The following is a 97,114-nucleotide window of genomic DNA, read 5'->3' as shown; positions in this document are numbered from 1 at the left end:
GCGGTTAGATTGCTAACTCAGCAGCCTGCTTTGCTTACTGCTTGTTAAGCGAAAAACTCCGAACTGGGGTTTATTAGAGTTTAAATGTTAATTACTATAATACGCATGTTGGCTTAACTTAATATTTCAGAAATTTTATTCAAATTTGAAACAAAAGCAATATATAAGCTTTTTGAGAATTCATACTCTTTTTGGCTAGTTACAATCCAAGCTCTATCTTTACATTGCCGTGCTGGGTGGACATAGTTTCTCATTCGTCTTAAATAATGAGCAATTTCTGTAGAATTAAATTCACAATTTTCAGTCTTTATGTTTTTTATCCAGCCAATTTGATTGCAAACATTAATTAATATTTCGAAGCTCCAAGTGGTTGGGTCTTGGGGTTTGTATTTCTTATTTGATCCTTTGAGTTTAAGGAAAGCATTAGAGGCTTCCTCGATTTTTTGAAGGCAAAGTAACAGTAATACTCCCTCTAAAGCTGCTGCTAATGCGATAATTCCAGCTAAATAGGCTTTTGATTTATACGCTCTAACTGCTTCATGTTCATAATGAATTATGCTTTCTTTAATCGCTTCAGGTAATGAGTTTTCATGAAAAAAAATTCTGCGACCGTGCTCGCGTAATTTATTAAGTTTTTGTGGTTTTTTTTCTTTCAAATCTGCTAAATCATTCAACCCAAACTCTTTTAAAACCTCAACAAAGGTTTGGTCGAATAGCTTATCATATTCTTTTGATAATCTATGGTATTCTCGAGGGCCGTGTCTTGCAGGCCAATCTTCATCATCTTTTAGTCCATGACGTTTTTTAACTTCATCAATTTTCTTTACTATAGGGTCTATTCTTTTTTTATAATATGAATTGCTCCATCTTGATTCATGAAAATGTTCTATTGGGAGAAGAACGAAGAAAATATACTGTTCTTTACAAAATCTATGTGAGTAATACAACGCTTCAGCTTGTATTATTGCTCTCTCCACATTTTGTGTTTTTGAAAAGTCTGATTTACTTTGTTTTTTGCCATTTGGATACAGAAGACCAAGTATTTCTTTTAAAATTTCCTGTGATTTTGCAAAATTATCAAGAACGGTTAACGATAATTCACTAGATTTTGGATCTACAAATTCCTTAGGTCTTTTTGCAATAGTCTTCGAAATGATATCGTTAAGTGTATTAGTCATTTTTTATTCTTTTAGTTTTGCTGTAGAACTATTGTGGAGCATGATGAGTAAATTATAGTGATTAATATAACTGAGTATAGAGCTTAGCCACAATAAATTTTTGTAATACTTAATCTCGAATGACCTAATTCTTGGCTAATCAATTCTCTAGCAATTTTATCCCAGTATTTTTCAATAGAACTAAGGTCTTTAAAATTTCGACCTCCTTGGATTGGGGGTATAAGTCCTGTACCTGATTTGTCATAGAACTTTGTAATTTCAAGATATCTTCTCTGAGCATAAGCATGGCGAAGACCATGACATTTGCTTAATCCCATTCTTTCTATTACTTCATGATAGTGAGATAGATGATTTTTGTAGGTCATTTCTTTAGGAATGAGGGATTGTCCAGTAGGAACTAGATTTATAGCATTGAGTAGCCATTGCCGTTGTTGTTCATTGGTGAGTTTTATATCACGACCGATACCGCCTTTTGTCCAGCTGGGCTTTATAACCAATTTATTTCCTTGCCAGGCATCACTGAGTACAATCTTCATAGATTCTTCACGGCGAAGGCCAAAAAGAGATTGGGCTTCTAGGGATAATCGGATCATAGGATCTGGGCATTTGGAAAAATCGACGTTGCTGATCGCTTTATTATGCTGAGGGAAATAATTACGTTTGTTTATTTGATAGCTGTCGTTTCCTTGTTTAACCAGTTCCGCCTTTTTTAGCACCGAAGCCACTTTCCGTAGTTTTGCTATGTAGTTTTTAATCGTAGCAGGGTTTTTATTCTGGTTTTTCCAATGTTCAACCAGGATGTGTATGTGCTTTGGTTTTAATCCTTTGATGTGTGTGACCATATAACCTAGCTCATGCAAATCCTTGACGCAGCGATTCAACATGTGCTTCATATCTGCTCGACTAGCGTGAGAATAGTTTTGGATTTTCTTAATACATTCATTGATGGAATACTGGGCATTTTTAAGTTTGGATTTACTCATTAAGATATCTCCATAGAGAATCACGGGATTTGATGCCCATTTCACTGCGAATAACCCAATAAGTATCGTACTTTCCTAATATGGGCAAAAGATACTGAGCCATCTGTTTTGCATAGAGATAGCGGTATGCTTTATTAATCGGTAAGGCATGTTTTTTTAAAGTCTTTCGCCAGGTAAGTCTTGTGTCTTCATAATCATTAAATTCAGCAATTGATTTCCCCTCTGTCACCTTTTTGATGTCATCAAGAATGGCTTTTTGTGTCTCAAATCTGATAGGAATTGTCCTGTCTAAGGAGTTAAAGGCGATGTTTCTGGTTATCCAAACACTGTCCGATTGAATGTTAATTTCGGGTTTTATGTAAATGGCTTCTTGATAAGTCAAGCCAAATTCAGTTTGAAGTGCCATGAGGAGACGTGATATTGAATTATCCCACGACTGCCAATGATCATGCTGGATTTTGAGCTTTCTTTTACGTTTCCTTGTTTTGCTAAGTTGCAGGGATTGATTGTCTATATTGGGAATAGTGTAATCTATGCTGGTTAGATAATGCCTAACTATGGTCATGTGATTCATAATCGTGCCAGTTCGCATTTTACTTTTCTTCCAATAAGCAACCAGCTGATGAATATGATGTGATTGGATGCCTTTCCAGGAAGATGGCACATCACCAATGGTATAGAGGTCATCAATCATTTTACGAATGACATAGGCGCGTTGTTTTTTGACTTTGTGGCTACCTTGATTTCCAAGCTTTAAATATTGATTGGCAGTTTGTCTTAAGCTGTATTTTCTCATCATCCCATCCGATAAAAATTTATTTGCCCTGTCTTTGGTTTAGTGTTGAACGAGCGGCTCACTCAAAGATGAAACCTGGCCAAAGCCATAAAGCTCGAAGTAGGGGGCAAATCAATCGTTATAAGGCAAACGATCTCGCCGATTTACAACAGTTTTTGTGTGCTTATTTTCTCCTTGTTTTGATGATTAATAAAACGACAAGACAATGGCTCTTGTCATACAAGTCCATGGTCAAATTGAAATAAATTGACTTAAACTCCCGAGGGAGTTGCCCTGTCGGATGACAGAGATTCCTAGATGGTTTTCCCGACTGAACGTCCAGCCACAAAGCTAGGGAATGAAGTGGTTTAGCATAAGACGTCGATTGACGTTTCGCCGGATTTTCACCAGCTCATCAGTCATGCTTGATTCCAAATTAGCAAAACGGTTCTTGCTTCGCAAGGGATTTTGGAAAGAATTTTGTCCAATCCCGATTGGCGGGATCGGACAAAATGGCAAAATGTGTTGATTTTACTGGGTAAAATCAAGGTGATTTTTCTGCGTCACTGCTGGATTTAGCAGTGACGCAGATAGACACTTAATACAAAAATTTTCAGGGATACTCAATCTATCTTTAATTTTATGAATAATCCTGTAACTAAGAAATAAGTCTATATTAGTCTTATTAGATACCAATTTTCAGGTAGCGGGAGATAATTAATGGAATTTAATAATATCAAAAATGGAACCATTTTTGAGCAATTATGTCGGGAACTATTAATATGTATGGGGTTCGAAGTTCATTGGACAGGAGAAGGGCAAGATTCTGGCAGGGATTTGATTGCGATAGAGAAGGTTGAAGGTATTTTAGCCCCCTTTAAACGAAAGTGGTTAGTAAATTGTAAACATAATACAAAATCAGGGAAAGCAGTTGGAATTAATGATATTTTAAATATAAAGGATGCATGTACTGCAGTTGAAGCTAATGGTTTTTTGTTAATTTGTTCAACTCATCCGACAGCTGCATTAGTTAGGCGTTTAGAAGAGTTGAATAGTAAAGAATTTGTTACACGTTACTGGGATTCAATTGAATTGATAAATAGATTAACAACACCCGAAACTTTGTATTTGGTAAAGTTGTTTTTACCTGAAGATAAGATAAATGTAGAATGGAAGATTTATGGTACATTTAAGCCATCTCTATGGGGTGCTAATTATAAAGGATATTTTTTTTATATTCAGTCGCGTACTAATTATAATTATCCTGATTTGAAAGATATTGAAGAGATTATTAAGAAAATTGAGAAATGGTTAGGAGATGATACTGTAGTTAGAGGAGATCCATTGGATCCCTTTGAATATGAAGAAAAAATTTACCTTAGACCTAGATTAATTAGTTATAACAATAAAGCTGATACTTATAGTGTAGACTTAGATTTAATTTGTCCAAAAACAGGAATATGGATGAGTTCTGAATCAATTGAGAAAGGTCTTGATAGCGGTTCAGGTCTTTACATAGATTCAGGAGGGGAGTCAACCTTCGTATACTTTAATGTAAGAATAAGACATGACAATCAAATAAGTGATCATTTTCACCCAGACCATAAAGAATATTATGATGAAATCTTTAAACAAATAGCTTTTTCATGAAAAAAAGTGAACGTATCTTATTCTTAAATTAGATGGTTTGAGTAGCGTTCTAATAGTTGGTAGAAGTTAACTAATTCAATTTATTGTCTAAACTGAAATTTATAATCTTGAAGAGAGGGGAATACGTATTTTGTAAACATCTCCACCACTCACTAGAATAAAACATTGTCCTTTAGGCAAAGAAACAATATCATCCACTCCAATCATAGGTATAGAAGAAGTCTGAACACGATCTTCATTAGTCGTATTAAAATAGACCCCGTCATCACCATGTGGTGTATCATTAACCATAGAAACTTGGGTATGCCCAACTACTCCTACTTGAGGAAGTACTTTAACCAACAGATTAGCTGTTTCTTCATTTTTAACCCGTAACATAATAAGTGTATTAAAATTGCCTTCAGATACTTCTGCTTTAGCTCTTGATCCAAGAGCCACTTCCATATCCTGAATGGTCTGGGCATAAGCTGTAACTTGAAAACCAGCTCCACCAGCTTTATTGAGAATCTTCACGAAAGAATCTTGGATAATTTCAGAAAGCTCATCGCAATGGAGATTTAAGGTATAATGAGCATTAGGTTCCTTGTAGATTTTACCTGCTGTGGATACAAGATCTGATAAGAAAGCTTTACCTACTGCTTGAGCGATATTTGGATTGGTTAGACTGTCCAGGCCAACATAGAGCACTTTCTTATTTTTAATCACATCCATCAGTTCAATATCACCTGTTTGTGTCTTTGACGACAGAATTTTAGAAGCATTACTTTTGTTAATTTCTGATAATACCGGACCCACGCTAGCAGTGATTTTGTCGTAATAGTGTTTATCCATAATGGCTGCATCGTAGAGATCGATTAGGATTTGGTCGTGTAGTGCTTCCGCATTGTTATTTTTAATGGTTTTGTTGATGTGTTCTTTCACATATTGAGTAACAGCCTGATGGCGTTCCATAGGAGATTTGGTTTTATTGTTCTTACCAATTTTACTGTCGTGTTCCTCGATGATTTCTTCGATGTTTTGATGATAATTGGCATAGTGATTTGGAAGGATGGTATCTGCATAGGTCATAAGTAGCTGATCGAGTCTACTAATATAGAAAGCAATTGATTGGTACGTAATGGGTTGTTTCATTTCTTCCAAACAAATGGCCACAATATTTACGTACTTCCATGCAAAAGCAGCAAATTGTTTGCCTTCACCTTCAGCAGAAATCGCATCAGTGATGCGTGTTGCAACTTCGCTTATTTGATCGTAGTTTTTGAGTGGGTTATATCGTGCTGATTGATTCGGAAATCCTAAATGGACGATTTTGAAATCATTCACTCTTCCTGATACTTCACACGCTGCAAGCATGTCTCGCACTAAGTCTTGGTCACCTTTGGGATCTACAACGATGACCGCATCTCCATTTCTAATATCCTGATTAATGAGAATACTGGCCAATCTTGTTTTGCCTACTCTAGTGGTACCAACAACAAAAGTATGACCGACGCGAATATCTTGAGGAATGTAGATATGTTTATCTTCTTCACCGACACCATGTAAGAATGGACTTCCACCAACTGGTGGATAAGGCCTGAATGGATTGAGCTTTGAACGGCCGTTTAACCATTTAGCTAATTTGATATGCTCATGACTTTGGCAAAAACGTCTTACCGCTTGATAGCAATTACCTCTCTGCATGAACTTTTCATTTTTGACCTGTTTGATTTGATGAAGCTTTTGAGTATGACTTGGTCGCCAACGAAATCCTTTACCAAGGAATAACCAGTTTTTGGATAAAGGAATTTCTGAGGTGGAAAGGGCATAAGTCGGCATTGCCAATAATCGGTGATGGTAGCGTTTTACTCTTATTGCTTGCGATGCCCTATAAAGACCTGGAATGGCTAGAGTAATAAATGCATAGATACTCATGCTTTGAGTAAGTAAGAATAAATGAGGTTGGCTGTAAGCCAGAAATGCCAATGAAAAACAAGTAATCGCAGACCATGCTTCTGTAGGTTCTCGTAGTAAATTATTAATTGGGTAGTCGGTCATAGTGATTTCCATAACATAAGCGCATCAATAAACAGAAAGAGTGTCAATAAATACCATCGTATTTTAAGTGCCATTTTAAATTGTTCAGTATTTATAGGATTTTGTTTATGTATGCGTTGGACTAGATTGGGCCATAGCAGGATGAGACTTAAGTAAAAGAGTGCATGTAAAACAATAAACCATGGGTGAAATACTGGTTGTTGCAAATGGTTGATTACCTTGGTATTGATGAACAATGGTGCCAGGATGAGTAAGGCCGTGATTGGTAAAAGAATTTGAAGTATGACTATAATGGTTGAACGAATGTAGTTTTTTATCATAGGGAAGGCTCCAAATGAGAAAGGTATTTCGATTTTTGGTTGTAGTGCTTGATGCCATTGTTGGTGTTGCGGAAGATAAACCCCATAAACGCTATATGAGTATTTCTGATGCTCAGGAAAAATATGAAGCCGGTTTGATTAGTATGCGTGAATGCAATGAAATCTTTGAACGCAAAGATTTGATTTAAAAGCATTATAATGCTCCTTTTGAGGCGATTTTTAATCCTGTTTTAGCAACGTGCATTCCTGATTGTGTCATGCTGTCACTATGTTGTTCAGAGCTGCGAATTAAATCCATTAATCCTGTTCCTGCCTCTCCACCAAAGTGACTGGAAAGTTTAAGCAACAATACAGGTGCGACAAAATAAAACATCACTGCCATATTTTTCATTGTGGCAACTGCATCATTTTCACCCAATGGATCTAGGACCGAACGCTCAATAAAGCCCACCAGATGCCAGAGGTATTGCAGAAAAATCGCCATCACAAATAAAGCACACAAACTGCCTAATGCTCTTGGACTATAACAACTTAGTGACAGAACTAACGGCGTTAAGATAATTAAAAAGAACATGAAAAATGCCTGCATCACCGGTAAGGTTTGCATGATTGATTCACGTTTGAGTGGTGTTGTGGTCCATGATTTGATCCATTGACCGGAGTTAACCAGTGTATGAGTAATGGCTGATCCAATTTTTCCATTATTGTTGTCCATTAGATTTTTTACTGAGTTCATTTGCATGTCTTTGCTCTCACTGAGCAGCATTTTGGCTATGAACTCTTCAGCAGTGATATCTGCTTTCCATGCTTTTGGATGCTTGGCTTTGTATTGGCGTACTCGTTCAAGCATGGCGTAGTAGTTCAGATGCCGATTATAAAAACTTGCTTTGTTGGATACTTCGACTAGATCAGCCCGTATTTTATTCCACCATTGTTGGCAGGATGGGTAACCTTCTTCTGGTAGTTGTTCTAGAGGTATATCACCACGGTTGGCTGCTTTTTCCAGATTAGGATTAGGTGCTTGATTAAAGGTAAATCCTGGAACTGGTTTACGCGCATGGAGTTTGCTGTAATACATTTTTTGCAGAATCTTTGAACCCATCCAATTCAAATCGTCTTCACCACCATAGCGTTTTAGCATGGGGTCCAGTTCGCTTGCTTCATGTTTCTCACTATTAAATTGGGTCTTGGCCTCAATAAAACATTGCCGGTGAAATTCCAAAGCTTGTTTTCGTATATCTTGAGGCAAATAGGTAGATACCAAATCACCTTGAATGGATTGCAAACTGTCTGTGCAGCCAGTCACTTTCATTAAACTGTAAGTGAAACTGGACATGAAGTTTTGGATGATGGCAAAACCAATAGGAATTTTTACTTGATTAGTTAAAAGATCGGCAAAGGCTTCATCATAGGTAGTACCACTGTCCCCAATCACAGCAGTTGTAGGACTTTTCATGCCACATAGAGGTTTAAATTGAAGTGCTCTGGTTTCCAGGGGTACACAAGGATAGACAAACAGACCGCAAATCAGAAAAGTAATCGTCAATTCATAGAGAAAGTTATTTAAAGCATGCTCTACTGCAAAAAATGCTCCAGCAGGATTGAGTACATTTTTTAAGAAACGATATCCAATCGCTAAAAAACCTAGATACAAAAGCCCTGTTTGCCACAAGGCATTAAAGAGTACTTCATATTGTTGCCAACCAAGATAGGTGGTATAGAGCGATAAAGGATTAAAGACAATCATAATGAGGCTCCTTTATTTTTCTTGAACATAAATGGCACCATTTTTCACTGCCGGTTGTTCATGATCTTTACCAGGGATGTTTTTGTTTTGATCCTGATGACGAATCTCCATAATTGTTCCCAGTGTTTCAGTCATCATTTTTTTACGAACATCATTTTCAAAAGATAGGGAATGAATGTCATCGTCCAGTTTTTTCAAAGCAAACAGCACCATTTTCATAGCAGGTTTTAAGTTTTGGACTTCTTGAACTTGTAATCCAGCTTGTAAAATCCGCCGCATCATCAAAGCATTATCCAGCATATTTTGTACGGCGATTTCTTCGGCTAATTTGGATACAGTCAGTAATTGTTCCTCTCTAGGTAGATGTTGAATAGTGATTATGATTTCATCGGTAATCAGAAGATTGGATGCACTAACCTTACGTAGATTGTCTTCGGTAAGAGTCCAGCTACCATTTACGAGTTTCCATAATGCTTTGGCAATATTCTGACTGCAGGTATTGGCATTGGCACAACTTTGCAACAAGGAAGACAAGCCAATACCCGCTTTAGCATCATGGTTTAGTTTGCTTTCACTGGTACTGACTTGGATATCTCCCAAAACTTTTACAGCCCAATTGGCAGCATCTGTAGGAGTAGGCCAACTTTGGGTCATTGGTGTTCTGATATCCGGTTTATCAAGAGAATCCAGCGGTTTTCTTTCTAGGAGAATGTTATAACCAGCAATCACTACATCATTAATTACTTTAATGGGTCGTTGGTATTTGCCCCCAGCATTTCCTTTTTCATGGCCAATCCAGGGAAGACCATAGTCATCACGCTTTTGGGCAATACTTTTAGCTGTTTCGGTGACATCGACATTTTCTTTCTTTGCGCGTTTGGCAGCTTCTAACCAGCCCTGACTGTCCGATACGGACAAAATACCTTCCATTGGTGATTGATTTTGTTCCAAAGATTGCTTTACTTCCTGACAATCTTTGACTCTGATGTTGAACTCATTTTGGGCACTGGACGCAGCATTTTGTATTACATTATAAAGTGCTGGCATGGACTGTTGCAGTTTGTAAAGCGGATATCCTGCTATTGATCCTTTAAGATTATCAATGACACCTCCAGGAATGTTAATGGCTGATTTTTTCAGATCCTGGAAGGTATTGGTAATAGAAACCACTGGATTAAAACCGCTACAAGAAAATCCCAAGCGACCATCAACATCAGCGCCAATCCGAATGGTTTGATCTTTATTCACTGGAGGTATAAACAAATTGGATGTACCTCCAAGTTCATAGTAATAATCGGATTGGCTGGGCATAAAACCATCAGCACATGCAAAAGAGGGAATAAGGAACGTTAAAATCAAAAATCGTTTCATAAAATAGCCTTATCGTTTTTTAGTTTTTCCCACTTTGGGGAATGTTAATAGATTCACCAGCTTGCCCTTGTTTTGGATGCAGCCTCGATATTTTCGCCACAGGACAAAGACATAATTTCCATTACCTGCTTTTTCATCTTTTGTGCCGAAATCATTGGCATCACCAGGATGGATGGTGCGGTTTAGTGGATATACTTCCTGCCAAATTACTTTAGTGTTTTTAGGGTCATAGATGACATTAGCGACAGCACAGTTCTTGCCACACGAATTGCGAGTTGATTTAGTTACATGTAAAGAATTTTTGTTGGTGACAACATCTGCGGCATGCATGGCTGCAACTACAGAGGCCCTAAAGTTATACGGCTGGGTAACACGCATCAGTCTTGGAATTTCCGAACCCCAATGTTGTGTGGCCGTACCTATATCATGGTTGATGAGTAGATGAGGATGAGTAGCCATATACAAAATTTCTGCTGCTTCTGTCCGGTCCATCACAGCATCCGCTTCTGCAAGATAATAAGGTATGCCAAATCCTGTTTCAGCTTTATGGGAAAGATAAGGTAAGCGGTAAAATCCGGCAGGGCTACCTATGACATCAACAATGCGAGTTCGTTCATCATTGATATGTAGATCTGTAGTTTGGCCAGTGTCATTGCCAAACCCAAGTTCAAATCCAGTTGCGGCTTTATAAGCTTTTTGATACAAGGCTCTGCTGGCTGAATTTTCATAAAGTGCTCTGGCTTCTATCCAGGGATTTTCTTCCGGCTTATTACTGACTGTAATCACCAAATCAGGTAAGAATTGCTCCACAGCAGGTGTAACTACTAATTTGGGTGGTAAATAACCCACTGACCAGGTGCAAGATCCAATAACTTTATAGTGGCTGTTGTGAAAAATCTTTTGCAACACCCGGGCAGCAATGGTGAACGTATTCACTGGACTAGGTGGGCTAGTACTTTCTTTGGCATATAAGATATTAGTCATAAAAATAAGCCCGATTATTAGAAGACACTTTGGGTTGTTCCAGTTTTTTAGCCATGATTTCAGCAGCAGCAAGTACATCATGTTCTTTCTCCAATTCATTGCGCGCAGCTTTTTCATTTTTTTCAGTCATTAATAAAGCCAACAGGTAGCGTGGTGGGATGACGCGAAATAACCCCTGATAACGAGAACCCAGGAGGACTGCTTCTGAATACAACCCTTTTTGTGAGTCAATATCTCGAATAAGAGCTTCTTGTTGTGGAGTAAGCGTTTTGAATTTTTTAATGTTGGTAAGCTCATTTTCATCCAATCCCAATGCAATCCAGGTTTCAATCAGTGATAGAATTTTGGTAGCTTTGGCAGAGCTCATGTCCGCAATATTTTGCGTTAAAGGAATGAGCCAAAGTCCTAATTTACGAGCCACTTTGGCAATCAGCGTGGCATAAGAAACAATGACATCAATTTCAAATTGCAAATGTGCTTCGTCAATGATGAGAAACATAGGGCGACTTTCATTCTGAGTGCGTTCTGCCATTGCCAGGATTCTTGGTAGCAGCGATACCATAACCAAAGCCAATTTACCTCTATCATCCTTAATGGCGGAGATATCAATATGAAAAATATCGAAATCGTCTAATGGTTCAGTAGCAACATTAAAAAAACGTGCTTTGGCAGTATTAATGACATAACTTCTCAATCGATCAGCCATATCATGCAATCGCTCTTTTTTACGGGGGATTGTTTCTGAAGCAATGCGTCGCTCAAAAGCGCTTACTACATGTTCAGTAAGCATTTGCGGAATATTTTTTTGTGCTGATTCATAAATGGCATCACTCAAAATTTCAATGAGCAAGGTTTCATCTGCCAAGGTAAAGTTTTCTTCTTCACGAACGTTGGCTTCAGTAATCATAGTTCGCAAAGCCAGTGCCAGCTCAGCCAAATAAGATCGCGATTCATTTTGACAGTCCAACTCTTCCTCTGATGCGGACAAGCATTGCTCTGCTTTAAGTTTTTGTAGCGCTAAAGCAATGTTTTCGGATTGCTCGCTGATTTCAGGCAAAGCTTTATAAGCATCACAAAATGGATTGAGCGGTATCGTTTTATCTTTCTGGTTCGATAAGAGTAATTGTCTTGCTTGCAAACCATGTTTTTGGCAATGCAATAACATGCGATCAAAGGAGTTCCCCATTTCAAACAGTACTACACGCGCGTTTTTCATAGCTAATAGAGATTGAATCATCCATCCAATGAGTACTGATTTGCCTCCACCAGAGTTGGCAAAAATAGCACAATGGGAATTTTGGCTGATAAAGTCATGATGCAACAAATCAAAGAAAACAGGCTCGCCTAACCGATTGAAAAATGAAAAGCAGGGAAGATGCCTTGCTCCTTGATTGCGGCCATAAACTGGTAGTAAAGCAGCCAATTCAGAGGCATACATTAAGCGGTCAAAACATAAGTATTTGCGTGCATAATTTGGATCAAAATTAAAAGGCAGCATATTGAGATAGGAATTTAGCGGATGAATATCATAATTTGAGTGAATCAGCCGCATTTTTGCTTCGCTAAATATAATGTGTAGCTGCTTTTCTATATTGTGTACTTCCTGTTCATCTTTGGCTTGATAAAACACCGCTTGATTGACCCAATAAAGGCGATTAGCAGTACTTAATTCATTGCGAGCAGTTTTAATATCGTCTCTGACTTCTTGGGGCTTCAAACTAGTACCAACAATCCCTTTTTCCAGTCGGGTTAAGTGTGCATCAAGTGTTGCATCATGGCTAAATACAACTTGAATGGTATAAATGCTTCCTGAAGGCAATGTATCGAGTAAAGCATAGCGGTGCTTGGGATTAGCTTGTCGTCGTTCACGGGATACCAGACCAATGATTGGAGTCTCTTTTAGTCCATCGACATACAAAATTTTTTGTTTTACTCCTTCAAAAATAAATCCTTTGTCGTCGCTTTCAGGTGGGGTAAATAAAACATTTTGTGATAAATTAAATCCTGCAGGAATCGGTTCAGGGTAGGGGTATTGAGTTAATATTTGATCGGCAGATTTAGGATTAAACCATCTGACCCACCATTGATAATAATCCTTACCTGAGAGACGTTTTAACTCAATTCCTGGTGAACGCAATTTGCTTTCAATTTGGCTTATTACTTCTTGATGTTCTTGTAATACCAATTCACGAGATAGATTATATTGAGTGCGTTTGCGATAAAAAAGTACACGAATACGACGTCTACGACCACGATAAGGAGAGCCTGTTTTGGGATCAAGGAATAATCCCTCTGGGCGGGTCATTTTTTTGTATAAATCCCCAAGTCGATTTAAATAGTCTTTGGTCAAAGAGCTGTTGAGGAGATTTTCAGGTACTTGTTTTTTAATGTGGTCAAGGACAAACTCAAGGCAATATTCATCTTGAACAAACATTTGCATAACCCAGGGATCAATGGGATGTAATGGAACTACAGAAGCAAAAGTCTCTCGTATTTTATCAAATACTGCTTGCAGATATTCTGGAGCTGCTGCCTCAGCGGGTATATCGCCCAACTCAAAGCCTGAACCCAAACTTTTACCATCGGCAAATAAAAAAACTTGTTCTTGTTCATGGAAATCAACAACAGCAAGTTTGTCTGCAAAAGAAGGTAAGGGATTTGCATAATTTTTTTTAACTTCTTTTTCCTTGACGGCTTGAGTGTTGGTTTCACCCAATAACCAGTCACTAACAGGTTTTAGTAATGACTTCATGCTTGCTCCCTAATACAGTTCTGATGCCAGGGCATACTGGTTTTGTTTATAAAGAAAAAAGCGCGTCGTGTAGGCGGGTTTAATGATTTGTTCATCTCCGAGTTGTGCTACATGGGCAAATACATGAATCGGCACTTCTGGATTGGGAAGCTGCTTAAATTCTTCGCCTGATGTTTCGAGCTTGACCTGATGTGATACTGGCCTCTGGATAGGTTGTTGCATGCTTTGTTGATAAAGCTGACTAACCGTTAAACCCTGATCAGGAATAGGGCTTTGAGACATTTTTGCGGTCGAACAGGCACTTAAAGCGAGACTAGCGCAAAGCATTATCAAAGTGTTTTTGTTGATGGTAACCATAATCTAATACTCTCCCTTGGTGTTCTTTATCAATAGCAATGGTTTGACTGAAATGAAGACTGAGTTGGTTTGGAATAAATCCTGAATTGGCTTTAATACTGGCAGGAACAAAAACCATATCGAAACTGCCTTGAATTCTTTTCTCAAGCCATTCGGTTACTTTTTGACTGCCCTCACTGATGGCTCCTCCAGCTGCAAAATGAGTGATTTCTCCAGTAGGAGTAGCAATCGCTTCACCACCTTCAGCTTGATAGCTCATTTGCCATTTGGATAATGCGGTCCCTGCTCCTTGGACTCCACCAGCAATCATTAATGAAGTTAGAACTCTTGGAGCATTGGTGATGTATTGGCCTTTAATGCACGGATTGCCGTATTGATTGGTGAGATAGCCTATGCTGTCATTGTTAACGAGTTCAGCTGAACTTTTCATTTGCTCTTGGCCTACGTTGACAAAGTGGCCATCATTAAAGACAAATAATGCTGAGGTAACATAGGCTCGCACACAACTGATGTTATCCAAAAAGGATCCCACACCTATGGCATAACCACTGATTTTCATGCCAGTAATTTCTTCGGGTAGTTGCATTCCATTGGCAGTCATTAAATCACCACGACTGACTATGGCATTGAAAGGAAATAACGGTTGCATCAATTTTCCTTCAACTGGGACTTCACCAATTAGGGCGGATAATAGAGTCACTTTACTAAAATCACTTCCTGCTGGAATGGTATAAAACGGGGTTTTATTTGGTTCTTCCTCTTTTGCAGAAGACTCACTGGTATCTGACAATTTGTTTTCAGTTGGGATTTTATCGAGCAATGCATCCAGATCTTTGATTTGGCCTGATATCTTGGGTGCGTTTTCTTCCATAGGGTAGGCTTGAGATTGATTTTGTGTCAGTGAAGTAATTTGCTCTTTTAGTGCCATTAATTCATCGCGTAATCCATGGTTGGATTCTGTCTTAGGTTGTTTTAATTGTTTTTGTAGTGATTTATTTTCTTGATGCATTTGCTCTAGTTTTTTTTCTGTTTCTATCAAACGAGCAGAAACATCTCTAATGTTATCGTTGAACTGGCTGGCAATGGCTTCACCAAAATTGTTGGGATTAGATGTAGGGTCATTGATAGGAGTAGTTTGGCGGCTGTTAATGAGAATAAGAAGTACCACAACCACTACGGAACCAGCCAAAATTTTAATGCCATTATTTTTATTCATCGATTGAATCTCCCTTGTTGCATTAGAGCTGCTGTAAAAGGTTGATCCGAAACTAAGAAAACCGTGTTACTTTCATGTTGATTGCGTGGAGGCAGTATGCTTCTAGGATAAAAACTAGCAGTTTGCCAATGTCCCATTAGGTTGGAAAATTGCAGATGAAGCGGCTTGTTCAACATATTTTTAAGATCAACTGCAGTGATATAGAGATTGCTTCCACGCCATGAAGCAAGAGGATGGGCTTCAATGCTGGCCCCATAAAACAGCGGAATGGTTTTGTGTGTTTGCATGGGTGTACGATAAATGGCTTCAGGGATTTCACGGACACGTTCTGGAGAGTACAAGGCTTGAATCGCAAATCGAGTCAATTGGATGGCATTGTATTCGTATTGACTTGAGGCAGAGTGATGATTCGTTTTGGGATCATCAATGAGTATTTCTATGGGTGTGGTGTTCGTCATTTGAGAATCTGCTTTGAGATTGAGAATGATGACTTCACCTTCTGGTAAAAGTTGAACAATCAGACGATTGTCTTTAAAGGATTCCTTTGCCTTCAGATAAAGGCTGCCTTTCACTTTTAAAACATCAATATTAGGATTTAATTGCTGATCAATAATCTTGATTGCTTGAGGAAATTGAATCAGTCGCTCTTGATAAATCGGCAATTCAATATTCAAAGGTACTTTTTCCCAAACCAGATGTTCACTCTGCAAGGCATAACTTAAGTGCATAACACCCAGTCCTATAATGAGAAAAATGATTTTAATTCTTTTCATGTTGTTCCTCCGTATCGACCAGTAAATCCTGTAATCGTTCTTCAGGACGGGTGTAGCCATCCAGTGATAATTGGAATGGATTGTGCAATCGAGAAAGATTGAGTTTGACTACGCGAAGACTATAGGCAACTACTTTGTCGGCAATGACCATGGCACTGTTATCTTTCAACCTCTGAGTAATGCGCAGTACCATCTTGACCTCCCAAGTATCAGGACCAATTTTTTGGATGTCTTGGGGCTCCATAAAACGATAAAGACTTGCAATTTGTGTACGATCAAAGAGCTGTGCGTTTTTATATGCGGCCAGGGTGCCACGCATTAATTGTTCATGACGTGGTGTGAAGTAATAATGAAATGCTTTGATGTTTCGATTAAATTCTTCCTTGCCTTGATTTGACCAGCTGTAAAGAGTAGGCATCAGTGAAGTGACAAAACCTTGAACGTATTCATTAGGAATGTCACTGGCTTTCATTAAACCACCATTAGCAGCCATATTGGGACTAAGCCAAAATTCATAACGTTTGGGTATGGTCATCAAGGTGATGACTAAAGCAATGACAATGATCGATAAAACACCGACAAAAGCCAGCAATAAGCGGTTATGGTGATGAAGGCTGTCGATTTTTTTCCAGTATTCAAACATGGGGTGCTCCTACAGACTTATTTTTTTGCCATCGTCCCTGATAATGAATCCAGGGAGATTGTTTCAGCCTTAATCGCACCAACCAACTGATGGTTTTTTTCATCACATAACCATAAGGCTTGCCCTCTTTAATACGGGCAATGCCTTTAGGCCATATGGTTATAGATAGAATGAATCCAACTACAAACCCAATACAGCCAGAAGCCAGTGGAAACCCTGCCATGTATCCCAAAAGGACAAAAAAGACAGTAGTTACTGGTGTTGTGGTGATGACAATCCAAAACAATTCACGCAAACTCAAACCTTTCCAGGCAGGGTAGTCGTGTGATAAATGACGCGAAGAAGGCTGACTCATAAGCTTCACCTCCTATATTTTGAACTTGGTAATCATGGAGTAACCCACATAGCCTGATGCAATGCTAATGGCTAAATAGGTGATCCCCATTACAGCAAAAGTACCAAAGGCCACCATGGAACCTTCGTTCTTTTTTGATTCTTCAATACCGTGTTGTACTGTGGTAATGAATTTAATAAAGGTTACGACTGCAGTGATGAACAGCAATAAGCCCAGACCTTGTTTGACATAGTTACCAGTCACCGACATCATGCTTTTTGAGCCATCGCCGATGTTGTCAGCATCAGAAATTTTAGGGAACCAGGCATCTGCGAGTAATATTGGTGCATAAAATAGACTTACTACGCTAAGATAGATTGAGCGAAGCTTTGTTTTCATATTGTCTCCTTAACAAATAACACTAAAATGAAGAGCATCAAGCCAATTACGAGCCTGACAAGTCGAGAACCGAGGCGCAGCAAGTAACCCTGTTGTTGTTTTTCCTCAGCGCCCATCATGTGGTTGACGGACCACATCACCGCGAGAATCACCAGGGCTATGGCAATAAAGCGGATACAGCTGGAAAAGACATGAGCCGAGATGTTATTGCTTGCTTGTTTAAAGGTGGTGGCAAACATTCTGGCGATTTCGTCTTTACGCATTAGGGTTTCCTCACAAAGTCCATTTCCAAAGGCTTGATTTTGCGAGGGGCAATGGTGGGTTGGTTGATGTAATCAATCAGACCATTGCGAATATTCAGCAAATCTTCTCTAAGACCTGCATGGTGCTGGCCTTGCATATCTTCAAAGCCTTCAATCTGTAATTGAATACGGGCATTGGGTGTTATTTGCGTTTGCGCTTCATCAAGAAGTGGCATGATGGCGTTAATTTGGTTAATGATGCGAACTAGGGTTTCATTCAAATCGGGGTTATTCGCTGAGCATTGCAGACTTATCATTATTAAGGTCAGGTATAATATTCGTTTCATGTTTTCTCCCTATAAGTACTTCTTAAAGCGACTGGCCGTCATGGCTATCATTAAACCCATCAATAAACTGACAGGCACAAAGACATAAGCAGGGGTGATGCTCACAGGTAGGGCAAGCCAGAGCATGAGTAAAATCACAAGCCCTCTTTTTAAATAATGATTAAGCCTGTGGAAGACATAAGAGGATTCACGACCTAAACAAGCGGTGCGTATCGCTCTTTGATTTAGCCCATCAACCAGACCTGCAATCATGGTGAGAGAAAATAATGGTATGGCAGCAAACAAAATAATGAGTTTGATTAATAGACATTGGCTACTTAATAAAATCAGCTGTACGAATTGTTGTGATTTTTCAATTAAGTCTTTGAAAAAATCATTAACGGCCAATTTGTTTAAGTAGGGTATGGTTATTAATGACCACCTTGGTTCAGCATTTAAAGGAAGGGATGCCAGAAGTGAACCTTGATATACAGGGGTAATGGCTTCTCTTTGGGTGTTTACAAGGACATTCACTTTTTCAAAAGCATAGGGGTAGCCATGCAGCAGCCATTGACTTATCGCCCAAATGATTATTGCTAACCAACCTAAAAATAGCACTATGGTCAATTGCATGGTCAGTTTTCTGGAGTATTGCTTTACTGCCATACAGCCCCCTCAGCAATAATTAAGGGGTAATGTTGTTCGTGTATGTAATCAAGCAGCGGATCAACATTGACGGGTAATAATGGTAATTTGAATTTTTCTTGCAGAGCTACAATAGTTTCAAAGTCATTCACATTGGTGATGAGTCCTGTAGCTTGTATGGATTTTAATTGTTCTTGATGTTGTTCTAACCATTGGATGGATGCTTTATCTGCACCTATGACAAAAAGAGTCATATTTAACAGATTGGTATCCAATGTCTTGCGATTAATTTTGCCAATAGTTGCTTTACTCTTGGCAGGTACGCCTATTGGACTGGATAAATTTAATTTTAATGACGCATCGCTTTGTGACAGTGTTAAGGGGATGGCGTTCATACTATGAACATTCAAAGTGACCAACAATAAGAGCAGAATCCTAATCATTAAAATCTCCCTAAATCGACAACTTGCGAGCCTTTTCCATCGGCGACTAACAATAATGGGGTTTGTTTCTGGGGTAGTGGTAAGCCATCAAACTGTTGGTTGCCAGGATTTAGCGTGATTTGCTGGCTCGTCACCATTTGAATAGGGATTTGATGTCTGTTCGCCCACAGTTGAATGGCGTTGGTGTCCATATTTAGAAAAAGCAAGTTGAGCTTTGTGTTTGGTATACGATTAATGGCATCAATCAGTTGCAGTATAATGGTAGTGACGGCATCATCAGGTCTTATAAAGAAATAGAGTGTTTCACCTGCTTTTAATTGAATAGGTTGATGGGCATAGGGTGAATAGGGAGATGGATCGAAATCACCTACTACCGGTACATCTTTAAACAGTTCGTTATAGGCTTTGTAAAAGGCATTGTTCCAAGCGATGTTTTGCGCTACTTTTTGGGCTTCCTGACGTGCTGCAAGTTTTGCTAAATGCTCGCGCTCATTATCATCTCTGGCATTAAGTCCTAGGATATCAACGGGTGTCATATGCAGATCTTTGTAGTACATGCCGCTTCTGCTTTGCATTAATTGCAGATAGCGTTTTTCTTCTGTTTCACTCAAGCCCCAATTTTTGGCTTCTACTCTTTGATCGTCATTCAGTTGAAATTCTTTTTGTTCAATGATTTCATCATGAAATTCTGACAGACCAGCTCTAGCCAATGCATTATCATTCTGTTGCATGGGTGGAGTGACAATGCCAGGAATGTAGAAACCAGCTATGGCCTGCTGCCCTAGAAGAAGTCCTATAGTCAGAGTAGACAGTTTACCCATGGTTCACCTCTTGTGGATTTAAGCGAACCAGTACATGAGCTTTATCGGTATTTTCGAATTCTATAGTTTGCTTGGCATAGTTTATTTCAAAGACCGTCCAGCCAGCTAAAGCATCTCCTTTTTCCATTGCTTGGGTTTTGTAGTGGTAGGCTATAGAAGCAACAGGAACCTCCTGAATACTATCTATGCTCAAAACCTTAAAAGGCAGTTGGCTTGCCGGGAGCATTTTCACAGGTTGTTTTGCCTCATCCAAATGTCGTAATAAATCAGTAATGCCTTCCAGTTTTTTTTTAATTGCAACTTGCTCTGTAGTGAACATCTCCCCTAATTGATGATCGTCCTTATTTTGGAGTTGTTGAATGAACCTGTTTAATTGATTGAGATTTTGGGTAATTGGCGATAAATCTGGTTGTACTACAGGCTGTTTTAATTGGTTTTGAATGGATACTAGTTGTTTGCTAAAGGTGTTTAGTTCATTATGATTTGTAACCGATTGTTTTTTTACGCACACACAAACAATCAATAAAACATTTAAAGCAAGTAGGCTAACCCATTTAAAATCAAGATACTTTCTCATCCTACTCTCCTTGCAATCAGGCTAAAATTGACCTCTCTTAACAAATCGTTTTGTTTAAGATTAAATAGATGTTGCCCGACTAATACAGTGAGGCCTTGCTCGATCGTTAAAGGTCCAAGATTTCTAATGACTTGTGGTAATGATTGTTGAAATACTTGTTGTAGGCTTTCGCTTTGTTTTTCTTTGGTGGCAAGGTGATAACCGGAATAACGTAGCCAGTAATTAACAGCTTCACCTATGGTTTGAATGGAAGTAGGAAAATGAATTTGTTGAACCGTTTTTAATGGATTAATTTGGGCAGCTAATGGTTGATTGTTGACTGTAGCGTAGCGGCTTACTTGTGTGATATCAGCTGCATGAACGTGCAAGACACATAAAACAAGGCTACATAGTATCGTTTTTCTAGTCATGCTCGCCTCTTGATTGTTTTGAGCTGTTATTTCTTTGATCCTGAGCGAGGGCGTGTTGCTCTACAGCTTTGCGAATAAAGACTTCCTTTCTTTCAATATCTACATGCCGCGGGGCTTCTATGCCAAGTTTGATACGTCCTTCGTTCTCAGAGATTACAAGCACTTTAATTCGGCCTTTATCAATGTAAATTTCCTCGCCTATACGACGGATCAACGTCAGCATGATTTTTCCTCCTTAGCCTCTTTAAAGAGGCTTTCTTTCATTTGGTTGATATGGAATTGGACGACTTTGGGATCGGTGCGTATATGTACTTCTGTTTTCTTTTTTAATGCTTCTTGGCGAGCTTGAATGTTTTTTTTGATCGTCAAACAACATTCATAGAAAAGTGGCAGGGAAGGGGGATAGTGCTCTGTTTTCTTAGTTTTTTCCAAAGCAAATTTCAGAACTTGATTATCAAATTCTTTGAGGCTATCTGACCATTCAAGTCTTGCAATTTCCAAGACTTTTGGATTGTTATATGCCGAAAGCCATAGGTAACCGTATATGGCATTAAAGCGCGCAAAAAGAGTATCAATTCGTTTATCACTTATAGGTGGTTGCCCCGAATTGGATGACGTTGTTTGCGACTTCTTGGATTGCATCGTCTTCAAAGTCGAAGTTGAAGCTTGCGTCTTTGCAGGATTCAGCGAGGATATCTGCTGCTGATTTTTTACGAGAACTTGTTTGATTGCTTGCATTTGTTTGCTCCTGAGTACGTAAGGGTAGTAGTGCATCGTTCCAACATTGTTGGGCTAACCAGTTAGCGGGAAATTTCCATTTGGGCACCCATTCACCTGAGAGTTCCATTTCTTGACGGTTTTGAATTTGAGCTTGCAGGGCATCAAGAATTTGAGAAAGTAAATTGTCATCAGGACGTATTTTAAAAAACTCCTGATATGCCCTGGCTTCATCCTGCTTCTGTGGATAAAGAGACCAAAATTTTTGAAATTGTTGGCGCACACACACATACATATCTTCTGAGTTATGAGGTGTGTCGGGTTTTGGGTTTGTCACTGTGTTGGGTTTTCGATAATTTTTATCGTAACCTAATGATTTAACATTATTTTTATCGTTCGGGTTTGTGTTGGATTGATGTGTCGGGTTTGTGTCGGGTTTATTTTGGACAGGCAAATCCGAATTAGCTAACAGGCATTTTAAAATAAGTTGTTTGCCAATAGATTGAATCTCAACAAGACCAGCTCGTTCAAGAGCGTAAATGATACGACGTAATTGTTGACGGCTTGGACTACCAGAATGTTCATAGCCTTGGTGTGGTTCAACATAGAGAGCTTCAGAAAGCTGTTGATAGCTGATTTTACGTTTAACACCTACCAGAAAGGTCTCACGATCCATATACGGGCGAATCCCAAGTAAATAGGCTGATTGCTGAATATAAGGTAATCCCATCAGTGCTGATAATTCATCGGTGTTAACAAACAAAAATCCCATTTTTCTATTTCATCCTTCAAAAGAACCGATAAAAACAGCACTTGCACTATCAAATAATTTCATTTAGTATCAATCAATTACACGAAACGTGTTATTTATAACCCATTGTAAATACAGGCTTTTTAGTGTCAATGGGGTATTTTCGATTGATAGCAAATGAACTTAAATGAACATAAAAAAAATTATTGGTAGTAGGATTACGCAAGCCAGAAAGGCAAATGGATTGACGATTAAAGCTTTGGCTGAGAGGACGGGGTTAGGTGCTGCTAGGATTGGGAATTGGGAGCAGGGAACAAGGAGTCCTGGGGCAAAGGAAGCAATGATTTTATCTAAAGAACTACAGGTTGCTGCTTCTTGGCTATTATGCTTAACAGATGACACAAGAGGAGAAAGAATTATTAATCCTAAGATAATAATGGTTTGTTAAAGAGCCGGATTATTGTCAAAAATGAGATTTAGATTATTTTCTATAAGTGGAGTTTGACTTCTTTAATTTGGAGAACTGTTGCTTTTTCAATACATCTCTTTACCATGGCTCTGCATTTCATGTAAAATTTTAGTTTGGTAGTGGCTATAATAAAAAAACAACACGTTTGTGATGTATGTTTAGGTATTTAGATGATGTTGTTTTTGTGTGTACATATACATTATGTGCTAAATTATCTTTGGTGAAAATATATGGACAGTTTTAGTCAAGAAAAACGAAGCCATATAATGGGATTGATAAAAGCAAAAGATACGAAACCAGAAAAATTAGTAAGATCATTTCTTCATAGGCAGGGATTACGATTTAAATTGCATTGTAAGTTATTGCCAGGAAAGCCCGATTTAGTTTTTACTAAATATAAAACGGTAGTATTCGTTCATGGGTGTTTTTGGCATGGACATGCAGATCCATCATGTAAGCGTTCTAACATCCCAAAATCAAATATTGAATATTGGGTGAATAAAATTGAGAAAAATAAGATAAGAGATAAATGTCATAATGAACAGCTTATTAAACTAGGGTGGAGAGTTCTAATTATTTGGGAATGTCAAATAAAAAAAAATCAATTTTTATTGAACTTATTGAATGAAATAAAAAATATTCAAGGAAATAATTAAAATGAAAGAAAACCTAGATTGTAAAATTCCCAGAATATTGTCTCTTTTTTCTGGTTGCGGAGGGTTAGATTTAGGTTTTCATCAAGAGGGATATAAAACGATTTGGGCTAATGATTTCAATCCTTGGGCAGCTAAGACATTTACTCATAATTTTGGTGATGTTATGCACTGTGGAGATATAGAAGAAATTGACCCATACACCGATAGAACCATCCCTGATTGTGATATAATTTTAGGTGGTTTTCCTTGTCAAGACTTTTCTATGATATGGAAACGTCCAGGTTTGAATGGTGAAAGAGGTAATTTATATAAAAGTTTTCTACGCTTTATTGATGCTAAAAAACCTCAAGCATTTGTGGCTGAAAATGTAAAAGGTCTGTTAAGTGCAAACAAAAACAAAGCAATAGAAACAATCATTAAAGATTTTGAAGATATTTCCCCAGGATACTTAGTAAAAATACAGCTTTATAATTTCGCTGAGTATGGAGTTCCTCAGTTTAGAGAACGAGTGCTGATAGTAGGAATTAGAAAAGATACAGGATTTAACTTTATACATCCAGAGCCGACACATGGTACTGGAAAACGTCCTTATTTTACTGCAGGTGAAGCATTAAAAGGGGCGGAAAAAGCCACTTTCAATAATGAACATATGAATGCTCAGCCAAAAACAATAGAAATGTTAAAATTAATTCCTGAAGGTGGAAATTTTACTGATATTCCCAAAGATCATCCCTTATATGTTAAAGGCATGATTAGCCATGTATATCGCAGAATCCATCGAAACGAACCTGCAAAAACAATTATTGCTGCAGGTGGAGGCGGAACTTGGGGATATCATTTTCCAGAACCGAGGCCACTAACAAATAGAGAGCGGGCACGTCTTCAGTCCTTTCCTGACGATTTTTATTTTGAAGGTAGTATAACCGAAGTACGAAGACAAATTGGAAATGCTGTTCCTCCTAGAGGGGTTAATTTATTAGCCCAATCTTTAAAGCCATTGTTTGAAAAGAAATATAATCAAGAAAATTTGTATATTATTGGGGATAGACTAAAAAAAATGAGTATCAAAGAACGCCTAAAATACGATGAACAGAATCATAGAATTTTAGTTGGAGCGTAGAACATATATGAAGCTTTTAATGTCTAATTTCCCCCCTTTAAAAATGGGGCATAATAAGTTTAACGCACAGTTCCACAGTTTATTACTACAATCAACCGCAGTGAATATAGCTACAGGTTATATATCTGAAAATGCAATAGATTTTATAGCTGAATCTATTTATCAAAATGGTGGCCCATATTGTAATTTAGTTATTGGTATGCACTATTTTGATAAATTCACTCATGCTCAATATGCTGCAGCAATGCAAATGCACCAATTTCTCACTTCAAACCGTCTCGGGACAGTTAAATTAGTTACCAGTTTCCCGTTTCACGGAAAGCTATACTCATTTGAAAAAGACTCAACTACTTTTGCATCTATAATTGGTTCATCAAATTTGAATAATATTTTATTACATAATCCCATAAGACAATATGAAACGGATATTTTAGTTTCTGAACAAGAAATAAATGATGAAATTAATTATTTTATAAATGAACTGTCAACGAAATCTTCCTTAGACCTTTCTGAAGTGGAAATTTTAGAATTTAGAGAAACTAATGACTTATTAACACCCTTAGATTGTATTGTTAAGTTAGAAGATTTCCAATTAACTGCATTAAAGGAAACAATAAACCAATCAATAAAATTTGATATCCCTCTTGCAACTTATGAAGTTGCACCTAAAAGTAATATCAATGCACATTTTGGCAAAGGAAGAAAATCTAAAAATGGCATAATTAGAGCAAGACCATGGTATGAAGTAGAACTTATTGTGCCGCGTAGAATAGTGGATTTACCTCATTATCCAAAACCTGCCTTAAATGAAAAGGATAGACGGATTAGAGTATTTACTGACGATGGTTATGAGTTTGAGTGTATAATTAATGGCAGTGGCTACAAAAATTTCAGAACGACTAAATCTTCGGGAGGATTAACCTGCTTAGGAAAATGGCTGAAAGGGCGGTTAGAAAAATTTGGCGTACTAAAAGTAGGAAAACCTGTCACCAAAGAAGTATTAGATAAATATGGTCGGCATAATTTTACTTTGCAAGCTACGGCAGATCCTAACCTCTGGTTCATGGACTTCAGCGTGGACAAATTATGATACATTATAAGTCTTATAGAAAATTAGTTAATCATCACTCATCAAATCCACTTATTGTAAAATCAATAGATCAGACCATCCAAAAAATAATACCTGAACACATTGAAAATTTTGATTTCAGAAATCATCGATCTGGGTTATTGCTAGGAAATGTTCAAAGCGGTAAAACAGGCCATATGCTCGGGATATTAGCAGCTGCTGCAGATTATGATTTCGAGGTGTTTATTATTCTAACGACTGATAGCGTTAGCCTTCAAAAACAAACTCTGGAAAGATCGCTTGGTTTGTTGGATACGTTTTGTGTTTGTGATGAACAAGATGATATGCGTTTCTTTTCTAATAATATGAGAAAGCCTGTAGTGATCATTTTAAAGAAAAATGGTCGGGTTTTAGAAACATGGAAAAATAATTTAATTTCCTCTCGTTTTTTGGTTGGCCGTCCTGTATTCATAATTGATGATGAAAGTGATGCTGCTAGTCTTAATACTAAAATAAATAAAGATGATCAAAGCACAATCAATAAGAGAATTTCAGAGATAAGAAAAATAGCTAATAGTAGTTTTTATTTGCAAGTTACAGCAACTGCTCAATCACTTTTTTTACAAGAAGAAGGTGAATATAAACCAGAGTTTGTATATTATTTTCCACCAGGGGAAGGGTATTTAGGAGGAAATTTTTTTTATAGCATCCCTCCGTCATATGTAATACGCATTACTCATGAAGATGAGATTTCTGATTTACGAGAACAAGATAGGCATTTACCTGAAGGAATGATTAAAGCTATTACTTCTTTTTTAGTTGCTGCAGCACATTTAATTTCCGTCGAAAAAAAAAGTTCTTGTAATTTTCTCATTCATCCGAGCGTAAATATCAGTGATCATGAAATAATTGCTGAACGTATTGGCCAAGCATTAAATTTGTTTCTATATAGTGCATATGAAGACGATTCATTCCAATTATTATTGCACGAAGCATGGATCGATTTACAAAGTACTAAACCAGATATTTTATCATTTGATGAAACTTATGAAGTAATTTCTGAATTTTTGGAAAATGAAAAAATAAAAATTACTACGATGAATTCTGCTTCTAAGAATGCAGGAGAAACAGATTTCAAAGTAGGTATAAATATTGTCGTAGGTGGTAATTGTTTAGGAAGGGGATACACTTTTCCCAACCTTCAAACTACTTATTATTGTAGAAAATCTAAAAAGCCACAGGCAGATACATTCTGGCAGCATTGTCGTGCGTTTGGTTACGATCGAGATCCAGGTTTGGTTAGGATGTTTCTACCAGCTAGCTTGCTTAAGCTGTTCACAGATCTTAATAATGCTAACAATGCTATTATTGATTACATTGTTGAATATGGTATTGAAGGAATTCAACTAATTTATCCTAAAAATGTCAGTCCAACCCGCTTAAACGTTGTAAATAAGAAAAAACTTCAGGTCATTGCAGGAGGAGTAAATTTATTTCCTAGTTATCCTACACCTAATAATAGGCAGATAATCGATGATCTTACAGCTGCTTTTGATGCTCAAGTTGAGTACACATTTGTAGAAATAGAGATCATCAAACAGCTTCTATCTTACACTGAATCGGAAATTGAAAACGATTGGCCTGCAGAAAACTTTATTAATTGCATTGATTCATTAGAAAAAAAAGAACAAAAGCAAGCTGTTTTAATAGTTAGACGCGAGCGAAATATAGGTAAAGAAACCGGTACGTTACTTTCTCCGGATGATAGAAAGTTGGGGCTGCGGTTTCAAGATAAAGTAGTATTAACATTATATCGGATTACAGGAGATGTAAGAAAGGGATGGGCTGGAATTCCTTTATGGATACCAAATATTAAATTTCCCCAAGGTAAATTTTTTTATAGTACTGACAGTGAAAACTCTTAGATTCGCCGGCTTTTCAAGTGAAGAAGAGATTGAACTTAATTATGTAAACAACTTTTATTGATATATTACCATTGAATCTTTGTGAGATATTCCGATTGCTTTTGAGTTGCTTTTGCTTTCAGAGTCAATGCAATAAAAACTATTACAACTAAAACGAAAATCAACATTGAAGGCGATGAAGCCACTTGTGTTTTCTCGACCAACATGAGTGATATTAATGGAGCAAGTCCAGCAGATAAACTTGCTGCAGTTGAGTATAATATCGACAAAACTGTGCAACGCAATTTAATGGGGAACATTTCGGATAAAATTACTGGAACAGTTGCATAGTATGCGCCAGCTGGTATTGCAATTAATGCCTGGCCTAATAAGAGATTGTAAATATCATGATGAGATAGAACATAAAAAAATGGTTGAGAAAGAACAAGGAAACCGATGCTAGCCAAAATCACAATTTTTTCTCTATTCACTTTATCAGAAAGTTTCCCAACTAAAGGAAATATTGCTAATAAAACAATCAGAGAGAGAATATTCGACAAAATAATTTCATGATCTTGAAAATGGCCATATAAATGCGCTTGCATTGGACCATAAATATAAATCTGGAAAGTAGTAGTTACCCCCAAGTAACTTAAAACAAATACATATAAGGATTGAATTTTATTATTTTTGATAAAGTTGATGGATTCTGAAAACAAGCTCTTAAATTTAGGCTTGGGCCTGTCTGCATAGTACATAATATATTCCATACTCTCTGGAATACACAAACGGATATATAAGCCTATGGATGAACCCAATAACGCAAGGACAAAAGGCACGCGCCAGATTAGCCAATCCTGCTCAGGATAATGTTTAGAAAAGTAAGTAACTATCAATGCAATCAAGGACGCTACTAGCATTCCTGACATTGCGCCAAAGGAAGCCCAGCTGCCCGAGTAGCCTTTTTTTGCTGCGTCGGCATTTTCAACCAAGTAAGCTGAGGAGTTCAGATATTCTGCTCCACAAGAAAAGCTCTGGATTACTCTTAGTGCTAATAAAGCCATAACCGAGAATATACCTATAGTACTGTGAGGAGGGATGAAGCCAATAAGAGTAGTTGATACACCCATCGCTAGTATTGATCCTGCTAGAATAATTTTCCTACCATAGATATCAGATAGCAATCCCATTATCATAGCCCCAATGGGTCGTGCTAGGTATCCAGCAAAAAAAGTCAGAAATACAAGAAACAAACCCTTAGATGCATCACCTATCAGGTATTTAGCAATATAAACCGAGAGTAGGCCGCAAATAGCCATGTCAAAGGATTCAATTAAATTGCCTAGTGTGCCTGCCATAATAATTCGGGTTTGGTGCTTCATCAAATTATCCTTTATTTTGCAGTTCCGATAATGTGGTTACTGAGTCTTGATCTTCCACTCGGTCTAAAAATAAAAATCCATCCAGGTGATCAATTTCATGTTGAAGAATTCGGGCTTCCAAGCCAGATGCTTTTTTAGTAATTTTATTTCCATCTATGTCAAAGCCTGAATATTCAATATCCATGGCTCTTGGAACTTCCCCCATTAATTCACCGCAATTAAGGCAACCCTCGTAACCAGTTTGAATTTCCTTGGAGAGAACCTTTAATGAAGGATTGATTAAGGCCGTATCAGGAATTGGGTATTCTGGCTTTCTCCGTTTGGTGTAATTAGTTCCAAATACAATAACGCGTTTGCTTATACCAATTTGAGGAGCAGCTACTCCTACAGCACCTTTGTCCGCCATAATGTCGAACATAGTCTTAATCAATTCTTTTAACCAGTCGCTGCCAAATTCTGATTCTGCAATTGGCTCAGAGGTTTGTCTTAAAATAGGGTCGTTTTTATCCAGGAGTGTGTTCATAGGTCACCTGATTGTTGATGATTAATTTAAGTTTGGGCTTAGTTGTTATGTAGGGTTGTTGGTCGGGGAAAGTTAAATACTCTTGAATTCGCCTTAATGCAAACTTACCCATGGCTAACAGTTTTTCGCAATGAATGGAGCTTTTATTCTGGATATAGGGATTGATCCGTTTTAATCCAAATGAAAAGATTGCCCGATAAGAATCATATTCAGTAGGAATGGAAATACCCGTAATCAGCCCTGGATCTATTTGTTTATATTTTTTAATTGCTTCTATACAGCCTATATGAAGAAGTTCGCTCCATAATTTCGGTTGATCTTGGTTGATAAAGCTTAACTGAAAGCAACCTTCAAAAAGCCACAGACTTTTCTCAATTAAATTTTGTTCTATAGATGGATTCGAGGACATAAAAAAGATCTGTCCTTCATGATTAATAAGGGCAATAGAAGCATAGTCTGTTTCTACTTGTCCTAGTACATCAGAGAACACTTTACGCATGATGACAAAATGTTCAAAAAGAAATTCTTTGGCTTTAGGGTGAAGCCTTACTTCAACAGCTGTTACATCCATATCTACAAATTTCTTATACAGCATGACTATGCTTTTTTCGTTTTTCTTCGTAAGAAGAAATAGATCCAATGGCCAAGTCAATGATTTTTAGTAAATTATTTTCCGAAGTGTCAATTGAGCGCACCTCTTTTATCAATCCTAACACAAAATCGGCGTAATCGTCATTACTCCCCTGAGAAACAGGGTATAAATGATGGCTTTGCTTTAAGATGTAATGAAGTAGCGTTTCATCGACTTCATTTTTTTGGGGAGCAGAATGTCCTTCCTCCCCAAAGAGCAACCAACCCGGGTTTACTTGAAGATGGAAAGCCAGTTGTTTCACTTTTTCATAATCTGGCAATGCATCCCCTCTAATGTAACGGCGACAGATCTGCTCAGATGCGCCAGTAAACTCAGCGAGGGTTTTGATGCAGATACCATTTGGTGAGCGAGAGGCAGTATGTTCTCTATCTTTGAGGGTGTTAATCAAGCGATTGGCAAACGATTGATAGATTCCCTTACTCATAAATTGTCCTTTCTAAATAATCGACGTAAAAAAATTATCATATAAAACGATATCATTCAATATCATATTGTATATTAAGAAAAATTTCTTTATTAAACATATTGATAATAAAATTAATATCGTATTAATATTGGTTTCGCCAGATGATGCTGAATGTTAATTTGGCAAGAGTTGGATTCATTACATATGTTTTACAGGAGTACTTTTCATGTTTTTCGATCAAAAGGTCGCAATCTACAAAGGGATGATTCAGTATTTGTTGGATTCTACAAATTATCCTCTGCATCGGTTAGCAAATTTATCTAACTCTCCAATTGCTCACCTGCAATTGATTTATCACCATAATCGCTTACTTCAAGACAATAATATTGAATTAAATTTACTGAAATTATTCATGTTATTTATTGATATGGAGCAAAAAAGTAAATGGAAAACTAAATCTTTTCAGGACATTTAGCCTAAATTGGAGAGTCAGGCATGGAAAAATTTGAAAATATAATACCGAAACAAATTTTATTTATCACCGATCTGGAAAAACTTCTTGGCCGTAATCGGCTTACATTGAGACGGTGGTGGACTAGTGGAAAATTCCCTGAGCCAGTTAAGTTAAATGGTACTACTTTAGCTTGGCATCAAGAAACTATTTCTCACTGGATTGATAAAAATATTCGGTTATCACTATGAAAAATCCTCAGTTTGATGGACTTTCATATCTACTAAGAAACATATATGAACTAGCGTAGGTGCTTTTATCAAGTGCCTAATTTTTTAAATACTTAAATAGGAAGGAAATATGGAAAATAAAAAAACTTTATTAATTAAAAAAATTGTTGATAAAAAGATGTTTAAAATAAAAGAAAATATTAAAAAATGTCAAATGTGTCATCCTTGCGGACTTTTTTCTTAATTTGAATTAATTAAATATTTAATCAAATAATTTTTATTCACCTTTAAAATAGACTCTCTAAGTGGAGTCTATTCAAACCAATTAATAATTGCTTCTTCCCCTAATACATCATAAATAAAAGACAAGTATTTAGTGAGATCATCTTTAAATTGAGCTTCGTTTATAGCCTCTTCTTCTACATTTGGCACATGATGAACATAATCATCAAAATAGATTTTACAGAAAGACATGTAGTCTTTTGTGAATAGAAGAAACGTATGCCACATATCATCAATTTCACTCATTTCTGGATAAATAGCGCAAATAAATTTTAATTCCTTATTGTCAGGATTTATTTTTTTTGCATTTTTATGCTGCTGAGCAAGCCAGAAAAATTTCATCAATTCAATAAAAGCAGCATCCCCACTTAATCTATTATGAGGATAATCTTTTTCATATCTACGGATAACATGATTATTTTTATATTTAAGTACCGCTGATAGGGAGTGTGCAGCCATTTAAATCCTTTTATAAAATTATTAAGCATAATGAAGTGTTTCAGAAATTCTCATTCTTGAAGCGCGCCATGCAGGGTAAATTGTTGCAATAAAGCTCATTAATATTGCCGATAAACAAACAATCAATAAATCTTCCAGTAAAATTTTTGAAGGTAAATAGTCAACAAAATAAATATTTGATGATAAAAATTGATAGTCCAGCAAGGACTGTAGTTTATTAACAATGCTAGTAATATTCTTAGCAAGAATTAACCCGCATATCGAGCCTAATAATATACCGATAACTCCTATTATCATACCTTGTACGATAAAAATTAATAAAATTTCCGCTGGTGTTGCGCCAAGTGTTCGTAAAATGGCGATTTCTGCTTGTTTATCATTAACTATCATTACCAGAGATGAAACCAGATTAAATGCAGCTACCATAATAATTAACGATAAAATGAGAAACATCATATTTTTCTGCATTTTTATTGCTTGAAAAAACTCAGTGAGTTGTTGAGTCCAGTTTCCTATTTGATAGTCTGGCCCAAGAATTCTCGATAGAACATCGGATATCTCCGGTGCTTGAAATACATTATTAATTTTTATTTTTATGCCACTAACATCATTACCTAACTTCAATAGTTTTTGAGCATCTCTTATATTAATGAAACCAAGCTGTCCATCAAAACCAAATCCTGAGCCAGCAGAGAATATTCCTTGTACTTTAAACTGCTTAAAAGTAGGAGAATTTATATCGCGAGTTGGAATTAAAACTGTTATTTTGTCTCCCAAGGTTGCCCCTAATCGAGAGGCAATATCGCGGCCCAGAATAATACCGAAATCACTTAATTGATCTAAGTTTCCTAGTAATATTTGTTTTTTTAAGAGAGAAACAGACTGCTCTTCTTTTGGTGATATGCCAGCTAGCATAATAGGAGCTACTTGCCCTTCATGTGTTACAAGTCCTTTTCCATTCACATATGGAGAGGATGCATAAATCTCTGGAATATCTTGTATCTTATCCGCTATTTTTTTCCAATTTTTTATTGTTCCATTCATTCCTGTTATTGTAACTTCAGGAGCTAAAGTAAAATAACGAGTGTGAATTTCCTCATCAAATCCATTCATAACGGAAAGCACCGTTATGAGCACCATCACACCCAAACTAATGCCAAGCATTGAGCTTAATGAGATAAATGAAACAAATCGACTCTTTTTTTGAGCGCGAATGTAACGTAATCCAATACAAAAAACTAAGGGTTTAAACATGGTTAGTATTATTCAATTAAATAAAATGCAGTATATCCCAGAAACGTTATTAGAGTTATGATCCACAAGTGACATTTTTTGATCCAAAGATTTAAATAATACAGGAGCAACCTTTATATATTCACTTAATTGTGCCTTACAAATCCCATAATATATGGTGAATACTCACTTAAACCACTACTCTTGATATCAAAAGCTAGGTAAAGGGGTCTTATTACAAAGCAGATTTTTGAATAAGGATTATCATATTTTTTGTGGATGTTAACTATTATATTTATCCAGATATTCTTCCAGTACTCTTTTAAATGCTTCACATCTCGGACAGGGAGTTAAATTTGGAAAACGATATAACTTTAAAGTTTTTATATTAGTACTAACTGTACATTTAATTAATAAAGCCTCCTTGTCTTCTTCTCTTATTATTCTTAACGTACATACTGGAAGCTTTATATCTTTTAAATCTAAGTTAATATGTGAATGGTTGGAAATATAAACTTGTTGATACAACTGATAAATAACCTCAAAAATCCTGTCATCTATCGAGCCAACATCTATATAGTTATAATGTTCATAATAAAATGCTCTTATATAGACTATAAATTTTAAAAGCCATATTCGGTAATTTACTGGGTAGTTAATATTGTGATAATCATTCATCAATAAAATCCTCAAAATAAGTCCGTTGAGTTAAACATTGATATCTTGAATTATCCTTTTTGATATCTCTTATTTATAATATTAGTAAACGTTTCTAAATTGTAAAGAAATTGTAAAGAGTGATTATTAAATATTTAAAGATAAAAGGGTAACTTCTTCAAAAAATGATTAATTATTTTGTAGTAAAAAATTAATATTTAAATTAGGAACATAATGTTTTTCGTCATTTTTCTTGAAAAATGGGGGCCGCTTCCTCCAATTTTTCCTAATATTGTCTGAAAATCTTGAAATTAGAAGACGTATCTATGCTTGAAATATAAAATTTTATATCCTGAAAATCTCATTCGTAATTTTGGATTTTTAACATCTTTTAATTTCTTAAACTTTACTAAGCTATTTCCCTTTCTAAGGTTCAATTACAGTTATTGGAACTTCATGAGCTAAAGTAAAATCTGATTTCCTTATCAAATCCATTCACGAGAAAGCGCAGTGACCAGCACCATCCAAACTAAGATCACAGCTGGCATGGAGTTTATGATATAAAAAAAACATACTTTCTCTTTGAGCTCAAATGTAACTATCTTGATGAAAAAACTATCTTTTAAACATACTTAATATGATTATAAAATAATTTTTTGTAGATGCTTTGCCCAAGCATCTAAAGCTTCTTTGCGTTGTTGAAGCATTTCATTTTTATTATAAGTAGCCATGATGCGTGGCATTTTGTGTCCTAAGCACTTTTCTATAACAATTGGATCCACTTGAAGAGACTCACCCAATTGTGTCGCAAATGTTCTCCGTAAATCATGAGCTGTCCATTCAGGTATGCCCACACGATCTTGAATCCGATTAATTGCTCGGGGTAGAGCATCTTTAGACATGGGGGTATCATGAGTAATACCTGGAATTACAAATTGTGAGTTACTCATTTCTTTATGCCTTAGTAGTATTTTTTTAGTTAATTCACTCAAATGAATTTTTACAGTTATTGCACCTTTTGAGTGTTCGGGTGGTATGGTCCACAAAGATTGCTCAAAATTAAATTGGTGCCACTGGGCCAGTCTAATTTCACTGGTTCGTACACCGGTTAGTATGATAATTTTAATTGATATTCGAGCTGATTCAGACATTTGACATAGAGGGCACTCGAGAAACCTCCAAATAGTTCTGATTTCTTCTGTATTTAAAACACGCTCCCTAGGTTTTTCTATACCACCTATGTCTCGAGTTCGTATATTAATAGCAGGATTATGTTGTAGATATCCTCTACTGACAGCGTAGTTTAATACTTGTTTAATTGTGCTGAGAATACGATTAGCATGAACTGGTGCACCACGATGAACTACTTTATCAAGTGCAGATGTAATATCTTTGGTTTGTATTTTGTCTAATTCCATATGGCCCAGTAGGGGGATGATTTCTGAGTCGATTTGATATTTGATTGGCCTGGGTTGTTTTCTATTCTTTACTACGTAATTTTCATACCAAGATAAAATTAATTTAGAAAGAGTGTTGTCTTTTTTAAGCTTCTCTTGCTGTGCATAATCAATTGGGTTAATTCCCTGTTCTTTTAGGCTTTGAGCTTGAGCATGAAGTTCACGAGCTTGCTTTAAACTTATTCCTGGATATTTTCCTAAACTTATTTTTTGTCTTTTACCATTCATACTAAATCGATAAAACCAGGATTTATTACCACTGGGCATTACTCTAATCCCTAATCCTGAACTTTCAATTTTTTCTAGCCAAGTAGCATCTGGCTTTAAATTCTTAATGTATGTGTCAGTAAATCTCATATTAGTTCCATCTGGTTTTGGTACCAGTTTTGGTACCAAAACTTGTGTATTGATATAATATCAAATGATACTTATTGAAGGGTTTAATAGCAATATATTCCTTATAAATAAAGGATTTGCCATGTTTTTGAAATTAAATTATATTCTTTGATATCGATTGGATAAAGTTTCGTAATCAAAAGGTCGGGAGTTCGATTCTTCTCAGCGGCATAGTAAAATCAATGGGTTAAGTTGTGTTGATTTGTTAAGCATAACGTTAATGGGTACTTTGATGGGTACTTTTTACATTATGAGCTTCGGATTTTTCCTAAATTAGGTAGGTATTTACTTTCAAACGCAGAACACAGATTTTTCCCAATTAGGGGGTACTAATCAAGAACATAAACCCTTAACCCGTATCTCATAATTATCAAAGTTCCTAAATCCATTAGCATGGGCGTTGGTCCATTATTCAGGGGCTTCTAGTAATTTATAACACTCCTGAAGATTATCAATAATTTCATTTTCATCAAACCATCCTTGGGATATTGCATGATTTTTTACTTTTATTGGATCCTTTGTGTAAGCAATAATTGCTAAACTTTCTTCAGCACGGCTACAAGTTACATAAAAAAGTCTGAGAGTTCTCTCAACAGTTGTTTCTTTACCTTCCAATCTATTTTTTTTATCAGCCTCTGAGAGTTCTTTAGCACAAAACAATTTTTCATAACTGAAGAGGAATCCACGTGATTCTTCATCGTCCAGAATGACCATGACGCGCGGAAATTCTAGACCCTTTATTCCTTGGTGTGTGCCAAATCGAGAGTGATCGGAGATATAATTGAAATAAGCCTCAAACTGAATGAACGAACTCTTTAGAGCATTATCCCAAGCGTTAATAATTTTATCCTCGTCGGAATGATTTTCGAGGGAAATTGTTTGTCTATTTTCCTGTGTTTTTAATCGCGCAGCAATTGGCATGTAAATATCTGGAATTTGAAATAAATGGCTCTGATATATTTCATTAAGAATTTGAATTAATGAGGGGCTATTACCTTCACTCCACAAGTTGTAAAGTTTTTGCACTGCTGCGTTAGCTGTTCTTATTTTTTCACGAGGAGTCAAACTGTTTTTTATTACCTCCGTTGAAAGGAGAGGAGAATATTTTTTAACGATTCTAGAAACTTGAAATTTATCATTAGCCCGTAAGGCATTAATTAAAGGAAGAATTTGATTACTAAACCATGAAATTCCTTGAAGGGTTCCATCAAGTACACCAGTTTTGAACTTATCAATCTCATAAAGGGGGGTGAAGAAATCGGAAAATCCACCACGCTTTGCTGCCATGTGATGTTCAATAGTCAGTATTTTTACTTCATTGTTCAATTCTTTCCAATTATTGTCACCTGTTATTTCAGCCATTTTTTCTGAAACTCTAAATTCAAATGCTGTTTTATCAAGATCTTTTCTTGTATCTGCGATAAATAAACGTACAAATCCATAATTTGACTTAGCAGGCTCTTGAGCCTGCCCATCAACTTCTGATCTGATTTGGTTTATAAGTTTGATAATTCTTTTAGGACATCGGTAGTTGATTTTTTTTTCTGGTTTTGCCCAAGCAATTGGTATATTTTGACCCAAATTAGATTTTCCATCTGTATATATACGTTGCATCGTGTCGCCAAATAGTCCAAGCGAGAAATTATCCGCGTGTATTTTCTGTATTTCAAAAAAAGCATCAATTAGTTCTTTTTTAGTGTCTTGGCTTTCATCAATTAAAAGGATTGGGAATGTTCGTACCAAAATTTTCCTCATAAGGGGATGAGTCATTAGGAAGTCTACTGTTATACTTATGACTTCAGTATGATTAAGCGAATCTTTGGAAGTATTATCTCCATTAGGATTGTAAATAAATTTCTTGGTGTTTTCTAAAGAATTAATTCGGTCTAACTTGGAATTTATTTTTCTTGACCTATCTTCGGAAGCCTTAGTACCCGGACGGCCTTTTTCTTGAGCTTCATTAAGTTCCGCAATCTCGGATTTTAGATTGTCTTTTAACCATTTTTTTATATCACTCTGATATGGTTTAATTAATTCCCAAGCGAAACTGTGAATAGTTGATATTGAAAATGATGGATCAAAATCAAGCCGACGTTTTATTTCATCACATGCGGCATTGGTATATGTGATAATGGCTATTTTCTGTCTCTGAAGCTTTAGGCGTTGAATATTTTTTTCACGGAATTTTTTTAGTACTTCGACCAACGATCTGGTTTTCCCGGAACCTGCGCCTGCAAATAAAAAGAAGCTTTTTGGATTATCCAAGTTAAGACAGTTGTATATTTCTTCATCAACGCACATAGAATAATCTGTTTCATTCATTTATGCACCTATTTTTGTTTCACTCTGCACAATATAATCCTTATTCCTCAGACTTATTTTTTGCTCTAGCCACTTTAATCCTTCGTGGATATATTTTGGTGGTAGTAGATGACTTGGATCAGTGGAATAGAGAAGCTCGAGTGCCATTTCAGCCTTCTTACCAGTTTTAAGATCCTCAAACATTTTCTCACATGCTTCTTTAAGAGTAGGTTTATTCACTGCTTCTACCATTTTCTTCATTAAACCACGGGCGTCTTTTTTACTTCTGAAAAATTCAAAATTGCTCAAGACTAAAGCATCTTCAAAAGTATAGGGGATTACATCTTGTTTCTTATTATTTTCCAATGTTACAGCTAGAGAATACTGATAAGCCACTCGGATTTTACCATCCCCAGTTTCTTTATTTTCATAACTGGTGTTTAATAGTTTATCCAATTCATCATTTTGGGGAATCCACTTTTTAAGAGTTTCATTTCCTGTTAGTTGGTTTTTTCCTATTTCTGGAGGAGCTTTTTCGCGACCAATAAGCGAATCAAGATCAGTTATGACTAGTGTTAATAATCCCAATGCTTCGATTAAAGGTTTTAACCGATGTGCATGACTCCCTCCAATTTCCAGCAAAGAGATATAGCTTTTTGCTAAAAGAGGAAACTTTGAGCAAATAAAATGTGGAATAAGCATTCTTTCTGCAGGTCCTTCCACCAAAATTGCAGCGTCAGCAAAAAAAAGATCGCAGTGAGTTGTTTTAAGATATCGAGTTGCAAATTTTGATGTATCAGCATCACTACCAAAAGTTTTAGTGAGATTTACAACAGTTGCACTTGGGACCGGATTATCACCTTCCGCTGGGTGCCTTTTGAAATAGCGTAGGCAGGTGAAATCAATTTCATGTGCTATGTGACTGGAATGGGTGCTAACAACCATTTGTGTGTGAAAATGTTTATTATCACCTAAACTGTCATGATTTCTTAATACTTTGTAACTATTTTTAATGAAAACCTGCTGTACCTGTGCATGTAAATGTGCTTCTGGTTCCTCAATAAGCACAAGATGTAAAGGCTCCATAAATTTATTAGAATCGCTTTTTTTTTTGCCGGCTTTTCCGACACGCATCCATTCATCTCTGAACCGTATTAAATGAAAAACCATTGATATAAGATTTTGGTAACCTAGTCCGTTGTATTGCTCTGGCAACCTTAATGGCATAATCCCTGATAAATCATCATTTGTAATAACAGAAAACTGTACTGCTGCATTATGATTAAGTCCTCCAAGAGGATCTACTTTACTTGATAATACAATCTGTGGATTTCCAAATCCTGGATAATTAAGTCCTTCAAGCTCACATAACGCGGAGTTAAAACTCACCTTTAATTTTTCATCGAAAGCTGCTCTAGCCATATCAATAGCAGAGAGTGCGTCTAGATCATTTTCATCAGGTAATTCAGTCGGATCTAGATGTTTACTGTAATATTGTTTAAGTTGTGAAGAGAGTCGCCTATTTGAATTTGTGGAGCCTTCATCCGCATTTACATCCGAAAACCCTCGTTGAGCATTGATAATATCAATTTTGATCAGGCCATCAAACGGCTCAAAATCAAGAGGTTCTATTCCTAAAGGAAGACTTTGAATATCAGATTGTTTTTCCGGATCGAGTAGGTATGCATTAATAATAAAATATTTATGCAGTTCTCTATTCAGGAAGTCGTGCATAGATTTTGGCCATAAGGAAATTGATAAGTGTTGGTCTTCGCTTTTATCTACATTATGCCTTTCGGTTGTATCACGTGCGGATACATAAGCTTCTGTAAATTCATTATAAAGAACCTCAATATTCTTAGGTTCAAAAATAAGCCGAACTCCAAGTAAATCACCAGTCCAATCAAGTGTTGGTAATAAGTGACTGACATAGTGGATTTCATCATCTTCGATCTTAATCCATACATCTATAGCGGGTAGGAATGGTACCCAAGATGAGGTTGAGATAAGCATCTTATTCTCATCAGTGTTAACAATCCAACTCTCCGCAATTTTATTTATTTCTACCCAATTTGATAGCGTGAAATCACTTGTGGAAATATCTCTCCTTTTAGAACACTTCAGAAATAGTATTAAGGCATCCATAGCCGAAGTTTTACCACTGTTGTTGGCACCAACAAAAATAGTTTCTTTTTGAGAAAGTTCCACACGACAAGCTTTCAACTTCCTAAAATTTTGAATGTCAATATGAGCTATTTGCATGACTTAACCTTATTATTCAAATCTTTCTTTATAAGATGGGAGTTTTTAGATAATAGTATAGGAAAAATGGATTGCACAATTTTATATCCAACTTAAAAAAAGCTAACTTAGTTAACTTGTTGGTTATGCTTAATTTATTTAATTTTTCTATTCAAATAAATTACAATTGCAATGATTTTGCATGAAATTTGATGGTCAATATGAGTATTTGCCCAATCTTCATTTAATGCAATTAATTCATAGACTGGTTCTGTTTTAGAAACAGTTAATTGCTTATATTTTCGGATAACAACTTCATCTTCATTTCCAATTTGAGCTGCAACAAAATCTCCCGGATTTAATTTGGCGTTGGGATTTAAGATTAAAATATCATTTGCTCTAAACTCAGGTTCCATACTGTTATCTTTAATTTGTAGCGCAAATGCATTTTCATCAATTATGCTTGCAATTTCCGGACTTATAGGGACAAATGTTAATTTTTCGGGATGGAGTTCATTCTTTATTTTATCAATATAAAATTTTGGATCACATGCTTTTTTATAATCTAGTAGGGGAATTAATGCTCCTAATCCTGACCTATTAAATTGTCCTTCTCGATCATCTGATAAACCCATTAGAAAAGCAGGGGAGACTTCTAATGCTTTTGCAAGTTGGGTAATTTCCTCTGGGCCAGGAGTTCGTTCTCCACGCTCATAATTATTAATTCGGGAAATATTTAAACTATCAGTCAATTCGGCTAATGCTTTTCGGGTCAACCCTTTGGTTATGCGTTCGTGTTTTATCCGTTGCCCAATTTTTTCTTTGACATTCATATTGTTACCGAGCCTTCTAGTTTCTGAGAAATAGACAATTAGCATATATTGACTTAAGTGCAATACGTGCTAAATTATACTCTTTATGAGTTTAATCACTCAATATGAGTATTTTTATGTAATCCACCGTCTAAAAGATAACACAATCAGAACTTTATGACGATAAGAAGAAAGAACGAAGTGAGTAAATGGATTTTATTATGAATTATCAATTATACGTTGAGCCTCAGGTTTTTTCACGAGATCAGGTTCGAAGATCGTTATATGGTTTAGTCCTTGTGGATGTTATTACTATTCAGTCTGAGGGGATATATTTAATTTTAAAATGCCAATTAGCGACAAGGCATTATTCCGTCCAAAATAAAGCCGCCATAAACCCGCCATGGAAAGCCACCATAAACCCGCATGAGGAATTCCCTGTAAATACTGGCTTATCTGAGTTTGAGCCATTAAAAGCCGACATAGGAGAATCTCAAAAAGCCGCCATACCTCATAAAGATAATATTATATTTATTTATTATTGCAATTCGAAAAATTTTGACTGCTTTATCCTGAGAAGAAATCCCATTTGCATGGAACGCTTTCCAGCTTCTAAATCTTGACAATTCATTACTCAAAAAAAATCTTCAATACATTAACGCCGGAAATTCAAAAGAGATGTTCTGAAATCCATGTAAAGCAGATACTGAACTAACAAAAACAATGTTATTTCCTTCAAGTAATGCCAATAGTCAAGCCAATGGCATGGAGTATTTTTTTCTCAAAGTTCGCAGACCTCTATCTGGTGAACGCTGATTAAACTATGATGCATTTTGGTGCATTTCGATGAATTGGTGGTGAATGAGTGGTGAAGAACCAATCTCTAATGCAGTAGGGTAAAGGATTATTCTTTCACCACTTTCTTCATCATGTGTTCACCGTCATTTTTTGATTTAAATTCGCAAAATTTATGAAAAATTATTTATAAATCATATAGATAAATAGCATGTTTTTGTCGTGCGAAAGGTGTGTGTATAGTACTCTAAATTTATTTTTTCCTTGAGGTAGACAATTTTAATCCGTATGAGAAATTCTGATATAAATATTTCTAGGGCGCAATGCAATTGCGTGAATGTGATTGACAATTTATCAAAAATAATTGCATTCATTTGTTGATTGTTACTACTCGTTATGACTTAATAAATACTCGAATCGAGCATAATGTTGGGTTGAGTGAGTATACAGGAGTAACCATGAGAGGGCATCAATTTAAACAGCAAATATTATTTATCAAGGATGTTGAGCAAATTATTGGTCGAAACCGACTTACGTTACGGAGATGGTGGGTGACTGGAAAATTCCCTAAGCCTGTGAAGTTGAATAATAGCGTACTATCTTGGCACTATGATGTTATTGAGCAATGGATACATCAAAATCTTTATTTAAATAATTAATTTACTATTTCAACTTTCTATGGTCTATGAACAAATGCACTCATACTCATCAAACCCATTCACCGAGACTACACTGCTCCTTTATTCCTCTGCTGTTTCCATTTGTGCTAGTGCTTTAATGCGACGTTGCTCACAATGGATACTATTAATCACTCCATCACTTCCAATAGGTTCAATACCGAGTTCGGTTAATGAACGAATTAGATCTTGCACAATAGACTTTTTATTCAAAACAAATGTAGAGGCAAAACATCTCCAAAATTTCCATCCAGCACGTTCAAGGATTCTTTGCCGATTCATATCGTCTTCCCACTTCGACGCATCATGGTACCGATCCCCATCACACTCGATTGCTAATCGGGTGTCATTATGACCTTCTACTACCATGTCCAATCGGTAATTTCCGACTTTCACTTGTGGTATAACTCGATAACCACGTTCAACGAGTAAATCATAGATTTCCATTTCGAAACCCGACTCACAGAGTTCACGAAGATTTTTTACTTTTATTTCATCCTGAGCAAAAGGCGAATTAAAATGCTCAATCAAACCACGCCGTAAACGATCCACGGTACTTAAATCCTGGAGTTCAACACTTCGCACCAAATACATTCGATCACGAGCTCTAGAGGCAGCTACATTAAATCGTTGAGCATATGAGTCACGCGTATCGGCTTTAACGTTTTCCCGGGTAGCAACCATTGATAAAAACATAATATTTCGTTCTTTACCTTGGAAGGTGAGAGCATCCCCACAAGTGATTTGGTGATTTGTTATTTTATCGGGTGAGATCTTTTGTTGAATTAGTTCCCAAATTTTTCGTGCTTGTTCATTACCTAACAACGAAACTACACCAATTGTCCTGTTTGCCATGTTTGGGTCGTCACAGATTCTACTTATCTCATCAACAATAAATTTTGCCTCTGCAATATTTTCCTTATTATTACGAAATCCATCCTCAATAATAATATCTACTAATGGTGGATCTAGCCGTTCTGATTTTGTTGGTAATCGTAATGGTTTGAGTTCATGGTTGTAAAATTCACGTTTTGAATATTCAATAATAGGAGTTACACAACGAAAATGCTCACGTAACATAACTTGTGAATCAGCAAAAACAACTTTACACAAATCATAGATTGATCGCTCAGGTGACATGGCTTGTCTATATATTTCAACTTGATTTGTTAAAAACTGAACCATTAAATTATTTATCTTTTCTTCTTCTAGACCAACGCCATCAGGTGAAACTTGTTTATCATCACCAACAACAAGTAATTTATTTGCACGAAGAATAGCCGGAAGTGCGCTCAAATCTGATTGGGAGGCTTCGTCAATAATAACGAGATCAAAACATCCAAGTTCAGGAGGTAATGATTCAGAAATTCTATAATGAGGCATTATCCAGCAAGGTATTGCTTTATTGGTTAGTGCTGCTGCATTTTTAGCATCACGTCGATAACGAATTGCTCTTTTACCTGTGCCTTTTCCTATTTTTGAAATTGCCGATTGAAATGCCTGTAAAGCAGCTCTAATGTCTGGTGTTGCATTCTTGGATAATTTTAACCATGTACGTTTAGCCACAGTATCTTGATAGGTTTTTGCTAATTCCCGTTCAATCTCATGTCTTTGAGATGTTAACTTTTTAAACTCATCAAAGTGATTAATTGAATGAAAGTAATTTGCTAAACGGCGAAGGTGCCAAGCTTGTTGCCAATCATCAGGAAGTAAATGATCTATTGTACCCTCTAATGGATTTTCCTTGAGTTTTCGTGCCCATTGAGTAGCGCCAGATTGGGATATTAAATCAGTTATGGATTGTACGTCATCAAAAGCCGGTTTAAGATTTTGAATACGTCGTAATTCTTCAATCAAACTTGTCCATTGGTTTTGTAGTTCAATATCGTTAAGCGATGGATCACCCAATGTTTCAGAAAGAAAGGTTCTGATTGTATCTGAAATTGGACCATCAAAGCCCAATGTACTGTTGAGGATATTTTCTCTATCGGACCATGCTTTCGATGAGTGATAGTAATTTATATTTTTTTCAAAAAAATCTACTAACTCAAGCAAGCGATGATCATTTTCAAAAAGATCATCATATAAGTTGTTTTGTAATAATGAAGCTGACTGTTCTAAAATCTCTGATTCAAGCTCCTTACTCTTTTTAATTGCAAAATAAATATCTAGATCTTCTTTTATCAGTTTTAATGAGTTAGCTTGCTCTTCGCTAACTAATGTGAAGATTGACATTCCTGTAACAACCGAATTCCATCTCAAAATCAGCTCATTAGTTCGGTTACAAAATAAAACATAACGGTATATATATAGCCATTCTTCTTTGGTTTTGGCTGGTTTATTTAAAATGAAAATCTCATCAATTTTTTTAATTAATGATCGTTTTGTTAGTATCCCACTTATACCAAACGGTTGCTTATCTTGGCTTTTATTGGCAATTGCTTGGATAACATCCTCGGTTAATTGAAGATCTTTGGGTATTGAAAGAGGTTTTTCTAAAAAAGAATTTTTTTCAATATGTAATTCATTAACGTCAGCAGAAATTTTTTCGATAATATCTATTATTTGAGCTGTATCTGTACTTTTCAAAGAAAGGGCTAATGATTTAACCCAAGATTTATTTGCAGCTTCAATCTGCTTTCTTAGGTTTTGCAACTCATAAATGCACTGCAGAACGGATTCAATTACTGAAATATCTGATGATATGTCTACAAACTGAAGAGAGTTGTCAGATAAAACCTCTTCTTTCAGCGTCTTATTTTTTAATAATTTGGTATGTAAATTTAAAATGGTATTAAGTTTCGGAATTTGTTCAAGATTAGGTAATGATTTATTAAGATAAATAAGATCTGTTTGTAATTTACGCCGGGCTTCTCTCAAGTGAACTATGTCAGTATTATCGAACCTTGGTTTATTTTCATCTCCTATGGTAATTAAATCGTCAAGCCAATTAAATTCTCCATCTGCTTCAGCTATTTCTTGGGCAGCTTGTTCAGGGCGAATCTCTTGACCATCCATATAGATAGACTGAATATTATTTATAGCCCAATTTGAAATTGATCGATCAACCCATGCTAATTGAGCATGAAGTTTATCAATAAATAGCTCGTCATTTCGAATTTCACTTTCTAATTCAACACGATTAATAGTCTGTAGCTCTTGAGCAATTTTAGAAATCGCAAATTCAAACTGTTTCATTCCTTCTTGTTCATTAGTTAAGAGCGAAATAGCAAGAGGTTGGATTGAGGGAGGTAATTTTTCTTTTAATACAGATAGGGCTGGTTCTTTCATCGATGTAACAAGTACACGTTTACCATTCGCCATATAATGAGCAATAATATTTGCAATAGTATGTGTCTTGCCTGTACCCGGAGGACCTTGCACAACAACTCCATTTGAATGTTCTAGTTTTTGAACGATTTTTACTTGTTCTTCATTAAAAGGAAGAGGAAAAAATAATTCTGTAACATCCGTACTTTCTGAGTTTGAGGAATAACTGATGCTTGATAAGCCTCGAAAGTTAGTAAGCTTTATCTCTCGATGCTCATTTAAAGGCTCTGTGATAATTTCTTTGATAATGCTTGTTATTTCGGGGTTCGTTTCATCTTTAAATTGTTTTTTGAAATTTTCCAAGTCTTGAATATAAAGACTCTTACTACGAGGTCTGGCAAATAAAATCCATGTATCAGTAACTTTTAATTCTTCACTAGCCTCGGGTAGTTTGCGATCATCCTCTTTGGTTTGGTTCGGCCAATAAACACCTTTAGAATCCAAATGTGTAACTGCCAATTGTAACTGTGGTTCATATGAAAGTCGTTCAAATGGTGACAAGTCTTGAGATTGCTGTGAAATCATATCATTGTATGCTTTCTGAAAGTCAGTTACCCCTAGATTATCTATAGACATATACACATCAATTTCAAAAACTGGCTCGACAGATCGCCTTGGACGAATTTCAATGGCCATATCTTTTTGATTTAATGAAATTTCAGCCGATTGAGTAATTAGAGGATATCTAATATTGAATTCTGTTCTTTTCCATATACCAAGTCCAATTCCCCACACTAATTCAATTTGTGTATCGGTAATTGCTCCTTCAAGTTGTTGTTTCAGTGTAAAAAGCTCAGAATATAATTTGATTGTAAGTCTACGTTTTTTTTCTTCGGTTGACCAAATAGTCCATTGATTATTAATGTAATTTTGAAAAAGAGTTTCTATAGTATCGCGATTTTCATATTCAGATAAAAGAATTATATTCTGTTGTTTTTGTGAGTTCTCAGTAACAGGATCGATAGAATCATAAATTTTATCTGACCCAACAGCTTTTTTTAACTGAGGTTCTGTTTCAGCTTTATTTGATATATCTAACCATACGATTAATCGATCATCTTCCGGTATTGGTGGTGATGTTTCGGTTAATCTTTCAATTCGTAACCATACTTCATCTTGATCGTCTTCACTCGTGTAGAAATGCACTCCTGGTAAAGCAATTAATTCATGCTCAAAACGTTGAAATATTCCATGCTTACTGACATCTTTGATTGGGTTAAGTTTTAAACGAGCAGATTGCTGAGCAAATTCAATAAGAGATAAAAAGCGTTCATGTTCTATAGTTCTAGGAGTAGTTACTTGTTGAATAGACTCATCGACATCCGCATTGGAGTAATTTTGCATTAATGACCTCAAACCTTTAGCTCATTTGTTTTATCTTGGATGTTGATTACACAACATCAAACCCATAGAAATTCTTGTCTCACAATTCCATATCTGTATTTTTAGGAGTTAAGAGTGTTTTGATCTAAATTTGATCGAGTGCGCAATATTACATCAATGATACATTTAATTCCATCTATACGAAATGCATAAGTTGCTCATTTGGATTTAAAATTATCCTTTGTGTGAAAAAAATTATTCATTAATTCCACAGTGGATGATTTTGCCAATCATTTGGTATCCCCATTGAGCTTGCACTCCATTTATATTTCGCCAATATTGGAAGAATTAGCTCTTCATAGGATTTTGCCCACTGTTGAGTTTTATCAGAATGATTCAATAAGTATTTAAGGATAAGTAGAATAAAAAAGGAACGATCACTTCTTGGGGTTATGGGTGGAAGCCATGCTTGATCAAGTCCATCCAATTTTGGCCTAATTGCAAGTTCTTTATTCCAAAGTCTACCGTGGTGTGCGCATATATTTCGGACGTAAGTTAGAAAATGCAGGAAATTAGCCAATGTTTTGGGATGCAAATTATATTGGGTTTCAGCAATTACTCGTTTATCTTCATTTTTTAAGCCTTTATATAAAAATGAAAGTGAGCCGAAAGACGTAACTTCGGTTGCCATCCAAACGGGAAGGGTAGGGAAGCCTTCATATTTATCCATAAAATGTTCTATAAAGGGTTCTTTGGAGCGAATGATTTCGTTTTGTATCTGTAAAAGCCAAGTTTTATGTTCAAACTTGTTATGAAAATTTTCGCTTTTCTCTAGAGCAAATGCACCATAATGATGGGCCAGATGGTAGGTGATATGTGTTCTTATCGATATTTCGATGCGTTCTAAGGCATCCATAATATGAAGCCTTAACTTCCTATCAAACTCGTATAGCTCGATAATGTTTTCAAAGAAAATATTATCTTGAAACTGATTAAGGAGGTTTCCTTGTTTATCTCTTTTCTTGAAAGGTATCCAATACGCACTCAAGCGGTAGTAACTAATATTGGATAAAATTATTAAGGCTTCTTCTTCATTATTGACGATCAGTCCACGATCTTTTAATTGTTTCAGTTGTTCCTGGAAACTAAGGGCGGGCTTGAGGTATTTTATTTTTGTTTTATTGGTCATAGCGCACATATAAAAAAACCGCCAAGGTTACGCAAGAGCCGAAACTCTCTAGGCGTGGCGGTTATGTTATCTAAATTATACATTCTTGATCACAGTTTTGTAAAGCGGCTGTGATTTCTGAATTATATCCAATACATTCTTGAATGCATATTGCCCATTTCTCAAGAGCTTCTTTTCTCTGAGGTAGCATTTCATTTTTGTTATAGGTTGCCATAATTTTAGGCATCTTATGTCCTAAACATTTTTCAATAACAACAGGATCTACATGTAAAGATTCACCCAATTGTGTGGCAAAAGTACGACGTAGATCATGAGCAGTCCACTCAGGTATCCCTACTCGCGTTTGAATTCTTCTGATTGCTCTAGGAAGGGCATGCTTATCAAGAGGTTGATCTTCAATCAAACCAGGTAAGACAAAAGATGAGGTAGTCACACTTTTCAATTCTTCAAATATTGATTTAGTTAAATTTGTTAAATGAATTTTAACTGTTATTGCACCTTTGGTATGTTCGGGAGGAATTGTCCATAGTGAATTTTCAAAATCAATATTTTTCCACTCTGCTAGTCGAATTTCTGCAGTTCTAACTCCAGTAAGGATTATTATTTTGATCGCATTTTTTGTTTGCAAAGACATATGGCATAAATCGCTGTTCAAAAAATGCCAAATCATGTTAATTTCATCAAGGGTTAGATAACGTTCACGAGGTTTTTCAGGCCCACCGATATCACGCGCACGTATATGGGTAGCAGGATTTTGTTGCATTCTACCTCTGCTTACAGCGTAATTAAATAACTGCTTTAATGTACTCAAGATCCGATTGGCAAGAATAGGGGCTCCACGCTTAACGATAATATCCAAAGCCATTGAAATGTCTAATGGTTGTATTTTTTCCAATTCTAAATCGCCAAGAAGGGGAATGATATCGGCCTCAATTTGATATTTAATTTGGAGTGGCTGCTTACGGTTTTTTTCAACATAATTCTCATACCAGGACGTTACAAGCTTTGCGACGGTATACTTTTCTCTATTTAGTTCCTGCTCTATAAGTAGTTTTGGATTAGTTCCAGTGCGGCGTATTTCTCTTAACTCACCAAAGCGTTTTCTGGCTTCAGCGAGTCCCATATTAGGATAATGGCCAAAGATAATATAATCTTTCTTATTATTGATCTTATATCGATAGATCCAGCTTTTTGTTCCGGCTGGATAAATTAAAATACCAAATCCTCCACCTTCAAATTTTTCAACTCTTTTCTCTTGAGGTTTTAGTCTCTTAATAAAGGTGTCTGTAAAGTTAATCATGGATAGTCCTAATTAATATTCAATGGGTACTTTAGTGGGTACTTTTTGCTGTTCTTACATGAAAATAATGATAACTCTTTGATACTGATAATAACGATAAAGTTATTATCAGGCAAGGATTTATGGGGTGTTTTGAGTTTTTTTAATACTAGTTGATATCAATAAAAATTTGTTTCGTAATCAAAAGGTCGGGAGTTCGATTCTTCTCAGCGGCACCAATACTGGCGAGGGTTATAGTTTGTTTTCGAAAAATAAGAATAAGTTAAAATATAAAAAACGTTCCTCTAAAAGAAATTCTGCTAGTCTCTCGCAATGTTGACCAAGACCAAGTGGGCTGGCTTTCACCATAGAAACAGTCGTTCCTATCTTTTCCATTACAGAAGAGCTTTTGCTTTTTAGTCTATCTTCTGCCCGCTTCAGCATCAGTTTTCCTTGCGGTTAACCTGCCTTACTTAAAATTGCTAAGGCACTGAATCGGGTTTACCTCGTTCCGTCTACATGACAAAATGGGGTTAGGTTCCGCCTCTTCACCGCGCATGTTGTTTGTCCGTGCAATCCAACCTCAGACCTGGATTGTCCCATGCATGCCATTTTGGCTTGAGCTTAGCAGCTTCTTTAGCTCATCATTGCTTTCGATGTTTATCAGCAGTTCACTTACATTAACCATACCCATTAGACTAGCCTTATTCCGGATGAAGCTTCCAGATTCGTGTTTACTTATCAGCAAATCCACGACGTTTACATGAGTAAACTTCAGTGCATTGTCATTCGAGTTTCGCACGCCATCGTTACCAATAACGCACGTCGAACTAGGCTACTATGAACGGAATCATAGGTACTCTAATAGTCCCGTAACGAAACCAATAAATGCATTCCGTAATTTGACTACCCGTACAATCACATAGACGACCCATCGAGTCGCACCCAAGGGCGCAATATACATTGCTTTGCAGTGTTGAAATTTAGAACAATATAGTTCCATAGAATTTACATAAGATTCACTATACCTTAGGTGATTTTTAGAGAAATTTTCAAATAGGCTTCATAAATGAAATGCACAAAACGGAAGAATTTTTAAAAGAGCTTATCCTTGCTAATAGTAAGTGGTATGACCAAGATGATAGAAAATCTTAACAACAGAAAATCAATAGGTTACATAACAGTTCGTTTATTGTTGCTCTACTGAAAATTCACGTAATTTGAGGCAATTCGTCGTTTTAATTGTCGCTACACACATTAATGTTCCCTTAACATTGATTATATATAATACATGTAAGTTATTTTTTTAAGTGTAATGGTGAATGTCATGTCGAGATTGAAAAAAGAAGTTGACAAAGTCAAAGATGCTTTAGGGAGACAAATTGGTAGAATGTCTTCCGTTATAGCATCAGGAAATAAACTCAGAGATTTCTTAGGTGCCTCAAGCAAGCAAGACTATAAAAGAGAAACTTTAGAAAACATATCAAGTGAACTTCAAAAAGTAAGTATCGATACGCTTAAAAAAAATTTGCAAGAGCAAGCTGGAAACTATATTCAGTTTTCAACGAAAAATGACGACAATTCTCCTAAAAAATATCGTGGATTTTTTCATCATCATGGTGATACTGGTGTAAAAAGAGCACAAAAATTTTCCGCTGCGCTTAATTCTGCAAATACAATAGGAGATATTCTTAAAGCGATTCAAGCAGCAAGCGGTGGGAATTATCACCAGCATTCATTAAACGCCTATATAGCAAGAGCGATGATAGCATGTGTAAATAATGCGGGATTGAGAATGTCTGGTGAAAAATATGATAGGACCGTTGGATTGGTAGACAAAGCTTCGTTTGCCCCCAATAAACCAGAGCATGATCTAGAGGATTTTTTAACATTAGCACAAAGATCTATTTTTATTAGAGATGATTATGATACTCCTAAAGTTGAACTAAATCTTTAATAAAGACGGCTCTAGGTATCAGTGATGATCTCATGCAAGCACACAACGGGTTCAGGTTTTTTCCTTATTCTACCGTGGAAAAGGAAAGGCCTTAACTCCTAATGTTATTGGTTGAGTTTTGCAATTGCATGACTCGCTTTCCTTTAATTCAAATGAAGAAACTGTATCATTGCTGTACGACTTCGTGCACCGATTTTTATCTTTTTTACAGGCATTAAACCGATTTATTCCGTTTTTATACCAATATGATCTGAAGCGAAAATAACCAAAACTTGAATGTTCATGTAGTGGATGAAGATAATTAATGAATCTCTTTAATTTTATGAGATTTCTGCAAGCTTGCAGAAACCCCACATATAATCAAAATGATTTTTATTAAAATGAGCTTAACTGAAGAGTTTTTACATAACAAGAAGGTCTTTTTACTGAAATGGTTGGGGCAGAAGGTTATAAATTCTAAACTTCATACATTGTATTTATAAAGTGCCTAGTGGCTTGATGTCAGATATTCTCTATTAAAGTAGCGTTGATTAATAAAACCATGCTTTATTAATCATTATTGTGCTATATTTTGATTAATAAAAAGTGAGGTTATTAATCATGAAATGGAATTGGCAGCTTGAGAATTGGCCTGATTTTACTTGGGACTCAGATAAATTAGTTGTGTATGAACAGTCTTTTACTGAGAGTGCTGGGATTATTATTGGTTCCTCACAACATATTTCTCAAGAAGGCAAGCAAAATTTATTTATCGATCTAATGTGTACTGATGCTTTGGATAGCTCTGAAATTGAAGGGGAGCATTTAAACAGAGATAGCGTTCAGTCTTCTATAAAAAAAGAGTTAGGGTTGTCTACAGAAGCTCCTAGAGCTAGCATGGCAGAGCGTGGGATCGCTAAAATGATGGTTAATTTATACCAAACGATTCCTAGTCCGCTAACACAGCAGGTTCTATTTGAATGGCATCAATTTTTAATGGGCAATAGCCATCATTTAGAACATATTGGTCAATATCGTAAGCATGAAGAAGCAATGCAAATTGTTTCTGGACCTGATTATGATCGAAAAATCCATTTTGAAGCGCCTCCTTCATCATCTGTTCCTGCCGAAATGGATCAATTTATTGATTGGTTTGAAAGGAGTTCTCTCACTGGTTCAGCCCCTTTACCCACATTGACCCGAGCAGGAATAGCTCATTTGTGGTTTGAGAGTATCCATCCTTTTGAAGATGGAAATGGAAGAATAGGGCGAGCTATAGCAGAAAAAGCATTAGCTCAAGGATTTTCAAAACCAGTAATGACAGTATTGGCAAAAATATTATTAAAAAAGAGAAAGGAATATTATCAACAATTAGGTTTAGCAAGCAAAACCTTAGATCTAACATCTTGGTTGATATGGTTTGCTAACATCGCTTTAGAAGCGCAACAAAGCACTTATTTGTATATTGATTTTATTATTAAGAAATCTGTCATTTTAAGGGAGGCGGAAGGGAAAATTAATCCAAGGCAAGAAAAAGTTTTATTAAGATTATTTCATGCTGGACCAGATGGATTTGTAGGTGGTTTAAGTGCTAAAAATTATATGAGCATAACAGGCGCACCGATCGCTACAACAACCAGAGATTTGAATGACTTGGTGAAAAAAAATATTCTCAAACGAACTGGCGAACTTAAAGCGACTCGTTACTTTCTAAATCTCGATAAGGTTTAAATGGAATTTGTTGAGATTTGGTACGCAGTGTGTACCAAATTTTAGTGCTAGCAGTGAGTTCCAAAATGGAACTTACAGGAGGGTATAATTTGGCCGGATGCCAATAATATCAGCACATTTAATAACACCCATACACTTTAAAAAATAATCAGTAATCAATTGCATTGGTTTTCTCAACCGCTCCACATCGGTAATGATATACCCAGCGGTCACATCATTATTCATTTTATGATTCATTAACCGTTTAAGCGAATAAGCAGATATATCCAAACTCTCAGCAATAGTAATAAAAGTACGTCTTAAATCATGAACGGTAAAGTGCACGCCAGATGCCTTGGTTACATTAGCCATTTGTTTACGAGCTCAATGATATGACCTGCAGCACCAGTTCCTGGAAAGACATAATCATTAATTTTTTCATAACGAGAAACTAATAAATCATAGAGAAAATCAGAAAGGGGTAGGGTATGCGATTCATTGTTGTTCGTTTTAACTACTGTAAATGTTTTTGATGCTAAATCGACACTTTCCCATTTTAAAGTGGCAGCTTCCTCCTCTCTTCTTAAGCCAGTTAGTAAAACTAATAATAAATAATCTCGCAGGGTTTCATTTTCGATCTTTCTAAGCCCTTGATACCAAGCCTCTAATTCATGCGGTTTAATATATGTTTGTCTACGTTCTACATGATACCAAGCGCGGGTTTGTGATAGACGTTTTACAGGGTTTTCTAAGACCCACCTCAGTAATTCATTAGACCTCACATAGATAGATTTAAGTGTTAGCAAAATGAGATGCAATCGATCATTTTGTGGTTTTATATGGATCATAGTGTAAAAATATACTCCTTGATTTGATTGTTTAGGTGAAATAATAAAACTATAATCTGAACCTGTTATTCAAGGATATTAATAAGGGGATGTTATGAACGTATATTATTCTAATAGAATTGATACTGATGAAGATAAGGATGAATATATGCCTTGGTAGGCACAGGAGATATTAGTATCTTTTATATTGATATGAAATTAGTTTTCAACAATGAAGTTCTCGCGGTCATTGATGACTTCCTAGAGCAACCGTCTTTTGAAAAAATTTGGAATTTTATTCAAACTGAAAAATTCAAATTTGCTCACTCTTCAAAATGGGTAAATGCTTTTAGTCTCGAGGATGGGTCCCCTTTATGGGGCAACGTTACTATTTCTCATCGTGGGCCTGAGGCTTGCACAACAGAGCAAGTTTATCCTACAAACTCAACCATTGATTTATTTATACAAGAATTAATTACAAGCTCTTCTGAGTATCATCATTTAATTGGTTTTTAGAGCAATCCTTATACAGTTATATCGAATTCACGTTAAATTTGAAAAGTTAAACATTAAAATTTCATTAATTTTAAGGTGATTATAATATATATTGATAATTTGTGTGTTTCTCGTACCTAGCGAAAGAGCAAAATGATAATGGGATGAATTTTAATAAATTATTTAGAGTAATAAAATTATGAATTCAGAAGCAAATAATGTGTTTCGAATACTTCCTAAGGCTTTTTTACTATTCATTATTTTGACTCTCACCCTGTCAACACTGGGTATTTTGTTGGGTTTTAAGCTAGGACTTAGTTCTTTTTATCAAAATGTTAGTATTTACCATGCCTTATTTTATTGGTCATTAGGAGTCATTGCTTTAGTTCTTGTTTTACTTGGTTTGTCTTACTACAAACTCACTAAAGATAAAATCGCTTTTTGTCTTAGTGTTTCCTATTTAATTGGAGTTGTTTTTTATTTTACAGCTTGCTTAGTAAATGATTGGTTTACTCCTTTGAATTATAACTTGAAAAATTTTCATGGGTTTGTTTGGTTAGGGTCAAATACATTCATAAGCTTTTTATTAGTAGTGACTCTTGGCATGTGTTCAATAAAATCGTTAACGCGTAATTACTTTACTTTTAGTGTTCTTTTAATATTAAGTTGCATCATTTTTGGCGCATCAGGTTTTTTAATATTATGGTTTTCATACCCGAATCACATGCCAAGATTTTTTTATCCTAATGAATTTATTACCCATCCATTCGGTTTAATTAACTTGGCATTAAATCTATACTTAGCTTTTATCACTTGTTATCAGCTTGATGCCAAGAAGCGTGGTGTCTTGCTCAACGCTGTCAAATATAGCGCATTTGCTCAGATTTTAATGTCAATTTATATGGTTTTTGGCTCAAGCAAGCTTCTGGATACCGCTTATTTAATTGCATCGTTACTTCAGCTTTGCAGTTTTATCATTCCGGTTATCGGCTTAATTCAAAGTTTTCAAGAAAAATTTTTCTTGGCTTTTAAGGCACAGGAAAATTTACAGCAGCAAAAAGATAAATTTGAAAAGTTATCTACTATTGATTCACTTACTCTATTAATGAATAAGGCTGCTTTTGAGGCTACCATGGCCGCATTAATTGCGAATTACCAAAGATATGGGCGTCAATTCACTTTAATGTATTTAGACTTAGATAATTTTAAATTTGTTAATGATTCATTAGGTCATGAAGTAGGTGATAAATTATTGCAAGAAGTGGTTTCTAGATTAAAAAAATCTATCCGTATTGGTGATTATTGTGCCAGGTTGGGTGGAGATGAATTTGCTATTATATTTCCTGAATTATTCGAACCCCATAAAATTCAATCCATTGCAGAAAATTTAATAAATGTATTCAATACTCCTTTTGAAATTCATGAACATATATTGCCCATTACCGCAAGTTTGGGAATCGCGATCTATCCTGATTCAGGAGTTACCTATCAAGATATGCTCAAGAATGCAGATACTTCCATGTATGAGGCTAAAAAATCTGGAAAAAACACCTATGTTTTTTATTCACCAATTTTATCAAAATCGCAATTAGAGAAGTTGGAAATTGGAAAACATTTACGTGATGCCATAAAAAATAATGAACTTAGTTTGCATTATTTACCTATTTATTGTTTAACTACTCGAAAATTAATTGGTGCGGAGCTTTTGTTAAGATGGAATAATCAAAATCTTGGTAAGATGGGGCCCTATGAATTTTTTAGAATTGCGGAAAAAGCGGGTTTAATGATTCCAATTGGTGAATGGATACTTGAAACCTCATACTTTCAAATTAAGCATTGGAATGAAAAATACAATAAAAAATTGCAGTTTTTTATCAACATATCATCTATTGAATTCGCAAGCAGTAATTTTATTAATCACATTGAAAGATTAATTTTCAAATCAAAAGTGGACAATATCACGCTTGAACTATCTGAAAAATCACTATTAGAAAACAGAGTTAAGATTGAAAAAAATCTGCTTACCCTAACCCAATTAGGAGTAAAGCTGGCTTTAGATAACTTTGGAACAGGTTATTCTTCTTTTATTATGCTCAAAAAATTACCCATTGATATCTTAAAAATCGACAATATCTTTATTAAAGATGTTGAAAAAAATGTCGATTTAACTATTCTCAGAACAATTATTAAAATGGCTCATCTTTTAAATCTTAAAATTGTTGCTAAAGGTCTTGAAACTGAGCAACAGTTGAAAACTCTAATTGAAGAAAAATGTGATTTTGGTCAGGGATATTTATTTTCAAGGGCAGTAGATAAATATGACTTTGAATGTATGGCTTATAAATCAGCACTTACTTGAATGCAGCTGACAACAAATGAATCAAAAAAGTTCAAGTTCTCCTGATTTTTTCTATGACTTGATTCTTTTTCAATAATCTCAATTTTATTAATTCGGTATGTTTATTCTAAGTAGTCATAGGGACTGAAAAAATTACAAACTTCTGATAAACAGCTAGTCAAATTTGCTCAAAAATTGCCAAATACATCCAATAAATAAATTTATCATCAATTCGAGTTTAAGAAATATCTGAACAATTTAGATGGACTATCACACATCGTGCTCAGCATTAAATTACACTACTTTATATTTTTAAAAGCTCCTTAACGGCCTTTCTAAGTTGTTTTGCCTCTAAACGTAAAGTAATATTACTCAGAACATGAGCATCTTTGTTTTGACAATACTTTGCTAACGAGTGTCTGACTCGGGCTTCACCGCAATTTTCAGCTTCCCGTTTACGATATCGTCCGGCAATATAACCAAATACTATACCTAGAAAAATTAATAAGAAGAAACTAACAATTTCAAGATCAACCATACATCTTACCTCCAGCAAGCACATTATTTTAACAGTGCCAATCGGTATTTTCCAATTTTGTGAAAACCAAGGGCTTGGTATGCGCAGATAGCGGAATTATCATTAGTGAACAATATGGCTCTTTTGACTCGTCGGTCGGCAGCTTGTTTTAGGCAAAGATACACAGCAACTCTGGCAAAACCTTTATTTCTTAATGAAGGCGGGGTATAAACGGGGCCGATCTGTACAATATCGGGTAGATAGGCATTAAATCCACATAGGGAAACAGGAGTGTTATTTACAAATAAAACCCATCGATTTTGGCTAAGCTGCGTATCTTGAGTTTCATTTATAATGGATTGTTCAAGTGTGGGATTATTAGCATCGTCCCCTAGGGCTTCAATATGATAAGCGATAAGCCATTCTTTGATGATATCCATGTCACAATCTTGTACTGGTTTGAGTGTGCAGCTATATGAATGAATTACTTGAGGTATAGTCATTTTGTCGAGATTAAGTAAAAATAACTTTTCCTGATAATTAATGGCAAATAGGGACGTTTCTATATTTAGCCTATCAATGACAAAACCGGCTTGGGTGTCTTCGCCAAGTATTCCGGCAATTGGTCTTGTTCTTTTAAGCTCAAATTCTTCTACTAACGCTGATAATGCAGAAAAATTTTCAGTTTGCATCATCACATTACCATTCCAATAATGAGCTAAAACACCATTAATTTTATTGTTTTCATAGGAGCCGTAATATTCTCCGTGAAATGGTGCATCTTGGTAGGTAATTCCCGAGTGGTATAAATTGTTCCTAATGAACATGGTCGTTTCTTGGTAATGATTGAGATAGGATGACAATTCATTTATATGTAATTCGTCCAGCTTTTTTATCACAATCATTTTTACCTCTATATGAAGATTGTTTTTAATGCACTTTTAGATATATGTTAAGATAGCTTAATAGAAATATACTATAAAGAGACGTTAATGGATCAAGTAAAAATTGACACACACTTAGTCCAAAAGCTGATTGCTGAGCAATTTCCACAATGGCAATCACTACCGATACATCCAGTTGCTCAAAGTGGTTGGGATAATCGAACGTTTCATTTAGGTGAAGAAATGTTGATTCGTTTGCCTAGTCATAAGGAGTATGAGCCACAAATAAATAAAGAATATCAATGGTTGCCATGGCTCTCTAAACAACTCTCATTTCAAATCACGCAACCGCTTGCGCTTGGAAAACCATCGCCAGATTATCCATGGCATTGGAGTATCAATCTGTGGATTGAAGGGGAGACTGCTTCAATACAGAATATCCATGATAAAAAAGAGTTTGCGGAAGTATTGGGGAAGTGCTTAAAAGAATTTCAATCTTTAGATGCTACAGATGGACCTTTGGCTGGCGCACATAATTTTTATCGAGGCAGTTCACTAAAGGTCTATGATCATGAAATGCAGCTTGCAATTTCTAAAATTAAAAACGTTCATGAACAAAGACTTGCAGCATCACTATGGCAACAGGCACTTTCTTCTGAATGGCGCTTAAAGCCAGTTTGGGTTCATGGAGATATAGCCGTTGGAAATATTTTAGTTCGTACTGGAAGGCTGTGTGCTATTATCGATTTCGGCCAACTTGCTGTAGGTGATCCGGCCTGTGATTTGGTAATAGCGTGGAATTTTTTTTCTAGCGAAGAACGAGAAGTATTTAAAAATGCAGTTCAGCTGGATAATGATACTTGGATACGAGCTTTAGGATGGGCATTTTGGAAAACCTTATGTTGGCCAATTAATGGTACTGATGTAAAAGAGGTTTTGCATGAAATTTATATGGATTATTATGCGATTAAATAAAACGTCAGATGTATTCAATGTTTAAGATTTGGTTATAAAGAACTACCAACCAATATTTTATCCCAGCACATGAGATCAATTATGAACATGAATAATGAGAACCGATTTCATTTTAAACTAGTGAATAAAAAACAAGAAAACTTTATTCTTGACTGGATTAGTCAGCCACATATTAATGAATGGCTTCATGGTGATGGTTTAAGTAATACAATTAATGACCTTCATGAATTTTTAAACAATGGAGAACCGTGGGCAACTCATTGGATTGCATATGATAATGAAACTCCATTTGCTTATTTAATTACTTCTGAAATAGAGAAATCAGAAGAATATCCTGATGGTGCAGTTACACTGGATTTATTCATTTGCAGATTAGATTATATTGGTAAGGGATTGGCCGTACAGATGATTCATGAATTTATCTTAGATCAATTTTCTGATGCCAAAATCGTGCTTATTGATCCTGAGATCTCTAATGAGCGAGCGGTCCATGTTTATAAAAAAGCTGGTTTTGAAATCATTGGGGAATTTATAGCTCCATGGCACCCAGTACCACACTATAAAATGAAATTGTGTATTGAAGATTTAAAAAAGTAAAGATTGTCAGCCTAAGTAGAACTTTGTAATACTCAATCTCGAATGCCCTTAACTTTTTTATTTATTCTAAACTCATCGATTATATAATCTGTATCTTCTTTTTTATTATTAGATGCAACGTCTAATATTTCTTTAATTGTTTTGTTATTAAAGACACTTAGATCTCTCGGTTTGTAAAAATTAAATTATTTGGTATTAAGTTGTCACATTCTGTGGCTGATTAATTTACTTTTTTATAAATTTTCCAATGCTATCTGCAGCAAACAAGGGGATATCCATATCAGTTACTTTACCATCTGCTGTTACATTAAAAATAATTTGAGGATTATCGATGGTATCGAATACGCCCAATAGCTCTGACGGAGATTTAAGTATAAAAATATTACCCGTTAAATGTTGTAATGGAATAGCAATATGCTTTGGTCCAATAATAAATGTCAGTTGATTCTGTTGATGTACAATTTTCGCATCACCATAAATTTTATTATTGTAAATCCCTGTATAAACAGTTAATGGCAATGCTTTTTGGTAATTTGCAACTTTTAAGGAAGCTTGAGTTTGAGATTTTTCATGTTGCGTTATCTTAGCATAACCATCTAAATATACTTTACTCCAATCAGCTTTGGTATTACCTAAATATTTATCAATAAATTGATACGCTAATGCTTCTGGTAATAACGTATCACGATCATTGGTTAAAATAACAATTCCCACTTTGGATTTTGGAGCCAACAGAATCATGGCTTTTGCACCAGCTGTTTCTCCATTGTGACTGATTAATGGTTCAGACAAACCATCTGCATAGCTCCAGCCTAAAGCATAAGAACTCCATCCATCTAAAAATTTGCTAGTTAAGGTTTGTGGGGCATGCATAATTTTAATATTTTCTTTGCTAATTAGTTGCTTATTTTTAAATGAACCTTCATTTAACTGCATTATTAGCCACTTAGACATATCAATTACATTTGAATTAATGCCACCTGCTGCCCCATTACCGGTATAAATACCTTGAGTAAGTAAATTATCATAAGGAATTGCCGTTATTTTGTTGTTTAACAGTAGATGCAATCCAGCAATATTTTTATTTTGCAGGTATTTTTTTAAACCTACTGATGATTCTTTCATTTCTAAAGGATTAAAAATATTTTCTTGCAGTAAATTTTCCCAAGATATATTAGTTATTTTTTCATTTAGTTTAGCGCCAACCACGAATAAAGAATTAAGGTAGCTATAAGTCGAGCGAAAAGAAGTAGTAGGTTCAATATCTCTTAAATGATAAACGATATGATTAGCGTCATAACCTAAAACATATTGCAAATCACCTGCAAATGTTTGCAAGCCACTATGTTGCGCATATAAATCTTGTACTCTAAATTCTCGTGTAACATAAGGATCATACATTATAAAGCTGGGGTAATGATCAATTACACGATCCTGCCAACCTAATTTCCCTTGATCGATTAGCTGTGCGGTTAACGCTGCTGTAAAAGCTTTGGTTAATGAACCAATTTGAAATACAGTATGTGGATCAACTAAACTCGATTCACCTAATTTTTTTACACCAAAACCTTTGCTGTAAATTAATCGATCATTTTTTACGATAGCAATTGCCATGCCAGGAACGTTCCATTGCAGGCGTGCATTTTCTGCATATTGTTCAAATTCAGTTAGTAAGTTTTTTAAAGTTTGGTCTGTTGTTGCGGCGAGCGTTGGCTTTGCTGTTAATATTGTTGCGTAGCTAAGTGAGAAAAATAAAGCTATTATTGTAAAATTTTTTTTCATATCATTCCTTTATAAAATTTAATTTGCATTTTATCCAAATCAAAGTCTTAATATAAAACATAATAAAATTCAATAACTTATTTTATTATGTCGTTGGGGCAAGAAATGATGATTTATGCAATGAACATATTGCAACAATCATCAGATAGACTCTCAATTCAAGCGGGTTTACAGGAGGGAGCTACTCCCATAACAATCGTTATCAATGAAAATAATAACGATATGCTGCGATATTTTTTACGTGCAGCACGACTTGCGAAAATCGAAGTAAATGTAGAAAGACTAGTTCCTGAACCATCAAGTCATAGCCTAACTGCCAAGACAAGTTTAAATTAGGAAGAGTATATTATTTAGTCTAGATAAAAATAGGAGGGGTATATTAAGTGCCTATACGTGAGCGTTCAATAAACCCTATAAAAATCATTAATACTTGAGTCAATTTGATGTAAAGCTTTTCATCAAACTTATTGTAGAAAATAAGCGATTATGTAAAGTAGTCTAAGAAAATCCAATAATATCAGGAGTAACTCCCAAAATACTACATAATATCTAAACAATTACAGATGGCCTCATTTAAAATCTTCTTCTGTTTATATTTTAGAGTTGTCGGATATCCAAAATTGCAATCAGCTTTCATATTTAATACTATCATGCTTCAAAAGTAATATAAGGATATATCATATGAAGCTTACAGAACCTCAAAAACTAACATTAGTGAATTTAAACCAAGAATTTAAGCAAATTATTAAACAGCAGCAACAAGATCCTAGTAGTTTTGATAATCATGTAAATTGTTTAAAAGATCTTGAAAAGATAGTAGTGCGTTGGATGAATTTTATGTCACCCTATATTTCTTGGCAAATGGATCAAGGAAACAAACTACTGGATGCTAAATGGAATATACTTAATCAACTAAAAATAAAAAATAATTTAGGAGAATATAAAAAATTAATAGATGAAATTTATTCATTATTTTTTGATGACGATTTAAAACAGCAAATGAAATTGGCGTTTGAAGGTAAACCAGTTACAGGATTCAATGTACATATAGACGATAAGGAGCAATCAACAAAGAATTACCGAGGAACATTTTTTAAACATAGCCGTTTAGCGACTTATATAATTAATTTTTTAGATGGTACAGAGCTGACATGGAACTCCTTAGAAGATGAAAAAGAAATGCAAAAAGCTCGACAAATATTTGAGAGAAAGGTGCCTCAGCCTAAAAAAGAAATTACATATAAATTAACCAAGACATCAATAAAAGAAATGGAATTTAAAGAATCTATAGAGGGAGAGGAAAATCTTATGTCAAACACAGATAATGACCCTAATTATAGATGCGTAATTATATAATTAGGTATTGTATTCAACCTTTTTAAGCTAGCATAGCCATTAGAGCTCTTGTATAGCCTGCATCTTCTACTTTATTGCTGCGTTACAAAGGGTTCTTCGGTGCTCATTACTGTAGTGAACTGGGAGTCCAGACGGTTGCCACGTGGCTAAAAGATTAACCCTGGGATATTTAAAATTTTAGAAGCCATTGCTTAACGAATGTTCAAACTCTAAAATTTGAGTTAGCTCTATTTTTATCCCAGTAGCGGGTTAGTCACTGACAGAGTGTACCGGACAGCTTCTAAATGAGACGATTATGAGCTATGGCTATAGGCTTTTACATTATCTTTACCCGCCTGCTTCGCCGCATAAAGGGCATGGTCCGCAGCCTTTATTATCTCTTCAATAGAAGCTCCATGTTTTATTGCTTCTGCTACTCCAATTGAAATGGTAATGTTATTTAATGGATTGCCTTTAAAATATATTGATATATTTTTTATCTTTTCACGAAGCTCTTCCATTTTATTCACGGCATTGTTTAGCGTTGTGTTCAACAATACGACAACAAATTCTTCTCCACCGAAACGTACAGAAATGTCGCTTTCACGGAAACTGTCGTTTAATAATTTTCCTATTGCTTTGAGTAGCTCATCTCCTGCTAAATGACTGTAATTATCATTAAATTTCTTGAAATTATCGATATCTAACATCGCTACACATAATGTCTTTTTTTCTCGAGCAATTCGAATTAATTCTCGTGACAAAATATCATTTAAATAACGTCGATTATATAAATTAGTTAATGGGTCATGTAATGACAGCTCACTCAATGACACGCGCAGATTAATATTAGCAATGGCAAGCTTAACGATATTCCCAAAAGAGTTAGCGATGTCTTGTTGATGGTGTGTTAATTTTTTATCTTTCGGCGCTAACAGGTGGATCACACCTATTAATTCATTTTGCACTATAAGCGGTAACGCCATATGTCCTCCTTGAGGAGGAGTTTTATAATGGGCACAAGGCACTGATTTATTGGGATCATCAACCACCTGAGTGGTTGCCTCGCGGATTGAAAAGCAGTCTATAGGAAGAAATATGTTTGGTAATAATTGTTCTCTTCCCCACTGGACTACCGTTTCCATTTGATTGATTGTCTTATTATAAATTGATAAACCCCCACTTAAGTCAGGAAACAAATCTTGAGCAATTAAACTGATTCGTGGATAAGCTTCTTCTGCTGTAATGCAAATTTGTAGTGAACGATTTAGTTTATTTAACAAACTTTCATCATGTTCTAATAATTTCAATTCATTTAAAGTTTCCATCGTTTTTTCATTCAACTGTCGCATTTTTTCTTCATTTTGAATGCGATCACTTACATCCTTCATTTGCATAATAAAATTAATCGGCTCTCCCTGCTCATCACGTATGAGGCTCGCACTAACCATCCCCCAGATAATACTGCCATCTTTTCGAACATAACGTTTTTCCATATGTGAAATTCGTAATTCACCTTGAAGGAGTTTATTCATGGCATCTAGAGTCATAGGCACGTCATCAGGATAAGTAATTTCCAACATATTTAGGTTACGCAACTCCTCATCACTGTAACCTAAAATCTCTTGCAGTGTAAGATTGGCATGGATGCATATTCCTTCAGGGGAGACAATGGCCATGCCAATAGGTGCATTTTCAATAGTATTACGAAAGCTTTCTTCGCTGTGTCTTAAATCAGATAAAAGATTTGAACTGTATATTTCCAGATAAATTGATCTCATTAAAAGTTGATTCGCATCTCTCATTCCAGAGATCACTACAGCCACATAAAGTAATGTCGCAATAAACAAGAGAAATGATAGCGAAGGAGTAATAGATACTGATAAAAAAATTAAGAGCATCCAAATTGGCATCATAAAAGCAATGTAAGCGCTATGCATTGTTAACAATTTAGCTGCAGGCGCTGCAAGTAAACCAATGAGATAGACAAAAATTGCCATGCGATGCAATGGATTATCTACATAGAGAAACAACGTTCCCCCTAAAGCCCATAAAATACCTGATTGCAGGTTATTCATTATAAAATATTTTTTCCAAAATGCTGGATGAAATAAACCATCCTGTTTTTTTCGGCGATGATAATGAATTAAAAATAAACCTCTTAGCACATGATTGAAAACAAACATCAACAACATCCATATTATTACCAAAAGCTTGTTATTTACTTGATTCCAGATCAGTGCGACAAAGATTATGGTGGCAAAAAAATCAGCAATAATTAAAACATAATAATTCTTATATGACTCATCTATAAGCTTATCCTCTATTTGAGATTTTGTAATGCCCGGGAAGTCCATTTAAAAATTATCCTCATGTAAGAACCTTAATATTAAAATAATAATAACAAACTTTTATGAAGAGCGATTGAGTTTGAGTATCTATATTTATATGGATACTGGACTTATCTCCACTTTAGAATTAGAGGCGGATTATGAGAAGTGGGTAATGTATGCCCTGATGGCCAACCAAGAATAATTGGCGCTACAGCAGTCATTTTTTTAGGTATCTCCAACTCTTTTTTCCACTCTGGGGAATTTAAAGCTGGAATTGCAAAACCTACGACGCAGGAAGCAAGACCATAAGTCAGAGCAGAAAGCATTAAATTTTCAGCAGCTAACCAACAGTCGGCGCTGACAAATTTGCCTTTGAAAGTACTATATATAACAATTAAAGTATGTGCATTATAAAAGACATTGAATTCTTTTTGCTGCACTACTTGCAAGACATGCTCTTCTTGTAAGTCTATGTTTTTCTTTTTATCTTTCATTGTTAACAGCTTAGCACTTTCTGAGATACGATCTAATAAAGACTTATTCTGAATCACTACAAATCCTCTGGATTCTTCATGAAGTGCTGACGGGGCATGTACTGCCGCATCTAAGAGTTGATGAATAATCTCTGAGTCGACTTTTTGGGGTAAATAACTACGTACAGCTCTTCGATTATATATTGCATCCATTACATCAATTTTATGGCGATTTATTGATTCTGCGTTTTCCATGAGCTGCTCCTGCTTTCCAGTATCTGAAGTGTTTATCAATAATTTATTATAGCAAAACTTAAAAGTTATGTGATTGATATACTAACATAAATTGTTATAGGTAAGGAGAGCAAGTTTGATATTGGGGAACTCGCCGTTTGGACGGTTGTTTCGGCTATCACATTGTTGTGTTTAGCTGCTGCAATTACTTAATTCTTTTTTTAATTGAGTAGCAAGTTTTTCAACTGCGCTTTGGACGCATGGAGAAAGAGAAGAGTCTAAAGCAATAACATCTATTTCAATTCCATAGAATATAATATTGTTGGGTAAGACATTAAGAGCACTGGCTAATTGGAGTGCTTGTAAAACCCCTATACCATGAGTTGAGAATTGATTTTCCGGGTCAGTGATCTCGTCCTTTTTGAACTGATGTATCGTTCCTATTCCTTTATTTGATTTTATTGCATCAATGAGAAACACGGTATGTGCATTATTTATTAATTCAACCAGACGAATTCCAGGTCGATCGTGACTTTCTATCATCACATATTGAGTGATTCTAGAGGGTAAGACGATTTGCTGTTTTAAGATTTCTATTACTTTCCATCCTGCCTGATCGTCCCCAAAGGGTGATCCAATACCTAAAACTTTTATCAGATTCACTCTCGGCTCACTTTAATATTTAAAAAATGTGTTGAACACGAAATGCAGGGATCATAATTACGTATAATCATTTCACTGTAGGAGCGTAACGAGTTTTCGTCTTTATTTAAGCCCAATTGATGTAAAGAAATAGCAAGATCTTCCTCAATACGAGCTTGGTTTTGGCTTGTAGGAGGGACAATGCGGGCTGTTTTAACTTGGCCTTTTTTATCAAATTGGTAATGTTGCCATAAAATGCCCCGTGGTGCTTCTGTGCACCCAATACCTATCCCAGAACGTGGTTTGACTTCCTGAGGGAAAGAGGTTTGGGGCGTTTCATATTGTTCTAAAATGCGTATGGATTCTAAAACACAGTAATAAATCTCAACAGCCCTAGCAATGATACTTTGGTACATGTTATTAGAGGGGAAGTTGATTTTTAAACTTTGTAAAAGAAGGTGTATGGGTGCTGGTAAGTGACCAAAACAATTATTGACTCGTGCTAGTGGTCCCACTAAATAAGGTTTATTTTGCAATAAACAATGTAATGCATTGGAGTAGGAAACTTGGCTTTCTGTGAAGTAGGCATCAAATTCATCGATGCTAATATTTAATCCATGGTTTGATACTAACCTGCCTTCATTAAAAGGATATTCAGTAGGGTGATACAGTGAAACATAAGTAAAATCGTGCGAATTATTTGGCAAGCTAAGCTCAGCGAGCCAACGAATTAATGCGTCACAGTCTGCAATTCTTGCCTTTGCATTTTCTAGTAGTAAATTAATTTCAGCAAAGGAAGGGGGTTTATAAAATCCACCCACGCATGCTCCAACAGGGTGAACAGAGCGGCCACCAAATAATTTGATTAAATCATTACCAAATGCTTGAAGACGCATGCCTCGACGCACTTCTTCTGGATGGACTTTTGCCATTTCAGGCGCTGATTTAAAACCTAAAAAATCGGGTAGTGCTAAAAAATGAATGTGCATGCTGTGGCTTTCTAGCCATTCGCCGCAATAAAACAAACGACGCATGTTGCGTACCCAAGAGGTTGGTTTAATACCAAAACAATTTTCTATTGCTTGGGTAGCACTCATTTGGTAGGCAACAGGGCAAATACCACAGATGCGTGCTACAAAATCGAGCACATCAGTATAACTTCTTCCTTCAAGAAATTTTTCAAATAACCTGGGAGGTTCATAAATTTTCAATTTTAATGCTTTAATTTTATTGTCACGAATTTCTACTTCTAGTGCTCCCTCGCCTTCTACTCGCGCTAAGATAGGGACATTAATTGAGATGTTTTTACTCATTGCTGATTTTAATTCCCTTAAAATAGTTCCCTGCAGTATTAAATGCAGGAGCTTGATTATTAATATGGAAAAATTTTTGGGAAATGGATTTTTTACTCATTCCAAGCTGTTCAAACCAATTACCCAGGGATAGGGTATTGGCGTTGTCTTGTGGCCCATAACATGCATAACATCCTCGTCCAATTGAGGGACAAAGAGAGCCGCAACCCGCTTGAGTTACTGGCCCCATACAAGGTTGTTTTTGAGTCACCAGCACACACACATTTCCTTTACGTTTGCACTCCATACACTCAGAGTCTCGCTTAATTCGTGGGGATGCATTTGATAATAAAGAACGAATTGCCTCTAATACTTGTTTTCCATTAACTGGACAGCCCCATAATTCCCAATCTACTTTGACATGATGGGAAATTGCAGTTGAAGTACTTAAGTGTTTAATATAATCTGGAGATGGGTAAATACTGTTCACCCATTCTTTGGAGTTATTAACTTGACGTAGAGCCTGAATACCCCCTGCAGTAGCACATGCGCCAATCGTAATGAGGTATTTACTGTTTTCCCGGATTTTTTTGATTCGTACTTCTTCTTCAGCTGTTGAAATACTGCCCTCTACAAAGGCTATGTCTATTGAGGCATTAAGATCTACTGCTCCTGCCTCAGCGAAATGCTTAATATTAACCAGATCAGATAAGGTAAGTAATGCCTCCCCAGCATTTAAAAATGCCAGTTGACATCCATCGCATGATGTAAATTTATGCACTGCCACACATGGTTTCATGGTCGTTAAAATCCTGGTACATTAAATAATTCCTTAATTTCTGAATATGCAAAAATAGGACCATCTTTGCATATAAAAAAACCGCCATATTGGCAATGACCACATTGTCCAATCCCACACTCCATATTTCGTTCCATACTCATATAGATGTTGTGTTCAGAAATTCCTTTCTTTTTTAGCAGATTAATTGCCGTGTGCATCATGATTTCGGGCCCACACATCATGATTACAGTATTTTCTGGATTCGCATTGATTTTATCAATCATATCTGTTACATAACCAACGCTCCATGGCCACTTGGGACCCGCTTGATCGGCTGCAATATGAACTATAGTATCAGGTGATTTTTCCCATACTGCATATTTTTTTCTAAAAATAAAATCATCACTGTGTTTCACACCTTGCAAGATGCTTAAATTACCGTATTGTTTTCTTCTTGCTAAGATATAATCAATAATAGACACGGAAGGTGCGCATCCAAGCCCTCCTGTGATCACAATAATATCCTTATTCTGTGTTTGCTCAAGAGGCCAACCGCGTCCATAAGGACCACGAACTCCGATTTTATCCCCTGCTTGTAGTTTCTGTAATGCTCGGGTCACTCGTCCTACAGCCCGGATGGTGTGAGTGAGAATATGCTTTTTTTCTGGATCAGATACAATGGAAATAGCTACTTCGCCAACTCCATAAAGGTAGAGCATATTAAATTGGCCTGGGTAAAAATTAAATGTGTCATGGTGTGAAGCGTCAATAAAACGCAAATGCAGAGTAAAAATAGTAGGTGATTCCTGGATACGTTCTATAATTTCAGCTTCAAGTGGTAAATAAGGATCATTTGGTTGGATCACTTTGTTGACTCCTTACATTTGATTCACCTGAAATCGCTGCTAATTCTTCAGTAATGTCAATTCCAACAGGACACCATGTCATGCAACGGCCGCAGCCCACGCAGCCACTTGTATCAAATTGATCAAACCAACTGCCTACTTTGTGAGTTAACCATTGCCTGTATTGTTTTCGCGTATCCTCACGGATTATTTTTCCATTCAAATTACTATGACCTGTTGTAAAACAGGAATCCCACTCTCGTTGATGTTCACTTTGGGAGCCATCTAAGCTCGGTTTTTCTACTTCAGTATGACAAAAGCAAGTAGGGCATACCAAGGTGCAATTTCCACAAGACAGGCATCTTTGTGCTACTTCATCCCAGCGTGGATGGTTTAAATTAGAAAACAATAAATCACGTAACTCACGTTTATTATTTAAGGGGATTCTTTTGGTTTGCATTGTACCCGCTTGGGCTACATTTTTTATTGCCTCGTTACATTGGGTACTTTTAGCTTCTAATAAATCTAAGTTACTAACAATTTTCTCACCGCGCTCACTGCCTGAGGTGACTACAAAACCATCAACAACTTCAGTCAAAAGGATGTCAAAAGGATCCCTAACTTCAGGTCCGGTTCCTGCTGAAACGCAGAAACAATTTTCAGAAGAATACGTACAATGCACAGCAACAATAAATAATTGCTCACGGCGTTTTTTATAGCGTGGGTCAGGATGTGCGCTCTCAATAAATACTTTATCTTGAATATTCATTGCATTCAAATCACAAGAACGCGCTCCAATGAGTGCAATGGGCATTTCCTCTGCTTGATGGGGTGTAAAAGTTAACTTTCCCTCTGTGTTACGCTCTACTTTCCATACTGTTTCCTGGGGTTTAAATAAAAAAGGCTTTATTGCTTGAGGCCCATTCGCAAAAGCAAAAGCTTTGTGCTCAGGAATTTTTTCTAAATTGTAACTACCTGGCGTTTGGATATCGCGCATTCCCCAGGGCAACTGATCTGCATGTTTGAGTACATCATAAACAATAGCACCATCTCGTACTTGAGGACCGACACAGGAAAAACCGGCATCTTGTAATCCTTGAAACAGATTTTGCAATTGTGTGTAAGGCAAAAAATAGGATGTCATAAAATTCCTTTAACAAATTCTAGGCAATTGTTCCCCTGCCAGCCAATCAATAATTCTCATTCCACCTAATTTTGTTTTTAGTTGAACAAAATGCCTCTCATCTTCAATGACTTCACCAATATCTTCCGCATAGAGTCCTAGGGGATGTGAACGCATTACTGCTAATAGTTTGTTTGCATTATTGGGGGGGCAAATAGCAATTAATTTTCCTTCATTAGCAACATATAAAGCATCCAATCCTAGTAATTCACAAGCACTGGCTACTTCAGTACGAATGGGGATTTTATCTTCATCAATCATAAATCCAATATTTGATTGTAATGCTATTTCATTTAAGGTTGTTGCAAGCCCGCCACGGGTAGGATCACGTAAACAATGGATATTAGGCACAGCATCGGTCATGCAGCGCACCAAATCATGCAGTGAAGCTGTATCAGATTGTATTTTTGTTTGAAACTGCAAATTATTACGATGTGCCATAATCGCAATGCCATGATCACCAATATATCCACTGACAATGACACGATCTCCTGGATTTGCTTGATTACCTGAAATATGAATTCCTTCAGGTATTACCCCAATCCCAGTAGTAGTAATAAAAATGCCATCTCCTTTACCGCGCTCTACTACTTTAGTATCGCCAGTAATAATTGCGACATTAGCGTGTTTTGCTGCATTAGCCATGGATTTTACAATTTTTTGTAAATCAGTAAGTGGAAGCCCTTCTTCTATTATGAAACTGGTTGATAAGTATAATGGTTTTGCGCCAGACATTACGATATCATTAACTGTTCCGTGAACGGACAAAGAACCAATATCCCCTCCGGGGAAAAATAAAGGCGAAATAACATAAGAATCTGTAGTCATGACCATGCGGCCAGGTGATGCTGAAAAGCAGGCTTGATCATTTTTTTGAGCCAGCCATTGATTATCAAAAGAAGCCAAAAATAATTGATCGATTAATTGAGCCATAACCCGTCCACCACTACCATGAGATAAATTAATTATTCCTTCTTTAAAATTAAGTCTGGGGTTTTTAATTTTTTTAGTTATTGTGGCTTCAGTCATTATGTATTTATCCGTCCATAAGCATATACTGCAGCACATGCGCCTTCGGAAGAAACCATACAGGAGCCTAATGGATTTTCTGGCACGCATGCTTTAGCAAATAATTTACAGTCCATTGGTTTTTTTACCCCTCGGAGTACCTCGCCGCAAAGACATTGTTTGTGTTCTTTTGAGACAGAATCAGGTAATTGAAAACGTTGTTCTGCATCAAATTCAGCATATTCTGCTCTAATTGTTAAAGCACTTTTGGGAATAAACCCAAGGCCGCGCCATTCAAATTGCTCACGTAACTCCAAAACTTCAGCCATAATTTGTTGAGATGTCGTATTGCCTAAATGATTCACTGCACGAGTATACTGAATTTCTACTTCACAACGTTTTTTATTGAGTTGTTTAATTAACATTAAAATAGAGTGTAACAAATCCAAAGGTTCAAAACCTGAAATCACAATAGGTTTATGATATTTTTTACATACTGCCTCATAGGGTTTACTTCCAATAACAATGCTGACATGTGCTGGACCAACAAATCCATCTAATTTGACCTCGTTGGATTGCAGTAAACTTTCCATAGCGACAGGCGTTAAGACATGATTACAAAAAACACTAAAATTAGAAAGTTTCAATTTTTTCGCTTGTTTTATTACCAATGCTGTTGGTGGCGTTGTTGTTTCAAAGCCAACGGCAAAAAATATCACTTCTTTTTGAGGATTTTCCTGGGCTATTTTTAAAGCATCATGCGCTGAATAGATCATTCGAATATCGGCTCCTAGTGCTTTAGCATGGAGTAGATTTTTTTGTCCAGTGCCAGGAACACGCATCATGTCTGCATAACTGGTAAGAATAACATTGGGTAAAGAGCTTAGTGCAATAGCTTTATCCGTGATTGCCATTGGCAGTACACAAACAGGACAGCCTGGCCCGTGGATCATTTCAATGTTATTTGGAAGCAAGCTTGGGATCCCGTAGCGATGTATGGCATGGGTATGTCCTCCACAAAACTCCATAAATTGATAGTGTTGATTGGAGCTTACTTGGGTAGCAATTTCTTTAGAAAGTACTTTTGCAAAGTCAGCATTTCTGAAGTCTTCAATGTATTTCATAGAGAGGCATCCTGCACCATTTGTGCAAATAAGTTTAAGGTTTTCAGAGCTTCTTGCTCATCTAATCGTGTTAAGGCATACCCTACATGAATAATAACGTAATCACCTTCAGTTACTTTATCTAATAAGGCAATTGAAATTTCTTTGATGATACCACCTAAATTAATTAAAGCTCTTTCTTCATCAAGAATTTGTGTAATTTGTGCGGGTATTGCTAAACACATAAGAATTATCCTTTTATTCCTCCAATCCAGGCCTGTCCTAAAGAAATACCGCCATCATTGGGCGGTAGTTTTCGTGGTAATAGAGGAGTGATTCCGGATGCACTGAGTGTTTTGTGTAATCCCTCAGCCACTATTTGATTCAAAAAGCATCCGCCACTTAATACTACAATATCAATCTCTTTTTCTCGACTTATTTTTTTAATCCATTCTGTAAGACCTGCGATAAGTGTTCCATGAAAGAGATTGGCGCCTATTATAGGATTTTCTATGTCCAATAGTTGTTCCAATGTGGGCATCATATCAAAATGATGATCTTTTATTTGCCAGCCATTGGGTATGATTTGCAAATGATTAACGAGACTCTCCAATTGCATTGCAGCTTGACCTTCATATTGTGATATCAGTCGAACTCCTAATAAGGCACTCGCTGCATCAAATAAACGGCCGCAGCTGCTGGTACTAGGACTGTTTATTTTTTTATCTAAAAGATGATGTATCAAATTTGCTTGAGAACAGTTTGGAAAACGTTTGACAATTTCATTGCTTCGGCCTAAAAAATGTAAAACACTTGCTCCCATTCTCCAAGGTTCACGTGCTGCTTTATCACTTCCAGGTTGTAAAAGTGGGTAAAAAGATCCGATCCGTTCAAATGAGTCATGATTTAGCAACAAAAGTTCACCTCCCCAGGCCTCTCCATTTAAACCATATCCATACCCATCCAAAGCTAAACCAAGTACGTGTCTTTGGATGCCATGTTCCGCAATAACTGAGGCTAAATGGGCATGATGATGCTGTATTGCAAATGCTGGTATGCCATATGATTTCGCAAATCGAGTGGTATAAAAATCAGGATGTAAATCATGGACAATTCGTTCTGGTTTTACATTCAGAAAACGTAATAAATGATTTAATGATTCATGGAAGAAATTAATTGTTGCCTTGTTATTTAAACTTCCTATATGTTGTGAAATAAAAGCCTCATCACCACGTGTAATGCAAAAGGTATTTTTAAGATGTCCCCCTACAGCGAGGGTGGGTGGAATAGCATACGGAAGCTGAATAGGAATAGGTAAAAAACCACGGGCACGTCGAATAAACAAAGGAGTATCATGGATAAGACGCATCACCGAATCATCAATGCGCGTGACAATTTGTCGATTGTAGGTGACAATTTTATCTGCAATAGTTCTAAGTTCATGTTTGGCACTTACATCTTCCCCAATGAGTGGGGCACCACCTAAATTGGCGCTGGTAACTACTAAAATCATAGGTTGATATTCATCGAGCCAATCACAATTATTTTTGTTGATTGCAAATGCATTAAAAAGTAAATAATGTAACGGAGTATAGGGGAGCATTACTCCAAAATGATTTAGATTTGGAGCAACTCCTGCAAGTTCTATCTTTTTTTTGAGTAAAACTATAGGGCGTTCAGTACTTTCCAATAAATCTCGAGAGCGTTCACTGATTTCAGCAATTTCAGCAACACTTTTGCTATTAGCCATCATCAGGGCAAAAGGTTTTTGGTCACGTTTCTTTCTTTCTCGAAGTTTAAATACAGCGCTTTTATTGCTGGCATCACAAAGAAGTTGATATCCACCCAGACCTTTTAAAGCAATTATTTCTCCTTGTAATAAAGATTGTGCAATTTTTTCTATGGATAATGAAAGTTGAGGACCGCAATGAGCGCAAGCAGTAGGTTGGGCATGATAGCGTCTATTATCAGGATTTAGATAGTCTGTCTTACACTTCTGGCAAAGAGGGAAAGCATCCATGGATGTATTGCAGCGATCATAGGGAAGGTTTTGTGTAATCGTGAATCTGGGACCGCACTGAGTACAATTTAAAAAAGGATAGCGAAAATAGTGACTTAGGGGATCAAAGAGCTCTTTTAGACACTCAGAACAAATGCAGGTATCAGGGGAGATAGTTGTATTAGACTCACCTTTATCACTTTCAATAATATTAAAGGCAGCTTCATTTGTTTTAATGGAGATTGTTTTAAGTTGAATACGATTTATTTTTGCAAGTGGAGGTAAATTGGCTTTTAAATAATAGACGAATTGGTATGCTAAGATTCCTTGAACTTCCAGTAAAACGCCTGCAGTGTTATTTTTTATCCAACCCGTTAACTGGAGTAGTTTTGCTATCCGATAAACATAAGGCCTAAAACCAACTCCTTGAACTCGACCTTGGATGCTAATCTGCAAGCGCTCGATTTTCATGAGTGCTCACTCACATCAATTTTTGTTTTAACCAGCTATACCAATCATTTAAACCATGACGCTTAGTAGCTGAAAGAGTTATTATGTTCACATTAGGTTTGATTCTGCGCGCATACTCGATACATTGCTCGAGCTTAAAATCCACGTAAGGAAGCAGATCGGTTTTAGTGATTAGTATTAAATCAGCACAACGAAACATCTCAGGATATTTAAGTGGTTTATTATCACCTTCAGTCACTGAAAGTATGACTACTTTAAACTGCTCACCTAAATCAAATAAAGCAGGACAAACAAGATTACCTACATTTTCAATAAATAATAGTGATTTTTCTTTTATAGAAAGATCTTCTAATGCATGGCTCACCATGTGCGCATCTAAGTGGCAGACTCTTCCAGTATTTATCTGGATGGCATTGCCGCCACTTGCTTGAATTAATTCTGCGTCATGATTTGTTTGTTGATCACCAACAATAACGGCAATATCCAATTCGCTTTTTAAATCCTGAATTGTTTTTGCTAAAAGAGTAGTTTTACCTGATCCTGGACTGGACATCATATTGATTGCCAAAACATTTTTATTGGTTAAATAGTTATTATTATCAAGGGCAAACTGTTGATTCTTGGCTAAAATATTTTGCTCAACATGAATTAAATGATTGTTGTGAGTATGATGTTCATGTTCATGTTCATGTTCATGTTCATGTTCATGGTGATCAAACTCATTATTTTCTTCAGAACAACCGCATATTCCACACATTATTCTACCACCATTGATTGAACACGTAATTCTTCACCTTGAAGAATCTTTAATGAATGACTGCCGCATGCTAAGCATTGTTCATAATACTGTCGCAAAGGAACTACTTTTTTGCAAGACTCACAGAATGCCTCTGCGGGAATATCAATAATTTCAAGCACAGCATTCTCCGCTACAGTTCCTTTACTTGCTATGCTAAAGCTAAAAATTAAAGCATCTTTTTCAATTGCAGCAAGCTGACCAATCTCCAAAATTACTTTTTTTACCTGAGGGCACTCTTTTTTAACTGTATTTTGTTTAATAATCTCGAGAATGCTTTGACACAACCATAATTCGTGCATATCAATACTCTACGAACAATATATTGTAAGGCAGTTCATTATGCCAACAATAAGAGTAAAAAACGCAATGATTAAACCAAACATGCGTGACAATAGTAAAGACATTGTATCGGCGCGTTGGAGCAACGTTGAGATAAATAAACCATTCAGTCCATCTGACGTCATCATTCCGAACATAAACACAACCCCTAATAATCCTGAAAATAAAAATCCTGCCATAGTTTTAGCTGAAAGTGAAAATAAAACGACCTGACTTACTGTGTCAAAAGAAAAAGCAAAGAGTATCCCAATAAATACAATATAGATGGGATTAATATTTTTCTTGATTAATTTTCTGGATAAATAATTTTTAAAACTGGTAGGTATTGGTGATTTTGCTGGTGATTGAAAAACGTTCCAAAGAGTTAATGAGCCAAATACAAAGAGAAAAGTAAGGGAGATGCCGTCTCCAACCCCGTTTAACCATTCTGGAATGTAGGTTGGCGTAAATCCATTACCGATGATTAGACTGATTAAAATGACTACCATGCCATGTCCCAAGGAGAATAAAAAACCTACAATTTTAGAGAGATTCCGATGTGGACCAACGATTCTTGTCATCGAATCTATAGTTGCCAAATGATCCAGATCAAAACCATGGCGAACTCCTAAAAAGTACGCCATTATAACTGAAAGCCAGAGTGTTTCTTGCATAATTATTCTTCTTTTTCAGCGCATGCATTTCACATGGTTACCATTTAAAGATTTCCTGGATAGTTTATTCTGCATCATTAGTTAAATCTATTTTAATTTTTTTGCCCCATGTCAATCTTAATGCATTAAGAATTGCAAAAATATCAATTAGTTCTTGCAAAAGCGCACCGGCAACAGGATTAATAAATCCCATCGCGGCAAATATCATACCAATAAGACTCAGAACCATCCCTCCAAGAGCACTTTGCAATGCGATTTTGCGGGTATATAAGCTGAGGTGTATTAATTCGTCTACTTTGCTTAATGTATTTCCCATAATTACCGCCCCTGCTGCTTCAGCTGTAACACTACTGGCTTGTCCAAAAGCAATTCCAACTGTAGCAGCTGTTAATGCCGGTGCATCATTAATACCGTCCCCCATAAAAACCGTTGGAGCCTTTAATCGTTCCTGTCGAACAAGAGCAAGTTTTTGTTCAGGACTTTGGGATGCGTGCAGTTCAGTCACCTTTAATAAACCACCTAAATAACTCACTTCAGATTCACGATCACCTGATACAAGCATAATCTTTTTAAATTGATGATAGGGAGCTAGATGACTGATAAATGATTTGCTATCTGCGCGAGGAGCATCGTGAAAATGTAATGCAGCAGCATATTCGTTATCAACTAAAACAATGCATTCCAAACCAGGTGTTGTAGGAGGAATTAAATTGGCATATTGAGGGCGGCTTTCTAATAATTTTTTTCGTCCGGTAATTTGAATGAGATGTTGATTAATAGTGCCTTGCAATCCTTGGCCAGGTTCTTCAGAAACATTTTCTGAGCTAAGTAATGTTATATTATCTTTTTTTGCCGCATTTAATACTGCATTTGCTAGCGGATGTTTAGAATATCGCTCTATACTCGCAACATATTGGAGGACTATTTCTGGTGTATAATTTGATGCAGTTATAATTTCAGTTAAAGTCGGTTTCCCATAAGTAAGAGTACCTGTTTTATCAAAAATAGCAGTTTTACATGTGATTAATCGTTCCAAAACGGTTGGATCTTTAACGATAATGGCTTGTTTCGCTGCTCTTGAAATGGCACTGATCAAAGTAATTGGAATAGCTATTAATAATGGACAAGGTGTAGCAATCACGAGAACAGAAAGAAAGCGTAATGAGTCGCCGGTAAAATACCAAGCAGTAAATGCAAAAGTAAGTGCAACTGGCGCAAAAATTGCTCCAATTTGATCTCCTAAACGCCTAAGTGAAGGCCGTTTTTGCTCTGCCTCTTCAAGTACTTTAACAATAGCGGCAAATCGTGAATTTGAAGGTAGGGAGGTTGTTTTTACTGTCAACAAAGACTCCCCATTAATAGCCCCAGATAAAACATGGGTACCTGGTGCTTTTGATATTTGATAAGGTTCACCAGTCAGGTAAGACTCATCCATTGAACCATGTCCCTCTATAACGATACCATCTGCCGGACAAATTTCATGAGGATAAATCAATAGTTCATCATGAATATGAATTTCTTGTAATAGAATATCTTCCACACCTGTTGCTATTTTTCGATGAGCAATTGATGGCATACGTTCTACTAGGGTGAGTAACACGGAAGATGCTTTACGCATTGCGAAAACTTCTAAAGTTTGACCGCTCGCTAGCATTAAGATAATTAGGGAGGCGGCAAGATATTCATCCAAAAAAACACTGGTTAGTAAAGCAATTGCTGCTAATAGATCAGCCCCTAAATTTCCCTGAAATAATTTAAACAAAATTTGTAAAAATAGTGGTATTCCACCGACAATGATGAGAAAGAACAGTGGAAATAATGATGATGAGGGATCAAAAAAACGCATAAAGAGGTGTGCACTAATAGCAATTAATGAAAAAAACGTAATATACGATTGCCATTGATACTTATATTGGATCAAAGCCATTATACTCCATTGAGTTAAGTAAATTTTTTAACATAGTTCAACAATTCCTTTTGCAAGAATATTAGAAATATCTATTTGGTTCGTGGAGTGTATTATAGTATTGCAGGTAATTAATTGCTTTGCTCCTGCACGTAAGAGCATATTCTCTGTTTGGATATTAAAAAGGGCGTGGACGCTCGTGCTCTTGCAAAATATCAGAATGAATAATATTCAAGCTTGCAATTATAGTTTTTTTATTTAACCGAACATAACCCGTGCTTGTATTTCAAATCCTTCCGAGATACAAATAAAACAATCTGATCGTATAAAAAGAATAAATTCTTGCTTCGTATCAATTCCTAATTTGACTAATTTTAGTTTATTTGACCCATTATACGAATTGTTATTCATCTTAATTCTTCTTGATCTAAGTAGTTGGGGATTACACAATTCCAATGAAATTTTTGTTCAATTTTTACTTTAAGCGATTGGGTAGACTCTTTTTCACCATGAGTAATAAAAACTTTTCGGGGGGCATTTCTTATGTGGGCTAACCAAGACAATATTTCAGTATAATCTGCATGTGCGGATGTATTTTCCATTTGTGTTACCTCAGCACGGATTGGAACCATTTGTCCAAACATTTTTATTTCTTTCTCACCACGAATAATTCTATCGCCACGTGTCCCGCCAGCTTGAAAACCACTAAACAGAATAGTGTTTCTATAATTTGACGCAAAATTTTTAATATGATGTACAACTCGACCACCGGTGGCCATGCCACTTGCGGAGATTAAAATCATGGGCATCTTTTGCTGGCTCAGTGCAATTGATTCTTCTGCAGTACGCACATATCGTGCAATACCAAAAATTTCAGCGCATTGTTGTGCAGTTAATCGACTTTCATTTGCATGATGAGAAAATATTTCTGTTGCATTAGTAGCCATTGGACTATCAACAATAACAGGAATATCTGCAATTACTTTTTTTGATTTTAATTGTTGAATGTAATACAACAAAGACTGTGTGCGACCGACTGTAAAAGCAGGGATTAAAACGATACCACCGCGCTTTACTGTGCGATTAATTATTTCTTCAAGTTGTTTCTCAGGATTTGTTATATCATGTAAACGGTTACCATAGGTTGATTCAACAATTAAATACTGAGACTCTAATGGTGCTTGGGGAGGATTCATAATGGGATCCTGTGCTCGGCCAAGATCTCCTGAAAAAAGTACAGATACATTGTTATGACAAATTTGTATAAAGGATGCTCCAAGAATATGGCCTGCATAATAAAAACTTGCATAAAAATCATCATGCATTTTCAATTGCTTATTGAAATCTGTAGGATGAAAGTAGTTGAGTGATAATTCGGCATCTTTTCGAGTGTAAAGAGGAAGGGCTGGATGATGTTTCGAATAGTTTCTTTTATTCGCATAAAAAGCTTCTTCTTCCTGAAGATAACCGCTATCAGGTAATAATATTTTACATAAATCATATGTAGCCTCAGTACAAATTATTTTTCCATGAAATCCATTTATTACCAGTAGTGGAATATATCCACTATGATCAATATGAGCATGTGTAAGCAAGACATAATTAATATTTTGAGGCTCAACAGGTAACGAAATCCAATTTCTTAAACGAAGTTCTTTATAACCTTGAAAAAGACCACAGTTGGTTTAGGAGAAATCTGAGATTCCATAGTGGCAAAAGAATTTGAAATAGGGCTATAATGAATTGAACGGATGTTTTTTTATCACAGGGAAGGTTCCAAATGAGAAAGATAGTTCAATGGGTGGTTGAATTTCTTGATGCTATTGTTGGTGTTGCGGAAGATAAGCCTAATAATTGTTATATTGAGGCTCAGAAAAAATATGAAGCAGGTTTGATAAGTCCGTGCGAGTATAATGAAACTTTTGAACGAAAAAAAGATGTAATTTAAGAAACTATAATGCTGTTGCTGTCCTTGACAACACTTTTTATCTTTTGCTGTATTTCCTTCTGCTGAGATCCTTCTCTAGTAGGGATAGGTTTTATTTTGGGATCAAGTTCTACTAAAGTATTTTGCTTGATACTATCCGTATTTTCACATTCCGTTGAATTTTAGCCGGATTTGCTCCTGCATGCATAGATCAATTAATGATCTGTTAATGTTAATAATGTACAATCGTGCTCATTAAAATATGAGCGATAAGAAACATGGTTATTGTTATTGGTGCAGGTCCCAGTGGACTTTATACTGCAATTCAACTCAAAAAAGCTGGGGTTGAAGATGTTGTTGTTTATGATCCACGAGCAGGAGAATATGTTAGACCGGGTCATATAAATTCGACAGTGCTTGAGCGTGCTGAGTGTGGTGTGGGCATCAAATTTAATTTTCCTAATAATAAAACAGCCCATATTAAGGATGTAGAACGGCTTTTATGGAAACATGCTTTATCTTTGAGTATCTCTGTCGAACAAAAAACATTTGTTGGTTTTAACCCGGAACCAAAAGGATTAATTGTTGTTGATAAAGAGGGCAAAGAGGAAGTAATCGCCTGTGATTATGTGATGGATTGCACGGGAAGTAAGCGTCTTGTTGTAAATGCAGTGAATGAGTTTAGCCAGAATACCATTAAACCCTTTAAAACTTCATTGGTGACAGAAGATGTTACAGTTCAAAATCACCTGCTTGCGTATGTGAAAATAGATCCACGATCTTTAAAAGTCAGTAACAATGTACGGCCTACTCCTATGGATATTAGTGGAACATCGCCCTTAGAGTTTGTTCGGGGAATTGAACGTCTGCGTCAATTTGGTTGGCATGAATTCGCTTGGCCACGATGTTATAACATGCCTTTTGGAAAAGACAAGGTTTGTTTTTATGTAGAGGCACCTGATGATCTTCTGTCTGAACAGAAAGAAGCATGGCTTCAAGCAGTCTTGGAAACCAGAACAGGGGATGATGGAATTAGCTTTCAATTATTGCCCGACTCAAAAAAATATAAAAGTAAACCGAGACTTACCACATTTTCTGTAAATCCAAGAGAACTGAGTCCATTTTCTCATCAAGAGCAAGGACTACCTACGGTAATTACTCAAGGTGATACTCAAATTGATCCCAACTATTTTTTAGCGCACGGGATCATCGATTCTTTTGATCGTATTGATCAGATGATTAAGGGAATGAAGATTTCAGACGGTAAAATAAATTATTTTCAGCAACAAGATTATGAGCATGATGTGCAGCACGATTTAGAGAAACATCGTGAGGAGTTGATTGCACACTATAAAGAAAGAAAAGAATATTTTATTGCTTGGTTGCAAAAAGCTAAGAATTATTATGAATTAGCTGGAGAACGGACAAGATTGCCCGAGGAAAAACTGCTTTTCGCTGAACGCTTAAAAGAAATTGAAGGCCGGATAGCTTATCATAATGCATTAAAGATAATTCGGGAAAAAATTTCGATTGTGCCTAAATTATTAGACTTAATTGAAGCAAAAGAGCGCTTAATGTTCTCCCTGCAAGAATTACCCAGCCCTTCTAAGGAACGAGAGGATGCAAGTCGGAAATTAAAACTACTACAACCCATGCTTCAAGATGTCGGGGAAAAATTATATGAAGAAGATAATTTTTGTTTGGCGTTGGAAGCTTATCAAGAAGCCTTAAATTTATCTCGTATGCAAGTGCCTAGAGAGGAAACGATTGAAGTGCTTCTGCGTTCAAAGATTATTTCATGTTTTCGAAAACTGCATTTGCACGATAAAATTTTATCAGAAGCTAGAGATGTATTAGATGCTTGCGCGCCTGGGGGGGAAATTCAGAAAGAAATTATCCTTAATGGAATTAAAGCGGTTATGGAAGAGCTTTTATCCAATGAAAAAGATAACCAAATAGTAGCAAAAATGTCTCTACGAATGGTGGCTAAGTTCTTTTGTCAGTATCAAGAATTGATTCAACAACACTTAGGACAAGATTTAGATGCAGAACGCTTGGAAATGATATCAATTTTAGGAAACTGTAATTCTCTAAGAGAACAAGGGGGGGAACTTTTTGAGCAAGGGAAATTCGATCTGGCTCTTAATACCTATCAAGATGCCTTACTCACGCATCGTTTATCTACCTATCCTTCCAGCATAGATTGGGAAGGAAGTTTATGTGCCAGCATGATGGTAGTTTATCGTAAAACAAATCGATTTTCAGAGGGACTTCCATTTGCGAATGAAATTTTATTAAACCCAGATTTACCAATTGAAGCAAAGAAAAAAATTCTGTTTCATGTTGTGAAAGGGGGGGTAAATGCAATAAATATCATGAGAGAGAACCAGCCAGATTTATCCTTGATGAAGGAAATCCAACAACTTTATATAAGGCACAAAGAATTTCTTAAGAGCGAATTGCAAGGCTCCTTAAGAAGTGAGCTAAATATTTTAGATTCTCTATTTGGTGCTGTGGTTTCAAAAAGTATAGTGGTTAACTTAAGTTAAAGCGAATCTAAATGCGATGCGTTACTCCGGAGTGAAATTACATCGCTAGGGTGCACCATTTCAAGAGTATTTTTAAATTAATACAATCCTTGATGAGAGTATCTAAAGCAAGGCAAGTTGATTATTACCTTGGATTGTATTGTTTTGCTTGACCACCTAATTCGGATAAAGATAACATGGTGAATACTTCAGGTAGGTCAATCCAATCAAGATTTAGAGTAACATTTAAATAAAATGTGGAATGTCCGCTTTCAAGCTTGAATCGGTCTTGATAATATCTTTGTAAGTACCTCGTTTAATGTATAAAATTCCTATTTGCAGAGAAGTTTTTTCAACTAAAAATCGGAATTAGGGATGATTAGATTGTGATTTTGAAATTAATTATTCATACGTTTCTAACGTTATTAATTATGGCGTTTTTTCTTTTTATACCTGTCGGTACTATCAATTGGCCAAGTGCATGGATCTTTCTTTTTCTTCAAGGAGGTTTTGGACTAGCGATTGGTTTTTGGTTGGCCAAACATGATCCAGCATTATTAAAAGAAAGGCTATCTTTTGTTATTCAGCGCGGTCAAAAAAAATGGGACAAAGTGGTTATGATACTTTTCTCAATTTTACAAATTACTTGGTTACCCTTTATCGCATTCGATGTGGCTCGTTCTGAGAAAGACATGGTCCCTTTTTTAATCAAAGTGCTGGCAGCTATTCTAATGATAATAGGATTCTCTATTTTTTATTTGGTATTTAAAGAGAATACTTATGCTTCTCCTGTTGTAAAGATTCAGAAAGCACGAGAACATAAAATTGTTACTACTGGTCCTTATCACTATGTTCGTCATCCCATGTATTCTGGAGCTACGCTCTATTTTCTTGGCATACCCTTATTACTAGGTTCATGGTATGGTTTACTTTTTACTTTCCTTTTAACAATTCTGCTTATCGTACGTGCTATGCTTGAGGAAAAAGCACTCACTGAAGAGTTTTCAAACAGTTATATTGAATATGCCAAACGTGTTCACTATCGTTTTATTCCTTTTGTTTATTAAGCGTTATTGACGGAGAAGGTGTTAATTTAAGACTCTTTGCAATTATTTTAATTTTTAGAGTAGGAATTTATAATGAAAATTTTATTAACTGGCGCTACAGGACGGCTTGGCAGAGAAATTTCAAAATTCCTAAATACTCCGAGCAACAAAGTAGCTCTGCATGGAAGAAATCTAAATGGTTTAAGTAATTTAGCTAAGTCTTTAGATAAAAGTGAAGTTATAACTGTTGCTAACGACTTATCTTTTCCTGAGGCAGCTGAATCTATTATTCAAGAGGTAATTCATCATTTTAAAGGGTTAGACGTTCTAATTAATAATGCGGCTTGTTTCAATTTTGGAAATTTTATAAATATGCCCCTTCCAATTATAAAAGATACTATTCAGACTAATTTGGTATCTTTAATCATGCTTACTCGATTAGCTTTACCTCACTTGATCGCGAGTAAACAAGGTATAATAATTAATATTGCCTCCATAGCAGGGCAAGACTATATTCCTGGTGCAGCAACTTATTGTGCAACCAAACATGCAATTTTCGGCTTTTCCGGATCATTATTTGAAGAAGTAAGAGATCAAGGGGTTAGAGTGTGTACCATTGCTCCAGGGCAGCTCACAATATCCAATGTAAATGAGGCAAATACAATCCCCCCTATAGAACTGGCTCAACTTGTAAATTATGTTCTTAACTTTCCAGGCATTAAAAGTTTTCCCCGTGAGATAATAGTTGGAGCCATCTAATATTCAATTTGTTTTTATATAAGTAAGATGCAAAATTCAGAGAAGACACGTATCAGTCTGCAGTAAATTCTCTAAGAGAGGCTTTTACGTATTCACTATTGTCTTGAAGTGCTAAAGCCAAGTCAGCAGAATTATCCTGATAATTTGATAAGATTGCTTTCCACGCTATTGCCCTTAATTGTTCGTTGGCATGTGTCATAGCAATTTTTCGTATGAGGTCCAAACTGCTTTTATCTCTTAATTTGATTGCGGTATCAATTAAAGTGCGCATTTGAGTTAAACGGTCAAGGTTACCTAAAATTATTTTGGCTTTTCCATTTTCTCCAAACAATTCAAATTCATATTGGCGGCGTTTCGCTGGATGCGTTTTTGGCAAAATTAAATTTAGTGAAACCGTTATGGATTCAGGGGGATATTGAATATGAGCATCAGAACTACCATAATAATACATGACCTTCCCTTTGGTTAAATAGCTTTCCTCAGTAAATCGCAAATTTAATTCTTCTCCCGGTATTCCTTTTACTGAATCATAATCGTAATTATAAATTCGTGTCTTGTAACCGGGCCCAAAATAATTCACGGTAAAAAAGTCAAAGTTATGATCGTGCGGTTCAAAATAAGAAAAAATTTTAGCTTGGTTAGGATCTGGTAGAGGCATCCAAATTACTGCTCTTATCAAATAGTTACTACCTTTATGAATTATAATGGTGGAGGGTTTGAACTGATTATCTATCTGAAACGTATCAAAATTTTTTAATTCATTACTTAATTTTTTTGCCAAAAAAGTTTTATTAAGAGCTAATCGTCCTAATTTTCGGGCAATTGTTTCTAAGTATTCAGGTTTATATTCTGAGGATTTCAGAGCATCTATGATTGGATTATTATCAATAAATTTAACGAATCTCTCTAATGAAATGGGTTTTTTCACTTTAGGATAAAATGTTTCCGCCATGCGTGTTCCCCATTAACAATTCTAATGTTTTTTGTGAAGCCCGTCGTATTTCAGGATCATTATCCTGAGCCGCAATTTTTTGCAATATAGGCAAGGCACTCTTACCATTAATTTTATAGTAATATTTCATTGCTTCCCAGCGAACATGCGTATCATAACGCGACAAAATCAGTTTTTTTAAAAGCGGTTTAATTCCCTTGACATGCATCGCTTGAAATAATTCTAAAGTTAATCGAATTCTTGACGCGCGTACATCGGTGCTAATTCGTCGTATGGGGTTTAAAGAGTCATGGTTAAAGACCCAAGTAGTTCTTGCTTTTTTATCTGAGTGCACAATAAGCAATGGTGCATTATGTGATGCATTGTAAAAATCAAGCACTGAGGAAAATGCAGGTAAGCAAACGGGCTTGTAAGAGGGGAGAATTAAATCCTCTTCTTGCTTTAGAGGATAAGGTTTCTCATACAAATGATTCTGTTGTAGGCTACAATGATACAAAGGTATTTTAATGTCCACTTCTGATAAATTCATCACAATAGCATCTACCTCACTTGCCGATAAAGTGTTGGAAGATGACTTGCAGTGGGTAAAACGCATTAATAAATGAATGCCGGGTTGTTGATAAAAGTATATCTGATTGGCTTCAGTAACTTTATCGTTGACGGTTATTTCTATGAGAAAGTTATTAATCAGAGAAATGATGTCTTTTCTTTTTAAGTCGCTGAAAATTTGCGCTAAATCAAAAAAATTCTTACTCGGATTACTCATTGTTTCGTAAAAAATATGGCCGAGTTGGTAAAATGTGAGTGAACTCAAATGAATATCCTCCTATATTTATTTGAATATAGCTAAAAAATATTGGGATATCCATTCACAATATAACAATAAAGTCTCTAATCATATTTTATTTATACTAGCTATTGCCGCTGCAACTTCCGTAAACTATACTAAAATAAAAAGGGAAAAGCTAAAATTAAGCTTTATGATTAAATGCAATGAGGAGGTAATATGAAAGACGAAATATTCGATGAACTTCAAAACACCACAGAAATTCAATTTGTTGAATTAGATGATGTTTCAATTGCAGGAGCAGATGCAACTCAAATCACAGCACAAGAAGAAGGCCGAGTTTTAGGTTTTGGTTGTATTGATAGTGAATAAATAATTTTTTACAGGTTAGAGAGTAGTCTAAAAATTTTTTCGCACCTTGAAAAAATTTTTAAAATTGACTCTCTTGCTGTAATTTTTAGTTCTAAAGTTCAATTTTTACCCTGCAAAGCAATTTTTGGATTAAGAAGATAAGATTTGTAATTCTATATTTCTTATTAATTCCTGAATATTTTTATCCTGTTTTTCTAATTGAGAAAGAAGGGATTTATTTCCCTCTCCGGATAATACTTTTTTGACTGCAACAAAAAATTTTTCTCTGACTAGTAATGGATTAGAATGCTTGGTTGATTCGTCTTCATCCCACCAAAAATTCAAATTAATATTGATGTCACCAAGGTGGTTGAAGCTATGCAACCAATAGGCAGGAATAAATAAAACCTCTCCTTCACCTAATCTCCCCTCAAAGTAAACAACATTACTGTATCGAGGAAACTGAATGTAATCGGGAGCCTGGATATTTACTTGACTAAAGTTCGCTATTTCATTTTTACTGTATAAATTCAGATAATAATTTTGAGTATTTAATGGAGGAAATAAAAAAATGCTTTTTGAACCTTTAACTTGAGCATTCAAATTATGACAACCATTTTGATCATAATGCAACCACGATACAATATTTTTGGGGGAAATCCATAATCCTCCACTCTGCAGTTTATTTTTATCTATTAATGGTGGGATTTCGAAATCTTGCGTTAAAACATCAAGCTGTTGGTTATATTTTTTTTTATCAAACAGCGATAATTCATCTCCAGCTAGAAATACATTTTTAAACTCTTTTAGCAGCTCGATAAAATGAACGAACTTTCCCTCGTTAAAAAAAGCGTTTTTATCCATGGCTCTTTCATCTATAAAGCTAAGATCGGGATACACGTTTGATTTAGAAATATAATAACGTACTTTAATTTGTCCTATAGTTTTTGCAAAATAATCCAGGGACCATAATTTATATCCTCTCCAAAATTCAACAAAATCTTTTATAATTACAGGAGTGTTCCGCAAAACATAGTTAGAATGAAACTGTTCTAAAGTGAGAGAGTTTACATGATCAATAACCCCGATTTTTTTCATACTAATGCCTTATAGTTGAAAAGACTAATTGAAAATGTAAATCTCTCTCTTAAAGAGTTTAATGTACTCACACAACTTCCGTTATTTAATTTTCTATTTTTTCTTTAAATGAAAACAAACAGGTTCTTTCTTCGGGTTTTCCTTGAGCGTCAACCCAATTGACTACCATCATAAGTCCGCTTGCCGCCTCATCTTTATTTGTTTTGCTTTTTGAGAATCCAACAATGACGTCAGCCGTATCTTGACCATTGAACTGCACTTTATGCCTTACTAAAACTTGATCATGATCTGAGTAACTCTTCATAATACGTTCTTTGTGACTGATAGCATGTCCACCAGGGAGAATAGTGTGTTTACCTTTTTCCCAAGTAAAGTTTTTTTCTTTTAGAGCTTGGCTAAAGATTTTCTCGCAATCAGGGGAAGAACCATCACTTATTAGTTCAAGATCCATAATTTTTGTGTGAACATCAGTTTTAGAGGCCTGTGTATCAGAATTGTTATCATCAGCCGCGTATGCAAGATTCATTAATAAAACTGAGGCCAGCATCGCAATCATCTTCTTCTTCATTTTTTTCTCCTTGGTTTGTATATACTTCTAAGTACTACCCTACTGCTACGCGCTACGTAAGGCAAAAAAGCCAAGATGCATAGTCCCAATAGGCTTCGATGTGTATCCGCTCCTATTCAGGGAAGCGTCTCAGTACTTATCGTCTTCTCCTAATTTCATCAATAAAATTTATTGAAGTAAACAATTAAAATTTAGCACCTACTTGGCTTCTGCGCAATTTAACTTAAGTTTTAAATTTCCTAAGTGAGGATAGCCGTCCAGGCAATCAAATATGAGATAAGGGGCATTTGACAACTCCCATCGCTACCCTACATGATCCTAATAAAGAAATTTATGGCGTAGATAAGGCATTACTTGCTGTTATATGGAAATGGGTCATTAAGCTTAGGTTCCTAGTCCCTCTAACAATAAAATCAACAAAAACCCAACGAAAAAGCATAAAGTAATCGATGGCGTTTCACGAACCTCATGAGCTTCGAGCAATAGTTCTTCGGTGACGAGATAAAGTAATGCTGCTACACCAAAAGATAAAATTCCATTGGTAACAGTTTGAGGTAAATGAATTAATAAACTTGCACCGAGACCTGCGCCAATAGGAATCAATATTGCTAAAATGAAACTGGCTAACAAACGAATAGGTGTACTTACTTTCCTAGCTCCTAATGTGGAAGTAGTCGATAACCCTAAAAAGAAAATTTCAATCGAAAGAGCTATGGCTATAAGTACCCCGCCTCGTTCGCCTGCCAAAAAAGAGACACCAATTAAAATACCATCTACTAATAAATCAATTCCAACTGCAGTTAATAATCCCCATGATATACCGGTTTTTTCTTGTTCAAGATCTTCCAATCTGCTGGTTAACCATTTCAAGAATAACATTCCGAGAATACCTATTGAAAAACCAATAGTAAGAGCAAGGGGATCATGATAAGCGCCAATTTTGGGCAACAATTCTTTTGCTACTGCAGCAAAAACAACTCCAGCAGCAAAATGTTGCGTAGCACTGGTTATTTGATTACCTGGCTGGTAAATACTAGCAATTCCACCACCCATGAACATTAATGCAGCAGGCATTAAAGAATATAGTATAATAAACGCGATAGATGGACTCATAAGTAATTTTTTATTTAGACATATTTACAGAATAATGAAACATATGAACTGATTCAAGTATAACAAGAGTTGTCACATTAGCTCGCTCGAAGGGACCTAAATTATATCGCTATAGTTCACCGTCCCAAGAATATTTTTTAAATCAATCTGACCATTGATAATGACAATGCCTTCTTTTTCTAACAGTTCTTGAAAGATTGATTGCTTACAGTCGACTTGCTCATTTGATTTTCACAATGCGCAAACTTGTTAATATTTTGTTAATTTTTCTAACTTAGAATGTTCAACAAAAGAGTGCGCTGAACTACATCTATGAGAATTTATAGTAAAAAAGAGTTAGGGTTTCAAGAGGTTTATACTCATGAAGATGTTCTCCCAAAGGGTATAGAGAAACCAGAGAAGAAGCCGTTTATCATCTTAACATTGCCAGCTGATACCCAGAATATTGATTATCTAATTCGGAATTTTTCCCTCTTTAAAAAACTGGGATACACTGAGGTTCAAGATCAGACACAAATTTTAACGATTACCAGTAAAAGAAAAGTTGGGATTGTTATCAACGCAATTCTTTCAAGTCCTGATTACAATCATGAGCAAAATACTCATTTACTCAATAACTTAATGTTGTTACACCAAGAGCTGACTAAAGAAGAAAAAATTTACCATCCACCTCATAAAAGTAAAGAGCGCACACAATATTATCCGGTTCATAATAAAATTATAAGAGAAACAGGTGCACCGAAACCTTCTCATAGCGCTGAGAAAGTAAAAAAAGTTGATAAACAAAATATAGAAATTCTAAAAACAGAAGAATCTGGAAGAAGAATTACTGAAATAGAAGCCTTCAATGGCATATGTTATCGCCTTCTATTAAATGACCGCACACCCAGAGTTAGAAGCGTACATGACAGTCAAGGACGGCGTGTTGGGGTTATTTCTAGGGCAATCGATAATTTTCAATCTTTACATGATTACTATCTAAAACAGAGAAAAAAGATTGGTTACATGCGTTCGCCACCGCAGATAGACCTAGTAAAATCAGGTATTGGCAAAATATTGGGCGCTGCTTATACTGAGGAAGAGAATGATCTGCATGGTGGTAATATTGGCTATGATCCAATCAATTTAGTATCCGATAAAATTGATCATGATCAAGCAACCTGGCCAATCACATCAAAATACCAAAACAAAAATCCTGATAAACCACTTTATAAGAATGGCGAAAGAGCCTATGGTATAAAACCTAAAGATGCTTTTCCCATAACTCAAAGAGATATTACAAACTTCCCGCATTTAAGCGATGCAAAACCGCGTAATTTTCCTGATGAGACGGATGGAGGAATTTTAGATCTGGCTGGGATTGAGGATAACCCGGATTTTATCAAAGATGTTTTTTCGGTTTTTCTTAAAAGAGCTTTATTCGACGAGCAAATTTATCGAGCCATTGCCGATGAAACAATTGAGAGTCCTAAACTACGAGAAGAATTGGTAACCCACAAAACCCAACGTAGCTATCTGCTAAAAGCAGAACTTAGAAAAAACAGAAAATTTTTAAATTTTCTTATCGAAAATCCTGATTTAAAAGAGCAAATTATTGATGAATTTAGAGAATATAATGCTGACTATAATGAAGATAGTCCTTTGCGTCTTGATCTTGAAGATTTAGGAAATAAATTTGATACTCTTGTTGAGCAAACATCAGAACAAATAGAAGTGTCAGAAGTGGCTGTCAAGCTTTTTGAAACTTATTATAGTCCTGATCAAAATGTAAATGTATATGAATACAAAACAGCAAGAGATTCATTGCTACGAAAAGAAGAAACCAAAAGACATCTCAAATCAGAGCTTCATGTTAATGATAATGAAGCCGAGTTTATTTTTAATAAACTCAAGAGAACGTGGCTGCTAAATAATCCAATAAATTTTCAAGCGAATAGGATTGGGATTGAGGCAAATGCAGAAAAAATTCTCAAGAGCATTTTTGTAGATATCATTAGACTCAATGGTAAAGTCGGAGTCTTCGGTGGAGAAATACGTAAACTAAGTAAAGACCATGAAATTAAAATACCAAAAGGTGCTGCTGCTATTTTTGATCTGTATCAAAAACATCAAAGGGGTGAGCTTCCTTCTGCAGTTGAAGCCTTAGAGGCGATTATTGCACAGGCAGCCGTTGCAAACGCTTATCAAGGACATACTTTGTTTAATCGTCGTCAGACTGAAACATCTGATTTTTATAATAATATTGTTGCTATTCAGCATAGAATACTTTCTGAAAATGTTAGTGAAGCAATAAAAACAGAAGAGCAACTCTACGGAATCTGTTTATAAAGTACTCATAGATCTTACTTTGATCTTTTGCTAATATGGAGTGTGTTTTCAATAAATCTTGGATACTATGTTGGAAGCTCTAATCCAATGCAATAAAATCTGAGGATTCTCTATCAATAAACTGTTTTATCAATTGTTGCCAAAAAGGGCGATACAAAGTATTAAATAAAGGATGTGAATCATCAACGGGAAAACAGGGGCCATGATTTACTTCCAGTAACCAAAGCTTACCATTTTCTTCAACCATAAAATCAAAACCAAAACAGGCAATCCGAGGCTGGCTATCTTGCCAAATGGTTGCAAATTGATTTTTCAAGGTCTTTATTATGAGCTGGCAGGTGGAAATAATACTTGATTTATAGGGCTGGAAAATTGCCATCTCATTACTTAAGCGTTGAACGACATTAAATCGTTCATCACTAAGATGTTCATTAGTAAGATGAGCCTCCGGTTGGTTGAAATTATCCTCTTGATAAGGTTTTAAGGCAATATTCAAATAGCCACTAGGAAAAAGCGCTGATCCTACATGAGTAGATACAACTAACAATTTTCTAATAGAAAATTTATGACCCGACTCTGGCCCTTGGATTAGTAGCGGCTTAACAATATAACGTTGCAGAACTTGGGGGCCTCCCATACGCTGATGTGAGAGAAAATGTGCCTCAATATCATTTAAATTATGAAATATATGAATATGCTGACCGTTATTTAACATGGATGGTTTTAATATCCAAGGTGTGTTGGCAGAATGTGAATTCTCAATTTTAGCTAATACAGAAGGCCAAATCTGATCATCGATAAAAAAAGTCTTAGGCATCAAATATTCAAGCTTATTTGCTTGTAAAAAGGCTGCCAGCAAATGTTTGTATTCCAATGTTTCGCTAATCACTGATGGAAACTGAAGCCAGGCTTCATTAACCAATGCCAGAGCCGAAAACCTGCTTGGCTTCCATCCATCGGCCTTCAAAAAACGCGCTAAGTTAGCATGCGTTGGCGAAGTTTCTGCTACTAAATGAAATTTTCTCATAATCAATTGTATTGTTAATTGTTCAATTCGGGTTGCTCATAACAAGTATAGCCCTGAATAGATGATGTTGTGATGCGGGATTAAGGGGAAAATTGTATTCATTTAGGTAAAATGAGCAAGAGTAGTAATTTTTTTGAACTCCTAGATCAAAATAGCTCTTGCCCTTTTATTACTAATTTGTCGAACGATCGCATATTATTTGGAATTTAATATATAAATTCGATTCATGATTTTCTCTTCGATAAAATGTGGAGTGATTCGAATAAAGTAATCCCTTATTGCTTGCAATGTTTTTGATTGTATATGACATATTTTTCCAATTTCTCTCGACTTATTTACTATATAGTTCACTTTTTTAATACGAGTCGCGTTATATGCAGTTAAAGCATATTCATTTAAACCATGTCTTTTTAGAGCCAAAGTTAAAGCCAATGCATCTTCTATAGCTTGGGCTGCGCCTTGCCCCAAATTGGGTGTCATCGCATGGGCAGCATCTCCAAGTAAACAAATTCTCTTATAATTCCATTGGCTTATGGGCTTTAATTCAGATATATCGGTTTGAATGATTTGCTCAGGCTTCATTGCCTGAAATAATTCAACTTGGCTTGTCAAATGCTTCTCAACAAAAGTTAATAACATTCGGTATCTCTCATTTTCTGGTAAAAAACAGGATTGATTGACCCCAAAAGTTAGATACCAATACATTTCATTATCACTAATTAATGAATATCCTAATCGACGACCAGGGGCCCAAATCTCATACGATTCATGCTTCCCCTCTGCAATTCCAGATAAATTAATAACTCCTCTAAAACTACTGGTTCCTGAATATCTTATTTGTTTATTTCCAAACACTAAATTTCTTACCGTTGAGTGAATCCCATCTGCGCCAATAAGAATCTTTGCAGTGATACTTTCTCCATTTTCTAGAAATACGCTTACATCGGAATCGTTTTGTTTTACTTGTTTAATGCGTGTATTAAATTGTATTGACTGAAGACCGGCTTTCTCAACCAAAAAATTTAATAAACGAGCACGATGTAATGCCAGTAGTGTAAATTTGTATTTATCTAAATAATTATTTAAATTTGTTTCTCTAAGCGTGCCTGAAAAAGTAGAAATTAAGTTAATCTGATTAATGCACCAACCTAATGGGAAAAGATCATTGAGTATCCCTATTTGTTCATAAACTTGTAATGCATTCGGAGGGAGCCAGATACCTGCCCCAATATTACTAGGCTCTAAATTACTTTCCAAAACTGTTGTTGAGAAGCCAGCTTGCTTGCAGGCTATTGCACAAGATAATCCACCAATTCCAGCTCCCACAATCAAAACATCTACATTTTTTGAAAACATAAAAATATCCTGGTGTTTTATGTACTAACATCATGACTATAGACTCTAAATAACAGTATTTCTTATTTGGGGCAACATTGATTATTTTATGTGCAAAATCCCCTATACTTAAATAGGTAATCAGCTAAGAGGTAATCATGCTTGAGCGCAATGATTCAAATGGTATCACTGTTACGAGACAGGTAAAGAAATTAACCCCTGATACCTCATATAAGAGTTCAGATTTTTTTGATAAATGCAAAATAGCACCAAATTTCAAAATAGAACAAGAGCAGATCACGATTCAAGTATCGAAGACCCCTCCTCCAACTATTCAAGCGGAAGATTTAAATATTCCAGAAGCTTTATTAAAAGATTTGTCTGCTGATGAGATAGTCAACATTGCGAATCAACTCATAAGCTTTGCTTATGATCCCTTGAAAGTAGCACATCATCTCAAAGATTTAGATGATGCGCTGGGAAAATTAATGCAAGAAAGTCAAATTTTACCATCACAAAAACAGTCATTTCCTGATTCTTTGATCGCAGGGAGAGGAAACTACATACCTGGTCCTCCGCCACCTAGCTATAAACCTTTAAAAAAAGGAAGGATGCTGGATACCTTATTATTAGAACGTGAGGGTCTGCGTGATGTAAATAAAAACGGCTTTGTCGTTAAGTTTATTGGTTTTGTCAGTAGTATGATCGCTGATCGGGTAGTCTCAAGCGGCCAACTTTTTAATGAAAACAAGCAAGTTAATCGTGTTCTTTTACATGGCTCCTATTCACATCGATTACTGCTGGAAGCATTTGCACACGCTATAGAAAAAGGTGAGCTTGATTTAAAGCTTAAATCAGGAAAACAACTTAATTTTGTACAATTACTGAGTGTCTTAGTTTCTGTAAAAGCAAAAAACTTCCAAAGTCTTTGGGAAATGGCAGTGGATTCTGTTGAGGATTCTGAACGTGCCTCCAATGCTCCATTAGATTCAAAGCAATTTAGTTTTAGTTGCCGCTCTCCTTTTGTTTTAAATTCTCTATTGCTGTGTTTTGGTAAGGAACTTGAATTACCTAATCTTCAAATATATCTGCTGGACAGTCATTACAAAGCTGCATATGAAATGGTCTTACGTACCAAAGAAAAAATGGCAAAAGGGGAAAGAGTGGATAATTATTCACAAATTGATATTTCGAATGAACGAATCTATGAGCGTTGTATGGAGTATTTTTCTACAATGGCTGAAAATTATGGAGAAGTAGGAGGAATCACCCCTTTTACGCTAGATGAATTAGACATTCTATCTGATAGTCGTTATATGTCATCATTCTGGGGCCCCAGTGTACGGATGAAAATATCACCACCGCAACAACAAATGGGGACTTACACAAATTGGACGAGTTTTTTTCAAAGTAAAAGCGGAATAACTGAGACTGTTTCAAGTCAATCTAAAAAACACAAACATCCTGAATTAGAGGAAGATGATGATGTAGATGAACAACACAATAAAAAGAGACGATAAATTTTTGTATCTATATAAATCTACAGAAAAACTCCCTGCTTGCATAATAACCTTGGCGGCTACTCTAAGGAGTAGGGGAAGACTTCATTCGCCAATTAATTATAAATGTATGTACTGATATTAGAGAGATAACTTTTTTATAGGTTCTTATTCTTAAGCCAATAAAATAAAAAAATCACAAAAAAATAAATAAATAGTGGTTTAATAAAAAAATTAAATATCACGATTAATTGTAAAAACAAACTGGTTGAATTCCATAATATTTGCAATAGCTTTAAAGTATCTAGTGGTTGATAGGGCTTAATATATAACAACAGTGTAATATGCTTAATAATAAAAAAACCGAGTAGTGTACAAAAAAAAGCAATTATATGCCTTACCGTATATAAAACATTAAAACCTGAGTTTTTTTCATTGCTTCTTCTTTTATTCAAAATCTCTTATCTCCATTTAGCCATTCACTATTACTCCTCCATTAGGATGCAGAACTTGCCCAGTCATATAGGAAGAGTCTTCAGAGGCAAGATATAAATATGCTGGGCAATTTCATAAGGTAGAGCAGCACGTCTCATAG

The 97,114-nt window shown here is 35.8% G+C and carries 91 protein-coding genes and 3 pseudogenes (1 of these 94 only partly in view); 26 read left to right on the top strand and 68 right to left on the bottom strand.

Annotated elements, in window-relative coordinates; all coding sequences use genetic code 11:
• Positions 1-113: 113 nt before the first annotated feature.
• The 3 genes from Ltuc_RS08335 to Ltuc_RS08325 form a co-directional block, all read right to left on the bottom strand.
• Positions 114-1,178 (bottom strand): hypothetical protein, encoded by a 1,065-nt coding sequence (locus Ltuc_RS08335; RefSeq protein WP_058520814.1) that lies wholly within the window; start codon positions 1,176-1,178, stop codon positions 114-116.
• Between the two features lie 83 nt (positions 1,179-1,261).
• Positions 1,262-2,161: a phage integrase N-terminal domain-containing protein gene (locus Ltuc_RS08330; protein ID WP_058520813.1), complete on the bottom strand. Its 900-nt coding sequence runs from the start codon at positions 2,159-2,161 to the stop codon at positions 1,262-1,264.
• On the bottom strand, positions 2,154-2,957 hold the full coding sequence (locus Ltuc_RS08325; RefSeq protein ID WP_058520812.1) for a phage integrase N-terminal domain-containing protein: 804 nt from the start codon (positions 2,955-2,957) through the stop codon (positions 2,154-2,156). The genes Ltuc_RS08330 and Ltuc_RS08325 overlap by 8 nt, the downstream gene beginning before the upstream one ends.
• 699 nt (positions 2,958-3,656) lie before the next feature.
• On the opposite strand from Ltuc_RS08325, the gene Ltuc_RS08320 reads away from it, so the two are divergent.
• The gene (locus Ltuc_RS08320) at positions 3,657-4,586 is read left to right on the top strand and encodes a restriction endonuclease (RefSeq protein WP_058520811.1); all 930 of its coding nucleotides are present in this window, start codon (positions 3,657-3,659) and stop codon (positions 4,584-4,586) included.
• 99 nt (positions 4,587-4,685) lie between these two features.
• Here the strand turns inward: Ltuc_RS08320 and traD are convergent, their stop codons facing one another.
• Both traD and Ltuc_RS08310 read right to left on the bottom strand, forming a co-directional pair.
• A complete protein-coding gene (traD, locus tag Ltuc_RS08315; protein ID WP_058520810.1) occupies positions 4,686-6,623 on the bottom strand; it encodes a type IV conjugative transfer system coupling protein TraD in 1,938 nt (645 codons plus the stop codon).
• The gene (locus tag Ltuc_RS08310; RefSeq protein ID WP_058520809.1) at positions 6,620-6,943 is read right to left on the bottom strand and encodes a hypothetical protein; all 324 of its coding nucleotides are present in this window, start codon (positions 6,941-6,943) and stop codon (positions 6,620-6,622) included. The genes traD and Ltuc_RS08310 overlap by 4 nt, the downstream gene beginning before the upstream one ends.
• Positions 6,944-6,957: 14 nt before the next feature.
• On the opposite strand from Ltuc_RS08310, the gene Ltuc_RS15545 reads away from it, so the two are divergent.
• Positions 6,958-7,131 carry a hypothetical protein gene (locus Ltuc_RS15545; protein WP_165480995.1) on the top strand — a complete coding sequence of 58 codons (174 nt, stop codon included), beginning with the start codon at positions 6,958-6,960 and terminating at the stop codon, positions 7,129-7,131.
• Between the two features lie 5 nt (positions 7,132-7,136).
• Here the strand turns inward: Ltuc_RS15545 and Ltuc_RS08305 are convergent, their stop codons facing one another.
• From Ltuc_RS08305 to Ltuc_RS08210, 20 genes are read right to left on the bottom strand one after another with little or no spacing between them, the layout of a single operon-like run.
• A complete protein-coding gene (locus Ltuc_RS08305; RefSeq protein WP_058520808.1) occupies positions 7,137-8,690 on the bottom strand; it encodes a conjugal transfer protein TraG N-terminal domain-containing protein in 1,554 nt (517 codons plus the stop codon).
• Positions 8,691-8,702: 12 nt separating this feature from the next.
• Positions 8,703-10,061, bottom strand: coding sequence for an integrating conjugative element protein (locus Ltuc_RS08300; protein WP_058520807.1), 1,359 nt, complete (start codon positions 10,059-10,061; stop codon positions 8,703-8,705).
• 9 nt (positions 10,062-10,070) lie between these two features.
• Entirely contained in the window at positions 10,071-11,045 is a 975-nt protein-coding gene (locus Ltuc_RS08295; RefSeq protein WP_058520806.1) for a TIGR03756 family integrating conjugative element protein, read from the bottom strand.
• Positions 11,038-13,797: a conjugative transfer ATPase gene (locus Ltuc_RS08290; RefSeq protein WP_058520805.1), complete on the bottom strand. Its 2,760-nt coding sequence runs from the start codon at positions 13,795-13,797 to the stop codon at positions 11,038-11,040. Before Ltuc_RS08290 ends, Ltuc_RS08295 begins: the two co-directional genes overlap by 8 nt.
• A gap of 9 nt (positions 13,798-13,806) precedes the next feature.
• Positions 13,807-14,154 carry a TIGR03751 family conjugal transfer lipoprotein gene (locus Ltuc_RS08285; protein ID WP_058520804.1) on the bottom strand — a complete coding sequence of 116 codons (348 nt, stop codon included), beginning with the start codon at positions 14,152-14,154 and terminating at the stop codon, positions 13,807-13,809.
• Positions 14,111-15,370 (bottom strand): TIGR03752 family integrating conjugative element protein, encoded by a 1,260-nt coding sequence (locus Ltuc_RS08280; RefSeq protein ID WP_058520803.1) that lies wholly within the window; start codon positions 15,368-15,370, stop codon positions 14,111-14,113. The genes Ltuc_RS08285 and Ltuc_RS08280 overlap by 44 nt, the downstream gene beginning before the upstream one ends.
• Complete coding sequence (locus Ltuc_RS08275) at positions 15,367-16,143, bottom strand: TIGR03749 family integrating conjugative element protein (protein ID WP_058520802.1); 777 nt, start codon at positions 16,141-16,143, stop codon at positions 15,367-15,369. The genes Ltuc_RS08280 and Ltuc_RS08275 overlap by 4 nt, the downstream gene beginning before the upstream one ends.
• Positions 16,130-16,786 carry a DUF2895 family protein gene (locus tag Ltuc_RS08270; RefSeq protein ID WP_058520801.1) on the bottom strand — a complete coding sequence of 219 codons (657 nt, stop codon included), beginning with the start codon at positions 16,784-16,786 and terminating at the stop codon, positions 16,130-16,132. The genes Ltuc_RS08275 and Ltuc_RS08270 overlap by 14 nt, the downstream gene beginning before the upstream one ends.
• Positions 16,779-17,141: a TIGR03750 family conjugal transfer protein gene (locus Ltuc_RS08265; protein WP_058520800.1), complete on the bottom strand. Its 363-nt coding sequence runs from the start codon at positions 17,139-17,141 to the stop codon at positions 16,779-16,781. Before Ltuc_RS08265 ends, Ltuc_RS08270 begins: the two co-directional genes overlap by 8 nt.
• A gap of 12 nt (positions 17,142-17,153) precedes the next feature.
• Entirely contained in the window at positions 17,154-17,519 is a 366-nt protein-coding gene (locus Ltuc_RS08260) for a hypothetical protein (protein WP_058520799.1), read from the bottom strand.
• On the bottom strand, positions 17,516-17,782 hold the full coding sequence (locus Ltuc_RS08255) for a hypothetical protein (RefSeq protein WP_058520798.1): 267 nt from the start codon (positions 17,780-17,782) through the stop codon (positions 17,516-17,518). The genes Ltuc_RS08260 and Ltuc_RS08255 overlap by 4 nt, the downstream gene beginning before the upstream one ends.
• On the bottom strand, positions 17,782-18,108 hold the full coding sequence (locus tag Ltuc_RS08250; RefSeq protein ID WP_058520797.1) for an RAQPRD family integrative conjugative element protein: 327 nt from the start codon (positions 18,106-18,108) through the stop codon (positions 17,782-17,784). The genes Ltuc_RS08255 and Ltuc_RS08250 overlap by 1 nt, the downstream gene beginning before the upstream one ends.
• Before the next feature lie 9 nt (positions 18,109-18,117).
• On the bottom strand, positions 18,118-18,753 hold the full coding sequence (locus tag Ltuc_RS08245; protein WP_058520796.1) for a TIGR03747 family integrating conjugative element membrane protein: 636 nt from the start codon (positions 18,751-18,753) through the stop codon (positions 18,118-18,120).
• Positions 18,744-19,175 (bottom strand): integrating conjugative element protein, encoded by a 432-nt coding sequence (locus tag Ltuc_RS08240; RefSeq protein ID WP_058520795.1) that lies wholly within the window; start codon positions 19,173-19,175, stop codon positions 18,744-18,746. Before Ltuc_RS08240 ends, Ltuc_RS08245 begins: the two co-directional genes overlap by 10 nt.
• A complete protein-coding gene (locus Ltuc_RS08235; protein WP_058520794.1) occupies positions 19,175-19,996 on the bottom strand; it encodes a TIGR03759 family integrating conjugative element protein in 822 nt (273 codons plus the stop codon). Before Ltuc_RS08235 ends, Ltuc_RS08240 begins: the two co-directional genes overlap by 1 nt.
• Positions 19,989-20,573 (bottom strand): hypothetical protein, encoded by a 585-nt coding sequence (locus Ltuc_RS08230; RefSeq protein WP_058520793.1) that lies wholly within the window; start codon positions 20,571-20,573, stop codon positions 19,989-19,991. Before Ltuc_RS08230 ends, Ltuc_RS08235 begins: the two co-directional genes overlap by 8 nt.
• Positions 20,570-20,983 carry a PFGI-1 class ICE element type IV pilus protein PilL2 gene (gene pilL2 / locus Ltuc_RS08225; RefSeq protein WP_058520792.1) on the bottom strand — a complete coding sequence of 138 codons (414 nt, stop codon included), beginning with the start codon at positions 20,981-20,983 and terminating at the stop codon, positions 20,570-20,572. The genes Ltuc_RS08230 and pilL2 overlap by 4 nt, the downstream gene beginning before the upstream one ends.
• Complete coding sequence (locus Ltuc_RS08220) at positions 20,976-21,206, bottom strand: carbon storage regulator (RefSeq protein WP_058520791.1); 231 nt, start codon at positions 21,204-21,206, stop codon at positions 20,976-20,978. The genes pilL2 and Ltuc_RS08220 overlap by 8 nt, the downstream gene beginning before the upstream one ends.
• On the bottom strand, positions 21,200-21,625 hold the full coding sequence (locus Ltuc_RS08215; RefSeq protein WP_238584091.1) for a hypothetical protein: 426 nt from the start codon (positions 21,623-21,625) through the stop codon (positions 21,200-21,202). The genes Ltuc_RS08220 and Ltuc_RS08215 overlap by 7 nt, the downstream gene beginning before the upstream one ends.
• Positions 21,567-22,472, bottom strand: coding sequence for a hypothetical protein (locus Ltuc_RS08210; protein ID WP_058520790.1), 906 nt, complete (start codon positions 22,470-22,472; stop codon positions 21,567-21,569). Before Ltuc_RS08210 ends, Ltuc_RS08215 begins: the two co-directional genes overlap by 59 nt.
• 166 nt (positions 22,473-22,638) lie before the next feature.
• Between Ltuc_RS08210 and Ltuc_RS08205 the strand changes: the two genes are divergently transcribed.
• From Ltuc_RS08205 to Ltuc_RS08185, 5 genes are all read left to right on the top strand, one after another.
• The gene (locus tag Ltuc_RS08205) at positions 22,639-22,899 is read left to right on the top strand and encodes a helix-turn-helix domain-containing protein (RefSeq protein WP_058520789.1); all 261 of its coding nucleotides are present in this window, start codon (positions 22,639-22,641) and stop codon (positions 22,897-22,899) included.
• Between the two features lie 251 nt (positions 22,900-23,150).
• Positions 23,151-23,576 carry a very short patch repair endonuclease gene (locus Ltuc_RS08200; protein ID WP_058520788.1) on the top strand — a complete coding sequence of 142 codons (426 nt, stop codon included), beginning with the start codon at positions 23,151-23,153 and terminating at the stop codon, positions 23,574-23,576.
• A 1-nt stretch (position 23,577) separates the two neighbouring features.
• Positions 23,578-24,696, top strand: coding sequence for a DNA cytosine methyltransferase (locus Ltuc_RS08195; RefSeq protein WP_058520787.1), 1,119 nt, complete (start codon positions 23,578-23,580; stop codon positions 24,694-24,696).
• 7 nt (positions 24,697-24,703) lie between these two features.
• A complete protein-coding gene (locus Ltuc_RS08190; RefSeq protein WP_058520786.1) occupies positions 24,704-25,786 on the top strand; it encodes a restriction endonuclease PLD domain-containing protein in 1,083 nt (360 codons plus the stop codon).
• Complete coding sequence (locus Ltuc_RS08185) at positions 25,783-27,690, top strand: Z1 domain-containing protein (protein ID WP_058520785.1); 1,908 nt, start codon at positions 25,783-25,785, stop codon at positions 27,688-27,690. The genes Ltuc_RS08190 and Ltuc_RS08185 overlap by 4 nt, the downstream gene beginning before the upstream one ends.
• Positions 27,691-27,755: 65 nt before the next feature.
• On the opposite strand, the gene Ltuc_RS08180 is transcribed toward Ltuc_RS08185, so the two are convergent.
• From Ltuc_RS08180 to Ltuc_RS08165, 4 genes are read right to left on the bottom strand one after another with little or no spacing between them, the layout of a single operon-like run.
• On the bottom strand, positions 27,756-29,051 hold the full coding sequence (locus Ltuc_RS08180) for an MFS transporter (RefSeq protein WP_058520784.1): 1,296 nt from the start codon (positions 29,049-29,051) through the stop codon (positions 27,756-27,758).
• 4 nt (positions 29,052-29,055) lie between these two features.
• On the bottom strand, positions 29,056-29,574 hold the full coding sequence (gene def, locus Ltuc_RS08175) for a peptide deformylase (RefSeq protein ID WP_058520783.1): 519 nt from the start codon (positions 29,572-29,574) through the stop codon (positions 29,056-29,058).
• Entirely contained in the window at positions 29,555-30,169 is a 615-nt protein-coding gene (locus tag Ltuc_RS08170) for a flagellar biosynthesis protein FlgJ (RefSeq protein WP_193786845.1), read from the bottom strand. Before Ltuc_RS08170 ends, def begins: the two co-directional genes overlap by 20 nt.
• Positions 30,159-30,650 carry a helix-turn-helix domain-containing protein gene (locus Ltuc_RS08165; RefSeq protein ID WP_058520782.1) on the bottom strand — a complete coding sequence of 164 codons (492 nt, stop codon included), beginning with the start codon at positions 30,648-30,650 and terminating at the stop codon, positions 30,159-30,161. The genes Ltuc_RS08170 and Ltuc_RS08165 overlap by 11 nt, the downstream gene beginning before the upstream one ends.
• Positions 30,651-30,858: 208 nt before the next feature.
• On the opposite strand from Ltuc_RS08165, the gene Ltuc_RS08160 reads away from it, so the two are divergent.
• Both Ltuc_RS08160 and Ltuc_RS08155 read left to right on the top strand, forming a co-directional pair.
• On the top strand, positions 30,859-31,107 hold the full coding sequence (locus tag Ltuc_RS08160) for a hypothetical protein (protein WP_058520781.1): 249 nt from the start codon (positions 30,859-30,861) through the stop codon (positions 31,105-31,107).
• Positions 31,108-31,127: 20 nt separating this feature from the next.
• Positions 31,128-31,334 (top strand): helix-turn-helix transcriptional regulator, encoded by a 207-nt coding sequence (locus Ltuc_RS08155; protein WP_058520780.1) that lies wholly within the window; start codon positions 31,128-31,130, stop codon positions 31,332-31,334.
• 291 nt (positions 31,335-31,625) lie between these two features.
• Here Ltuc_RS08155 and Ltuc_RS08150 read toward each other — a convergent pair whose 3' ends face one another.
• The 7 genes from Ltuc_RS08150 to Ltuc_RS08120 form a co-directional block, all read right to left on the bottom strand.
• Complete coding sequence (locus Ltuc_RS08150) at positions 31,626-32,054, bottom strand: glycine-rich domain-containing protein (RefSeq protein WP_058520779.1); 429 nt, start codon at positions 32,052-32,054, stop codon at positions 31,626-31,628.
• Positions 32,055-32,075: 21 nt separating this feature from the next.
• A complete protein-coding gene (locus Ltuc_RS08145; protein WP_058520778.1) occupies positions 32,076-33,308 on the bottom strand; it encodes a lipoprotein-releasing ABC transporter permease subunit in 1,233 nt (410 codons plus the stop codon).
• A gap of 261 nt (positions 33,309-33,569) precedes the next feature.
• Entirely contained in the window at positions 33,570-33,965 is a 396-nt protein-coding gene (locus tag Ltuc_RS08140) for a hypothetical protein (RefSeq protein ID WP_058520777.1), read from the bottom strand.
• A 620-nt stretch (positions 33,966-34,585) separates the two neighbouring features.
• Positions 34,586-35,758: a tyrosine-type recombinase/integrase gene (locus Ltuc_RS08135; RefSeq protein WP_058520776.1), complete on the bottom strand. Its 1,173-nt coding sequence runs from the start codon at positions 35,756-35,758 to the stop codon at positions 34,586-34,588.
• 447 nt (positions 35,759-36,205) lie between these two features.
• Positions 36,206-38,119 carry a UvrD-helicase domain-containing protein gene (locus Ltuc_RS08130; protein WP_058520775.1) on the bottom strand — a complete coding sequence of 638 codons (1,914 nt, stop codon included), beginning with the start codon at positions 38,117-38,119 and terminating at the stop codon, positions 36,206-36,208.
• The gene (locus tag Ltuc_RS08125) at positions 38,120-40,360 is read right to left on the bottom strand and encodes an ATP-dependent endonuclease (protein ID WP_058520774.1); all 2,241 of its coding nucleotides are present in this window, start codon (positions 40,358-40,360) and stop codon (positions 38,120-38,122) included. It lies immediately after the preceding gene.
• Positions 40,361-40,494: 134 nt separating this feature from the next.
• On the bottom strand, positions 40,495-41,172 hold the full coding sequence (locus tag Ltuc_RS08120) for a helix-turn-helix domain-containing protein (RefSeq protein ID WP_058520773.1): 678 nt from the start codon (positions 41,170-41,172) through the stop codon (positions 40,495-40,497).
• Positions 41,173-41,381: 209 nt separating this feature from the next.
• On the opposite strand from Ltuc_RS08120, the pseudogene Ltuc_RS08115 reads away from it, so the two are divergent.
• Positions 41,382-41,710, top strand: a pseudogene (locus Ltuc_RS08115) (hypothetical protein); the annotation flags it as partial.
• A gap of 694 nt (positions 41,711-42,404) precedes the next feature.
• Positions 42,405-42,605 carry a helix-turn-helix transcriptional regulator gene (locus Ltuc_RS08110; protein ID WP_058520771.1) on the top strand — a complete coding sequence of 67 codons (201 nt, stop codon included), beginning with the start codon at positions 42,405-42,407 and terminating at the stop codon, positions 42,603-42,605.
• Positions 42,606-42,686: 81 nt separating this feature from the next.
• Here the strand turns inward: Ltuc_RS08110 and Ltuc_RS08105 are convergent, their stop codons facing one another.
• The 4 genes from Ltuc_RS08105 to Ltuc_RS08090 all read right to left on the bottom strand — a co-directional run bounded on the left by Ltuc_RS08105 (position 42,687) and on the right by Ltuc_RS08090 (position 50,188).
• The gene (locus Ltuc_RS08105) at positions 42,687-47,297 is read right to left on the bottom strand and encodes an AAA domain-containing protein (protein WP_058520770.1); all 4,611 of its coding nucleotides are present in this window, start codon (positions 47,295-47,297) and stop codon (positions 42,687-42,689) included.
• A gap of 241 nt (positions 47,298-47,538) precedes the next feature.
• Complete coding sequence (locus tag Ltuc_RS08100) at positions 47,539-48,465, bottom strand: Abi family protein (RefSeq protein ID WP_162264361.1); 927 nt, start codon at positions 48,463-48,465, stop codon at positions 47,539-47,541.
• Between the two features lie 70 nt (positions 48,466-48,535).
• A complete protein-coding gene (locus Ltuc_RS08095; RefSeq protein ID WP_058520768.1) occupies positions 48,536-49,765 on the bottom strand; it encodes a tyrosine-type recombinase/integrase in 1,230 nt (409 codons plus the stop codon).
• Positions 49,766-49,996: 231 nt separating this feature from the next.
• Positions 49,997-50,188: a hypothetical protein gene (locus Ltuc_RS08090; RefSeq protein ID WP_058520767.1), complete on the bottom strand. Its 192-nt coding sequence runs from the start codon at positions 50,186-50,188 to the stop codon at positions 49,997-49,999.
• A gap of 883 nt (positions 50,189-51,071) precedes the next feature.
• On the opposite strand from Ltuc_RS08090, the gene Ltuc_RS08085 reads away from it, so the two are divergent.
• Positions 51,072-51,701, top strand: coding sequence for a hypothetical protein (locus Ltuc_RS08085; RefSeq protein ID WP_058520766.1), 630 nt, complete (start codon positions 51,072-51,074; stop codon positions 51,699-51,701).
• Between the two features lie 600 nt (positions 51,702-52,301).
• Entirely contained in the window at positions 52,302-53,411 is a 1,110-nt protein-coding gene (locus tag Ltuc_RS08080; protein WP_058520765.1) for a Fic family protein, read from the top strand.
• Between the two features lie 72 nt (positions 53,412-53,483).
• On the opposite strand, the pseudogene Ltuc_RS15010 reads toward Ltuc_RS08080, so the two are convergent.
• Positions 53,484-54,142 (bottom strand): annotated as a pseudogene (locus Ltuc_RS15010) (tyrosine-type recombinase/integrase); the annotation flags it as partial.
• Between the two features lie 288 nt (positions 54,143-54,430).
• Here Ltuc_RS15010 and Ltuc_RS08065 point away from each other — a divergent pair.
• Positions 54,431-54,730 (top strand): annotated as a pseudogene (locus Ltuc_RS08065) (2OG-Fe(II) oxygenase); the annotation flags it as partial.
• A gap of 181 nt (positions 54,731-54,911) precedes the next feature.
• Positions 54,912-57,071, top strand: a complete 2,160-nt coding sequence (locus tag Ltuc_RS08060) for a putative bifunctional diguanylate cyclase/phosphodiesterase (RefSeq protein WP_058520761.1) — start codon at positions 54,912-54,914, stop codon at positions 57,069-57,071.
• Between the two features lie 283 nt (positions 57,072-57,354).
• On the opposite strand, the gene Ltuc_RS08055 is transcribed toward Ltuc_RS08060, so the two are convergent.
• Both Ltuc_RS08055 and Ltuc_RS08050 read right to left on the bottom strand, forming a co-directional pair.
• Positions 57,355-57,588, bottom strand: coding sequence for a hypothetical protein (locus tag Ltuc_RS08055; protein ID WP_058520760.1), 234 nt, complete (start codon positions 57,586-57,588; stop codon positions 57,355-57,357).
• A gap of 23 nt (positions 57,589-57,611) precedes the next feature.
• Complete coding sequence (locus Ltuc_RS08050; RefSeq protein WP_058520759.1) at positions 57,612-58,472, bottom strand: GNAT family N-acetyltransferase; 861 nt, start codon at positions 58,470-58,472, stop codon at positions 57,612-57,614.
• 87 nt (positions 58,473-58,559) lie between these two features.
• Here Ltuc_RS08050 and Ltuc_RS08045 point away from each other — a divergent pair, with 87 nt between their 5' ends.
• Together Ltuc_RS08045 and Ltuc_RS08040 are read left to right on the top strand one after the other, a co-directional pair.
• The gene (locus tag Ltuc_RS08045; RefSeq protein WP_058520758.1) at positions 58,560-59,426 is read left to right on the top strand and encodes an aminoglycoside phosphotransferase family protein; all 867 of its coding nucleotides are present in this window, start codon (positions 58,560-58,562) and stop codon (positions 59,424-59,426) included.
• A gap of 81 nt (positions 59,427-59,507) precedes the next feature.
• Complete coding sequence (locus tag Ltuc_RS08040; protein WP_058520757.1) at positions 59,508-60,023, top strand: GNAT family N-acetyltransferase; 516 nt, start codon at positions 59,508-59,510, stop codon at positions 60,021-60,023.
• A gap of 225 nt (positions 60,024-60,248) precedes the next feature.
• On the opposite strand, the gene Ltuc_RS08035 is transcribed toward Ltuc_RS08040, so the two are convergent.
• Complete coding sequence (locus tag Ltuc_RS08035) at positions 60,249-61,805, bottom strand: serine hydrolase (protein ID WP_058520756.1); 1,557 nt, start codon at positions 61,803-61,805, stop codon at positions 60,249-60,251.
• Positions 61,806-61,910: 105 nt separating this feature from the next.
• On the opposite strand from Ltuc_RS08035, the gene Ltuc_RS08030 reads away from it, so the two are divergent.
• Positions 61,911-62,141 (top strand): hypothetical protein, encoded by a 231-nt coding sequence (locus Ltuc_RS08030; RefSeq protein ID WP_058520755.1) that lies wholly within the window; start codon positions 61,911-61,913, stop codon positions 62,139-62,141.
• Positions 62,142-62,486: 345 nt separating this feature from the next.
• A complete protein-coding gene (locus tag Ltuc_RS08025) occupies positions 62,487-63,161 on the top strand; it encodes a hypothetical protein (RefSeq protein ID WP_058520754.1) in 675 nt (224 codons plus the stop codon).
• Positions 63,162-63,454: 293 nt separating this feature from the next.
• On the opposite strand, the gene Ltuc_RS08020 is transcribed toward Ltuc_RS08025, so the two are convergent.
• The 16 genes from Ltuc_RS08020 to Ltuc_RS07945 form a co-directional block, all read right to left on the bottom strand.
• A complete protein-coding gene (locus Ltuc_RS08020; RefSeq protein WP_058520753.1) occupies positions 63,455-65,497 on the bottom strand; it encodes a GGDEF domain-containing protein in 2,043 nt (680 codons plus the stop codon).
• A 104-nt stretch (positions 65,498-65,601) separates the two neighbouring features.
• A complete protein-coding gene (locus tag Ltuc_RS08015; RefSeq protein WP_058520752.1) occupies positions 65,602-66,201 on the bottom strand; it encodes a nitroreductase family protein in 600 nt (199 codons plus the stop codon).
• Positions 66,202-66,372: 171 nt separating this feature from the next.
• Complete coding sequence (locus Ltuc_RS08010; protein WP_058520751.1) at positions 66,373-66,843, bottom strand: hydrogenase maturation protease; 471 nt, start codon at positions 66,841-66,843, stop codon at positions 66,373-66,375.
• Positions 66,840-68,135, bottom strand: coding sequence for a Ni/Fe hydrogenase subunit alpha (locus Ltuc_RS08005; protein WP_058520750.1), 1,296 nt, complete (start codon positions 68,133-68,135; stop codon positions 66,840-66,842). The genes Ltuc_RS08010 and Ltuc_RS08005 overlap by 4 nt, the downstream gene beginning before the upstream one ends.
• A complete protein-coding gene (locus Ltuc_RS08000) occupies positions 68,128-68,913 on the bottom strand; it encodes an NADH-quinone oxidoreductase subunit B family protein (protein WP_058520749.1) in 786 nt (261 codons plus the stop codon). Before Ltuc_RS08000 ends, Ltuc_RS08005 begins: the two co-directional genes overlap by 8 nt.
• Positions 68,914-68,918: 5 nt before the next feature.
• Positions 68,919-69,761, bottom strand: a complete 843-nt coding sequence (locus Ltuc_RS07995; protein ID WP_058520748.1) for an FAD/NAD(P)-binding protein — start codon at positions 69,759-69,761, stop codon at positions 68,919-68,921.
• Positions 69,745-70,884, bottom strand: coding sequence for a 4Fe-4S dicluster domain-containing protein (locus Ltuc_RS07990; RefSeq protein WP_058520747.1), 1,140 nt, complete (start codon positions 70,882-70,884; stop codon positions 69,745-69,747). The genes Ltuc_RS07995 and Ltuc_RS07990 overlap by 17 nt, the downstream gene beginning before the upstream one ends.
• Positions 70,885-70,893: 9 nt before the next feature.
• Positions 70,894-71,952, bottom strand: coding sequence for a hydrogenase expression/formation protein HypE (gene hypE / locus Ltuc_RS07985; RefSeq protein WP_058520746.1), 1,059 nt, complete (start codon positions 71,950-71,952; stop codon positions 70,894-70,896).
• Complete coding sequence (hypD, locus tag Ltuc_RS07980; protein ID WP_058520745.1) at positions 71,952-73,055, bottom strand: hydrogenase formation protein HypD; 1,104 nt, start codon at positions 73,053-73,055, stop codon at positions 71,952-71,954. Before hypD ends, hypE begins: the two co-directional genes overlap by 1 nt.
• Entirely contained in the window at positions 73,052-73,279 is a 228-nt protein-coding gene (locus Ltuc_RS07975; RefSeq protein WP_058520744.1) for a HypC/HybG/HupF family hydrogenase formation chaperone, read from the bottom strand. Before Ltuc_RS07975 ends, hypD begins: the two co-directional genes overlap by 4 nt.
• Positions 73,280-73,284: 5 nt before the next feature.
• Positions 73,285-75,504: a carbamoyltransferase HypF gene (gene hypF, locus Ltuc_RS07970; protein ID WP_133138361.1), complete on the bottom strand. Its 2,220-nt coding sequence runs from the start codon at positions 75,502-75,504 to the stop codon at positions 73,285-73,287.
• Between the two features lie 10 nt (positions 75,505-75,514).
• A complete protein-coding gene (hypB, locus tag Ltuc_RS07965) occupies positions 75,515-76,261 on the bottom strand; it encodes a hydrogenase nickel incorporation protein HypB (protein ID WP_058520743.1) in 747 nt (248 codons plus the stop codon).
• On the bottom strand, positions 76,261-76,602 hold the full coding sequence (gene hypA / locus Ltuc_RS07960) for a hydrogenase maturation nickel metallochaperone HypA (protein ID WP_058520742.1): 342 nt from the start codon (positions 76,600-76,602) through the stop codon (positions 76,261-76,263). Before hypA ends, hypB begins: the two co-directional genes overlap by 1 nt.
• 9 nt (positions 76,603-76,611) lie before the next feature.
• Positions 76,612-77,295, bottom strand: coding sequence for a HoxN/HupN/NixA family nickel/cobalt transporter (locus Ltuc_RS07955; protein WP_058520741.1), 684 nt, complete (start codon positions 77,293-77,295; stop codon positions 76,612-76,614).
• 64 nt (positions 77,296-77,359) lie between these two features.
• Positions 77,360-79,222: a heavy metal translocating P-type ATPase gene (locus tag Ltuc_RS07950; RefSeq protein WP_058520740.1), complete on the bottom strand. Its 1,863-nt coding sequence runs from the start codon at positions 79,220-79,222 to the stop codon at positions 77,360-77,362.
• 386 nt (positions 79,223-79,608) lie between these two features.
• Complete coding sequence (locus Ltuc_RS07945) at positions 79,609-80,835, bottom strand: MBL fold metallo-hydrolase RNA specificity domain-containing protein (RefSeq protein WP_420798252.1); 1,227 nt, start codon at positions 80,833-80,835, stop codon at positions 79,609-79,611.
• A 146-nt stretch (positions 80,836-80,981) separates the two neighbouring features.
• Between Ltuc_RS07945 and Ltuc_RS15540 the strand changes: the two genes are divergently transcribed.
• The 4 genes from Ltuc_RS15540 (at position 80,982) to Ltuc_RS07930 (ending at position 85,461) form a co-directional block, all read left to right on the top strand.
• Positions 80,982-81,149: a hypothetical protein gene (locus tag Ltuc_RS15540; protein ID WP_165480996.1), complete on the top strand. Its 168-nt coding sequence runs from the start codon at positions 80,982-80,984 to the stop codon at positions 81,147-81,149.
• A gap of 257 nt (positions 81,150-81,406) precedes the next feature.
• Positions 81,407-83,677 (top strand): NAD(P)-binding protein, encoded by a 2,271-nt coding sequence (locus Ltuc_RS07940; protein ID WP_058520739.1) that lies wholly within the window; start codon positions 81,407-81,409, stop codon positions 83,675-83,677.
• 365 nt (positions 83,678-84,042) lie between these two features.
• Positions 84,043-84,723 (top strand): methyltransferase family protein, encoded by a 681-nt coding sequence (locus tag Ltuc_RS07935; RefSeq protein ID WP_058520738.1) that lies wholly within the window; start codon positions 84,043-84,045, stop codon positions 84,721-84,723.
• 72 nt (positions 84,724-84,795) lie between these two features.
• Positions 84,796-85,461, top strand: coding sequence for an SDR family NAD(P)-dependent oxidoreductase (locus Ltuc_RS07930; protein ID WP_058520737.1), 666 nt, complete (start codon positions 84,796-84,798; stop codon positions 85,459-85,461).
• 52 nt (positions 85,462-85,513) lie between these two features.
• Here Ltuc_RS07930 and Ltuc_RS07925 read toward each other — a convergent pair whose 3' ends face one another.
• Positions 85,514-86,413 carry a hypothetical protein gene (locus Ltuc_RS07925; RefSeq protein WP_058520736.1) on the bottom strand — a complete coding sequence of 300 codons (900 nt, stop codon included), beginning with the start codon at positions 86,411-86,413 and terminating at the stop codon, positions 85,514-85,516.
• On the bottom strand, positions 86,391-87,227 hold the full coding sequence (locus Ltuc_RS07920) for a HEAT repeat domain-containing protein (protein ID WP_058520735.1): 837 nt from the start codon (positions 87,225-87,227) through the stop codon (positions 86,391-86,393). Before Ltuc_RS07920 ends, Ltuc_RS07925 begins: the two co-directional genes overlap by 23 nt.
• Positions 87,228-87,419: 192 nt before the next feature.
• Here Ltuc_RS07920 and Ltuc_RS15535 point away from each other — a divergent pair, with 192 nt between their 5' ends.
• A complete protein-coding gene (locus tag Ltuc_RS15535) occupies positions 87,420-87,572 on the top strand; it encodes a hypothetical protein (RefSeq protein WP_165480997.1) in 153 nt (50 codons plus the stop codon).
• Between the two features lie 129 nt (positions 87,573-87,701).
• Here the strand turns inward: Ltuc_RS15535 and Ltuc_RS07915 are convergent, their stop codons facing one another.
• From Ltuc_RS07915 to Ltuc_RS07905, 3 genes are all read right to left on the bottom strand, one after another.
• Complete coding sequence (locus tag Ltuc_RS07915) at positions 87,702-88,649, bottom strand: cupin-like domain-containing protein (protein WP_083498062.1); 948 nt, start codon at positions 88,647-88,649, stop codon at positions 87,702-87,704.
• An 85-nt stretch (positions 88,650-88,734) separates the two neighbouring features.
• A complete protein-coding gene (locus tag Ltuc_RS07910; protein WP_058520734.1) occupies positions 88,735-89,217 on the bottom strand; it encodes a hypothetical protein in 483 nt (160 codons plus the stop codon).
• A 384-nt stretch (positions 89,218-89,601) separates the two neighbouring features.
• Positions 89,602-90,330, bottom strand: coding sequence for a ZIP family metal transporter (locus Ltuc_RS07905; protein WP_058520733.1), 729 nt, complete (start codon positions 90,328-90,330; stop codon positions 89,602-89,604).
• 312 nt (positions 90,331-90,642) lie between these two features.
• On the opposite strand from Ltuc_RS07905, the gene Ltuc_RS07900 reads away from it, so the two are divergent.
• Positions 90,643-92,658, top strand: coding sequence for a hypothetical protein (locus Ltuc_RS07900; RefSeq protein ID WP_058520732.1), 2,016 nt, complete (start codon positions 90,643-90,645; stop codon positions 92,656-92,658).
• 79 nt (positions 92,659-92,737) lie between these two features.
• On the opposite strand, the gene Ltuc_RS07895 is transcribed toward Ltuc_RS07900, so the two are convergent.
• Both Ltuc_RS07895 and Ltuc_RS07890 read right to left on the bottom strand, forming a co-directional pair.
• On the bottom strand, positions 92,738-93,685 hold the full coding sequence (locus Ltuc_RS07895; RefSeq protein WP_058520731.1) for an ATP-grasp domain-containing protein: 948 nt from the start codon (positions 93,683-93,685) through the stop codon (positions 92,738-92,740).
• Between the two features lie 195 nt (positions 93,686-93,880).
• Entirely contained in the window at positions 93,881-95,041 is a 1,161-nt protein-coding gene (locus Ltuc_RS07890; protein ID WP_058520730.1) for an FAD-dependent monooxygenase, read from the bottom strand.
• 137 nt (positions 95,042-95,178) lie between these two features.
• On the opposite strand from Ltuc_RS07890, the gene Ltuc_RS07885 reads away from it, so the two are divergent.
• Complete coding sequence (locus Ltuc_RS07885; protein ID WP_058520729.1) at positions 95,179-96,540, top strand: hypothetical protein; 1,362 nt, start codon at positions 95,179-95,181, stop codon at positions 96,538-96,540.
• Between the two features lie 497 nt (positions 96,541-97,037).
• On the opposite strand, the gene Ltuc_RS07875 is transcribed toward Ltuc_RS07885, so the two are convergent.
• Positions 97,038-97,114, bottom strand: the 3' portion of a protein-coding gene (locus Ltuc_RS07875; RefSeq protein ID WP_202972327.1) for an SDR family oxidoreductase. The gene runs 736 nt beyond the window's last position; only the last 77 of its 813 coding nucleotides appear in the window; its start codon lies beyond the right edge, outside the window — the gene reads right to left on this strand; the stop codon is at positions 97,038-97,040.

This window comes from Legionella tucsonensis (assembly GCF_001468035.1).
Classification (GTDB): domain Bacteria; phylum Pseudomonadota; class Gammaproteobacteria; order Legionellales; family Legionellaceae; genus Legionella; species Legionella tucsonensis.
This window is presented reverse-complemented; position numbering and strand designations above follow the sequence as displayed.

Coding starts and splice junctions, on each gene's coding strand:
- Ltuc_RS08285 (WP_058520804.1), bottom strand. CDS start 14,154: ATGGTTACCATCAACAAAAACACTTTGATAATGCTTTGCGCTAGTCTC.
- Ltuc_RS08100 (WP_162264361.1), bottom strand. CDS start 48,465: ATGACCAATAAAACAAAAATAAAATACCTCAAGCCCGCCCTTAGTTTC.
- Ltuc_RS08330 (WP_058520813.1), bottom strand. CDS start 2,161: ATGAGTAAATCCAAACTTAAAAATGCCCAGTATTCCATCAATGAATGT.
- Ltuc_RS08255 (WP_058520798.1), bottom strand. CDS start 17,782: ATGCGTAAAGACGAAATCGCCAGAATGTTTGCCACCACCTTTAAACAA.
- Ltuc_RS08095 (WP_058520768.1), bottom strand. CDS start 49,765: ATGATTAACTTTACAGACACCTTTATTAAGAGACTAAAACCTCAAGAG.
- Ltuc_RS08220 (WP_058520791.1), bottom strand. CDS start 21,206: ATGCTGACGTTGATCCGTCGTATAGGCGAGGAAATTTACATTGATAAA.
- Ltuc_RS15535 (WP_165480997.1), top strand. CDS start 87,420: ATGAAAGACGAAATATTCGATGAACTTCAAAACACCACAGAAATTCAA.
- Ltuc_RS08215 (WP_238584091.1), bottom strand. CDS start 21,625: ATGCAATCCAAGAAGTCGCAAACAACGTCATCCAATTCGGGGCAACCA.
- hypB (WP_058520743.1), bottom strand. CDS start 76,261: ATGTGTGGAATATGCGGTTGTTCTGAAGAAAATAATGAGTTTGATCAC.
- Ltuc_RS07930 (WP_058520737.1), top strand. CDS start 84,796: ATGAAAATTTTATTAACTGGCGCTACAGGACGGCTTGGCAGAGAAATT.
- Ltuc_RS08105 (WP_058520770.1), bottom strand. CDS start 47,297: ATGCAAAATTACTCCAATGCGGATGTCGATGAGTCTATTCAACAAGTA.
- Ltuc_RS08150 (WP_058520779.1), bottom strand. CDS start 32,054: ATGGCTGCACACTCCCTATCAGCGGTACTTAAATATAAAAATAATCAT.
- Ltuc_RS07895 (WP_058520731.1), bottom strand. CDS start 93,685: ATGAGAAAATTTCATTTAGTAGCAGAAACTTCGCCAACGCATGCTAAC.
- Ltuc_RS15545 (WP_165480995.1), top strand. CDS start 6,958: ATGAGAAAGGTATTTCGATTTTTGGTTGTAGTGCTTGATGCCATTGTT.
- Ltuc_RS07990 (WP_058520747.1), bottom strand. CDS start 70,884: ATGACATCCTATTTTTTGCCTTACACACAATTGCAAAATCTGTTTCAA.
- def (WP_058520783.1), bottom strand. CDS start 29,574: ATGAACACACTCCTGGATAAAAACGACCCTATTTTAAGACAAACCTCT.
- Ltuc_RS08320 (WP_058520811.1), top strand. CDS start 3,657: ATGGAATTTAATAATATCAAAAATGGAACCATTTTTGAGCAATTATGT.
- Ltuc_RS08020 (WP_058520753.1), bottom strand. CDS start 65,497: ATGGACTTCCCGGGCATTACAAAATCTCAAATAGAGGATAAGCTTATA.
- Ltuc_RS08250 (WP_058520797.1), bottom strand. CDS start 18,108: ATGAAACGAATATTATACCTGACCTTAATAATGATAAGTCTGCAATGC.
- Ltuc_RS08125 (WP_058520774.1), bottom strand. CDS start 40,360: ATGCAAATAGCTCATATTGACATTCAAAATTTTAGGAAGTTGAAAGCT.
- Ltuc_RS07890 (WP_058520730.1), bottom strand. CDS start 95,041: ATGTTTTCAAAAAATGTAGATGTTTTGATTGTGGGAGCTGGAATTGGT.
- Ltuc_RS08160 (WP_058520781.1), top strand. CDS start 30,859: ATGTTTTTCGATCAAAAGGTCGCAATCTACAAAGGGATGATTCAGTAT.
- Ltuc_RS08260 (WP_058520799.1), bottom strand. CDS start 17,519: ATGAAAACAAAGCTTCGCTCAATCTATCTTAGCGTAGTAAGTCTATTT.
- hypE (WP_058520746.1), bottom strand. CDS start 71,952: ATGACTGAAGCCACAATAACTAAAAAAATTAAAAACCCCAGACTTAAT.
- Ltuc_RS08230 (WP_058520793.1), bottom strand. CDS start 20,573: ATGAGAAAGTATCTTGATTTTAAATGGGTTAGCCTACTTGCTTTAAAT.
- Ltuc_RS08165 (WP_058520782.1), bottom strand. CDS start 30,650: ATGAGTAAGGGAATCTATCAATCGTTTGCCAATCGCTTGATTAACACC.
- Ltuc_RS08335 (WP_058520814.1), bottom strand. CDS start 1,178: ATGACTAATACACTTAACGATATCATTTCGAAGACTATTGCAAAAAGA.
- Ltuc_RS07940 (WP_058520739.1), top strand. CDS start 81,407: ATGGTTATTGTTATTGGTGCAGGTCCCAGTGGACTTTATACTGCAATT.
- Ltuc_RS08090 (WP_058520767.1), bottom strand. CDS start 50,188: ATGCTGAAGCGGGCAGAAGATAGACTAAAAAGCAAAAGCTCTTCTGTA.
- Ltuc_RS08130 (WP_058520775.1), bottom strand. CDS start 38,119: ATGAATGAAACAGATTATTCTATGTGCGTTGATGAAGAAATATACAAC.
- Ltuc_RS08200 (WP_058520788.1), top strand. CDS start 23,151: ATGGACAGTTTTAGTCAAGAAAAACGAAGCCATATAATGGGATTGATA.
- Ltuc_RS07905 (WP_058520733.1), bottom strand. CDS start 90,330: ATGAGTCCATCTATCGCGTTTATTATACTATATTCTTTAATGCCTGCT.
- Ltuc_RS08025 (WP_058520754.1), top strand. CDS start 62,487: ATGAAGCTTACAGAACCTCAAAAACTAACATTAGTGAATTTAAACCAA.
- Ltuc_RS08145 (WP_058520778.1), bottom strand. CDS start 33,308: ATGTTTAAACCCTTAGTTTTTTGTATTGGATTACGTTACATTCGCGCT.
- Ltuc_RS07975 (WP_058520744.1), bottom strand. CDS start 73,279: ATGTGTTTAGCAATACCCGCACAAATTACACAAATTCTTGATGAAGAA.
- Ltuc_RS08155 (WP_058520780.1), top strand. CDS start 31,128: ATGGAAAAATTTGAAAATATAATACCGAAACAAATTTTATTTATCACC.
- Ltuc_RS08265 (WP_058520800.1), bottom strand. CDS start 17,141: ATGAGTCAGCCTTCTTCGCGTCATTTATCACACGACTACCCTGCCTGG.
- Ltuc_RS08085 (WP_058520766.1), top strand. CDS start 51,072: ATGTCGAGATTGAAAAAAGAAGTTGACAAAGTCAAAGATGCTTTAGGG.
- Ltuc_RS08185 (WP_058520785.1), top strand. CDS start 25,783: ATGATACATTATAAGTCTTATAGAAAATTAGTTAATCATCACTCATCA.
- Ltuc_RS08060 (WP_058520761.1), top strand. CDS start 54,912: ATGAATTCAGAAGCAAATAATGTGTTTCGAATACTTCCTAAGGCTTTT.
- Ltuc_RS07910 (WP_058520734.1), bottom strand. CDS start 89,217: ATGAAGAAGAAGATGATTGCGATGCTGGCCTCAGTTTTATTAATGAAT.
- Ltuc_RS08140 (WP_058520777.1), bottom strand. CDS start 33,965: ATGAATGATTATCACAATATTAACTACCCAGTAAATTACCGAATATGG.
- Ltuc_RS08195 (WP_058520787.1), top strand. CDS start 23,578: ATGAAAGAAAACCTAGATTGTAAAATTCCCAGAATATTGTCTCTTTTT.
- Ltuc_RS08055 (WP_058520760.1), bottom strand. CDS start 57,588: ATGGTTGATCTTGAAATTGTTAGTTTCTTCTTATTAATTTTTCTAGGT.
- Ltuc_RS07915 (WP_083498062.1), bottom strand. CDS start 88,649: ATGAAAAAAATCGGGGTTATTGATCATGTAAACTCTCTCACTTTAGAA.
- Ltuc_RS07900 (WP_058520732.1), top strand. CDS start 90,643: ATGAGAATTTATAGTAAAAAAGAGTTAGGGTTTCAAGAGGTTTATACT.
- Ltuc_RS08245 (WP_058520796.1), bottom strand. CDS start 18,753: ATGGCAGTAAAGCAATACTCCAGAAAACTGACCATGCAATTGACCATA.
- Ltuc_RS08270 (WP_058520801.1), bottom strand. CDS start 16,786: ATGTTTGAATACTGGAAAAAAATCGACAGCCTTCATCACCATAACCGC.
- Ltuc_RS08325 (WP_058520812.1), bottom strand. CDS start 2,957: ATGAGAAAATACAGCTTAAGACAAACTGCCAATCAATATTTAAAGCTT.
- Ltuc_RS07955 (WP_058520741.1), bottom strand. CDS start 77,295: ATGCAAGAAACACTCTGGCTTTCAGTTATAATGGCGTACTTTTTAGGA.
- Ltuc_RS08235 (WP_058520794.1), bottom strand. CDS start 19,996: ATGGGTAAACTGTCTACTCTGACTATAGGACTTCTTCTAGGGCAGCAG.
- Ltuc_RS07925 (WP_058520736.1), bottom strand. CDS start 86,413: ATGGCGGAAACATTTTATCCTAAAGTGAAAAAACCCATTTCATTAGAG.
- Ltuc_RS08280 (WP_058520803.1), bottom strand. CDS start 15,370: ATGAATAAAAATAATGGCATTAAAATTTTGGCTGGTTCCGTAGTGGTT.
- Ltuc_RS08045 (WP_058520758.1), top strand. CDS start 58,560: ATGGATCAAGTAAAAATTGACACACACTTAGTCCAAAAGCTGATTGCT.
- Ltuc_RS08300 (WP_058520807.1), bottom strand. CDS start 10,061: ATGAAACGATTTTTGATTTTAACGTTCCTTATTCCCTCTTTTGCATGT.
- hypF (WP_133138361.1), bottom strand. CDS start 75,504: ATGAAAATCGAGCGCTTGCAGATTAGCATCCAAGGTCGAGTTCAAGGA.
- Ltuc_RS08030 (WP_058520755.1), top strand. CDS start 61,911: ATGATGATTTATGCAATGAACATATTGCAACAATCATCAGATAGACTC.
- Ltuc_RS08005 (WP_058520750.1), bottom strand. CDS start 68,135: ATGAGTAAAAACATCTCAATTAATGTCCCTATCTTAGCGCGAGTAGAA.
- hypA (WP_058520742.1), bottom strand. CDS start 76,602: ATGCACGAATTATGGTTGTGTCAAAGCATTCTCGAGATTATTAAACAA.
- Ltuc_RS08180 (WP_058520784.1), bottom strand. CDS start 29,051: ATGAAGCACCAAACCCGAATTATTATGGCAGGCACACTAGGCAATTTA.
- Ltuc_RS08050 (WP_058520759.1), bottom strand. CDS start 58,472: ATGATTGTGATAAAAAAGCTGGACGAATTACATATAAATGAATTGTCA.
- Ltuc_RS08080 (WP_058520765.1), top strand. CDS start 52,302: ATGAAATGGAATTGGCAGCTTGAGAATTGGCCTGATTTTACTTGGGAC.
- Ltuc_RS08170 (WP_193786845.1), bottom strand. CDS start 30,169: ATGCTGTATAAGAAATTTGTAGATATGGATGTAACAGCTGTTGAAGTA.
- Ltuc_RS08000 (WP_058520749.1), bottom strand. CDS start 68,913: ATGAAACCATGTGTGGCAGTGCATAAATTTACATCATGCGATGGATGT.
- Ltuc_RS08035 (WP_058520756.1), bottom strand. CDS start 61,805: ATGAAAAAAAATTTTACAATAATAGCTTTATTTTTCTCACTTAGCTAC.
- Ltuc_RS07885 (WP_058520729.1), top strand. CDS start 95,179: ATGCTTGAGCGCAATGATTCAAATGGTATCACTGTTACGAGACAGGTA.
- Ltuc_RS08015 (WP_058520752.1), bottom strand. CDS start 66,201: ATGGAAAACGCAGAATCAATAAATCGCCATAAAATTGATGTAATGGAT.
- Ltuc_RS08120 (WP_058520773.1), bottom strand. CDS start 41,172: ATGAATGTCAAAGAAAAAATTGGGCAACGGATAAAACACGAACGCATA.
- Ltuc_RS08275 (WP_058520802.1), bottom strand. CDS start 16,143: ATGAAAAGAATTAAAATCATTTTTCTCATTATAGGACTGGGTGTTATG.
- Ltuc_RS08310 (WP_058520809.1), bottom strand. CDS start 6,943: ATGATAAAAAACTACATTCGTTCAACCATTATAGTCATACTTCAAATT.
- Ltuc_RS15540 (WP_165480996.1), top strand. CDS start 80,982: ATGAGAAAGATAGTTCAATGGGTGGTTGAATTTCTTGATGCTATTGTT.
- Ltuc_RS08240 (WP_058520795.1), bottom strand. CDS start 19,175: ATGATTAGGATTCTGCTCTTATTGTTGGTCACTTTGAATGTTCATAGT.
- hypD (WP_058520745.1), bottom strand. CDS start 73,055: ATGAAATACATTGAAGACTTCAGAAATGCTGACTTTGCAAAAGTACTT.
- Ltuc_RS08290 (WP_058520805.1), bottom strand. CDS start 13,797: ATGAAGTCATTACTAAAACCTGTTAGTGACTGGTTATTGGGTGAAACC.
- Ltuc_RS08205 (WP_058520789.1), top strand. CDS start 22,639: ATGAACATAAAAAAAATTATTGGTAGTAGGATTACGCAAGCCAGAAAG.
- Ltuc_RS08295 (WP_058520806.1), bottom strand. CDS start 11,045: ATGACTAATATCTTATATGCCAAAGAAAGTACTAGCCCACCTAGTCCA.
- Ltuc_RS08190 (WP_058520786.1), top strand. CDS start 24,704: ATGAAGCTTTTAATGTCTAATTTCCCCCCTTTAAAAATGGGGCATAAT.
- pilL2 (WP_058520792.1), bottom strand. CDS start 20,983: ATGACTAGAAAAACGATACTATGTAGCCTTGTTTTATGTGTCTTGCAC.
- Ltuc_RS08110 (WP_058520771.1), top strand. CDS start 42,405: ATGAGAGGGCATCAATTTAAACAGCAAATATTATTTATCAAGGATGTT.
- Ltuc_RS08210 (WP_058520790.1), bottom strand. CDS start 22,472: ATGGGATTTTTGTTTGTTAACACCGATGAATTATCAGCACTGATGGGA.
- Ltuc_RS07950 (WP_058520740.1), bottom strand. CDS start 79,222: ATGGCTTTGATCCAATATAAGTATCAATGGCAATCGTATATTACGTTT.
- Ltuc_RS08040 (WP_058520757.1), top strand. CDS start 59,508: ATGAACATGAATAATGAGAACCGATTTCATTTTAAACTAGTGAATAAA.
- Ltuc_RS08305 (WP_058520808.1), bottom strand. CDS start 8,690: ATGATTGTCTTTAATCCTTTATCGCTCTATACCACCTATCTTGGTTGG.
- Ltuc_RS08135 (WP_058520776.1), bottom strand. CDS start 35,758: ATGAGATTTACTGACACATACATTAAGAATTTAAAGCCAGATGCTACT.
- traD (WP_058520810.1), bottom strand. CDS start 6,623: ATGACCGACTACCCAATTAATAATTTACTACGAGAACCTACAGAAGCA.